Source organism: Chlorobium ferrooxidans DSM 13031, assembly GCF_000168715.1.
GTDB lineage: Bacteria > Bacteroidota > Chlorobiia > Chlorobiales > Chlorobiaceae > Chlorobium > Chlorobium ferrooxidans.
Window position 1 is genome coordinate 229560 of the sequence record NZ_AASE01000001.1, and the last position, 101550, is coordinate 331109.

Genomic DNA, 101550 nt, shown 5'->3' on the forward strand with positions numbered 1-101550 from the left:
TGTTTGGCTGATATGAATGCTGTTTTCGGCTTATCGCAGGTAAACACGACATCCGGGTTTGCTATGCGGAAGCTCTGCATCAGAATCTTTGGCACAATGGAAACCTTCGAGCTGTCGCGGGCGGTTATGAACACGATTTTATCTCCTCTTCTGGAATGCATGGCAATCAACTCATAGCCGGATCTCTTGGGAAGGCTGAAGTTGTCGAACTGGCCGTTCATGTCGCTCCAGAACAGCGGGGAGGTCAACGGACTCACTCCGTATTTGTTGGTACCATTTGGCCCGTCCTTGTTGGTCATGCCGTAGTAAAAGCCGGGGCTGGAAAAAAGAACGGTGTCGTCAATGTCGAATCCTGCAACGACCGGAGTTGCGGGAAGGGATTCCTGAATCTCGGTAACGGTCACATATTTGATTGATTCCTTGCTCGTGCAAGCCGTTACAGCCGTGAGGAACAGCAGGATAAACGCTGCTCTGAAGTGTCTGGTCATGATGTGCATCTCCATGTTTTAGCCGCCCCTTTGTTCCTGAAGGGAACAGATATGAGAGCCGTTCTTTTCTTTTGCTATTTACCGATTCTACGCCAGTTTTACAAAATCGGAGAAATAGTTTCCACCGGGGTTTATCGGAGGGTTCAGGGCCAGGAGGGGGCGGGTTTGCGGGCCCAGACCCAGGCGATGAAGTCGGTCATGGGCGGATCGATACCGAGTTCACGAAGGCGGGAGTTAACCTGACCGCGGTGGTATGAGCTGTGGGCGGTTACCTGCATAAGGGTTTGACCGAGCGTCGGGTTGGCAACCTCGAACCCAAGCGAGCGGCTTATCATTCCTGCCCAGGGCAGAAGAATGATCCTGTCAAGATCATCCTGCGTAAGTGTGTTTTGGAACTCCTGAATCTCCCTGTGCAGTGACTTGGCAAATGCCGCCAATTCGGAAGCGTTCATCGCATCCGTCGAATGCGGGTTGACGGGCTGATTCTTCCAGACATCAAAAAAGGCCTTCTGGACAAGATGAATATGCCGGAGTCTCTTCAACAACACTTCATCCCCTTCCGCCTGCGCTCTCCCCAGAATCGCTGAAAACACAACACCATCCGCCCACTCCATATGCTGCGTCAGCTCGGATATGATTGCTATTGCGTCCATGATGAATCAAGTGATGTTCGAGAAAGGAAATATTAAAGAAAATCACAAATATATCAATTGATTTACCTCAAGGCTAAGACCTATGAAGTAGCCCAACTGGGGAACCATTACAGTACAGGTCGTGAGCCCAAAACAGAGTGATGAAAAAAAAATATGATCTCTAAACAGATGATTTTCTATATATTAAAGTGTTTTTTACTCCTCATAAATCACTTAATTACTTACCAAATGCCCATTACATGTCAAGGCTGTAAATGGTTTTATACCCTAACACGAAACGTATCTAAATTTGAAGACCCAAACGGGCCTAAAACCATAACTCAAGGAAATGAATGCCGCGGAAACTACCCAACGATATACGGTATAAATGAAACAAATCAGAAAATATCAGGTTGGCCAGAAGTCTCTTCTGATGATTACTGTAAAAACTTTGAGCCTAAATAAATAATACCGATGAAACTGTTAGAGAATATGCTCGATGGCCACTGGATTACAATTCGATCCGCCCGCACAGTTCTTTAGGAAGACTAACACTGAAGGAATTTCTGGTTCAGCAAAAGGATCTTTGCCAAGGAGAAGTGGTCTTGCAGATGGGGGCACGTCCCGGAGGGCAAAAGCAATCTGTTCATCGGTAAATTTTGTCCTTTTCATGGCAATGATTCCTTGTTTGGTTTAAGATACTCATTGCCGAATAACTCAACTTTAGAATGGTCCGGTTTTATGGGAAGAGGACACGAGCTAATGCATCAATAACTTCTTTTTTTTCTATCTAGTACTGTTCGAATTTCGCGTTTAATCAAAGCTGGCATGTCATGCGTCATCCAGTCATTTTCGTGTAGCCAAGTCAAGCAGGTTTCCTCACTCATAGAATCATCTGTTATGAGTTCAGATAAAGCAATGGCACTAGAACGACTTAAACCGATTCCTACCAAAGACAATTGGGTTTTCTGCGAAACCCCAAACTCAAGAAGTACATTTAGTTCAAACAATCGATTAATCAAGTCCGGCTTATTAATGCGCTCTAGGTAGACTCTGAGAAGGTCAACGTAACACGCTAAATATTTTGGCGCTTGATAACGTGCAATTTCCTCAACATCTTTCATTGTATTCCTGATCAAACCAGCAAGATTATCGTTTCCATAATATTTTTCCCGACTAGAAATGATCCGAGCAAGTGGGTACCCTTTCATCCAATTCACAATAAGTAATGCGAGTTGAAAAACTCTTCCTTCTCGCCCAAATACGTCACCAAGATGTTTGTTGATTCGCATTAGTATCCGAGCATAGCCATTGACAGCATTTTCACTTTCAGGTGGTGGAGGAAGCAATTCTTCCACTGACATTTTCCTATACTCTGTCCGTTCATGGAAATAACCGAGTAATCCATCCATTGCAAGAGGGCTGATCCCTGGATTGCGCAGAATGACATCATGTGGAGTAGAGAGTGTGTTTGATATTTCAGCTAAGAGCAAATTGATTCGCTGTATAACGTCCTCAGGAAAACGGCGTGACCAAAGTGCGTTTGAGATGCTCCCATTTTGAATATTGCAAGACATGAGATATGAAAAGACATATTCTAAATTTGGATTCATTATTGCTTCGTCCCTTGGGGTTCCATTAGCAATGTATTCCAACAAAGCATCTATACTCGACAATACTTGGTCAGTTGTTCTTGTAATCCGAAATTTAGATCTACGCAACGGAGCACCGTTCTTCCATACACCATTGCGTTTGGTATCCACGCAAATGACATTTCCTTGAAATTCTTTTCCCCATCTTCCGGCTCTACCCGCAAGGTTCCAGAAATCACTTGGGGTCATCGGCACACCACGACCCTTCGTTGGGCCACGTGCAAAAATACTTTGGCAGGGCATGTTGACACCTTCAATTAGAGTAGATGTACATACGAGATATTTAATTTTGTTTGAACAAAATAGACGCTCTATTTCTGTCCTAACCAAAAGAGGAATATTTCCATAGTGAAAGGCAACACCACGCAAGAGAACACGAGATAGAGAATATTGACTATGTATAGTCTTCTTGATAAGATCTACAAGCTCGTCGATCTCTTCGTCAAATGATATATCCGCATCCTTACCAAGTAAATCATATAACTGCTTTGCTGCCTTTTCAGCATCTGCCGAGCCATTTACATAAAGAACATTACCACCATCCTTACTTCCCAGAGTAAAAGCCACAAATGGTAACCGTTTACTATCAGGTGCAGGGCTTGAAGGCAACGCAATCTGGCCGATGCACTCAGACTTTCCATCCAGAATAAGTTCAACTTCCCATTCCTTCGGTTTTCCAGTAATTTGGGATACCCAAAGCAGATTCTGATTAACCATCGTATCCTCACTGACAATATCACCTGAAATAACTCCGTCTGGTGCATCATCAAGCAATACATCAGGATTATCCGTCATCGGACTCGCAAATACTATACGGCAATTCTTATTCCTATGCACAGTGTTCTCAATGGCTTGTTGCAAAAGGACTCCCCTATAATTGTCGCCAATCTTCTGAGCTTCGTCTACGATCAGAAGATCTACACTTAAATTAGCTCCTCTCTCACCGATAAGGATGTGAAAGCGTTCCTGGGTAAAAACAAATACATTTGCAACTCCTGGTTTATAAGCAGAAAGTAGCGGAAGAGTAGAGATAGCAACTAATGGTATATTTTCGGACTTTACAACACGCTCAAGATCTTGTTGAACTTGTTGAATAAGAGCTCTTGTGGGAACAAGATATACAATCGTAGCACACGGCGATGATCGAATGTAATCCGCAAGCCACTGACCAAGAATAAAGGATTTCCCTGAAGAAGTAGGCGCGGATATACTAATCCAATTATTTTGTTTGGTCCGTCCCCAAAACTCCCGTTGAAAATGATTGACTGACAAAGTACGGCAATCAGATAAAGAAATAACATTTTCTAAAGAGCGCCTTATCCACTCACAAAGCATGTTATGAGGCAAACGATCTTCAAAACCACACTCGATTAGATTTCTAGCTTCCGCAAGATTGATTGCCGGTTGATTTGCAAGTATATCAAGTATGACAGCCGCAGCATCTTTATACTCTGATTGCAAATTGTTTGCTTGAAGACAAAACTGGGCAATTCGCAATGAAACATCTTGACAGTTACCGTCCGCAGATTGCGCAAGAAGACTTGCGCACAGCAGAAGATAGCTCCAATCATGCTTCTCACCAGAAGGCAAACGATTTAGAGCCGGAAATTGGTTTGTAACAGAATCGATTACGACATGTCGATATCGCTCTTGAAACCCTTTATTGCTAAAGAGCCAATTTTGCAATTCGCTCTTGCTCATTTTGCTAGCCCTAATTCTTTTCTAAAAGCCATTCGAAATTCTTCCACAGATGGAAACGGTAAGCAAAACACTTCTATGGTAAAACTCTCAATTTTTTTATCCGTTACGTGCTCATGTATTTTTTCTTTGCTTTGCATGAAAACTTCCTCTATAGCGTTCTTGACCTCTTGTATTTCCTTTGAGTTTGGAGAAGTCGGATATGAATCAGAATCAAAACCCACTAAACAAAGACCACGATATTCCATTTTTTTAAACATTGGATCATCTGGATCAAGATAATGTTTTAGCGCATTGAGCAGAGCCGGGTCGGGCAATGATAGTCCATCCCTCATCAACTGAAGATCTCGCTCTTGATTTGAATCACTTCCACCCGTATCAAGAAGAAATGGAGCCAAACTGTTAAAGCAGGATTTGATCGCACTATTCGCGTTTTTATACAATTTTGATTCACCCCAATAGAGAGCCAAATGCCCATCATTATTTACCCCTGCATGTATTCCATCACTGCCATGCACGTGCATTTCCGAATTTGTCTTCAACACCATCTTCGTGAAAATCTGAGGTATCTCTATAAATGCCTCTGCCAAAAGCGACAGAAGCACCTCACCACCCTCACCTGAATTAGGAAGTGTCGTGAATAACTTATTTGCCTTTTTATTGAGCCTAGCTATAGGAGCGACTGAGTTTTTGTCTTGAGCTTCTTTTAATGCGCGTTCGATTTCAGAACGAGGTATTGCAAAGTCTGCAATTTTGTCAGCTATAAACCGAGCAAAGTCTTTTACTCTTGGTCGACGATTACCGTCAAGAGTAATAAAGTAGCAATGTGCTTGGGTTTTTGTCCCCGGCACTGACACCTTGCAGGCAACCTTCTCAAGGTATCCGTTTAATTCTGTTGGGATTACACGAAGAAGGGGGTGTAAAGAATTATAAAGGCTTGGATTCTGTTGTGCGATTTCATTTTCTGAAAGAGAGCTCATATCAACGAGTAAAACTTACATTGAAGAAACTGAATGCATTACATCAAAAAAACCTGCCCGTTACACGCTACCGAATTCTTCCATTAAACATCATCTTTGTAAAAGTAAAGAAATTTTCAACTAATAAGAACGAAGTACATATCGAACAAGAAAGGCAAGTACTTTTCAACTATCATTTTGCAGAGTCTTCTGTCAGTTGTGGTAGATCTATAGAAAATTCAAATCATGAAACTTCAGGAGCTGGTTAGAACTTTTACAGAATAGAATGGACTGGAAACCGCAAAGCTTACTTCGGAAGGGGGAGAGAGTTTTGTAGATTTCGGGAGTTTGGGTTTTAACTTTTCATGCGGGCAAATCAGGGTTGGATTATGATGACAAAGGGCTTTTTTGGGGCAAGGCGATTCTCGCTTTTTCTGCTGGTATCGATTCTCTTTTCTGTCAATGCCGCTGCGAGGCCATCGCTCTCGCAGGCGGATTTGCAGAAGAGGTATCAGAGTGCCGTGGTTGATGCGGCAACAGCTGAGCCCTCCGAGATTTCGAAAAACCTTGTAGCAATTGTCCCCTCAAACCCGAAGCTGATCTGGAAAAACAAGGGCGATGCCGAAAATGCACGCATACTCGTTGTCACCTGGACAAGCTATAACGGTTATGATGACAAAATCGGCCAGCCGGTACCCCTTTCAAGAGAGGTGTGGGTAACAACCGCGCCGGAGATCAAAAACTTCTGCAAGACCCTGAAGAAGGAGAGAACACTGCGGCTGGAGCAGCTTCTGGGGCTGCCGCCGAAAGCCGGAAAGACGAAGTTTGTCGAGATGTGGGTCAGGCCTTCCGACCTCTTCAGGCCGAGCGCCGACCCGGAGATCAGCGACAACGAAGCCGAAACGCAATTCCGAACCACGAACCGCTTTGTAACGGTGAGCGCCGACTATATCAAGTGGTACAGCGACCTGCAGCAACAGTCATACGGAGCAAACGGATATCCCTGGACCCGCCTCGGCTACACCTACGATTGGGCCAACAAACGCCGCCACGTCGGCCTCAGCGAATTCGTCATCATCCCCGGCTCCACCGTCGAAATCAACGCCATCTCCCCCACCGCCAACTACTAACCCGACACACACACAGCGTCCCCACCCAACTCGGGGACGCTCTCGACAAACTCTACTTGCCCATTAAAACCACAAGAAAATCACCTCTCCACCCCTACCATATACTCCATCGCATCCGCCACAAACCACCTCAAACAGGTTTGGGGACGCTCGCGACAAACTCTACTTGCCCGCTATCCTATTCACAATCTTCTCCACAGCTCCCCCTGATATCCCAAGCAGACGCGCCGCTCCGGCATAGCTCATCCCAAGCTCCCGCACATACTCCACGGCAAGCTTTTTCCGCAACGCAGCACACTCCCGCATCCGACACCCTCCCTGCAATGCCTGCACCTTTATCCCTGACTCCTCACAAGCCCTCGTTAACCGTTCTGCGGCTTCCACTCCCATTGATACCGCCGGAAGTCGCTCTTTTACTGACTCCTCGGCATCATCAAGAATCTCACGAACAAAATCTCCACCACCTAAAATCCGCTCATCACTGAACTGCTTCTCCCCCCGTTTCCTCAACGACTTCACTTCCGACCATCCACCTATCGATCGGATCAGCCCGCCACCGGTCAACTCCGCTTGCCGCCCAAGCCCGCTCTCGGAAGTGACAAACTCCAGATACGCTTTCCGGGCTGATGATTCTCGCTTTCCGAAATACCCGAGTACATACTCTCTGTCCTGCCAATCATTCCGAATCCTGCTCATCACCGCTGCATGACCGCTCCACCGATAACGCTCAAGCTCTTCAAAAGAGCCAACAAGTCCTGCTCGCAAAGGGTTGAGGTGAATGTAGCTGACCAGCCTGAGAAAGTAGGGCTCTTCTTCACAGACAATCGATTTATACCTGTTCTGGAAAAGATGACCATGCCTCCTGTGGCTGCGGTTGTAGCCTGTAGCATAACCGGTTAACAGCTTGCGCATAAAGGTGGACAGACCTGCGGCACCGCTTCTCAGCAGGATATGTGCATGGTTGGTCATGAGCGCCCATGCGTAGATTTTTGTTTCGGTCGCAACAGCAACTTTACCCATTCTGGAAACAAAAAAGGCCCTGTCAGCATCGTCAGAAACAATGCTGTTTCCTTCAATCCCCCGCACCATCACGTGATGCAGCGTCCCCGGTGCATCCAGTCTCGCTCCTCTCGGCATTGCAGTATCTGATCTGAATTCATGAAAATTCAGTATCGAAATTTTACCTCAATAATACAATTATAAATTCAAAAGTAGAGTTAGTCGAGAACGTCCCCTTTTTTGTTTGGAAACAAAAAAAGGCACCGGGGGTGATTCCGATGCCTTTTTGATAGACCGAGGGTAATGTGCCCTGAGCCAGATTCTTTGTTGAGGATCAGCTGCCGATATACTCTTTCAGCACCTTGCTGTATGCCGACTGGCGGAGTCTGCGGATCGCTTTCTCCTTGATCTGGCGAACACGCTCGCGGGTGAGCTTGAACTTTTCGCCGATCTCTTCAAGGGTGAGCGGGTTATCCATGCCGATTCCGAAGTAGGAGCGGATGACGTCCGCCTCGCGGGGTGCAAGCACCGAGAGTGAGCGCTCGACCTCAAGGGTGAGCGAGTCGCGATTCAGGCCGTAGTCGGGCAGATGGCCGTCGTTTTGCAAAACGTCAAGCAGACGGTTGTCGTCACCCTGTGCAAACGGGGCGTCAACCGAAACATGCCGTCCGGCAATTTTCAGGGTATCGGCCACATCCTGTGAATCCATATCGAGAAGGGTGGCAAGCTCGCGGGTGTTGGGGTCGCGCTCAAACTCCTGTTCGAGCTGGCTGTATGCCTTGCTGATCTTGTTCAGGGTGCCGACCCTGTTGAGCGGAAGGCGGACAATTCTTGACTGTTCGGCCAGTGCCTGCAGAATGGACTGGCGAATCCACCATACTGCGTAGGAGATAAACTTGAAACCGCGGGTTTCATCAAAGCGCTTTGCCGCCTTGATAAGACCGAGATTGCCCTCGTTGATGAGGTCACCAAGAGTGAGCCCCTGGTTCTGGTACTGCTTGGCCACCGAAACAACAAATCGAAGGTTACCCTTGATGAGTTTGTCGAGTGCCCGTTTTGCTCTTTTATATTCCGTCGTATCAACCGGCATATCAAAGCCATCCTTGATTGCCTTTGTAAGCTTAACCTCGTCTTCAGCGGTCAATAAATCGTATTTTCCTATCTCCTGCAGGTAACGATCCAGAGAGAGACTCTCGCGATTCGTTATCTGTTTACTAATTTTAAGCTGCCTCATGTATCTCGTCTCCTTGCGAACTTCAGCGATTTAAACCCGAGTGGCCGGTTTGATTATTCTATAAAAACTTATAAAACCGCCAAAACCGTAAGATATCATTTACGTTTGATAATTCTAAACAAACCTCGTATTTCTCCTCTCACCAAACAATCAAACCGGAAGCTCTATTTATTGTCGTGAGCAACAAATAAATCTGTTAATCACTGAGAACTTCCAGATTACTCTTCAGCTTCTCCAGATTATCCACGGTATCCTTCAGTTTCTGCTGCTCCTGCTCGACAACCTCTTTAGGCGCATGATCGGCAAAACCGGAATTCGAGAGCTTTTTGGTCAGCGCACCAACATAGTTTGAAACATTGGCAATCTCCTTCTGCAGTCGCGCCCGCTCCTTTTCAAACGATATCAACCCCTCAAGCAGCACAAATAGTTCATTGCCCTCAACCACCGATCCTGCAGCATGCTTTGGCCGCTCTGCATTCCGAATGATCCCGGGCCTGCACTGGGCAAGCGAAGCAATGAGGGCCATCCCGGTCTCAAAGACCGCCCTGTCGGCATCACTGCCCGGCCTGAGCTGCACGACAGCCTCGACGTTGTGGGGCACACCGAAAAGTGAGCGCAGGCTCCTGATCTCGGAAACCACCTTCTGGATAAGCGTGAAGCTGCCGGTATCAATTCCGGCGAGCACCGTATCGGCAACCGGCATGGAAGAGGATGCAATACTCTCCTCCGACGGACGGGGAAGGATGTGGTGCCAGATTTCATCGGTAATGAAGGGCATCACCGGATGGAGCGCTTTGAGCGTTCCCTCAAGCACATGAACCGCAAGGCATACCGCTTCCTGTGCCTCCGATTCCGAAAGTGTGCCGGACAGCCTTACTTTCATGGCCTCAAGATACCAGCCGCAGTAGTCGTTCCAGAAGAAGTCATAGACATTGCGGACAATATCGTTAAGCCGGAACTGCGCAAAGGCGGTGTGATAGCGCTCAAGCATCGCATGATAACTTGCAAGCAGCCACTCTCCTGCCAGATCGTTCCGGAGCGAGCGGGGGTCGAACTCCCGGTATACGGCGGCAAACGCTTCGGAATCAGCAAAATACTTCTCCCGCTGCATGAAGACCAGACGCGTAGCGTTCCAGATTTTGGTAGCGAAATTGCGGCCAAGCTCACACTTCTCCTCGCCGAAGAGCACATCCTGACCGAGGGGGGCAATATAGATAATGGTAAAACGGAGTGCATCGGTGCCGTAGGTATCGATCACCTTGAGCGGGTCCGGCGAGTTGCCGAGTGACTTCGAGAGCTTGCGCCCCTTCATGTCGCGGATAATGCTCGTGAAATAGACATCCCGGAAGGGAACCTCCCCTTTAAAGTAGAGTCCGGCCATAATCATTCTGGCAACCCAGAAGAAGATGATGTCGGGGCCGGTTACCAGTGTGTTGGTCGGATAGAAAGCCCTGAGATCGGCATTGTCACTGTGCCTGTCGGTCCAGCCGAGAGTCGTCAGCGGCCAGAGCCATGAAGAGAACCAGGTATCGAGCACATCATCATCCTGCACAAGCTTGTCGGTACCGGCAAGATGGCAGGCCTCCTCAAAGGAGGCGGCAACCCATACCCGCCCTTCGGAGTCATACCATGCCGGGATGCGGTGCCCCCACCAGAGCTGACGGGAGATACACCAGTCGCGGATGTTCTCCATCCAGTGGCGGTAGGTGTTGATCCAGTGCGGAGGATGGAAGCGGATATCTCCGTCGTTGACCACCTGCAGAGCCTTCTCTGCCAGAGGGGCCATCCTGACAAACCACTGCTCGGAGAGGTAGGGTTCAACCACAACATCCGCCCGCTCGGAGTAACCGACATTGTGCTCATACTCTTCAACCCGGACAAGGTTGCCGCTCTCTTTAAGATCCTTGAGAATTTTTTCACGGGCATCAAACCGGTCCATTCCTCCGTAACCGAATGAATCGGTCATCCGGCCATCCTTGCCGACCACCGAGATTGCCGTCAGGTTGTGGCGCCTGGCCACCTCATAGTCATTGGCATCATGGGCCGGGGTGATTTTCAGGGCACCCGTACCGAACTCGATATCAACATAAGCATCAGCAATAATGGGGATATGCCTTCCCGCTACCGGCACCACCGCAAGCTCCCCGACGAGATCCTTGTAGCGCGGATCCTCAGGGTTGACGGCAATGGCGACGTCGGCCAGAATGGTCTCGGGCCTCACGGTAGCAATGGTAATGAAACGGCCGGGATGGCTGACAAGCTCGTACTGCAAGTAGACCAGCTTGTCACGACGGGGCTTCATGATCACCTCCTCGTCAGAGAGGGCTGTCTGCGAGACGGGGCACCAGTTGATGATCCGGGTTCCGCGATAGATCAGTCCGTCACGATAGAGCGCAATAAAAGCGTTGATAACCGCCGTCGAAGCGCTCTCGTCCATCGTGAAGAGGTTGCGCCGCCAGTCGCATGAAATGCCAAGCCGGCGAAGCTGGCGGAGAATAAGACCGCCATACTCATCCCTCCACTGCCAGACATGATCAAGAAACTCCTTTCGACCGAGATCGTGGCGGGTAACACCCTCTTTTTTCAGCTTTTTCTCCACCACGGTCTGCGTGGCAATACCGGCATGATCGGTACCGGGAAGCCAGAGCGCCTCCCTGCCGGTCATTCGGCTGTATCGGATAAAGATATCCTGCAGGGTATGATTCAGAACATGGCCGAGCGTCAGACTGCCGGTTACATTGGGCGGGGGCATCAGAACGCTGTAGGGCGTTTTTCCCTCATCCAGCACACGGGTGCTTTCGGCGTGAAAGGTGCCGAGTGCCTCCCAGTGTGAACTTCTCCACCGCTCTTCTACATCGTGATGGTTATAGGTTTTCTCAAGATTGAAAAGGGTGGAGTTATCGCTCATGATAAAAAAATCGGTTACAACTGAATGCGTATAGCTGTTTAAAAAAATTCATTGCATTAATTTGGACCTCTAATTTATTGTCGTGAGTGGTTTGAGTGCAAGGCGGACGGAGCAGAGAAACCGGAGTGTACACGAAGTACATGAGGATTTCGAGCACCGCCCAACAAAGCAATCAAATCGTGCAATAAAATAAAGAGAGGTCCATAGCTTAGTCTTTCTTTTCCGGCATCGGCCGTTTCTCAAAGACCGAGTCAATGATGCCGTATTCAAGCGCCTCCTCGGCATTCATCCAGCGATCACGCTCGGAGTCCTCCCGTATCTGCTTGACATCCTTGCCGGTATGGCGGGCAAGCAATTCATCGAGCAGCTTGCGGATCTTCTCGATTTCACGCGCCTGGATGATAATATCGGTCTCCTGGCCGTGTGCGCCGCCTGAAGGCTGATGGATCATGATTCTTGAATGTGGAAGCGAGGCTCTCTTGCCTTTGGCGCCGCTGGCAAGCAGAAAAGCGCCCATGCTTGCCGCCATGCCGACACAGACGGTCGAGACATCGGGGCGGATGTACTGCATGGTGTCGTAGATACCGAGACCGGCAGAGACGCTTCCTCCCGGAGAGTTGATATAGATGTAGATATCACGCTCGGGATCCTCGGACTCAAGAAAAATGAGCTGGGCCATGATCAGTCCGGCCACATGCTCATCAATACCGTTGCCGAGAAAAATAATCCGTTCACGCAGCAGCCTTGAAAAAATATCGAATGCCCGCTCCCCGCGGCCTGAAGTCTCTATAACCATGGGAACAAGGGTATTGGTGATCCCCTGTTCTATAGCTCCGGAATACAAGGTTCTGGCATGATGCTCAAAACCGAAATTGATATTTGCCATAGTTTCCCTGACGTTTGATTTAAGTTACTCTCGTTAAAACCACCGCAAGAGATTGCAGAGCACCGATCGATTCGACTCTTTTTTCAATCCCTGCTACAAAATTTTAAAATACATAGTGATAACAACAAATCAAGAACTCCGGTTCCAATTAGCAAAAAAGGATCCGTTTTCGCAAAAGGCCGGCACTTCTGTATATTCACGCTTGGAAAAATTTAACCCTTACCCGACATGCAGGTACGACTCATTGCGGTTACCACACCGCTTATCCAGGTTGATAACGTGCAGCTCACCCCTGAAGGATTGATAGCCTATTGCGCAAGAGTATCAAGCCCTCATCAGGAGACACCTGACTATCAGAAACTGCTTGCCTACTGTATCGCCCACAAGCACTGGAGCGTCTTTGAGATGGTTGACATGACGGTGGAAATTGTGACTTCGAGAGCCATCTCTCCGCAGATTCTGCGCCACCGGAGTTTTCAGTTCCAGGAGTTCTCGCAGCGCTATGCACGTGCCCAGGAGATAGAGCGCTACCAGCCCCGGCGACAGGACAGCAAGAACCGTCAGAACTCTCTGGAAGATCTGGAGAGCGAAACCGTTGCCTGGTTTGATGCGGCCCAGGAGAGGGTGGCCCGGCTGACGCTTGAAGAGTACGACAAGGCGCTTGAAAAAGGGATTGCCAAGGAGTGTGCAAGAGTACTTCTGCCAATGGCTACACAGACAAAACTCTACATGAAAGGGTCGGTAAGAAGCTGGATTCACTATCTGGAGGTGAGAACGGATAGCAGCACACAGAAGGAACACCGGGACATTGCCCTTGCAATCAAAAAGATTTTCATAGCACAGTTCCCGGTAACCGCAGCGGCGCTTGGCTGGAGCTAAATTTTCATCATGGCAAGCAGTGAAGCCAGCTGGTTTTTCAGCTCCTTGCGATGCACGATCAGATCGACAAAGCCGTGATCAAGCAGAAATTCAGCACGCTGAAACCCTTCAGGCAGATCCCGTTTGATGGTATCGCGGATAACCCTGGGACCGGCAAATCCGATGAGCGCTTTCGGCTCACTGACATTAATGTCGCCGAGCATGGCAAATGATGCACTGATACCGCCCATGGTAGGATCGGTCATCAGGGAGATAAAGGGAAGTTTACGCTCACTGAGGCGGGTAAGGCGGGCGGCGGTTTTGGCCATCTGCATGAGGCTGAAAGCGCCTTCCATCATGCGCGCACCGCCGGACTGGGCAATAACCACAAGCGGAGCATCAAGCTCAAGGGACTTGTCAACCGCACGGGCTATTTTTTCACCGACAACAGAGCCCATTGAGCCGCCGATAAACCCGAAATCCATAGCGGAGATAACAAGCGGACTGCCTCCGCACTCTCCGTGAGCATTGCGGCATGCTTCAGTTTTTCCGGTTTTTTCAATAATAGCCTGAACACGGTCCGGATATTTTTTAGTATCAGTAAAGGTGAGCGGATCGGCTGAACGGAGATGATCGTCAAATTCAGTGAATTTGCCGTTGTCAAGAAGAATTGAAAAATATTTATATGGAGAGATCCTGAAATGATGGCTGCACTCCGAACAGGTGAAAAGGTGATCTTCAAGCTGTTTTTTATGGAGCATCGCTCCGCATTCATCACACTTCCACCATAAGCCTTCCGGCATATCACGCTTGTGGGTCGTACGTATTGAAGGTTTTACCCGCTGGAACCAAGCCATTTTCTGAATTTGGACTAAAGGTTATACATTAAAGCTCAAGATATAAAGTCCGCATGAGATCTCAAAGGCAGCCTGAAAGAACCATCATTACCGACACATGAACAGGGAGCTTCACCATTGCTGAACGTCAGAAAACTTCTCTCTTCGGCTGCACTCGCTGCTGCTCTGCTCTCCATCGTGACAGGCACGGCCTTAGCCGCACCATCTCCGACCACTACACTCTATCCTGATACGCTTCGACTCCCGATGCACCGCCTCGCGCTTTTTCACGCCATGCGGCCTGCAAGAAAAACGGTCGGTCTGGCACTCTCCGGTGGCGGAGCAAACGGCATCTCGCAGATCGGCGTACTCAAGGCTTTTGAGGAGGAGGGCGTTCCGATTGACTTTATCGCCGGAACAAGCATGGGCGCAATTATCGGCGGACTCTACAGCTCGGGCTACACCCCTGCTGAACTGGAAAAACTTGCTCACACGCTGCAGTGGCAATCGATATTATCAATCAACGACGATTACTCCCGCTCAAACATATTCCTTGAACAGCAGCGTATCCGCGACCGGGCCACTATTGCGATTCGTTTTGACAAACTGAAACTGCTTATTCCAAAATCGCTGAGTTCATCGCAGGCAATGACCGAAACGCTCGACCAGCTCGCACTGAACAGCATCTATAAGGCGGATGGCAACTTCTCAACACTGCCGGTCAACTACCGGGCGATATCGACGGACCTGGTCTCGGGAGTGCGCATAACCCTTACATCAGGCTCCCTCTCTGAAGCGATGAGGGCGAGCAGCACCATTCCGATTCTTTTTGAACCGGTCAGGCGTGACGGCTATCAACTGGTTGACGGAGGACTCGTGGCAAATCTTCCGGTCGATGAACTTGATTCGGTGAACGCAGAGTATAAAATTGCTGTCGATACCCATGGTTCCATGTACTCCACAAGCAGTGAGCTCGACCTGCCATGGAAGGCTGCAGATCAGGCGATGAGCATCCTGACCAAACTGCAATACCCCGCACAGCTTCAAAAAGCCGATATCGTTATTACGCCTGATCTTGACAAGCACAAGGCTACCGATTTTTCTGATATCCAGGCACTTGTAGATGCCGGATATGCAAAAGGTAAATTTCTTGCCGCAACCATCAAGCGGAGTATAGAACAGAAAACAAGCCGGGGCCCGTCGATTGCCGGTTATAGCAAAACCGTGCTCTTCCCGAAAGAGAGCCCGGAATTCCGTGAACACTATCTCATTGTATCCGGCATCATCCGCAACGCAACCGATCCCTCACAAGCCCTTCATGAGCTGCTTGAAACCGACCTCTTCACAAGCGTTCACGCAGAACTTGACCATCACCGCAAAAAAGCAGTTTTTCATCTCGACCCGCTTCCGGGAATAAAAAAGGTTTTGGTAACGGGGGGGCCTGACAAGGCTGTTACACCCGAAGCGATCACAACCGCGTTCAAGCCGGTAACGGCATCACTCTATACCAACAGAGCAGGCTCCCGAGCACTTGAATCACTCATAAAACAATACCGGGACAGAGGATTCAGCCTGGTAGCGATAGAAAGCACCTCCCTCGATGATAACGGGACACTGCTGATAAACCTCTCCTCGGGCAAACCTGACGGCATTGCCATAGATCAGAGCCGGAACATTACCGGAATAACCGCCATAAAGAGAGAGATCAAAATTGATACCACCAAAGCACTCCGCATGGAGAAGGCAATTGAATCTGTCGATAACCTTTATGAAACGGGCTCGTTCAACAGGGTCTCCATCTCCCCGGAGTCTTCAGGCACTTCTGACAGTAAAAACAACTCCCGGCTTCGGTTTACCCTCGAAGAAAAACCCTCATCGGTCCTCCGGCTCGGGGTGCGTTATGATGAAACAAACAATGCCCAGATTCTGCTGGATGTGAGAAACGAAAACGTCGGCGGCACCACAAGCTCTGTCGGCGGCTGGCTGAAGGCAGGAAGACAGAACAGCCTCATGAATCTTGAGTTCAGCATCCCACGGATAGGTCCCTCACACCTGACCCTCTCCTCCCGTCTTTTTTATGACCAGCATCTCTTTGAAATCCATAATCTCGAATTCTCCAGAGAGTTTTTCGGTGCCCACTCCAACGATCTGAACTATTATGGCATCCAGAAATATGGCATAAACACCGCATTCGGGGCGCGAATCAGAAAAAACGGCCAACTCATGGTTGATCTTACCCTCCAGAACTCCCTCTCCTACGCTGCACAGCGGGGAGGCACCCTCCTGAAAACAGAAAGTACGGATATGCTCTCCTTCGGCACACAGTTTACGCTTGATTCAAGAAACAACACCCTGATTCCCTCATCGGGAAACTATACCAACCTCAGGTATTCCGTCACGCCATCACTGCAGGAGAGGGGTGATGTTGCCTGGCAGATATCGGGCGCCCACGAAGCAAACATTCCGCTCAGGGATAACACCACCCTGCAGCTCTCCGCGCTGATAGGTTTGAGCAGCAGCTATACACCGCTCTCGGAGAAATTTTTCCTCGGCGGACCCGGTACAACCTACAGCCGCCGATTCATCGGCTTGCGTGAAAACGACCTTCCGGGTAACAATATGGCCTCGGCAGGAATCCATATCCGCTACAAACCCTCATTTGTACTGCTCTTCCCGACTTCGTTCATCCTGCACTACAATGCGGGAAATGTATGGGAAAGCCGGAGTGATATCGATCTGAGCTCACTCATCCACGGAGCCGGAACCAGTATGATTTGGGAGACTCCTCTCGGACCGGCAAGATTTACCCTCTCAAAGGCATTTGCTTTTCTTGAAACAGTTCCCGGCTCCGTACCCTCATCGCTGAGATTCTCCGACACCCTTTTTTATTTCAGTCTTGGTCATGACTTTTGAGCCGAACTATTTTGTATTTTTACACGCCGGCAGGAGTTGCGGTACTAAGACAATTTTCATTTCATAACAAAGGAAGCCTGTAGCGTGGAGAGAGCGAAGAGACCCCATATTCTGGTCTGTAACGATGACGGCATTGAAGGCGAAGGGATACACGCGCTTGCTGCGGCCATGAAAAAAATCGGCCAGGTGACCGTTGTTGCTCCGGCAGAACCGCACAGCGGGATGAGCCATGCCATGACACTGGGTGTACCGCTGAGAATCAAAAAGTTTTTCAAAAACAGCCGTTTTTTCGGCTATACGGTATCAGGAACACCGGTGGACTGTATCAAGGTTGCACTCAGCCATATACTGCCTGAAAAACCTGACCTGATCGTCTCCGGCATCAACTACGGCAGCAACACGGCAACCAATACCCTCTACTCCGGAACGGTAGCCGCGGCACTCGAAGGGGCAATTCAGGGAATAACCTCTCTGGCTTTTTCACTGGCAACCTATGAGCATGCCGATTTCACCTATTCCGGAAAATTTGCTCGCAAACTGGTAAAAAAAGTGCTGCTTGAAGGTATTCCTCCGGACACCGTACTTTCCGTCAATATTCCCAATGTACCGGAATCCCTGATTTCCGGGGCTGTTATCACCCGGCAGGGTCGATCCCGATGGGAAGAGAGTGCCATTGAACGAAATGACATGTACGGCAATCCCTACTACTGGCTGAATGGCACCCTTCGGTTGCTTGATGAGGATATGCGCGACGATGAATTTGCCGTGCGGCAGAACTATGTGGCTATCACACCGATCTCCTGTGACATGACCAACCACAGCCTTATCGGCACCCTTGAACAATGGAACCTGCAAAAATAACAACGTGAACACCTTTCTTCTCGACTACCGCCATATCCTGACACCTAAAAAGGGATTTTCAAAGCTTTTCCGCGACTATACCTCAGAGGGCCCTGAACGTGCTGCCCTGATTGCCGACTGCTTTCACCTGGACTACCAGAAGGAGTCGGACTACTACCGTCAGCTCGGCATGCTCGGATCGAGAAGGTTTGACCGGGATACCCTTGCCGCCATGCTTACGCGACAGAATACCCGCTTCGGCTGCAATGAGCTTCATCTCAGGGAGATCGAAAAGCTCCGCTCGCCGCGATGTATGGCCATTGTAACCGGTCAGCAGCTCGGACTCTTTACCGGACCGCTCTATACCATCTACAAAGCCCTCACCGCCATTGTGTTTGCCGAACGCCAGAAGGTACTCTTTCCCGAATATGATTTTGTACCGATCTTCTGGCTCGAAGGTGAAGACCATGACTACGAAGAGTCTGCCCATACCGCGCTTTTCTCGGAAAACCGGGTGACTCATTTCCGCCAGGAGCCCTGGCGCCGGATGGCGGACCAGATGGTGGCCAACAGCTCTTTTGGAGAGGATATCAGCCGCACCGTCGAGGAGTTTCTCCGGCTCCTGCCGGACTCCACCCACAAGGAGCGTGTTACAAAAATTCTTACGGAGTGCTATTATCCCGGAAATACCTTTGAGATGAGCTTTGCATCCACCATGATGCGGCTCTTCAGCGATCACCCCCTGATACTGCTTTCCACCCAGGATCCCGATTTCAAAAGGCTCTCCGCCAATATCTTCCTGAAGGAGCTCTCAACGGCGCCGGCATCATCCTATAATGTAGTTGCCCAGAGCTCCCGGCTTGAAAATCTCGGCTATGCAGCCCAGACAAAACCAAGAAGCGTCAACCTCTATTTTCTTAACTCACACGGACAGCGTCAGAAAATCGAGCACGGCTCAGACGACTCGTTCTCGATTACCCCCGACAGACAGCGCTACTCAAAACACCAGATGCTTGAGCTCTGTCAGGACCATCCGGAACAGTTCAGCCCCAATGTTGTTCTCCGGCCGATTGTCCAGGACTATGTTCTGCCGACATTTGCAACCATTGCAGGCCCCGGGGAGATAAGCTATCTGGCACAGTACCGTAAAAATTACGAGCACTTCGGCATCAGCATGCCCTTTATCATTCCGAGAGGCAGCTTCACGCTCGTAGAGCCGAAAATCAGCCGCATTATGGACAAGCTGCTTCAGGTAACCGGCAAACCCGGATTCTCACGAAAACAGATATACAATGCCGTCTTCAGCGACCTGCAGCAGCTGAAAAAAAATGCGGTCGGTATAGCTGAAAATCCTCAGCTAGACGCCCTGTTTGAACAGAGCAAGGAGGAGATTCGCCGTACATTTGCCGCCCTCAGGCCAATACTCTCCAAGATTGACCCGACCCTTGAACCGCTTCTTGCGGCATCAACCGTTCAGTCAGAAAAAATTGTCGAAGTCATTGAACAGAAAGCCTGGAAGGCAAGCCGAAGAAAGCATGAGGAGCTGCTTGAGCAGATCCTTAAAGCCGAGACATCGCTCTTTCCGGAGGGAGTACCCCAGGAGCGATTGATCAATATTTTCTACTATCTGAATAAATACGGCACAGAATTGATTGATACCCTGAAAAATCTGCTGAGCGGGCACTCAACAGAGTCACATATTATTGTTGAGCTGTAGGCCGAGCTTCACGCAAGGGAATTATCCCGACACATCTGGACGCCGTGCGCCTCGCCTTCAAACCGAGCCTGACAGCTTGTAGCGCTGTGCATAAAACAAAAGCGGCTCACCCCTCCTTCTGATCCTCTTTCTGCAGGATGTGACAACATTTGCAAACCATGACCTGAAGCTCTTCATTGGCGGCCTCTTCACAGATTCTGTTCACTGCGGCCTTGATCTCCTGACGGTATGGCCTGCTTTTTTGTGATTGCTGCCCCCGTTTTTTATGGATATACTGTGAAACAGCAGCAGGAGTCACTCCAAGTTTTTTTGCCGCCTGGGACTGGGTCATGCCGCTTTTCACCAGCTCGATGGCAAGGTCGGCCCTGATCTGCGGAAGATGGTACCAGACAGCTTTTTCACAGGGAAATATCACGATAAAAAATCTTGAGAATTAAAAAGAGATCAGAGAAACAGCTTACCGGCTTTCAACCATGAATTACTCCATAAAAACCATCGCCAGCTGGACGGTTCTTCTGCTCATGATAATACAATTTATACCGTTACGACGCATCAACCCTCCGGTACAGAGCGATCTTCAGGCACCATACGCGGTAAAAAACTCTCTGAAAAAGGGCTGTTATGACTGCCACTCCAACGAAACCGCCTGGCCCGCTCTTGGCTATATCGCACCTGCCTCCTGGCTTATATCCGGCAGCGTCAACTCCGGACGCAATGTTCTGAATTTTTCACTCTGGAACAATAATAAAATTGAAGAAAACGGCCGGCTGAAAAGAAAAATCATCACCGTACTCTCTCATGGCCGGAATCATCAGAACCTCTACTACACCCTGAAACCGGAAAAGGCATTAAGCCCGAAAGAGAGCCTTGCCGTGGTGAGCTGGCTTGACTCATCGTACTGATGAGCCTGAAACCCGGAACTAAAAATTAAGCGCATAGCCATCAGGATAAAACCCTTTGATGATCTCCACCACCGCTTCCGGACTCTCTTCGAGATAGATAAATCCAAGATCCTCTTCGCTGATATAGCCCTTCTCCTGCAGCATGGTCTCCTTGATCCAGCGGTAAAAACCATCCCAGTAGCTCTTCCCCATCAGAATGACCGGAAACCGTTCGCTTTTGCCGGTCTGAATCAGTGTTATGGCTTCCGATACTTCATCGAGCGTTCCAAAACCACCCGGCAGGGCTATGAAGGCCTGCGCATATTTCAGAAACATCACTTTCCGGACAAAAAAATATTGAAAGCTGACCAGTTTATCCTGATCGATATAGCGGTTTGGATTCTGCTGGTTGGGGAGCTTGATATTGAAACCGATGGAAACACCTCCGGCACTCTGCGCGCCCCTGTTCGCGGCCTCCATAACCCCCGGCCCTCCGCCGGTAATCACCGCAAACCCTTCGGCGGCAAGCAGTGTTCCGAGCTTCTCGGCCAGGAGGTATTCAGGGCTGCCTTCAGCCACTCTCGTAGAGCCGAAAACGGTCACCGCCGGACCGGCATCGGACATCGTCTCAAAACCGCTGACAAATTCCGCCATAATTTTGAAGACCCGCCACCCGTCAACCATGAAATCACTTTCACGGGTAAACCCTGGTCGTTTCGATACAGAGAGCCCGCGTTTTTTTCCTTCATCCTCTGAAGAACCTGGTGCACCTGCCATAAGCTTCAACTCCTTTCAGCCGGATACTACAGTTCAAGAAAATTTCTGATGATCTTTTTCCCTTCGGCAGTCATGATCGATTCGGGATGAAACTGGACGCCATAGAGCAGAAACTGCTCCGAATCCATTCCCATAATGACCCCGTCTTCAGTCCAGGCCCGGATGGCAAGGGTATCAGGAAGTGTCTCCCGTTCAACAATAAGCGAGTGGTACCTGGTAGCAACGAAAGGATTGTCAACCCCGGCAAAAATCCCCCGGTTGTCATGATAGACCAGAGAGGTCTTGCCATGCATGATACTGGCCGCACGCACCACCTTTCCGCCAAGCGCTGCACCGATTGACTGGTGACCGAGGCATACTCCGAGGAGAGGTATGCGACCCTTCACTTCGTGAATCAGAGGCACTGAAACTCCCGCGTCATCAGGAGTACCCGGTCCGGGAGAGATCACAATCTTGGCCGGAGATCGTGCTATAATCTCCTCGACAGAGAGCTCATCATTGCGATAGACCTCAACCGTTTCACCGGACTCTCCGATATACTGAACAAGGTTATAGGTAAATGAATCATAGTTGTCAACAACAAGAATCATGGATATCCGCTTAAACGTTATACAAATAGCTGAAGTGTACGTTCCGTTCCGGCGACAAAACGGAACATGGCCTCATAAGCGCTGCTCATCACAACCTGGCGGCGCTCCATGACCTTTCTTGCCGTCTGAACAGCCCGCTCAATCTCATAGGGGACAAATCCCCTGTGACCACCCCAGGAAAAAGAGGGCACCTCTTTCGGGGGAAACCCTCCATCAAAAACATTTGCCCCGGTTCCGACAACGGTTCCGGTGTTGAACATGGAGTTGATGGAGCTTTTACAGTGATCCCCCATCAACAGTCCGAGAAACTGCAAACCGGTCATCTGTTCGCGGCCATTGAGCAGAAGGGTGATCCGGCTGTAATTATTTTTAAGATCGCTTGTATTGGTACCCGCCCCGAGGTTGCACCATGACGAGATATAGGAGTGACCGAGAAAACCATCGTGCTGTTTGTTGGCAAACGGCTCGATAATGGAGTCTTCAACCTCTCCTCCGATTCGGGAGGCGGTCCCGATAAAAACATTGCTGTATATTTTAGCGCCGATCTTTGCCCGTGACCAGGGGGACAGAAAAACATTCTGCATCAGCACGGCCTGCGGATCCACAACCGCACCGGCACCGATGGCAACAAAACCATCATCGGCATCAAGCACCGCACCGGCGCGGACAACCGCACCGGGACCAACATAGATATTCGAACGGTTAACAATAGCGGCCGCCGGGTGAACATCGCCTTCAATACGACCAAGTTCGAGGGTTGCGGCGTCCCGCTGCAGTTCATCGGTGTGATAGGCGATAACATCCCAGATGTTGCTGATCAGCCTGAACCCCGTAACCGCCTCCGTAACAAGCTCGGCAGCAATCCGGCGGGTATCGATGAGGTCCGGCATCATACCGGATTCATCGGTAATGAGACTCCTCTGCACCCGGGCAAAGAGCAGATCACTGCCCTGCATATAACCCCTGCCCGATTCAAGGGCACCATCAATAATTATCCCGGCAGCGGTCTCCTCACAGACCAGCCGGCCGTTGACCAGCAGCAGATCATCCTCGACTACTCTGTTGATAACACATTCGGGGTGCTGTTCAGCATAGAACGGGGCAAGATAGCGGCGAAGATGCCAGCCAAGCGTCACCTCACCCCGGGTGAAGTGCTCAAACTTTTCGCGAAGAGAGCGGAAACCGGTATGGAGGCCGTAAACCGGCTTGAGATTGACAAGCGGCTTCAGTTCATGAACCCTGGTGTCTTCAAAAATGATAACCTGCATTCTGCAAAGGGCGTATTTTACTATTTACCGTCAGGATATTTACAGCAGCTCGTGTTACTCGATGGTGTGCAGGTAACAAAACTGTGACAAGAACGCGGCAAAAATTCGAGAAAGAAAAAACGGCTGCTGATGGTAAAGGTAAATCCAACAAACCGTAAAGTAAACAGAAAGCCAAAAATGAGACTATTGACTTAAGGTACGACAAATAGAGAAAGTTTTGCAATTCGAGCGCATCGGAAGCTGTCGGAAGGAGCGCGAGACATTACGCATTTTTTGGCTCAGAGTCCTCTGAAAGGTCACAGAGCATCGTGATGCCATTTGGCACAACCGATATGGCAACCCTGCCCTGAATGTCATCATAGACCTCTCCATCCATATGCATGACATCGGGCTCCGTCAGGGTGACGTCAACAGCTTTCGCCTTGCAGTAAATCACTTTAGGATCGCTGATCTGGGTTCCGTTGAGGTATTTGAACACATAGGGGAAAAACTCGAGTTTCGTGATCCCCTTGAGAATACACACATCCAGCAAACCATCCGTAATTTCGGCCTGAGGTGCAATCCGGAACTTCCCGCCCTCAACTTTGCCGTTCGAAACCGAAAAAGCAAAAACCGGCTCATCAAGCTCCAGAACAGAGTTTTCAAGCGTGATGGTAATCTTCATTTTCGGTGCCGAATAGCCTGCAAGCACTGTCAAAAGCGCATAGAGGTAGGCAAGCTCTCCTTTCAGCCAGGGCGCACCCTTGACACTCTTGGCGACCCTGCCGGTAAAACCGATACCGAGGGAGTTGATGAAAAAGCGGTTATCAGAATTTGCGAATGCCACTCTGCCGAGATCAACCTCCCTGCTCCCGGAATTAAAAAAATGGCTGATACCCCGCCGCTGCCTCCTGGCAGGATTCAGGGTTTTGATAAAATCATTACCCGACCCGAAGGGCAATATCCCGACCGTACACCCTTCGCCGGCAACAGCATTGACTACTTCATGAAGCGTACCGTCACCACCGCACGAAATAATGCTGGTACGCTGACGGTGTTCGGCCCGGGCAATCACTCCTGCATGGCCTGCATGAGTGGTTCTGACCATCACGGACTCCTGACTTTCAGTCACAAGGGCTTCAAGCCATGCTGACTTACGGGAGGCCCGGCCCTTGTCTGCAGCGGGATTGAAAATAAAAAGGTAACGGGAACGGTTCGTCATTCTGGGTACATAAAAAAATCATCTGAAATTCAGCTCCTCCCGGAGTGCTGTGCAAGATACGGGTAATGCTCGAACATCCGCTCAAGAATCTGTTCACATGCCAGAGAGAGATCCTCTGCGACACCTTCAAACTCCCTGAACGTCCCGTAATAGGGGTCTGCAACCTCGTCACCGGAACGGCCCTCAACAAACTCCAGTACCCTGTGGATACGGGGTTGATCGTGAGACGGAAAAAAAGTCAGTATCTCCTCATAATTCTCGTGATCCATGGTAAATATCCAGTCATACTCATGCAGATCATGCTCCCGGGCACCACGGGCCCGCACTGAAGAGATATCAATCCCAAGCGGCTGGAGCACCGCTATGGCACGATCATCAGGCGGTGAACCCTCCTGGTAACTGACTGTACCGGCGGAACTGACTGAAAAAAAGTGCCGGAGATCATGTCGAACAAGCAGATCACAAAAAACACCTTCCGCCATTGGAGAACGGCAGATGTTTTCATAGCAGATAAAAACAACCCTGATTTTATTAATAATATTTTCGTTTTATTATTCAGACAATATTATTCTTGCAATAAGAAGAACAAGCACTCTCCTGCAGGTAAAATTATATGCAAGTATGAATACAATATCTTGCAAAAAAAGGAAATACCGGCACTGCTCATGAAGCGATCCTCTCTACGATATCAACATGAAACGCTTGCTGTCTATAACAAACAGTGCGCAGATCACCGGTACGAAAAAGCCTCAGGGGGAGTTTTGATAACAAGCGTTTTGGACTGAAACATGAAAAAATGCCCGGTATCAAAATTGCCCGTACAGGAAAAACCTGAATGGATCTCTCCGCATAGTGAAGATGGCTATAACACCATATTCAAGTGCATCGGCGAGGACATCGTGCTGATGTCACACCAGGCGAACAGGGATATTACTCTTGCCGGTATTAAAATCAACCGGTTTCAGGATGTGCTCACTGATCTTGAGCTGACCGATAAACCCCTCTATATCATTGCGGACTTTGAACATGTAAGAGCCATAGCATACAGGTACAAAAAAGATATGCTCAACTTCATCTACAATTGGGGCCGCAATATCCGGCTTGCCGTACTCTACAATATCCATCCCGATATCGCAATTGAGATGGAAACCTTCCAGTCTCTTTCTTCTGAAAAAACCAGGCTTCTCTGTGCTGAAAACTATAGAGAAGCCTTAGAGACCGTGCTCTCATTCAAATCAGGCAAGCCCTTCCCTGCCTCTCAGGAAAACAGTAAGGACAAAAGCTATGAACTGCTCAAAAACGAGTTTCTCGCCGTTACAGCCCGTATGAGTCTCCTGCAGATGACAAACCAGCAGATCAATATCCCTCCTGCTGAAAACAGCCTTCATCCTTTTTTCAGGGCAATTAAAAGTCTGCAAAGTGATCTGCATGCCCTCAACAAAGAGCATCAGCTGCAGCTGGAACAGTTGAAAACCGAATATGAAGAACAACTATCCAAAACAAATATCCGGTTGAACGCAGAGATCGAACTGAACAGACAAACGATCTGTAATCTCGAACAGGAAAAGAGCTCCCTGAAAGGGAAAATTGCCGTTCAGGAGATTGAACTCAACAGGGTATCCGCAGCGGTCAATAAAAACAGCACGGTGGCCGAGAAGCTGTGCAGCACCATTCATATACTTGACATTGACCCTGAAGTAAAACAAAAGATGTTAACGATTTGCAGGTCACTGATTGCAGCGGAAACATTTGAAACACGTTACGTCAATCCGGCGATTGACGTAAACGATTCAGAATTCCTTCTGCAGCTTCAGAAAAAATACCCCGGCCTTAATCATCGGGAACTGAGGCTCGCACTGCTGGTAAAAATGAATTACAACAACACGCAGATTGCCCGTACACTCGGCATATCAAAACGTGGTGCTGAAAGTATCCGTTACCGCATGCATAAAAAACTGGGCATTAAAAAACATCAGTCAATCAAGAACTGTCTTCTTGAGATTACAGCACCATAACATCCACTGATCATTGACGATCAGTGGCGTATTGCCTCCAGTGCGGCTCTTACTGAAATTCCGGATAAAGTGATACTTAATGGCGTGAATATCATATAAAGAAGAGTACTTTTTAAAAAAAAGAGTAAAATATGTTCGTTTTAATGAATTTATTACACATATTACACTTACCAACACGTCAAAGCGAACGGCATTAAGATAATGAAGACGCGCCGCCGGTAGGCTCCGGGATTTGAATCTTTTAGCGTTATCGTGACAGATCAAGTCGAACATCGAAAAAAACCAGAAAAGTATTACAATGACTACCAATGCAGAACTGAACAAAAAGTCCACTCTCGAATTCGAAAAAGAGATCGCAGAGCTTAAAACCCGGATTGCTACACAGGATATGGAGCTCACAAGAGTCTCGACCGCAATCGCAGAAAAAACCACAGCCCTCCGTAATCTGCTCGACCAGATATACGCGCTGGAAATAGATACCAATATCAAAAGGGAGATGACCGACTCTTGCCTGAGCCTGATCGAGACGGAAACTATTGAAAAACGGCTGAACATCGAACTGACCGAGTCAGACTCTTTCTTTTTATCCAGGCTTCAGAAAAAACATCCCAATCTCAACCAGCGTGAACTGAGAATAAGCCTGCTGGTTAAACTTAACTACGACACAAGGGAGATTGCCCGTTCTGTCGGTATAACGACCAGAGGCATGGAAAGCATCCGCTACAGAATGCACAAAAAGCTTTCTCTTGGAAAACACCAGTCAATAAAAACCTACCTCTCCGATTTCGCTGTATCACTCTAAGCGATCGATCGACATGTTTTACCATAAAAAGCTTCAGCTCACACTGAAGCTTTTTACGTTTACGAACTCACGAATCCCGTAAAGCGCGAGCTCACGTCCATATCCCGACTCCTTGATACCCCCGAACGGCATTGCCGGATCCGATTTCACCATACTGTTGATAAAGCAGTTCCCGGCATCAAGCTGATCAGCAACCGCAAGCGCCCTGTCGGTACTGGCTGAAAAAACCGCTGAGCCCAGTCCGTAGGGAGTGTCATTGGCTATACGAACCGCTTCATGGTCATCGTGAGCTTCAATAAGGGTTGCAACCGGACCGAATGTCTCTTCACTGTAGGTCACCATCCCCTTGCAAACTCCGGAGAGGAGTGTCGGAGGATAGAAAAATCCGCGCCCTGAAGGGAGTTCTCCGCCGCAGAGCAGCCGTGCACCCCCGGAGAGAGTCCGGAGAACCTGCTGGTGAAGCTGAAGGCGAAGATCCGCGCGTGCAAGCGGACCGACGTCAACTGCAGGGTCGAAAGGATCGCCCATCACGGAGGAGTGCATCCGCTGCAGCAGAAGATTTTCAAACTCACTGAACACTCTGGAGTGCACAATAAAACGTTTGGCGGAAATACAGCTTTGACCGCTGTTCAGAAGACGGGACGCCGCACAGAGTGCAACGGCCCGGTTCAACTCGGCATCATCAAGCACGATATAGGGATCACTGCCGCCAAGCTCAAGAACAGTTCTTTTCAGCGCCCTCCCGGCCTTTGCGGCAACAGCACGTCCGGCAGCGGTGCTTCCGGTGAGCGATACCCCCTGCACAGAAGGATGGTCAATCATGAAACCGCTCAGACGGTCAACATCCTCAAGATCCGTATGAACTGCCCGGTAGAGATGTTCCGGAAACCCTGCATCACGGAAAAGCTGTTCAATGGCAATCGCTGAACCGGTTACATTGGGGGCATGTTTAAGCAAAACACCGTTGCCGGCCATGATTGCCGGTACGGCAAACCGGAAGACCTGCCAGAAGGGGAAATTCCAGGGCATGATACCGAGCACAAGACCGATCGGCTCAAATTTAACTACACCCTTTGCTCCGCCGTCAAGCTCACTGCGTTCCGGCTTTAAAAACGACTCGGCATGCTCTGCATAGTAGTCACAGACCAGGGCTGATTTCTGCACTTCGGCAACCGCCTGTGAAAACGGCTTGCCCATTTCGAGGCTTATCTGTGCTGCATGCCTCTCTTTTTCAACACGAAGAAGTGTTGCCAGCCGCTTCATCAGTTCAACGCGCCTGAAGAGTGGCTCTTTTTTCCAGAAACGGTACTCCCGGTCGGCAGAAGTAATAACGGCTTCAATCTGGGCGGATGTCATCACGGAATATTCGGCAATCGGTTCTTCCGTAGAGGGATTGACGGTAATGATCATGGAGCGTAAGGGTTCAAAATGGGTAAGGTGCTGTTCGATAAACAAGATGATCCGGAGTGACGGGAACCGGATGAACCGGTTTCAGTCACTCCAGGCTGTAGTAGATTGCAAGATAACTCTCATAACGTGCCGGATCAATGCCTCCTGCATGAACCGCTCTCTGAACTCCGCATCCCGGCTCCTCAGTATGCGAACACGAAGAGAATGCGCAATCAGGCATAACGGCAAGAAACTCCCTGAAATAAAACCGCAGATTTTCCCTGGTGATGTCGGAAAGATTAAACTCCCGGATTCCAGGAGTATCAATCACATAACCGCCATCGGGAAGCGGAAGCATCACCGAATTGCTGGTGGTGTGGACCCCTTTTCCGGTCTTCAGGTTGGTTCTTCGCGTTTTGAGCTGTTTGTGTCCAAAAAGCAGATTAATCAGGGTTGACTTTCCGACTCCGGAATGACCGCTGAATGCGGAAAGTTTGCCGCCAAGGGCCTGCCGAAGCGGCTGGAGTGATGCCTGCTCACAGACACTGGTATAAAAAACAGAATACCCGAGTTGATGGTAAGGCTCCATCAAGGCAGCAATAAGTGCAGCGTCTGCAAGATCCATCTTGTTCACAACAATGAGCACATCAAGCTGCTCGGACTCTGCAAACGCCAGATAACGATCGACCAGACGGGTGCTGAGGGGCGGATCAAACGATGAAACCACAACAACCAGCTGATCAATATTGGCCGCGATAACCTGAATTTTCTCCTTGCTGCGATTTCGGCGAATATCCCTTTTTCTTGTCAGGGCGCTCCTGCGCTGCTTCACCAGTGTAATAACCGCTTCAAACTGCTCTCTGCCGGTCTCCGTCACCTTGAGTTCAACCCGGTCGCCGACAGCAACAAGAGAGGTCTCCTCATTCTCCGTCTTTGTTCCGGGATAGGTGCGGCTCCGGAACACGCTATCATCATCAGCAACTACCGTATAGGTTGATCCTGTCGCTTCGGTAACCAGACCGCTGCATGTTCCGGGCTGCTCATTTTTCTGTTCCATATCGTATTACAATAACATCGTAACGTATTGCCAGTTTCCCATGCATTATCCGATATCAGCCAGCGTAACCCGATCCTGGTAGTAACGGAGGTAGTGCGCCTTGATAACGCCATGCTCTGCCGCCCTCAACTGAGCATCCTCTGCGATAACCCTGAAGGCAGCAATGCGGGCCGACTGCATGATATCAAAATCTCTCGTCAGATCAGCAATCCTCAGCCCGTTTAACGGGCCCGACTGCTCTTTTCCCAGGACATTGCCAACCCCCCGGATTCTTGCATCAATTTCTGAAATAATAAAACCGTCATTGGTCGATACCATTGCCTCAAGGCGTTCACGGGCCTCCGCTGTCGGCATGGAACAGATCAGAAAACAGGTGGAGCCGTGCTCGCCACGACCGACACGGCCTCGGAGCTGATGGAGTTGTGCAAGCCCGAAACGCTCGGCATGCTCGATAACCATAACCGTGGCATTCGGAACATCAACACCCACCTCGATAACCGTTGTCCCCACAAGCAGATCAACTTCACCCCGGCGGAACTCATCCATCACCATCTCTTTACGGTCGGGGGTCAACTGACCATGAATCAATCCCAGACGGAGATCAGGAAATACCGAAGATGACAGCTCCTCAAAACTCTCCACCGCAGCTTTCAGGTCCATCTTTTCCGACTCCTCAACAAGAGGATAGACAATATAGCCCTGCCGTCCTTCCGCTACCTCACTGCGGAGAAAATCATAAACCTTTGCAAGCTCTTTTTCATAGCAGAGAGATGTCCTGACCGGGCGACGTCCGGCGGGCATCTGGCGGATAACCGATACATCAAGATCACCGAACACCCCCATGCTGAGGGTTCGGGGAATCGGTGTAGCCGTCATCAACAGCACATGGGGATTGACGGCCTTTTCACGCAGGGCTTTACGCTGAAGCACTCCGAAGCGGTGCTGTTCATCAATGACAACCAGCCCGAGCCCAGCATAGCTTACCTCCCCTTCAATCAGTGCATGAGTTCCGACGGCGATATGCAGCTCTCCGCTGCCGAGGGCTTCAAGGAGTGCCTGCCGCTCCTTTTTCCGCTGTTTGCCGGTCAGAAGCCCAACCCGCAGACCGAGTGGCTGAAATAACCGTTTCATGCTGAGATAGTGCTGGACGGCAAGAATCTCGGTAGGAGCCATAAATGCCGACTGCAGGCCATTATCGGCGGCCAGCGCCATGGCAAACATGGCAACAATGGTTTTGCCTGAACCGACATCACCCTGCAAGAGCCGGTTCATCGGGCTGCCGGTTTTAAGATCGCGATATATTTCACGAACAGCCTGCTTCTGGGCGTCCGTCAACTCGTAGGGAAGAGTCCGGTAGAGCTGTTCGGTCACAACCCCTGAGTGGGTAAAGATCACAGCTCGTTTACTGGTTCTCAACTCGCTCTGGCGGAGGGCAAACATCAACTGGACATAGAAGAGTTCACTCCACTTCATCCGGTAACGGGCAAGTTCGAGCGCTTCATGCGAAGAGGGAAAATGAATTTCATGATAGGCCTCCCGAAGCGGAAGAAGATGATAATCTGAAAGGATGGCCTGGCTGAGATTCTCTTCACTCCTCACCCGGTACTCATCAAACGCACGGGCAACAAGGGTACGCAACTGCTTTGAGGTAAGGCCTGCCTGCTTCATGGCATCAGTTGTCGGATAGATCGAAATGATCCTGCCGGTATGGTAGAGATCAAAATCACTGATCTCCCCCTCTCCCGGCTCATGCGGAGAGGCGGTCAGGCGGTCATAATCGGGATGCTGCATCTGTGCCTGACGTCCGAAATAACTCACCTTGCCGTGCACGGCAAGCGCATCTCCTGAAACAATGCTCCTGGAGAAAAAGCGCACTCCCCTGAACCAGGTAAGCTCAAGCTGACCCGTAGCATCACCAAGCCAGACCTTGAAGCGCGCCCGTCCCGGGTGAGTGCCTTCAAGCTGTGTTTTCAGTACGGTACCCACAACCGTCACCGTTTCACCATCGGCAAGATCCCTGATGCATTTCATGGCACTCCGGTCGAGATAACGGCGGGGAAAGTAGTTCAGGAGATCATCAACCGTCGAAATACCGATCTCTTTAAGAATTGAAGCCTTTTTTGAGCCGACACCCTTCAGATAGATTATTGATGCAGTAGCGCTCATATTAAAAGGTTGTATCTGGAGATGATTTCTTGTATATTTGCACCTTTACCATTTTACATGGCAGGCCATTTCATTTATTGTACGATAAAGTCAACGAAAGTCATGAAACAAGATATTCACCCAAAGTATACAAGCGTCACCGTCAACTGCGCAAACTGCGGCAACAGCTTTGAAACCCGTTCTACCAGACCGACCATCAAAGTTGATATCTGCAACAACTGCCATCCGTTCTATACCGGCAAGCAGACCCTTGTTGACACCGCCGGACGCGTTGAACGTTTCAACAAACGCTTCGCAAAATCCACAGCAGCACAGGCAAGCGCCAAGTAAAGGCAGAGTTGCACTTGTCGGCAAACCAGCACTAACCCGTAGGAACAGTTATGAGTGTCAGGGATGTTGCTCAGAAAACTGAGCAGAAAATGAAAAAGACCATTGAGGCGTTTCAGCATGAGATCGCATCGATAAGAACAGGCAAGGCGACGACAGCTCTGCTTGATCGTGTCAAGGTGGAAGCCTACGGTCAGCAGATGCCGCTCAAACAGGTCGGGAATGTAGGGGTACTTGATGTTCATACCCTCATGGTTCAGGTCTGGGACAAGTCAATGGTTTCAGCTACCGAAAAAGCCATCCGTGACGCAAACCTCGGCCTCAATCCTTCCGCCGATGGTCAGAATATTCGGGTAAGCATTCCTCCTCTTACTGAAGAGCGCCGCAAAGAGTTTGTTAAGCTCACCAGAAAATTCGGAGAGGATTCTAAGATATCGCTCCGAAATCTTCGCCGCGACATGATTCATGAGATTGAAAAACTTGAAAAAGATAAAGCGATCAGCGAAGATGACAAAAATCGGGGCAAAAAGGAAGCCGATGAGCTGCTGCACAAATCCGAAAAACAGCTTACCGAGATAATGTCAGCCAAAGAGAAAGAGATCATGGAGGTATAAGCTTCGCATAAGAACTATTCTAATCAGTAGAAAGCCGGGAACCCCCCGGCTTTCTCTGTTTTTATTGGCATAATTCTCCTCCTTTTTATAAAAATGAATGGGTCGACGATATTCTCCAATCGCCCAGAAGAGTGTCTGAAATATTGCTATCCTCTTCGGATATCTTTTAGTTAAAAAGCCCGCACAGGACGGACCCGCTTCTTCTGCTCCTTGCTGAACCCGCCCTGGGTCGCAGTAGGAAAAAACAGATACCACGCAGTAATCGTAGAAGTGTTCGAAGAACTCCAGTAACCGTCAGAGGCAAAGCCCCCCACAGTGCTTTTTTGGATGTAAAGCTGGTACAACTCGTCCTTGCTCGGCAAGAACCAGTCGGCATATCCCCCGTTCGAATAGTTATCGCACATCGCTGCAGCTGTATATGGGTACGCAGATACTGACCATTTTGCCAGTATGGCTGTGGTATTGCCTTGCCCACTTCCAATCCCTGTACCTGTCCCGATTGATTGCCATGCATAATCAGTCGTATTTGAAACTAATGACTGCCCGGTGCTCCAACGGTAAAGTGTGTTGCTTGAATAAGACCATGCATCGGTGTAGGACACATTGATGTCTGCAGGTGCCGCAATAAGGCCATGCTTGGTGGCCGGTGTAGATGCCGGAATATTGCCTTGTTGATTTCCTGTCTCATTTATATAAAATACAATACCACCCTGATAGCTGTCGCCGATTGCTATAGCCGGAATGACGGTGAAGCTTACCGAGCTGGTGGTTGCGGCAATGATTTCGTCAGCTCCTTTTACTTCAAAAACAACATTCGCTGCTGAATAAGCGCTTGTCGGGGTACCCGTCACCTCTCCCGTTGAACCGTTCAGAGTCAATCCGGCAGGAAGTGTACCGGTTTTGACTCTGTAAGTATATGGCAATAGGCCGCCACTCGCCGTCAGGGGAGTAAAGCCGCTCATCGTTGCCCCGATAGTCAGGTTCTGAGCGGCGGTGTTGGCTGTTGCCGTAAGGACCTCACTCACCGTCAAGCTCACTGTACTGGTGGCTGCCGCTATAGCATTGTTGGCATCTCTTACTTCAAAAACAACATTCGCTGCTGAATAAGCGCTTGTCGGTGTACCCGTTACATCTCCCGTAGAGCCGTTCAATGTCAACCCGGCAGGTAGTGTACCGGTTTTGACGCGGTAGGTGTAAGGCTGTGTGCCACTGCTCGCCGTCAGCGGTGAAAATCCGGTCATTGCGACTCCGACCGTCAGTATCCGGGGTGCGGTATTGGCTGTTGCTGTAAGTGCATCATTCACAGTAAAGCTCACGGTACTGGTGGCAGCCTCTATAACATTGTTGAAGTCTGTTACTTCAAAAACCACATTCGCTGCTGACTGAGCGCTTGACGGTGTTCCCGTTACCTCTCCCGTAGAGCCGTTCAGTGTCAGCCCGGCAGGAAGTGTACCGGTTTTGACTCGGTAGGTATACGGCTGTGTGCCGCCGATCGCCGTTAGCGGAGTAAATCCAGTCATTGCGGCTCCGACCGTTAGGTTCCGGGGGTCGGTGTTGGCCGTTGTCGTGATATCCGAATTCACCGTAAAGCTCACGGTACTGGTGGCAGCCGCCAGAACATTGTTTGCATCTTTTACTTCAAAAACAACATCCGCTGCTGATTGAGCGCTTGACGGTGTTCCCGCTACTTCTCCCTTAGAGCCGTTCAGTGTCAACCCGGAAGGAAGTTTTCCGGTTTTAACGCTGTAGGTATATGGCTGTGTGCCGCCGATCGCCGTCAGCGGTGAAAAACTGCTCATCACTGCACCGACTGTCAGGTTCCGGGGGTCGGTGTTGGCCGTTGCCGTGATATCCGAATTCACCGTAAAGCTCACGGTACTGGTGGCAGCCGCCAGAACATTGTTTGCATCTTTTACTTCAAAAACAACATCCGCTGCTGACTGAGCACTTGACGGTGTTCCCGTTACCTCTCCCGTTGAGCTATTCAGTGTCAACCCGGCAGGAAGTGTACCGGTTTTGATGCTGTAGGTATACGGCAGTGTGCCGCTGCTTGCTGTCAACGGAGAAAAGCCGCTCATCACTGCACCGACCGTCAGGTTCCGTGACTCAGTGTTGGCTGTCGCGGTAATAGCCAGAGTAATCGTAATGCCGTTAATGGTAACCGCATTTGCATTCTGAGGAAAGAGAGCAAGACTCTGAACATTGATCAGGAACACACTCCAGATGAGGGCAGTCAGGGTTTTTCCAGGTAACATCATGCAGGTGCGCTTCAGGTTATTCAGTTACTGGTTTTTACGGCAACTGTATAGTTTTCGGGCATACTGTCAGTAACACTGATTACCCAAATATCACCACTAATTGCTGCAGAAGGAAACTGCCTGGTATGAATAACCACTTGCGTTGACGGAGTAGTGACAAGTGCTGAATAACTGTAAGGCGATCCGTTGCGCATTACACCTGTGATGGATGGAGAACCTTTGCCTACCGTGATGAAAACATCACCGGCACTGTTTACAGTAACACCTCCCGGCAATCCGGCCTTGCTTATTGTTGCTGCAAGAGTGACCGCAGTTGGGTCAACTTTAGCAAGAAAGGAGTTCGGAAGCTGTACCGGACGCGTGAGGGCATCAGCCAGCATGTTTGCACTGTCGCTGCTGCGGCTTGGCTTCATGCGTTGGGCAAGCGAGGCTGTCTGTTTGCCAACAGGGAGAGATATACGGCAGGTCAGCATAATACCGTCATTACCGGCAACTCCATTCTGCCCATGATTGTGATAGGCGCTGAGCTGCCAATTGCCAGTTTCAGCCGTAACACTTATTCGATTCTCCCCTGCTCCGGATCGGTAACCTGCACCAAGGAAAAGTTCAGAAGAGGGCTCATAAAACAGCTCAAAAGCGTAATAAACACTTTTGTTAAGCTCTCTGGTGCCGTCTGAGAAGGGGAATTCCAGCCGCTCATATCCAAAAGATCCTTTGATAATCAGACTGGAGAGCAAAGCTACCTGTGCATCTGCAGCCGCGCCAAACATCCTGCCCTCCGAGAGCTTGAGCGGATCATTCATGATAAAGTAGCTCGTGGCTGTTTCACGCATGAATGAGCGTGGAGCATCGGCAGATGACTTTTGTTTTGCCTGTGCACCCCATACCGAGAGCCCGATGGATTGCAGCTTGCCTCTTTCTGCGCTATCGTTGAGAATGTATTGCGAGGCAATGGAATAGCTGAACTGTTGGAGATCGATATTTGCATCCCCCGAGGGAAAACTGAAAATCTGATTGCCCCACAAATAGCCTCCGGAGGTTTTAATTCGGAAACCGGAATCAGGGATCTGCCACACACTGTTCACAACCAGATCCCTGCGATCATTGAAAAGGGTGATCGTGGAACCAACAGCAAACGGCTCCCAAAGCATGGTTGCAAACTCAAACTCTCCCCCGGCCATCGCACTGCCGATATCGGGTTTATAATAGACCATGCCCAAACCGGCTGTGGCGATGCTCTTGTTTCCATGGTACTGCATCCTTGCCCTCGCCGGACCGAGCACACCGGTTACCGATCCATCTGCCAGTGAAAAGGGAACGATGGGAAGCATGCTTGCAAAATCAGGCGTTGCCTTCCGGGATTGAGCGTTTGGATCGCTATTATTGGTGAAAGCGCCCATGCTTCCTGCTGCACTGGATACCATTCCGGCAAGATTAACAGACGCTCTTGAAAGTGGTTGACGGGCCTCCTGTTCCTGCGCAAGAAGTCGATAAGCCTGGTCTTGCGGAAAGGCACAAAATATAACAACCGCGAGAAGGCTTTTGGTGACAAAAGATAAAATATAATGGCATTTGCGGTTAATCCTTGCTCTCAATGAAGGCTGTGAGCCATGGTAATTGCAACAGTATTGCAATTTGATGCCCCCCTTGCGTTGATGGAGCTCGGCCAATGGGAAAAAGTGCTGACAAAGCTTGATAACGTCGACGGCAATTGAGCATGGTGAATTCCTGAGCAGCAATTTTTCATCAGGAGTTACTGCACGGTACCTGTCAAGCAGTTTGTAAAACAGACCTTCATAGCTTTTGTTTATGCGGCCTTTCATGACGTCAGACAAGGGGGACTTCGCTTTATATCTGACAGGCCGAGGTGATACCAGTTCTTAAAGTGGACGCCAAGACTGGTTGGAATACCCTTCAGAGATTGATGAACACTAATCTGAGCAATTAAACCGGTTAACAGTTTTTGACTGCCAGTGTAATACTTTCTGCAGTGGTTGCTTGGGTGCGGTTTTTGGAGTTCCTCAAATTCAAGTCTCGGAATAATCGTCACAAACTCATCAAAGAGAATGCCGGTAATTTCATGTTCAGGCCTGATATGTTTTGTCATTGCTTAACTTCTGTTAAAACGTTTTTTTGTTGCATGATCCGATTCTACTACTGCTGAACTTTCCGCTTGAATCCGGAGAGTCACAAGAAAAATTACCAGTGGTTCAAGCATATTTCATCTCTTTTTGATTCAAAATGCTGAAGCGTCTGGCTGTCAACTCCTGAAATCAGAGAAAGAGATTGCTCATTCTTCCTTATCATTTTGCACAGGGATACCGCTTTATATTTTAAAGCATTAATAATCAAACGAAATCAAAGAGAAATTAATTCCACAGAAATCGGGTATTGCATAACCCGAATTCATTAACAAGCATAAAAAAAGCCCTCAACTCAGGGGCTAAAGAGTTATTTCAAAAAAGGTAACGCAGTATTTCCATCTAATATTACACAACCTGACAGGCAGAGGACTATAGGGCAATAAAGTTTAACAACCCGTTATCAGCAGTTATTAGCATTACCAAAAGCGTAGACAGCAGATGATGTTTTGTTCTCCTTCCCGGGAAAGCAGATAGAAATTCATTTTGAATACACCGCTAGGAAGGATGACGCTACGGAATGCGGAAAAGCAGAAAAGAGAATAAAAAAAGCCAGTAAATTTCTCTACCGGCTTTATGAACCTGATTATGCAAAGCTAAAAGAGCTTCACGCAAAATACTCCTTCATCTTCATGAACACCTCTTTTTTGCCGAGAAGGCCGCTGATCATGCCGAGTACCGTTGCTGCTCCAGCTGCAAAAAAGAGCGGGCGGGCGGAAATATTGTTGGTATAGTAGATTGCCGGAATTCCCCGCTCTTTGGCAAAGCTGTCGAGTGAGGTGGTACCGATCACCAGATCCGGATGGTACTCCTCTACAGCCTGCATATCCTCTTCAAGATATTTGCGGTATCGGATCTCGGTTCCGAGCATGGAGAGCACCTTGTGATCCTCCTCGCCGAGCGCCATCCTCGAAATAGAGGTTGATGCATAGGGAACTTCAAGCCCGGCTTCCAGCAGAAGACGCACAACCGGCAGTTCATTGCCTTCATAACCGGCCACTATAACCTTTCCTTTAAGGTGCTTGAACTGATTGAGTACCTCTCTTGATTTCCGGGCCTCCTCTTCCGCAACAGCCTGAACCGTAGAGGGGTCAAGAGCGAGCGCCTCACCGATGCGGCCTATCCACTGCGCTGTAGCGTTGGCTCCGATCGGGTTTCCCTTGACAATTTTTACCCCATGCTCTTCAAGCAGCGAAACGGTTTTTTCATAAAAGGGATGCAGCACGGCACAAGCCTCTGCCTCTGCGGCCTCGATATAGTCCTCAAGCGATGATCCGGGGAGCACAATCACCGATTCGACACCGATTTTCTGCAGCACCGATCCAATGGTCATGGCATCAACCGGAAAAATCTCTCCAAGTACCACCAGCGATTTTGCTTTTTTCGGTGCGGCGAAATTCCCGAACCGCTTTAAGAGTGTGGCTACAGCAACATCCTTTGCCTCGGGATGGGTCCTGATCTGAAATGCAGGAAGACGGACAAGCAGCACTTCAGCATTTCCGGCCTTCCGGGGCAGCAGCTCCTCGGCAATCCCGGCCGTTTCAGCAACACAGGTACTGACAACCGGAATAAACCGTACCACAGGGTCGCGGGCAATCTCTTCAATGGTACGACGAAGATCATCAATCATGGTTCCGCCGGAAATCTGCACATTCATCAACTCCGGAGAGATGATGGATTTGCGGGCCGCATAGAAATGGGAGACAAACGTCAGCCCGTAAAGACAACCCTGGTCGGCAGCCAGACAGACCTGAACACCGTCAATTCTTGTCAATACCCTCAGCCCGCCGAAAGCCGGACACATGGACTGCGGGTGCAACGTGCTACAACTCTTTTTCTGCATGAAGAACAACCCTCTTGATAACATGTTGGATATATGCGCTGCCAGCCGTTTTTTCAGGCAGCCTTTTAAGATGTGCTGAAGCCTCCTCTCTGCCTGAAAACCTGCCCGTCGCGACCCTGTGGTATTTCACTGCCCCGGAGAATGCAGGCCAGACAAATGCCGCAATGCCCTTTGAACGCAAAGGGCTGATCTCTTTACGGGCGGTACTCCCGGAACGAAAGGTTGCCAGTATGATCGTATAGTCCTCTTTTTCAAGAACAAGAGAGTCAGCACCCCCGCCCTGAGCGGGTGTAACCGTTTCAGAACCGACCGGAGGATTGCTGTTCGGACTGACTGATGTTGTGGATTGTGAAAGAGTCGCAACAGAGAATGGAACGCTTTCAGCAAGCTGTCGGCCATAAAGAAAAACAAGCAGCAATCCGGCAGCTATCACTGCCGAAAAGAGAATCAGGGATGGAGCTGCTTTACCTCTGCTGCCGGTCGGGACCCGATCCTGCGGCAAAACAACAACCTCCTCCAGATCCTGATACTCCCTGTTCAACAGTGCTTCCAGAGAGCTCTCCGCAACAAACCCGTAACCTCCCTCCTGAAGCGTGAAACGGCCGAACCCGTTGAAAACCAGCTCCCGTTTCTCCTTGAATGCGCGGCCAAGAACTTTGGCAAGATTCCGGCCAAACCGGTTGGCATCGTCCGGACTCATCGACACTCTCGAAACAGCTATCCGCACGGTATCATCACCTCCGGAAATACCTCTCTCGAATATCATCCTGTTACAGGGGGGGGTATAAACCGTACCGGAAGCCGTGAGCTTTTTAACCGGTGCAAGCTTCCTGACCGCAAATCTGCCGAGACCCTTCACGGTGAGCTTTCCGCAAGCAAGAAACTCGGCAACCATGGCACCTGAAAAACTGTTCAGAAGAGCATGAGCCTCTTGACTCTCCATAGCAAGCAGACCCGCCAGCTCCTCAATAAAATCATGGTTGGTCATAACACGTCGCCCTTAAGCAATTGAGCGGTAAACGCTTTGCTGTGAATAAAAAACGAATATAACACTTCCCGCTGTAAATACGCGACCGCCTCCATATCTGATGGCTTCATGCTGCGCGGCTTCCCCGCCGTCCCTAACAACGTGAGGGATCTCCTGTGTTTCACCGCTCACTCCATCAGATTTCTCTCCCGAGTTCCTCGGGATTTGAAATGACACATCGGAACTCTCCTCCATTAAGAGCAAAGAATCAGCGGGTATTAGAGAATGATTTGCTTTATTACAGCATACATTTTTACGGTCACCTATCCTGTTTGCCGGCATGAGCACAGAGATTCTTTCGGTCAGTGAGCTGACTCAGCAGATAAAGTCAGAACTTGAAATGACTTTTCCTGCTGTCAAGGTCAAGGGTGAAATATCAAACTACAAGCGACACAGTTCGGGTCACAGTTATCTGACACTGAAAGACGACGGAGCCCAGATCCCGGCCGTTATCTGGAAAAACACCGGAATCAGGCTTGCCGTTGAACTCAGGGATGGCATCAATGTTGTGGCTGAAGGGCGACTTGAGGTCTACCCCCCGTCCGGGCGCTATCAGCTCATCTGTACTGCTGTGACTGCGGCCGGAGAGGGGGCTCTACAGCAGGCTTTTGCCGAACTCCTGCAAAAACTCGCAAAAGCCGGCTATTTCGCCGCAGAGCGGAAAAAGCCGATTCCCGCCATACCCGAAACTATCGCGCTCATCACCTCTTCCACCGGAGCGGTCATCGAGGATATGAGCAAGGTGCTTGAACGAAGATTTCCGGCAGCAAGAGTACTTCTCTATCCGGTCAAGGTTCAGGGAACCGATGCCGCCGAATCAGTAGCCGCAGGTATCGCCTGGTTCAACGAAACAAAAAATCCTGCACACCGGCCGGATGTTATCATTATCGCACGGGGAGGCGGTTCACTTGAAGATCTGCAGGCTTTCAACGGAGAGGTTGTGGCCAATGCCCTTTACCACTCATCTATTCCGGTAATCAGTGCCATCGGCCACGAAACCGATCTGACCATTGCTGATATGACCGCAGATCTCAGGGCCGGAACTCCCTCGATTGCCGCAGAACTGGCGGTACCTGATACAGGGGAGCTTCTCCGCCGGATTGAGACTCTGCAGTCAAAACAGGATCGGGCAGTACAGAACAAAGTTGAGGGAGCAGAACGTCAGATCTACTCTATCTGCAGCAGCTATGCCTTCAACCGCCCTCCGCTTCAGATGGAGCAGTTTGAGGAGCGGATCACCACCCTTCTTGACCGAACGACAACAACCATCAGGAACCGGTACAGTGAAAAGGCGGAGCGCTACGCATCCCTGCTTCAGCAGCTTGCACTGCTCGATTACAGAAAAACGCTTCAACGAGGCTATGCGCTTGTCAGAAAAGAGGGGAAATTCATGACCGGCATAGCAGAACTGCACCCTGACGACAGGGTTGATCTGCTCTTTCACGAAGGAACGGTGCCCGCCGTGATAAGCAGTGATCAGCAATGATTCCGGATTTGGGATTCTGAATTACGAATTGGTGTGTAGGGGCGATCCTGCGTGTTCGCCCTCTTGAAAATGAGGGCAATTTTTCTTCGTCGTTATGGTCGGTGAACTCCTTGTTCTCCTTTTCCTGATAGCCTAAAAAGCACGCACGGCACGCACACGACTGTAGTAGGACTTTGTTCCCCCTCCCTGATAACCATCGCTGAAGTACTGGTACCAGGCCGTATCACTGGTCATCTCGGAGGAGCTCCAGTAGTAGTCTCCGGCAAAGGAACCGCATAGCGCTCGGTTGATGTAGAGCTGGTTCAGTTCATCCTTGCTCGGAAGAAACCAGTCACTGAAACCACCACCCCGATATGCCCGTACCATAGCGGCAGCGCTTCTCGGATAGGTTGCTGCAGGATATTTCGCCAGGATCTTTGCGGTATTAGCTCTGCCCTGACCAAGTTCGGGTCTTGTATCAGAGAGTATCTGCATGGCATAATCACTGTTATTCACGGTTTCTTCCTGACCGGTACTCCAGCGATATACCCCCGCCCATGGTGACTTATTCCAGAGATCAGTATATCGGATAACGATGTCTTCAGGAGCAGCAATCAGGCCGTGCTGGCCGGTCACATCGATATAAAAGATGATCCCTCCCCCGTACTTGTCACCAATCCTGTATGAAGCCGCCCGGGATACCTCCGAGACCATCACCATACCGAAACAATAAATCAGAAACACGATCCATAATCGTATGAAAAGTGTTTTTGGTGAGATGCTCATGCTGGTTTCATAGTGAAGAAAGGGAAAAGACCATATCTGTCCGTTTTTGAAAATAACAATATCGTTCTATAAAAAAACAGATCGCCTTCTCGATCCGTTCTTCAGCGTTTAGCCGGGCAGATACCCCCTGATGATGGCACGAACCTGTTCAAGCTCTTCCGGTGTATTGACGCCGGGGTTGTCAACGCTTGTTGTGATACACCGGATTCGAAAACCGTTCTCCAGCAGGCGTAGCTGCTCAAGCGACTCCTCCTCTTCAAGCATCGATGGCTGAAGTGCCGCAAATTGCTCAAGAACATCCGCACTGAAGGCATAGAGCCCTATATGACGATAAAAGGTTGTCGTCGGCATCTTTGTTCTCGTGTATGGTATCGGACTGCGTGAAAAAAAGAGCGCAAACCCCTTGCGATCCATAACGACCTTCACCACATGAGGGTCCTCAATCTGACGCCGCTCATCGGGCTGCATGGGAAAAACAAGGGTAGAGCAATCCGGGGGGTTTGCAGAAAAAAACGGCTGAAGCGCAAGATCGATATTTTCAGGACTGATAAGCGGTTCATCACCCTGCAGATTGACAAAAACATCTCCTCCGGTCACTCTTGCCGCTTCAGCAATCCGCTCTGTGCCGCAGCGTGCCGAGGGCGAAGTCATAACAACTTCAGCTCCCCGCTCTTCCAGAACAGAAGCGATCTCCTGACTGTCGGTAGCAACAACAACGCGCGCTGCAAGCCGGGATTTAAGCGCCTGCCGCCAGGTACGGACAATGAGCGGTTCCCCCTCAAGATCGGCAAGCATTTTTTTTTCAAGACGGCTGGAATCAAGCCTGGCAGGAATAAGAATTACAGCTTTCATGTGGAGAGTGGAGTATCAAGAATCAAGGTTACGGGGCCGTCATTGACCAGAGCGACCTGCATATCCGCCCCATACCATCCGCTCCTGACCGGCTTGGCAATCTGCAGGCCAACCATCCGGATAAAACTTTCGTAAAGCGGCTGAGCAACGTCAAATCGGGCTGAACCTGAAAAACCCGGCCGGTTGCCCCGGCTTGTATCGGCATAGAGTGTAAACTGTGAAACAACCAGAACCTCTCCTTCACTCTCTGTGAGCGAAAGATTCATTTTACCCTCACCGTCATTAAAAATCCGTAAACCGGCAATCTTGCGGCACATCCATTCGACCTCCGCCATACCGTCACCGGGAGCAATACCAAGCAGAACAAGCATACCCGGACCGATCCCGGAGTATCGAGCGTCACTTGCAGAGACACTTGCGGAGAGCACTCTCTGAACCACAGCTCTCATAGAGCACCTTTTTTAATCTGTTCCGTAGTTCGATGATTACGTGGCCCCGACAGGTCGGGATCAAAATCCTTTCCCGGCCCCGCCAGCATCGGGACTGCGCTACCGATATTTCGCCCCTCCGGGGCTGGAACATCGAATCGCTCACGACAAGTAAAACAGGTGCCAATATTTTTTAAGCTTTTACTCATAAGCATTGAACGCCAAAGCCGCAGCTTCAACTGTGACCCCATCCAGCATCACGGTTTTTGTCCGGGAACTCTTCCCGGCAATAATATGCACCCGGGAGGGGGGAATATGGAACACTTTTGAAAAGAGGTCACAACACTCCCTGTTGGCGGCATCATCCACAGGAGCAGCTTTCAGACTCACCTTCAATCCTCCGTTATAGAGACCGCATACCCTGCTTTTCGATGACCGGGGCTGTGCCTTGACGACAAAAACCGCACTTCCGTTTTTTTCGCGAAGCTCAACCATTGCAGGGTTACCCGATAACCTTGGGTACTTTGAAAAAACGATCCTGTCTCTGAGGAGCATTCTTCAGTATAGCCTCCGATGAGAGCGGCTGAAGTTCAACATCCTCACGGAGTACATTTATCTGGTCATGGATGCTGCTGAGCGGCTCAACACCTTCAGTATCAACTTCATTGAGCTTCTCGATATAGTGAAGAATGTTGTTGAGCTCGCTGGTCATGACAATCGTCTCCTCTTCATTGAATCTGAGGCGTGCCAGATCGGCGATATAGGCAACATCTTTGGACGTAACCGACATAATATATTTGGTCGAAAATGTGATAAAAAACCTTTACAGTCTGCAGATCCCTATTTTCTGCTCATCCAGTCTGTTTTTCGGGCGCATCTCCATCGGTACAAAATCCCGCGCGTCCTCTCCGAGGTAGATCTGACGGGGTCTCGCAATTTTCTGTTCAGGATCCTTAACCTGCTCGATCCACTGTGAAAGCCATCCGGGTATCCTTCCGATAGCAAAGAGAACCGGAAACATATCCATCGGAAATCCCATCGCCTGGTAGATCAGACCGGAATAAAAATCCACATTCGGATAGAGCTTCCGGTTTATAAAATATTCATCCTCAAGCGCAATTCTCTCCAGCTCAAGAGCAATATCGAGCAGAGGGCTGCGACCGGTCTCTTCAAAAACCTGGAAAGCGATATCCTTGATAATTTTTGCCCTTGGATCATAATTTTTATACACCCTGTGGCCAAATCCCATAAGACGGCCCTCCCCGCTCTTGACCGATGCAATAAAGTCCGGAACCTTGTCAACCGATCCGATTTTCAGCAGCATGTGGATTACCGCCTCGTTTGCTCCGCCATGCAATGGCCCGTAAAGTGCCGCACAACCGGCAGCAATTGCCGTATAGGGATCGACTCCGGAACTGGCTACAGCGCGGACGGCATTGGTGGAACAGTTCTGTTCATGATCAGCATGAAGGATAAAGAGCACATCAAGAGCACGTTCAAGCACCGGATTGGGCTTGTAGTGTATTTCCGTCATCTTGAACATCATGGAGAGAAAATTGCCGGTATAGCTCAACTCATTATCAGGCAGAACATAGGGAAACCCGAGACTGTGACGGAAGCTCATTGCCGCCAGCGTGGGTATCTTGCCTATAAGACGCCGCACCTGGAGTTTACGGGACTCTTCATTGCCGATATCCTTCGCATCACGATAAAAAGTAGAGAGCGCGCCGACTGTGCCGACAAGAATCCCCATCGGATGAGCATCGTAGCGGAAGCCGTCCATGAACTTGACCAGATTGGCATGGGTCATGGTATGATGGCGGATATTGTAGGTCCATACCGCGAGCCTCTCCTTGTCTGGAAGCTCACCCTTGATAAGAAGGTATGAGGTTTCCAGAAAATGGCTGTGCTCTGCAAGCTGTTCGATTGGATAGCCTCGATAACGCAAAATACCTTTATCACCATCAATGTAGGTAATACGGCTTTTGCAGGATGCTGTATTTAAAAAACCGGGGTCATAGCCCAAAAGCCCGAAATCCTCAGCAGAAACCTGTATCTGACGAAGATCCATAGTATTGATGGTACCGTTCTCAACCGGAAGTTCATAGGTTTTTCCGGTCCTGTTATCAGTAACGGTCAGGGAATTTCTTGGGTCTGTAACGGCCATATTGATACCAATCTTGTTGATTGAAGATTACACGTAACAAAAATCAGAAACCATGCTGAAAGTGTTAAAAAACAAAGAAGTGCAGAAACATTTCTCCTTTTTCCGAACTCAATATAAACAGAAAAAAAACGAAAATACTTTTTGGATTTTAGGGGCGTGCTCTATACATTTACAACTCTTTGAATGGAGCTGTAGCTCAGTTTGGTTAGAGCGCCTGCCTGTCACGCAGGAGGTCGCGGGTTCGAGCCCCGTCAGCTCCGCAGATACACACAAAAAAAGGCTTCACTCCGGTGAGGCCTTTTTTTGTGCTCGATATACTCATCCTTTTTTGCGCTTGTCACGCACATAGATAGCCCTCGACTGTCCGTTTCCGAGAACCCTCTCATCAAAATCAAACAGCTTTGTTGCTTCCAGCAACTCTCCAAGCCTGATATAACCGTAGTTTCGAGGATCAAACTCCGGAGACTGCTTTGCGATGTTGCCGCCTGTCGTTGCAAGATGCGCCCAGCCGCTCTCATCAGAGGAGGCTTCAACTGCATTTCTCAGTAACCGGACCAGACGGGTATCCTGTTTAAGCTCAGCCATCGACTTGCGCGCAATCGGTTCGTTTTCATTGAGTTTCAGGCGAAGAACCTCCGTATAGATGAACTTATCACAAGCGGAAACAAAAGGGCCCGGAGTTTTTTTCTCTCCGAATCCGTAGACCGTCAGTCCGGACTCCCTGATCCGCGAGGCCAGTTTGGTAAAATCACTGTCACTTGACACAATGCAGAACCCCTGAAATTTGCCGGTATACAAAAGATCCATGGCATCAATAATCATGGCACTGTCTGTGGCATTTTTCCCTTTGGTATAGCCGAACTGCTGGATCGGCTGGATGGAAAACTCAAGAAGTACCTCCTTCCATCCCCGCAGTGCTGTAGTCGTCCAGTCGCCGTATATTCTTTTGACATTTGCCGTTCCGTACTTGGCAACCTCAGCAAGCAAACCTTCAATAATTGCCGGCTGGGTATTATCCGCATCAATTAGAACCGCAAGTCGTTCCGTTTTTTCGACTGCCATCTCACACTCCTTTCTTTTTTTCCGATAGATGCACAATGTTTCCGACAGCTCGTTACGCCTTAACCGTAAAGCCCTCTGCCCGGATAGTTTCCGTTATTGCAGCAAGAGTGACCTTTAACGGATCGCACTCAACCGTAACCCTGCCTGTAGTGTGAGATGCCTCGGCTTCCAGAACACCGTCAAGCTCTTCAAGGGCCTCCTTGATGAGCATCTCACAACCGCTGCAGCTCATGCCGCTTACCTCTAAATCATGTTTCATGGCTCTTTTATTTCATATGATTACCGGAATGCTCAACCGATCAGATCCAAACCGTCCAAAGAATCCTGACCGCTCAAGTTACGGACACTGCCTGCAATTCTGAAATATTTCAGCCAAATCAGAAACGCATCCAAATCATGATTGGCAGATCATTCATCAAGTGATTATATTGAATTACTATGACTCCTTCACTACCCTATTCAAGGTCCGGACTGTCTCGCTTCATTGCTTGCGCTCTGCTGGCCAGCCTTACCATTTTGACATCCTGCAACCGTAAATCGGATGAAATTGCAAATCTGCAGCAGCAGGTATGGAAAAATCCTCAGGATGCCGGAGGTTTTATGCTTCTCGGCAACGCTCTGGCCCGCAAACAGCGTTATAATGAAGCAACCGAAGCATTCAAAAATGCTCTGGCCATAAACCCCGGACTTGATCATGCAGAACAGGCTCTGGGAACGATCGCTTTCAATCAGAAAAACTATGCCGGCGCTCTGGGATATTTTCAGAAACACCTTGAACGCGCGCCAAAAGACTCGATGCGTCTTTATGATGTCGGCAATGTCTATATGCAGATGCAGCAGTATGATAAAGCTTCCTCGGCATACAGTGATGCCATAGATAACAGCGAAGCATTTGCAGAGGCCCACTACAATCTTGCAATCTGCTATATTCATACCGGCAGAAGGGCTGAAGCCGAGGCGATTTATGAATGGCTTCTTGTGAAAAACAATTATCTTGCCGTCTCGCTGCAGCGCCATTTCAATAAGGAAAAATCGGGTAGTAGTGAAAAACGGTAACCGGATTTATTTTCAAACTGGCACCGATTTTCCTTCGTTTTTTTTATTTCAGGAAACTGATATTGATAACTTGTTGTACTGTTTGCTTCTGGAAGCATGAAACAAACATATTAGAGCGTTATAATGCCGACAAACGCATATGATGAGTGAGCATTACCATACCATTACACCTTCAGCGGAACTCCTGTCTATCGAAAAGGCTGTTGCAAGCCTGAAAACTGCTTTAAGCCTTTACGATGACAAGCTTGATGCGGGCAGAGATCACAAGAACCATCTTGTAACCTTCTCGCAGCCAGTTCTTCCTGCAGACCTGCCCGTATGGCTCTCTGTGCAGACGATATATCCCAGAGTGTTCTGGATGAACCGTGAAAAGGATTATGCTGTAGCCGGAATCGGCATTGCTGACACCATTACGTATGACGGAGAAGGCAATAACGACGAGATGTTCAGGCAGTTCGAACGCTCCATAGCCCGCACAACTCCTCAAGCACGCTATTTCGGAGGGTTCCACTTCAACAACAGCGAGAGACAGGATCCGATCTGGAAGGAGTTTTCCTCCTTCTCTTTTGTACTGCCACTTGTCCAGCTGACATTCGAGAACGAACACTACTCCCTTTCATGCCATCTCTGGCTTGAGCAGGGTGATGATGTCATAACAAAAATCCGTGAGCTGACCGAAGTGCTTGACCGGGTAGTAACCAACACCGACTGCTCTGCGTCAAAACTCCCGGAACTGCTCAACATCTCCTATAATCCGGATGAAACCCGATGGATTGAGCTTTGCAGAAAAGCGCTCCGGACGTTTACCAGCGGAGAGATGGAGAAGATAATGCTTGCACGGCAGACAATACTTGAGTTCAGTACGACACTCTCTCCGCTCCTCTTCCTGCTTCGCTATCCCTATCCGGAAAATGCGATCTACAGGTTCTACTTTGAGCCGGCTGAAAACCGGGCATTTTTCAGCTTTTCACCCGAACGGCTCTATCGCAGAAAAGGCAACCAGCTCCTGACTGAAGCGCTTGCCGGAACCTGTTCTAAAGAGATGATCAAAGGCGGTGACCATCACGCTTCGGAGGCACTCCTGAATTCAGAAAAAGATATCCGCGAGCATAACTTTGTCAGGGCGATGATCTATGAAGACCTCTTTCCGATATGCAGAGAGATTGACATGGAGGAGGATGTCTGTGTCATGCAGTTGAACCGCCTTGCGCACCTCTATACCCGCTGCTCGGCAACACTCAAGCCTGAATTCGAAAATGACAGCGATGTACTGAAACGCCTCCATCCAACTCCGGCTGTCGGCGGCGTCCCGAAGGAGCCCGCACTTCAGCATATCATGGAACTCGAACCCTTCAGCCGGGGCTGGTATGCCGCACCTGTCGGCTGGATCAGCCGTGATGCCGCTGAATTTTCCGTAGCCATCCGCTCGGCGCTTGTCAACGGACGCTTCACCTATCTCTACTCCGGTGCCGGACTGGTAACCGGATCGGATCCCCTCTCTGAATGGAACGAGGTTGATCAGAAAATCGGCGACATCCTGACTATAACCCGTCAGGAAGCATGAACAACCGCCAGATCACCACACTGTGGAGCAGCATCATCATTGAAGAGCTGATCCGGCAGGGTGCTGATTTTTTCTGCATCTCACCCGGTTCACGATCAACGCCGCTCACGGCTGCCGTTGCCGGAAACCTGAAAGCCCGGTGGAAAATCTTTCCGGATGAACGCTCTGCGGCATTCTTTGCGCTCGGCCATGCCAGAGCTACCGGAAAACCGGCTGTTCTCATCTGCACATCGGGCACCGCCGTAGCCAACTATTTCCCTGCTGTTGTTGAGGCATCCATGGACTCTCAGCCGATGATAGTGCTCTCTGCCGACCGCCCCTTCGAACTGCTTGAATGCGGAGCAAACCAGACCATCCGCCAGGAGAACATTTTCGGCAGTTATACCCGGTGGCACATGCAGCTCCCGGTTCCGTCAACGGAACTGCCACCGAAAGCCCTGCTCTCCACAGTTGCCTATGCCATTGCGAAAGCTGTCGGTTCACCTCCGGGGCCGGTTCACCTGAACCAGCCGTTCCGGGAGCCGCTGGAACCGGAAGCTCCCGATCCGAAAGATCCCTGGCTCAACCCTCTGCATGAGTGGCAGGAAAGCTCAGAACCGTCAAGCCGCTCACTCTTTGCGGAAAAGCGACCGGATATTGAAGCGCTCTCGATACTGCGTGGAGTGCTTGCAAAAGCTGACCGACCTCTCATTATTGCCGGAAGCATGCAGCGCGCCGAAGAGTCGGAAGCGGTTACCGAACTTGCTCTTGATCTTCAGATACCGCTCTACGGCGATCTCTCTTCAGGAGTTCGCCTGATGAACACAACACTTCCCTGGCAGCAGGCCTTTGCAACTCCGGAATTCACAGAGCGATTCAAACCCGATCTGGTTCTCCATTTCGGCGGTCGCCTGATCGCAAAGCACCCGGCAGCCGCAATCCGGAATTGGAGTCCCAAAAACTATATCGTTATCAGACCCGATGCCGAGCGCTACTCCCCTGACCACAACGTAACCCTGAGCATTGAGCGTTCGATTCTCCTGACCGCCAAGGCTCTCAAGGGGTGCCGCTCTGCCGCTTCCGGAATCAATATGGGGCAGGCCGAAACATTCTTCCGCTACGCAGGAGAAGCCATTGATGGTGAAACCACCGGCACCCTTCCGGTAACAGAAATTTCCGCTGCGAGACTGGTTTCAACGCTGATAAGCAGCAGCCAGCGACTCTTCCTTTCAAACAGCATGCCGGTCCGCGATATGGACAGCTTCGCATGCAACATTCAGACCGAATGCGTCATAACCGGCATCAACCGCGGAGCAAGCGGGATTGACGGCATTATCTCAACCGCAGCTGGATTTGCCTCAGGCGGACAAAAGCCGGTAACGCTCCTGATCGGCGATATCGCCTTTCTGCACGATCTGAATGCACTTGCACTGCTCGGTTCCATGGACGTTCCCCTGCAGATCATTGTGCTGAACAACAACGGCGGAGGCATCTTCTCGTTCCTGCCGGTATCAGCGTGCAAGGAGATCTTTGAAACCCACTTCGCCACCCCGCAGAATTACAGCATCAAATCCGCCGCCGAAACCTTCGGTGTGGAGTACGCAAATCCGCACACCAACGACGAGTTCATCGCCGCCTACAAAAAAGCTTCCACCAGCACCCGGAGTACCGTGATAGAGGTCAACGGCACAAGAGAGGATAATCTGCTCCGCCACCGCTCACTCCAGGCAAAAATCAACACCCTCGCCGCCGAACATCTTACCGGGCTGTAAGTGGGTGGCTCAAAGCTGCCCTAAACCATTGACGTTCAGGATATACCATCCCTTTAGCAATGAAAATCTTTACCCGTACAGCCATTGCCCTGACAGGTCACACTATATGTAATCCCGCACGCACAAGTACCACTTAAAGTTATTGGAGATTGAATACCACCAGCTTTGTGACCACAACTTGCGATCCAACGTCCGCATCCTGAATTAACGCCTTTTCCCTGTTCGATTCTTGGTTTCTCTTCGTTCTGCTCTTTCGGCTTTTCAACCATAACTTATCTCCTTTTATTGTTTGTTATAGAGGTTGATTATGCATACAAATCTTGTTCATCCTTAAAATATTACGTATTATTTACGCAAATAAACACTAAAAATTGACGTAAGTCAAATGATCAAATAAATATCCTGATCATTGAACCATTTTTCAGGATAAAGTTCATCAGTTAACCACAAGCCGGATAATGATAAAGGCCACTATCATTACTGAACCGCTGAGATAGATACGGCGGATATCATTGATCCGGTCAGGTATCCGGGGATTCAGAAGACGTCTTGCGGAATAGATAATGACCGCATCAAAGATGACAATTGGTGGCAGATAAAACCATTCAAGCCAGCCGAAAATAAACGGAAGGGCACTTCCAGCGATGACGATTCCAAAAATGGCTGCTGCAATTTTCATTGTTCTCTCCGGGCCGAAACGAACAGCCAGTGAACGCGACCCGGTTTTACGGTCACCCTCAACATCCAGAGCATCCGCGGCGATCTCTTCTCCAAGGTCAACAATCATGGTAGTGAGTGCAAGAAACCAGACTATTTTTTCATAGGGCTGTCCAACAGTAATCCCTCCGAACACAAAGGACATTCCCACAGAAAAACCCACGATGAGATTGCCGATCAATCCGGACTTCTTGAGCCTCCAGTTGTAGAGAAAACCTGCCACCCAGACAATACAAACAACAAAAAAGGCCTCCACACCAATCATCAAGCCGGAAAGGAAACCGAGGAGCGCAACAACAGTGGCAAGAAGAATCGCTTCAGTTTTCGTAACAACACCGGAAGGGAGTGGACGGGAGGGAGCATTGATCCGATCAGTCTCGATATCAAAACAGTCGTTAAGAATGAGGGCGGTCGCCGAAATAAAGAAAATAGTCAGAAAGCCATATGCCGCCTGACGAAAAGACGGGAGGGATCCAAGTGCAAGAAGTTCGGCAAGAAGTGCACAGGCACCTGCGGAGCAGGAGAGTTCAAAACGAAAGAGCCGAAACAGCCCGATTAGTTTTGACTTGGTCATTGCATGGAAGCATAAATGACAAATCACCCGGTAAAACCCTATTCACAATACCTTCAGCGTACGACGGATACGTGAAACTACCAAACAACCTTTCTGCTACGCTCTTTAGTGACAAACTAAATCTGAACCGATATTGTTATATTACGGCAATAAACATAGTCAATGCAAAGGGTGAATTCCCCTGTTTTCAACATTTCAAACCATTATCAATGCCAAAGATTGAGAACATTGACGCGGAATACGTAACCGACAAAAACGGGGTCAAAAAATCGGTTATTCTACCCCTGGACGATTTTTATGAGTTACTTGAAGAGCTTGAAGACATGGCTGCTGTTGCTGAGCGCAAGGATGAACCAACAATCTCTCATGAGCAACTTGTTGAAGATCTGAAGAAAAATGCGTTGCTATAGCATTCATTGGAAAAAATCTGCTGTTAAAGAGTTGAAAAAGCTTGACAAAGGGATTATTCCTGAAATTGTGAACTCCGTAAATGATCTTGCAGTTGACCCATTACCTCCTGGCTGTAAAAAGATGCGAGGGTCATTGCAAACCTACAGAATTCGTAAAGGCGAGTACAGGATTATCTATTCAATCGAGCATGAACAACTCATTATTCATGTCATAAGGGTTGAACATCGCAAAGACATTTATGAAAAGTTCAATCCTTGAGAGAAAACAGAACATATAGTTTATCCCCTTTCTCCATGTGGAACATGAACGACATCATACAGGTCACCTATAAAGATGGGTATGTTTACCATATCCTCTTTGATAACGGCGTAGGTGGCGATATTGATTTTACCGAATATCTCTCGAAAGGTCCGGTTTTTGAGCCGTTAAAGGAGATGGCCTTTTTCCGGAAAGCATCAATTGAAGGAGGAACAATCTCCTGGCCGAATGGCGCAGATATTGCGCCTGAAACACTCTACAACAAAATTCTGCGTACACAAAGCGATATCAATCCTCAGCACCTGCTTTCTCACTCTGCGTAACTCTTCTTATGGCTTACCGCCATTGAGCAGAGGGCTGCTCAACAAAAAAATCAACCCTAAGATTTATCCTCAACCTGAATAATACGTAATTTACCGGAATCCTCTCGCTGAATAACAAATTTTGGATTTTTCCCCTTGAACTCAACGATATGTTTTTCAGGTTTTAATCTTATTACTGGAAACACTGTGATTTGAAAAAAACCGCATTCCGGTAGTTGAACGCCTTGAGGAAGCGACGAAAATGAAAATTCACCAGATTCGTTCGTCTCTGAACAAACAATTGGTTGATCATCAGGCTCAAGCTCAACATAAATCTCTGCTCCAGGTACAGGCTCTCCCATAATTGTTTCACTTTTTAAGAGTTTATCACACAAGTAACTTTGAAACTAGTTCACCAAACTCTACCCATAGAAATAATATAAAGTAAATATGCTCATTATCCGACAATTTATCGTCAATAATACATCAGCACAATATTTACTTTTAGCATAAATTTGCAGCTTTATAGAGTCCTCTCCTACCAACGCCGGCATCTTTGCAATCTCTATCATAACAAGAATTTGCGCTACGTCTGGGCGGCAAACAGTTTCACTGTTTTCGCACAAAACATCCGGATCGCGATAGCACCGCAATCTGCGAGACTAAAAGAAAAAGATGGGTAAGGTGGCTATTTTTTTACTAACAACATGTCGCTCCTCTGGAGCTTGAAAACAACATCAAGAAAAAATGGTAAGTTTATCAACAAGTTCAATAAAAAATCTCTCGTCAAAGAGCACTATCCATATCAAAACAGAAGTACAAGGGAATCTAAAGTACAGTTAGTTATGAACGTCCCCTCATTGGTTATCGGAGACCCGGATTTGCCGGGGATTGTGTTTTTGCACGGGTTTCTCGGGTCGGGGAGCGACTGGCTGGCTGTCGCACGGGAGCTTGAACGGGAGTACTGCCCGGTGCTGGTGGACCTTCCGGGACATGGAGAAACGCCTATACCCAAAGAGGGCAACCCTGAGCTGTTTTTTATGGAGACCGTCGATGCTCTGGCTGCGGAGCTGAGGCGTTCGGTGGCGGCTCCCTCTTTTCTCGTGGGTTACTCCATGGGGGGGCGTGTGGCGCTTGCCCTCATGCTCCGCCACCCTGATCTTTTTGCAAAAGCGGTTATTGTTTCAGCCTCCCCCGGCCTCAGAACCGAAGAGGAGCGGGCTGCCCGCCGCAAAAGCGATGAAGGGGTTGCCCGGAAAATCGAGAAGAATTTTGAGGGATTCATTCAGGCCTGGTATGAGCAGCCACTCTTTGCAACTCTGAAAAATCATCCGCTCTTTCACGAAATTGAGCGCGAACGGAAAATCAACAATCCCGGAAACCTCGCTTCAGCGCTCAGGCTCCTCGGAACCGGAGAACAGACCTCACTCTGGGATGCACTGGCGCAAAACAGGGTGCCGACCCAATTTTTTGCCGGTGAAAAAGACCTTAAATTCGTTGAGATTGGGCGCCAAATGGTTAATTTATGCCCTGACTCCACGCTTGAGATCTTTTCCGGCTGCGGCCATACGCTGCACATTGAAAACCGGGAGCTGTTTCTCGACCGCCTGAAAACATTTTTCAACAAGCAACAACCATCCTGATATGAGCGCTGTAAACTGGATACCGGCCGGTGAATTTACCGACATTCTCTACCATAAAGCCGAAGGGATCGCCAAAATCACCATTAACCGCCCTGAAAGACGCAATGCATTCCGCCCGCAGACGGTTGACGAGATGATTGAGGCCCTTCAGAACGCCCGCAATGACCAGGAGATCGGCGTCATCATCCTGACCGGTCAGGGCGACCTGGCCTTCTGCTCGGGAGGCGACCAGAAAATAAGGGGAAACGCCGGTTATGATGACGGCAAAGGGGTGAACAAGCTCAACGTGCTCGACTTCCAGCGTGACATCCGCACCTGCCCGAAACCGGTCATCGCCATGGTTGCAGGCTACTCAATCGGTGGCGGTCATGTGCTGCATATGCTCTGCGACCTTACCATTGCGGCTGAAAATGCCATCTTCGGCCAGACCGGCCCGAAAGTCGGCTCATTTGACGGAGGATGGGGTGCAAGCTACATGGCCCGCCTTGTTGGCCAGAAAAAAGCCCGTGAGATCTGGTATCTCTGCCGCCAGTACAATGCTGCAGAAGCCCTTGCCATGGGCCTCGTCAACACCGTTGTACCGCTCGATCAACTTGAAGAGGAGACGGTTAAATGGTGCCGTGAAATCCTTGCCAACTCACCGATGGCCATCCGCTGCCTGAAGGCTGCGCTGAATGCCGACTGCGATGGCCAGGCCGGACTGCAGGAGCTGGCCGGAAATGCCACCATGCTTTACTATATGAGTGAAGAGGGACAGGAGGGCAGAAACGCGTTTGTTGAAAAACGCAAGCCTGACTTCAGCAGATTCCCCAAAAGACCATGAGAGCCTCACATGTAACCCTCTACCGGTATAGCATACCCTTTACGGAACCGGTAACCGTCAAAGGAGTCCGGCTGTTGCAGCGGGAAGGTATTATCATCGGCCTCACAAGCCGGGAAAGCAGCAGGGTTGCCTACGGCGAGATTGCTCCGCTTCCAGGTCTGCACCGAGAGCTTTTTCAGTCCGCAGAAGCCCAGTTGATTGAGGTGCTTGCCAAACATAACTTTGCCGCATCCGGGATTATGCAGGAGCAGCTCTACCCTTCGGTGCGAACCGGTCTTGAGATGGCTATGATCAACCTTGAAACCGCCGACAAGGGTGGCCGTTCCGCATTTTCCCCTTTGTCCGGGAGCGCAAAACAGGTTCCGCTCAACGCCCTGCTCTTCGGCGATACAGCAAAAATCATTGAGCGGGCAGAGCTGCTGTTCAATGTTGGATACCGGACATTCAAGCTCAAGATCACTGCCGGAAAAACCGACGATGCCCTGCGGAGCCTTGAAGCGCTGCACCGTACCTTTGGCCGGCAGATCGAACTGCGTCTTGATGCCAATCAGTCGCTTATGATGGATGAAGCTCTCGATTTTGCCCGAAGCGCTCCTGCCGGCAGCATTGAATATATCGAAGAGCCGCTTCAGGATGCTGAACTGATCGGGGAGTTTCATGCAAAAACAGGACTCTACTCCGCACTTGATGAAACGCTCTGGCAGAAACCCGAGATGCTCAGCCATATTCCGGTGGCCGCTCTGAAAGCGCTCATCCTCAAGCCGAACCGTCTCGGGGGAATCTCTGTGGCTCTGCATTTTGCCCGGTATGCCCAGGAAAACAGGCTGAAAGCCGTATTCAGCTCGGCTTTCGAGAGCGGTGTCAGTCTAAGCTTCTACACCATGCTTGCCGCCTCTCTGTCAACCGAACCTGCTGCATGCGGCCTTGACACATTCCGCTACCTTGAGTATGACCTGCTTGAGAGCCCGTTCGGCACTGAAAACGGAGTGCTTGACGCAGAAGCGCTCTATCTCGGCGGACAGAAAGTCAATGAGCATTTGCTCAAACGAACCTCTCTATGGACCTTGTAGGCCGGGCCGCGAAACTTTTCGGCAGCGCTCCTGCAATCATGATGAAGGGAAAAAGCCTCTCATTCCTGGAGTGTGATGAGAGGGCCCGGCAGATTGCCGGGCTGCTCTGCAAGGATGGATTTCGGGCAGGCGACATTATCGCGCTGCTCTCGGTAAATACCCCCGAACTGGTCATCACCCTGCTTGGTCTGCTGAAAGCCGGAATGATTGCCGCTCCGCTTAACTGCCGGTTTCCCGAAGAGCTGATCCGGAATACCTTACAGAACCTTCGCCCGAAACTGCTGCTGACCGGCAGCTCTGCTCAACTCCTTTACTCCGGATGCAGAACATCGCCGCTCACCTCACTGCTTGAAGATGCCTCGCCCCTGACCGCTGCGGAGAGCATGGTGCCACCCGAAGAGATGTCGCGCCCGGTTACCATTATTCATACCTCGGCCAGCTCGGGAAAAGCAAAAGCCGCCCTGCACACCTTTGCCAATCACTGGTACAGTGCTCTCGGCTCCGAAGAGAACCTCCCTTTCGGACCCGGAGATTGCTGGCTGCTCTCACTCCCGCTCTATCACATCGGGGGTTACGCCCTGCTTTTCAGAGCATTTGTTTCAGGTGGATGCCTTGCGATTGCAGAACCCGATGAGCCGCTTGCAAGCTCACTCGGGAACTTCCCGCTTACCCATATCTCGCTGGTGCCGACTCAACTCTACCGCCTGCTGGCCCAAAGCGAAAGCGCCCTGCGCCTGAGCCGACTGAAAGCTCTGCTGCTTGGCGGCAGCTCTGCTCCGAAGTCACTGCTTGAGGAGAGTCTACGGCAGCATATCCCCCTCTATCTGAGCTACGGCTCAACCGAGATGAGCTCACAGATTGCCACTACTCCAGGACCGATACTTAGCCCGGAGCAGAACAGTGGAAAAGTACTTCCCTACAGAGAGATACGCAAAGCGGAAGATGGGGAACTGCTGGTCAGGGGAGCAACCCTTTTTTCCGGTTACCTTACGGAGAGGGGCATCCAGCCGCAAACCGACAGCGAAGGATGGTTTCACACCAGCGATATCGGCACGCTCTCTGAAGAGGGAGTGGTGGCGGTAATCGGACGCAAGGACAACATGTTTATCTCCGGAGGTGAGAACATTCACCCCGAAGAGATAGAACAAGCGCTGATACTGATTGATGGAATCCGCGAAGCGGTTGTTGTACCGGTGCCCGATTGTGAATATGGCAAGCGGCCGGTGGCATTCATTGAGAGTGAAGGGGAAAACGCTCCCGATGATGGAGCTATCAGCCTTGCGATAAACTCGGCCGTCGGTAAACTTAAAAGCCCTGTACGGTACTTTCGGGTAGAAGCGTGGAGAACCCTCCCGGGTTCACAGAAGATAGACAGGGGGTGGTACAAAAAGCAAGCTCTACCAATATCCCGCTCCTCCGGAGCTTAAAACAACCTTTCCGTCACCCTTTTTTTGCTTTGCGCTTGAGCCTGAGCACGGCATAAGCAGCACCAAGACCGGTCATGGGGGCATAAAACGCTCCCGAAAAAGCCATATTCATCAGCAGCTCCCTGAAACTCAGCTTGACCGGCGCCAAAGCAAGCTTCTCTGCCGTTACAAGTGCCTGTACCTGATCCTGTAGTTCAGGCTTCCCCTTTGCCATTTCAAGTGCCCAGTCGATGATCAGCGAGAGGCTTTCTGCTCCGGGGCGGTAGTTGAACTGCTGCATGAGCAGAAAGGTTACGCTCTCGGAAAGCACCCCGCCCGCCATACCGGCAACACATCCCAGAAAAAAGGCTTCGCTGTAGGGTAGACGGACCTGAAAACGGAGAATGGTGTGGTTAAGCGCAATCGTACCGGCAAGAAAAACCCCGGCAAAGAGAAAAACATTCAGCAGGGTAAGATAGGGTACCGTTGTTGTCAGGAGAATGATCGCAGCACCAAGAAGAACCGTATAGAGCTTTCCTGAAAATGAGAGGGCACTTTGCGTTGAACTGTCGGCAGCCATAGAGTTCAGGAGAGCTTTTCGTTTAAAAAATCATCCATGGTATAAAAACCCGGAGTTGTTCTGTGACGCCCTGCAAGCCACTCGGCAGCTTCAACCGATCCGGAGGCAAACCCTGCACGGCTTTTGGCCGTATGGGAGATCACGATCTCATCCAGCTCGGAATCAATAAAGGCGGAGTGCTTGCCGAAAACTGTACCAAGCCGTATTGCCGCAACGTGCAGCTCTTCGGGAGCAAGTTTCCGCTCATCCGACAGCTCCCGCACAACCGTTGTTTTCCGCCGGTTCGCCTCAAGAATCATATCTGCTGCCCTGAGCGCTGTTCCACTTGGAAAATCAGCCTTTCCGGTATGGTGCTGTTCAGCAAAAGCGATATCGAACTGAGGAAACGGAGAGATCAGCCGGGCAGCTTCGCGAACGGTTCGGAGAAAGATGTTGACCCCGAGTGAAAAATTGGACGACCAGAGCAGCGAAGCCCCGGCATCGGAGACCTGGCTTCTGACCGTTTCGCGAACATCGTCCCAGCCGGTGGTACCGACAACAACCGGCACACCCGAAGAGAGGATGGCAGGCAGATTAAGCAGAAAAGCATCCCTTACGGTAAAATCTATGATGGCATCGCTTCCGCGAAACAGCTCGGGAGTAATCGGAGTATCGATATCAATGACTGCGGCTATTTCGTGCCGGCCCGACTGACCGATCACCTGCGCAACCTGTGTTCCCATTCTGCCGTTGCCTACAAGGGTAAACCTCATGATCAGTGTTCTGTTGAATAGTTGTCTATCAAACCAGTGTAGCAGTACATAGTGACGACTACTCGTGATTCAGAATTTCAAGCACCCTGTCGAGATCATCATTGGAGAAATACTGGATATGAATCTCTCCCTTGCCCCCCTTCTTTTCGACTATGCGAACCTTGGTTGCAAGCTTGTCTCTCAGATGTGACTCCAGTTGGGTAATATGCAAAGAGCGGTCAGGAGAGGTGGCCTGTGCCGGTTTGGACTGCTCCTTGAACATGCGGTTCACCAGCGTCTCTGTCTGGCGAACAGAAAGCTCATGACTGAGTACCTGCTTCCAGACCTTCAGCTGCTGCTGCTCGCCGGGGAGATTGATAAGCGCCCTGGCATGGCCCGACGAGATCTCCCGGTTGCGTATGCTGTCCTGAATCTGGAGGGGCAGTTTGAGAAGACGAAGAAAATTACTGACCGTGGAGCGGTTTTTTCCCACTTTCTGGGCAATCTCGTCCTGTGTCAGACGGCACTTTGTGGTGAGGCTTTTCAGGGCAAGAGCAACCTCGATGGCATTGAGATCCTCACGCTGGATATTCTCGATCAAAGCCAGCTCCAGCTTGCTTGAATCATCATGTGCCTCGATAACATAAGCGGGAATAAACTTGAACCCGGCCAGTGTAACTGCCCTGAGGCGCCGCTCTCCGCTGATAAGCTGATACCCCTCCCCGTCACGGCAGACCGTAACCGGCTGTATGACACCGTTTTCAATAATGGAGTTCTTCAGCTCTTCAAGGGCTGTTTCATCAAACTCCTTTCGGGGCTGAAACGGATTTGCCCGGATTTTCTCAATCGGCAGGCTGCCAATGGATCCGTCCCGGGCAAGCTCCTCCGGCTCCTCCCTGGAACCCGAATCAAATCCCTCATCCGGAATAAGTGCTTTCAGACCTCTTCCCAATGCATTTTTAGACATATCACCCCGCCAGCTTGCCCTGGTCAGCTACCGCTGCCGGACTTTAAATTTTTTAATATTTCCATCCCGTTCAAATATCTCCTGAGCCAGATCGAGATAATCTTTCGACCCGATACTCTGTGCGTCATAGAGCAGAGCCGGCTTGCCATGGCTCGGAGCTTCGGAAAGCCTTACATTCCTTCGGATATAGGTTCGGTAGACCTTCTCCTTGAAAAACTTTTTGACCTCTTCAGCCACCTGTGTAGCCAGACGAAGCCGCGAATCATACATGGTCACCAGAACCCCTTCAATTTCAAGCTTCGGGTTCAGGTGCTTGCGTACAATGCTGATGGTGTTGAGCAGCTTCCCCAGCCCCTCAAGGGCATAATATTCTGCCTGGACCGGTATCAGCACCGAATCGGCAGCCGTAAGCGAATTAAGGGTAATCAGACCAAGCGAGGGTGGACAGTCGATAATAATGTAGTCATAAAGAGAGCGGACACCCTTGAGTGCTTTCTGCATCACATACTCGCGCTCCCGCATGTTCACCAGTTCAACCTCCATACCGACAAGGTTGACGTTGGACGGCAGTACATCAAGATACTCCAGACTGGACTGCTTGATGGCATCCTGTATGTTGCCCCCCTTTACCATAACCTGATAGAAGGTGTTATCAATCTCGTCACCGGTCTCAATGCCAAAACCTGATGTAGCATTAGCCTGGGGATCGATGTCGATCAGCAACGTCTTAAACTCAGAAATAGCAATTGAGGCAGCTATATTAACGGCAGTGGTTGTCTTTCCAACCCCACCCTTCTGGTTTGCAATCGCAATAACTCTGCCCATGTACTAACCAGGGAAATTTACAGCAGTTGAAGTTCAGTCATGAATTGATACATTATAATACATACATGAACTATTACAAATTATAATCGTTCGGTGGATGGAGCGGCTTGAAAAGCAATTCTATGAAATACCTACACTTGAACTTGCAGAAAAACTTCTCGGGAAAATTTTCGTCCGTACGCTGCCGGGAAACAGACAACTGAAAGCAAGAATTGTTGAAACAGAAGCCTATCTCGGTGTAGATGACGAAGCCTGCCATGCCTGGCGGGGCAGAACAGAACGAAACAGTACCATGTTTCATCGTCCGGGCACCATCTATGTCTACTTTACCTACGGCTGCCACCACCTCATCAATATCGTCAGTGAACCGGAACACCGGGCCGGAGCAGTTCTCCTTCGGGCAATGGAACCGGTTGAAGGTATCTCCTTCATGCAGATGCAGAGAGGAACAGCCGTGGAGAGAGAGCTCATGAGCGGTCCGGGAAAGCTTGCCCGGGCACTTCAGATTGAGCGCCGTGACAACGGACGGGATCTTTTCGGTGAAGAGTTTTATCTGGAAAACGCACCCCCTGTTCCTGAAAAGATGATCGGAACCACAACAAGAGTGGGTATTTCAAGAAGCAGGGATCTTCCCTGGCGCAAATTCATCATAAACAATCCTCACGTTTCAAAAGCAAGGATATTGTGAACAGTTAAAAAATGCAGCCTGCTGTATTGGAAAGTTCATAAAAAAACTCCTTTTTTAGGCTGAGTTACCTATAAACCGAAAGGGCTTTCGAGCACCGCCTAACGAAGGAATCGAAGCGCGAAACAAATTAATAGCGTTACCCTTATTTAAACCTCAAGCATCATGATCGGAACCCCTTTACTTCCTGAAATCAGGGAACTGATCGAGCAGCGCAACTTCAGTGCTCTGCAGAGAATTTTCAACGACTGGATGCCGGTTGACCTGGCGGAGCTGATCTCCGACCTGCCGGAAAACGAACAGGCAATCCTCTTCAGGCTGCTTCAGAAGGATGTGGCAACCGAGACCTTCGAATACCTTGAGCTCGACTCCCAGCAGAACCTGCTGACCGCACTGACCCAGAAAGATGTCACCCATATTCTCAACAGCATGTCGGCAGATGACCGTACAGCGCTGCTTGAAGAGCTGCCGGGAACTGTGGTTCAGGAGCTGCTGAAGCTCCTCTCATTCAAGGAGTTCAAGATTGCCAAAACCCTTCTGGCATATGCTGAAGACAGTGTCGGCAGGCTCATGTCGCCTGACTATCTGAGTGTCAAAAAAGACTGGAACATCAATCAGGTGCTCGACTACGTTCGCACCTTCGGTCATGAGAGCGAAACCCTGAACGTCATCTATGTTGTTGACGACTTCGGAAAGCTCAAGGGAGAGCTGCTTGCCCGGGAGCTCCTGCTCTCGCTGCCGGAAAAAAAGGTCAGTGAAATCATCTCCGAAGATAAAATCATCACCCTGACCGCTTCACAGGATCAGAAGGATGCTCTTGATGCCTTCAAGCGCTATGACACGGTGGCATTGCCGGTTGTCGATTCAAACGGCTACCTGATAGGAGTCGTAACGGTTGACGATATGCTTGACGTGGCTGAAGAGGAGGAGACCGAGGATATCCAGAAGTTCGGCGGTATTGAAGCCCTTGAAGAGCCATACATGGATCTCTCGATTCCACAGCTCGTCAAAAAAAGGGCCGGCTGGCTGGTGATTCTCTTCATCGGAGAGATGCTTACCGCCTCTGCACTGGCCTACTTTCAGGATGAACTGGCAAAAGCGATCGTACTGGCAACCTTCATCCCGCTGATTATCTCAAGCGGAGGAAACTCCGGTTCCCAGGCCGCCACCCTGATCATCCGCTCACTCTCGCTCGGAGAGATCACCATCCAGGACTGGTGGGGCGTCATGCGCCGCGAAATTCTTTCAGGACTCGCGCTTGGAGGTCTGCTCGGCCTGATAGGAGTCTTCAGGGTTATCATCTGGGCCATGATACTCGGTCACCTGACCACAACATGGATCTATGTCGGCGTAACTGTTGGCGTATCACTGGTAGGTATTGTCCTCTTCGGCACCCTTACCGGCTCCATGCTCCCCCTGCTTCTGAAACGGATGGGCCTTGACCCTGCAACCTCATCAGCACCTTTTGTTGCGACACTTGTCGATGTCACCGGAATTGTGATATACTTCAGTGTTGCCTCCCTGATTCTTGGTGGCATACTGCTCTGAACAAAAGAGTAACCGGAGAATTTCGAGCATCGCCCAACGAAGCAATCGAATCGCGAAACAAATTAACAGAGGTGCCCATGCGCCTGTCAACAGAACAGATCAACACCATCGTTACCACCAGTAGAGCTGTGGCTGGTCTTGATGCTATCATTTGGCTCTACGGCTCAAGACTGGATGATACCCGTCATGGTGGAGATATTGACCTGTTGATTGAACCGGTAGAGACCATCAGCTTGCTGCTCCGTGCCCGCATCAAAATGCTTCTGGAGCAAAAACTCTCCCTCCCTGTGGATGTGCTGGTTAAAAACCCTGATACCGCAGAAAGTCCGTTTGTATCCATCGCCCGCGCTCAGGCAAAATTACTGGAAATCACGCCATGAATTCAACGACATCTGAATTACTGTTTTGAGATATGGCAGAAGAACGTGAAGCTCTGGAGTTTGATATTCTCTTTGTCGGTGCCGGACCGGCAAACCTTGCTTCGGTCATTCACCTGCAGCGGCTCCTGAAACGTCAGAGCCTTGAATGCTCTATAGCAGTTATCGACAAAGGCCGATACGCCGGAGCACATCTGCTCTCGGGCGCCGTACTCGACACAAGAGCCCTTGAGGAGTTCTTTCCCGACTACCGGGAGAAGGGGTGCCCGATTGAAACAGAGGTTACGAGTGAGAGCATCTGGTTTCTCACCGGCAAAAAAAAGTTCTCCTTCCCCTTTGTGCCAGCTGCATTCAGCAATGAGGGCAATCAGCTCGTGTCGCTCAGCCGCCTTGGTACATGGATGGCGGAACAGGCGGAAAACGAGGGAGTCCAGCTCTTCGACAACACTGCGGCTTCCGCTCCGTTCATGGAAAACGGACGGCTTGCAGGCATCATAACCGATGACAAGGGAATCGATAGAGAGGGCAACCCGAAAGCAAACTTCGAACCGGGGCTTCTGCTCAAGGCAAAAGTGATCGTCATCGGAGAGGGTTCAGACGGCTCGCTCCTGCGTCAGCTCGCCCACCACTTTCCCACAGAACAAAGCGCCGCGCCCCAGCGCTACAGCTCGGGAGTCAAGGAGACCTGGAGAATACCTGAAGGCCGCCTGAAGGCCGGAGAGGTGCACCATATCTTCGGCTACCCCCTTTCGACCGACACCTACGGGGGAGGGTGGATCTACGCCTTCTCACCGACGCTCATCTCTATCGGGTTTGTCACTTCAATCAGCCCATCCTCCCCTGTTTGCGATCCCCACCTGAACATGCAGCGCTTCAAGCAGCACCCCCTGCTTGCCGAAATTCTCGAAGGGGGAAGCATGATCGAGTCTGGAGCACGAACCATAACATCCGGAGGAGCGGACGCTATGCCGCAGCTCTGCGGCCCCGGATTTCTTGTTACCGGAGAGTCCGCCGGGCTGGTGAACATGCAGCGCCAGAAAGGAGTTCACCTCGCCATGAAATCGGGCACCGTTGCGGCAGAGACCCTATTCGATGCCTTGCTGCACGATGATTTTTCCGATGCCCGACTGAAAAGCTATGAAGAGCGCTTCAGGAACTCATGGGCTTATGAAGAGCTCCATGCGGCCCGAAACTACCGCAAAGCTTTTGATCAGGGACTCTACGCCGGTCTCCTCAACGCCGGACTCCAGTTAAAATTCCCCGGTCTCTCTCTGGCTGCCGGTGTTGCCAAAAAGCGTGATGACAAAACAAAGGGCGGGTCAAAAAAGGTTCAGCGCTTCATGCTTGAAAAAGAGGGGTTCAAACCTGACGGTATACTCACCTTCAGCAAGGATCAGACGCTCTACCGCTCCGGAACCATGCACGAAGAGGATCAGCCCTGCCATCTCGTTATCAAGCCTGAAGATATTGCTGAGATCTGCCTGAAAACATGCACAGTGGAATTCGGAAATCCCTGCCAGCACTTCTGCCCGGCTTCGGTCTACGAGTTCACCACCGAACCGCAACCGGCGCTCAAGCTCAACCCCTCAAACTGCCTGCACTGCAAAACCTGTGAAATCGCCGACCCTTACGGCATCATCACCTGGACCACCCCCGAAGCCGGTGGCGGCCCCGGCTACAAACTGAGCTGATTCACCCTGAATTTCCCCGTCAGAAAACTTTGTTATTATCGTTTGCATTACTTTGTCATTCCCTGAATTCTCAGGAGTATAAGCTTGCAAGAAAAGAAGATAAGGAAGGGGTGACCGCTTATTTTTTCTACCAATATCGCGTCCCTACGGGACTTGAATTCATGATTCTTTTAATGCCGTAGGCATTGCATATAGGTAGAAATCAGCGGTTTTCATATCCATTCTTTGCAAGCCTGTGTTGTCAACTTTATTTTTTATGTTGTCAACATATCGGTATATTGTTGTCAACATGAAGAGCAAGAGTTGTCAATTTCAGACAGAAGCCGGGCAATACAATGAGAGAACGAACATCTGAAATAAGAGCTTACATGCTGAAGGCATGCAGGGACAGATCGCTCAATGTCGCCTCGGATGCTGCCAGAGAGTTCGGTATCTCAAGACAGGCTGCGCTGCGTCATCTGCATGCATTGGAAGAGGCCAGGCTTGTCAGGTCGGAGGGAACGAAGAATCTCAAGAGATCTTCACTTGCTGCCATTACAACGAACTCATGGCGATTCAAGCTGGAGGGACTAAGAGAGGATATTGTCTGGCAGGAGTATATAGCCCCCCTGATTGTCAATCTGCCTCAAAATGTCCGTGAGATGTGGCAATACGGTGCAACAGAGATGATCAATAACGCTATAGAACACTCCGGCGGCATTTGGCTTACCATCAACTTTTCAAGAAACGCTCTGGATACAGAACTGGCGATTATTGACGATGGCGAAGGCATCTTTCACCGCATACAGCGATTAACCGGCCTCTATGATCCCCGTGAATCCATCCTCGAACTTGCAAAGGGAAAGATGACCACAGATCCACAGCACCATTCCGGTGAAGGCATTTTTTTTACATCCAGAGCATTCGACAGATTCGTTATCATTTCAGGAAACCTTTTCTTCTCACACCAGACAGAGAAAGACGATTGGCTGATTGAGAGTGACGCGGATATGCCAGGCTCAACCATTCATCTCAGGCTGAGCAATTCCTGCCCTCGAACCATCAAGGAGATCTATGACGAATTTGCGGAGCCGGAGGAGTATGCATTCAATAAAACCCGGGTTCCGGTCAGGCTGGCCAGACATGAAGAGGAAAAGCTCGTCTCCAGATCGCAGGCAAAAAGGCTTGTTTCGCGGTTCGAGAAGTTCAAAACCGTAATCCTCGACTTTGAAAAGGTGGATGAGATCGGGCAGGCATTTGCCGATGAGATTTTCAGGGTCTTTGCCTTAGCACATCCGGCAGTAACACTTATCCCCGTTAATGCAACAGAAGAGGTGAACCAAATGATCAAAAGAGCGCTTGCCGTTAGATAACTCCATGAAGCAAGTCAAAAGCAGTCAGTACAGTATAAGTATTTCGACTCTGCCGGGGATAAAACAGTGAGTCACCGAAATGGCGGATCATGTTTGCATCTGTAAGCGGTGGGCCTGGGTACACACGAACTGATTCAGCTTGAATTTACCCGGAAATCATCGTTTTTCATATCCATTCTTTGTCACCCATTATTCCACCAACTTGGTGCTTAGGCTTTAAGCAAATGAAACCAGCCTATCAATCAATGATCAATGAATAAGATTCGAAAAAATTTACTCTACACTATCTGGGACCAGTGAATGTTCGTCCTATCTTTTAAAACTTTCGACATATCTTGTTAATACCCAGCCGGAACACGTATCTCCATTATCATATTGAACCATTACATGTGTCCAATTTTTTTCCTTCCCCAGAAACACAACAATCTGCCCCAACCGCAACAAGTCTAATGTCTCGGACTTGACGAGAGGGTCGTTTCTCAGGCGGACATTATTCCCTGAGATAAACCGGAGGTTTTCTGAAGGTAACCCATGTAGATATGGAGCAACTTCTTTCAAAGTCTGCACTTTGCTAGTCGTCGAACCTGATACCCCTTGGATAAGTTCATTGACAAAAGGAGTTAACAGATTAGCTGAAATGCTGTTTAGTTGAGGAAGTACTATTTGTAAAAACGCGAATAATAGTAACATTTTTAAGGCAGAAGGAATGCGTGAAAATAATTCTGAAAACGCAGAGCTATTATCCACTGAAACCAAAGAGGCCAGGCCTGACTCAATCTCTTGAGTATCAAGCTCATGAAGGTTCGCATATCCGTCCAAAACCAATTCTTGATTAATTAAGCTAACTGCAACTGAGAAGTTTTGTGAGTTTGACAAAGTCATAAATGAAGAGCTTAGAATCTCTTGCATATGCGTGGATGACTTCATAGCTTCGGAAATCACACTACCCGCTCCAACCATATCCCGTATCGACTGAGAGGACTTCATAACTTCAGAAATCGCTCTACAGGCTCCGACCATATCCTGTAGAGACTGAGCGTGCTTCATAGCTGCGGAAATCGCACTACCCGATCCAGCCATATCCCGTATCGACTGAGAGGCCTTCATAGCTTCAGAAATCACACTATTCGATCCAAACATATCCTGTACCGATTGAGAGGCTTTCATAGCTATGGAAAATGCACTATTCGATCCGTAGGTATCCTGTAGAGACTGAGCGTGCTTCATAGCTGCGGAAATCGCACTACTCGATCCGAACGAATCCTGTACCGACTGAGAGGCCTTCTTAGCTATGGAAAATGCACTATTCGATCCGTAGGTATCCTGTAGAGACTGAGCGTGCTTCATAGCTGCGGAAATCGCACTACTCGATCCGAACGAATCCTGTACCGACTGAGAGGCCTTCTTAGCTATGGAAAATGCACTATTCGATCCGTAGGTATCCTGTAGAGACTGAGCGTGCTTCATAGCTGCGGAAATCGCACTACTCGATCCGAACGAATCCTGTACCGACTGAGCTCGCTTCATTAATTCGCTATTTAAGCTGGAGGCATCCAATCCTTCATTGGCTGATTCTTGATCATCATTTTTCTTCGACATACCTGCTGTATGAATATTTTGGATTTAAAAAAATCTAACACGATAAGACTTATATGCTTTTGCAAAAAAAGCTGACAACTTGAAAATCACATCAACAGGGCTTTTTACTCTATGGCCCCCGTCTTCGAATATTATTCTCTGTCTCAGTGCCTGTGCGTTTAGCACTATCCCGGAAATACTTCTGTTAATGTAACTAACAGCCTGAGGTTATCAAAAATATACACCATCACTGCTGGGTAAAATGGAGGAAGTGGGGTGCCGGATAAATCGGGAAAAAGATGTAAGTTTCAGCCAATTCGGTTTCGCACTCAAAACTACGACCACGATTTTGATGAATGAATTGGAGCAAGCAGGAGTTGTCTTCATGCGAGAGCAGACAGGCACCTCTATTAATTGTCGTGAGCGTTTTTGTTTTAAAGCCCCGGAGGGGCGAAATATTGGTAGCGCAGTCCCGATGCAGTCGGGACTGCGAGAGGATTTCGAGCACCGCCCAACGAAGCAATCGAATCGCGCAATAAATTAATAGTGGTGACTTATGGGCGAACAGAAGAAAGTTGTTGTCGGCATATCCGGTGGAGTGGACTCTGCCACAACCGCATGCCTGCTGAAAAAAGCGGGCTATGCGGTTACGGGGCTGAATATTCGGGTGCTTGACTCCCTTGAGGATAGCCCATCGCTGCAGCCTTCGCCGCTCGTCATCAGCGACCATCCTGATTTTCAGATTCCGGTGCTGACGCTCAACCTCAGCCGGAAGTTCAGGGATGACGTGATCACCTACTTTCATAACGACTACCTCGGGGGCCACACACCGAACCCCTGCATGGTCTGCAACAAGAAGATCAAGTGGTTCGGACTGTTTGAAGGGCTGAAACTGCTTGAAGCCGACTTTATCGCTACCGGCCACTTTGCCTCCACCTCATTCAGCGACGGGCGCTACCGGCTCTACAAGGGCGTTGACCCGGAAAAGGATCAGAGTTATTTTCTCTGGATGCTCTCGCAGAGCGACCTCGCTAAAACCCTCCTGCCGCTCGGCGAGATGGTTAAACCCGAGGTTCGCAGGCTAGCCCGTGAATTCGGTGTCAGGGCTGCGGAGAAAAAGGAGAGTCAGGAGATCTGCTTTGTCCCGCAGGACGACTACTGCAGCTATCTGGAGGGCGCTATCCCGGGCCTTGCCGAAAAGGTTTCAGGCGGTGAGATTGTTGACGAAGCGGGCACCGTCATCGGCAAACACCGGGGCTACCCCTTCTACACCATCGGCCAACGGCGCGGTCTCGGCGTTGCTGCCAAGGTTCCGCTCTATGTCACCGAAATTGACCCGGAGCACAACCGTATCCATGTCGGCCAGAAGTCAGCGCTTGAAACACGAAAGCTTGTCGCTTCAGGGCTCAACTGGATCGGCATCGATGGAGTGAACGCGCCAGTCACTGCTCTGGGTAAAATCCGCTATCGGGATAAAGAGACCCCGTGCACCATTGAGCCGCTCGCAGACAATGAAGTGGCTGTTGCATTCGACGCACCAAAAAGCGGCGTTTCAACCGGTCAGGCCGCGGTCTTCTACCGGGAGAGCGAGGTACTCGGCGGAGGATTCATCACCAAAGTCATACACGATATAAATCAGTAAAACGGCAATCTTATATTATGCTTCAACGAAAAGAGCTCTCCCTCTCCTACATGGAACAGGCTCCGGAGACACCGGAAAATGCACCACTCGTTCTTATGCTGCATGGCTACGGCAGCAATGAAAAAGATCTGATCCAGATCGCTCCCGCGCTTCCGCCAGAGTTCCGCTACATCAGTGCACGGGCGCCCCAGGTTATGGATTACGGCATGTACGGATGGTTTCCGCTTGAGTTCACCCCAAACGGCATCATTGTCGACCATGCTGCTGCAGAGCGGGCCCTGCATCAACTGATCGGCTTCGTCAGAGAGCTGATCGAGGAGTACCGTCCGGCAGGAGAGCAGGTGTTTCTTATGGGATTCAGTCAGGGCACGGTAATGAGCTACCTGACCGCATTCAATGCACCTGAACTGCTGCACGGTGTGATTGCGCTCAGCGGTCAGCTCCCCGAAAAAAACATGCCGACCGAAAAAGCCTCTCCATTGCTCCGCAAGCTCCCCTTTCTCGTGATGCACGGACTCTTTGACGAAGTGCTGCCGATAGCCAAGGGGCGAGCCGCAAATGCATGGCTCGAAGAGCATGTGGATGAGTTGATCTATCGCGAGTATCCGATAGCACACCAGATTTCGGACAGTGGGATAGAACTGATCCGCTCATGGCTTTCAGCGCACCGTGATTAATTTGTTCCGCAGTACGATGACTGCGCGGTCCCGACGGGTCGGGACTGTGCTACCAACATGTCGCCCCTCCGGGGCTTGATCAGAGAGTGCACCGGAACGTGAGTAAAATCTGTGCATTCGTCACTGCCGGAGCGAACAGATTTATAGAGTTAATCGTATATTGGCAACCTGTATCCTCTTTTTCAAAAAAACGCAGTCATGCATAAAGAATGAAAGAAACTCTCTTTACCCTGCTCGAAAAGCGTATCCTTGTTCTCGATGGTGCAATGGGCACCATGATCCAGCGCCATAAATTACAGGAAGAGGACTACCGGGGCTCGCGGTTTGCAACCCACTCGCATCCGCTCATGGGAAACAACGATATACTGGTTCTCACACGGCCCGACATCATCTATGCACTGCACTGCGACTTTCTTGAAGCAGGTTCAGACATTATAGAGACCAACACCTTCAATGCCAATCCGATCTCCCAGTCAGACTACAGTGCCGAACATCTGGTAAGGGAGCTGAATGTCGAAGCGGCTAAACTGGCAAGAAAAGCGGCGGATGAGTATACCGCCAGAACACCCGATAAACCAAGATTTGTAGCCGGATCCATAGGGCCTACCAACAAAACCCTCTCGATGTCGCCGGATGTCAACAATCCGGGATACCGGGCTGTCAGCTTCGAGGAGGTGGTCGATAACTACACCCTCCAGCTCGAAGGGCTCATGGAGGTCGGCGTCGATATGCTGCTCGTTGAAACCGTCTTTGATACCCTGAACTGCAAGGCGGCACTCTTTTCGATCGAAGAGTTCTTCAATCGCACCGGAGTGCGTATCCCGGTCATGGTCTCCGGAACCGTCGTGGATGCAAGCGGTCGTACCCTCTCCGGCCAGACCACCGAAGCCTTCTGGATCTCTATCGCCCACATGCCCGACCTGCTCTCCATCGGCCTGAACTGTGCCCTTGGTTCAAAGCAGATGCGCCCCTTTATCGAGTCAATCTCAGGCATTGCCGAAAGTCTGGTGAGCGTTTATCCGAATGCGGGTCTGCCCAACGAGTTCGGAGAGTATGACGACTCACCGGAGTATATGGCCGCCCAGATCGCCGACTTTGCCACCTCAGGATTTGTCAATATTGTCGGAGGATGCTGCGGCACCACCCCCCAGCATATCAAGGCGATTGCCGAAGCGGTCAAAGGGCTGACTCCGCGCCAGCGACCCGTAAAAAAGCATGAGCTGCAGCTCTCCGGTCTTGAACCGCTCTTTGTCAACAGCACCACCGGCTTCATCAACGTCGGCGAACGCACCAATGTAACCGGCTCCAAAAAATTCGCACGCCTCATCAAGGAGGGCAACTACGACGAAGCGCTCTCGATTGCCCGCCAGCAGGTGGAGAGCGGCGCACAGGTGATTGACGTCAACGTTGATGAGGGAATGCTTGAGAGCGAAAAGGTGATGAAAGAGTTCCTCAACCTGATCGCCTCCGAACCCGAAATCTCCCGTGTTCCGGTGATGATTGACAGTTCGAAATGGTCGGTTATAGAAAACGGCCTCCAGTGCGTTCAGGGCAAAAGCATCGTCAACTCCATCAGTCTCAAGGAGGGCGAGGAGCTTTTCAAAGAGAGAGCCCGCAAGGTACTGCAGTATGGCGCCGCAACTGTTGTGATGGCTTTTGATGAAAAGGGACAGGCGGACAGCCTGGAGCGTCGCAAGGAGATCTGCAAGCGGGCCTACGATATTCTGGTCAATGAAGTGGGCTTTCCGCCTGAAGATATTATTTTCGACCCCAATGTGCTGACCGTTGCCACCGGTATCGAGGAGCACAACAACTACGCCGTTGACTTTATCGAGTCGGTCCGCTGGATCAAAGAGAACCTTCCCTTTGCAAAAGTTTCCGGAGGCATCAGCAACGTCTCCTTCTCTTTCCGGGGCAACGAACCGGTCAGGGAGGCGATGCATGCGGCATTCCTCTACCACGCCATCAAAGCCGGGCTCAATATGGGCATCGTCAATGCCGGCCAGCTTGCCATCTATGAGGATATTGAACCGGAGCTGCTGCTGCGTGTTGAAGATGTGCTGCTCAACCGCCGTGAGGATGCTACCGAACGGCTGGTGAGTTTTGCCGAAACCATCCAGGGTGGCGGCGAGAAAATTGAAGCAAAAGCAGCCGAGTGGCGGAATGCTCCCGTTGAAGAGCGGCTCCGCCATGCTCTGATCAAGGGCATTGTCGAGTTTATTGAAGAGGATACCGAAGAGGCCCGCCAGCTCTACCCGAGCCCGCTCCAGGTTATTGAAGGGCCACTGATGAACGGCATGAACGCCATCGGTGATCTCTTTGCCGAGGGCAAGATGTTCCTGCCGCAGGTGGTCAAAAGTGCCCGAGTCATGAAACGCTCGGTAGCCTGCCTCATCCCCTACATTGAAGAGGAGAAAGCCAAAAATAAGGACACCCGTGCCGCAGCAAAAATATTGCTTGCGACGGTCAAGGGTGACGTGCATGATATCGGCAAGAACATTGTAGCCGTTGTGCTCGCCTGCAACAACTACGAGGTCGTTGATATCGGTGTCATGATGCCGTGCGAAAAGATCCTTGAAGCCGTGGAGCGTGAAAAAGCCGACCTGCTCGGGCTGAGCGGACTCATCACCCCGTCGCTTGACGAGATGGTGCATGTGGCTCGTGAAATGGAGCGGCTCGGCATGAAGATTCCTCTGCTCATCGGAGGTGCCACCACCTCAAGAATGCACACTGCGGTGAAAATTGCGCCGGTCTACTCCGGAGCAGTCGTTCAGGTGCTTGATGCATCCCGGAGTGTTCCGGTAGTCAACAGCCTGCTCAATCCTGCACTCAGCCCGGATTACATCGCAAAACTGAAGGAGGAGCAGGCCGGACTGCGGGAGAGCCATGCTTCACGTTCATCGGCAAAAAGCTATATCCCGCTCTCCGCAGCCCGAAGCAACACCCCTTCGCTCAAGTGGGACAGTGCTTCCGTCTACAAACCGCTCAAACCGGGCATCACCCTGCTTGAAGATGTGACAGTTGAAGCGTTGCGCCCCTATATTGACTGGACTCCGTTTTTCATGGCGTGGGAGCTGCATGGCCGCTACCCGCAGATTCTTGGCGACGCGAAGTACGGGGTTGAGGCAACAAAACTCTTCAACGATGCTGAAACCCTGCTCGACAGAATAGCAGGCGAACAGATGCTCGGACTGAAAGGTGTTGCCGGTATCTTCCCAGCCAACAGCACAGGGGATGACATTGCGGTCTACAGTGACGAAAGCCGCACAACCACTCTCGCAACCCTCCACACGCTCCGCCAGCAGGAGAAAAAAGCGGGCGGCGAACCAAACCTTGCGCTTGCCGATTTCGTCGCGCCCGTCAATTCAGGAGTGAAAGATTACATTGGCGGTTTTGCCGTTACCGCAGGTCTCGGAATTGAAAAAGCGCTCAAACAGTTCAGCCTGGAGCAGGACGACTATCACAAAATCATGACACAGGCACTTGCCGACCGGCTGGCCGAGGCATTTGCCGAAATGCTGCACGAAAAGGTGCGCCGTGAACTCTGGGGTTATGCTCCCGATGAAGCGTTCAAGCCCGAAGAGCTCTCGGGAGAAAAATACCAGGGCATCCGCCCTGCTCCAGGATATCCCGCCTGCCCGGATCATACCGAAAAAGCAGAGCTCTTTACCCTTTTGAATGCTGAAGTGAGCACAGGAATCACCCTGACCGAAACCTTTGCCATGAATCCGGCAGCATCAGTCAGCGGACTCTACTTCGCTCACCCGGCGGCAAAGTACTTCATGCTCGGAAAAATCGGCAGGGATCAGGTTGAGGATTATGCCGGTCGAAAAGGGATGAGCATCGGTGAAGCTGAGAAATGGCTGGCGCCTGTGCTTGACTACGAACGCGACTAAATTTTCAAGCCCCGTAGGGGCGAAATATTGGTAGCGCAGTCCCGATGCAGTCGGGACTGGGAGAGGATTTCGAGCACCGCCCAACGACGTAATCGAATCGCGGAACAAATTTATAGCGGTGCGACTAAAGCTTCATCATCGGCAACGGACTCAACGGATGGCTTTTGAATCGTTCCACAGCAAGCTGCACAAGCTTTCTGTGGAATCCGGCATTGGGAAAGGCCTCAAGCACATCGGTTACAAAATCATCCTTCAGTTTGAAGCGGAGCAAACCACCAGTCATATCAATCCAGTCAGCTTTCCTGAAGAGTTCAACCAGCCACTCCGGATGCTCTTTGTATCGGGTCAGCTTGTGATGCTCCCCGATCATGGTCTCAATCTCACTCTGCCACTCCCCTTTTCCCTTTTTTTCAAGATAGTTACGGGCAAGAAGCTTTGAAGCGGGCAGATAGTCAAAACTCTTCTCTGTCCAGATCCCGAGATCATGGAAAAAGACCGCAATGGCAATTTTATCCAGGTCAACCTCCCGCTTCCTTGCAAGGGAGCAGCAGAAGTTGAAAACCCGCAGACAGTGGTTCCGGTAAGCATCGTAATCCTCCCCCAGCACCTCCTGATAACCGGCAAACAGCTCGTCAAGCAAAAGAGAATTTATAACGCTTGTTGTATCATTCATATATATGGCGCACTGCCGTGTTTTTTTATTACCTATAATATATGTAAATATATAGTCTATAGTAGGCTTATTAGTGATATGAGACGGTGTTACACTCTTGGATCCGGCAGTGATTATACCCCCCTGTTGTTTCTGGTAATAAATAACAGTGACTGTCATAACAACAGCTCTGGCAATCGACGCGGGATGATCTTGCAAGTAACGCACAGGGTGCATCTATAGCCGGAATAAAGGCTTTGGTAAGGCATAAAGAATACTGTTTCTGATGCATATACTTAAAAACAAAGCCAGAGAAATTATAGAGCATGCCGAACCGAATCTCGGCGTTGTAGGGCTTTTCGGCTTTCTTGGCTATCCGGTTTATTATCTCATCTGGACCTATATCTTCCCGCAACCTTACGAGAATCTGCCGCTGCGCATATTCTGCGCCTTCATCAGCATCCCCTGGGTACTCTACCGGTTTATTCCCAAAAAGCTGAAAGAGATTTTCCCGGTCTATTTTTTCATTTCGCTCTTTATTGTTATTCCTTTCTTTTTCAGCTTCATGACGCTGAAAAACGAATTCTCAGTGGTATGGGCAATGTCCACTATGGCCGGTTTATTCCTGTTGACACTGCTTATGTCAGACCGGGTCCTGGTCAGCATCATGACCGGAGCAGGATTCATGGCTGCCTATGTCACGGTGCTTACGATTGACGGCAGGGTCAGCTTCACCTACTTCATACCTGAGTACATTCCTATTTTCATCTTCTCCATTGCAGGAAGCATTATTGCCAGCCATAAGCAACAGCAGGCCTACAAGTCGAAAATTGCTCTCATGAAAAGCCTGAGCGGCAGTATCGCCCATGAGATGAGAAACCCGCTCAATGCCATTACCAATGCGATTGCTTCTGTACAAAACACGCTGCCCGTAAAACCGGGAATAGATGCGGCGGCTAAAAGCTACTACCGTTTGAGCCATTCCGGCCTCATCAATATTCATAATATCATTGAGGATAGTTCGCACACGCTGAGCAGTGCAAACAAGATCATTGACTCCATCCTCACCAGCCTGCAGGGCGGAGAGGTGATCGTCGATGAATTTATCCGGATCAAATCCGAAAACGCAATTGAAACTGCACTGAGCAGATTTCCTTACAATGATGTCAAAGAACAAAAGGTTATCAGCTTTGAAAAATGCATGAACTTTGATTTTCTGGGAGATCGAGATCTCTTCTTCTTTGTCATCTTCAATCTGCTTAAAAATGCTCTTTACTATAAGGATAGAAATAACTTCCATATATCGATCGCTACTGATGTAACCGCTTTGTCGAATATCATCAGGGTCAAAGACAATGGACCGGGGATAAAAGCAAAAAATATTGAGCAGATTTTTGAGAGTTTTTATACCTCGAACAAAAAAGGAGGAAACGGGCTGGGTTTATCCTTCTGCAGACGGGTGATTGAATCGTTCGGAGGCACTATCGTCTGTAGCTCAAAGGAGGGGGAGTGGACTGAATTCACCATAACACTGCCAAAGTATTATTCCAAAACCGTTCGGGAGATTAAAAGAAACATCCTTCGTAAAAAAAGGATTCTTGTAACCGATGATGACAGCAGCAACCGCCTGATTATCTCAAAATACCTTTCGGAACTGCATTGTCAGATCGATCAGGCAGAAAACGGCCTCCAGGCAGTCGCGATGGTTTCAGAAAAACGGTATGACCTCATTTTTATAGATTTCGAAATGCCGTTTCTGAACGGAGATCGTGCTGTCAAACTTATTCGTTCGGCACAGAACATCGATCCGTCTCTTGCCCTGCATTATCGTGACGTACCGATTATCGGCATTACTTCACTGCCGAAGCCCGAGGCAACAGAGAGAGCCGAAAAAAACGGAATGAATGAAGTACTTGCAAAACCGGTGAGCGTTACAACCACAAGAAAAATTATTGAAAAATACTTTTTTTCAGAAGCCTCTCCGGACCGGGATGAAACCGAAATAACCGTCAGCAACGAAAGAATTCTTCTGGTTGATGATAACGAGACAAGCCGGAGAATCATGAGCGCCCTGCTTGAGAACTATGGCTACCACATCGAGCAGGCAGTCAATGGCAGGGAAGCCCTTTCGTTGCTTGAAAAAGAGGATTTCGATCTGATTCTCATGGATGTGGACATGCCGGTAATGGACGGTATTGAAGCCACAAAAGCCATCAGGAGTGGTAAAAATTTCTTCCGTTTTCGCGCCGGTAAAACCATACCCATTATTGCCATCACAGGAAATAACGATGAACAAAGCTCCCGGATTCTGAAGGAGGCCGGCGTTAATTTTCATCTCTGCAAACCGGTCTTCAAGGACAAGCTTATAACAACCATTAACGTTTTACTGAAAAACAATATTCAGGAGGAGACACCAATGATCAACAATACAAGCTATGAATCAGAACAGGAGGGTTCCGACTTCTGGACAACAATAAACAGTGAAAAAATTCTTGACCGTTCAATTATCGATGAATTGAGAGAGATAGGCGGTGATGAATTAATCGTAACGCTTTTCGCAACCTTTATCGATGATGCTGACAAATGCACTGCCGATCTTGATGAAGCGGTAGGTAATCAGGACATGAAACAGTTTGATCATCTCATTCATTCTCTCAAAGGCACCTCAGGAAGTATCGGTGCCAATAAAATGTATCTGCTTTCCGGATACATCAATGAGTTTTCCCGCAATGCAGCTTGGCCTGATAACAGCTCATGGATGGAAGTACTGAAAAAAGTCTATGCGGAAACCATAAAAGAGCTGAAAAATTACATACATATTTTAGCCCAACACTCCTCCCGGCAAACCTGAGTTGATGCGTAGTCACTTTGGAGAAAAGCCGCCAGAAACGCGGTTGAACCGCTAAAAGGTTACATCCGCAAGCACTCTCCTCCTCGTTTTAACCCTCATATTTCACTGCTCCGGAAGGAAGAGCTATAACGCTAATTATCAAAACATTCTGTATCTTCATTTCATCATATTTTATCATATTTCGCTCCGGTCAGCCGGTTGGATTATTATTCCTGTTCCGATTTGATCGCTGAAATATGCCGATAGTGAATGATGATGAAGAGTTCACATGGTTTTCATGTATGAGAAGGTTAAGGCGATGTACAAGGAAGCAGTACGATAACCTCTATCATCCTGAACCATTATGATGGCTGAATGGATTACAAACCAAGTATGATCTGATGGTCAGGATCCCCGGTAAACTATCTGCGGGGAAGATAATTCTATAATTTAAATCGCTTCCAACAGAGTACTTTTCTTACAACGAACTGCTGCCAATTAAGCACGGGCCAATCCAGATGAGGTAAGCAATGAGCATGACCGGTTTGCCCATTCCCGATTTTCTTGATGCGCGACTACTCGCCTATGAGGAAGCATCGATCAAAACACGCAGGAATGGAAAGCCCCTCGTACTCGGCAAAAAACCACAGCCGGAATCAATTATTCTCCAGAGCAATGATTATCTGAGCATTTCAAACCACCCTCAAGTTTTACAGGCGCAGATAGCAAGACTCGAACAGGGAGGCCATGAAATGGTCATGTCGGCGGTTTTTCTCCATGAGGACAGCGACAAATCGCTCTTTGAAAAGGCAATGGCCAGGCTTGTCGGGTTTGAACATGCAATTTTATGCCAATCCGGATGGGCGGCAAATGTTGGTATCATGCAGACCATTGCCGACCAGAATACTCCTGTCTATATAGATTTTTTCACCCACATGTCACTCTGGGAAGGGGTCAAAACATCCGGAGCCCCCTTTTACACCTTTATGCATAACGATGCCGCTCATCTGGAAAATCTGGTAAAACAGCATGGTCAGGGCATTATTGTTGTGGATTCTCTCTACAGTACAACCGGAGATATTGCCCCTCTCACCGAGATCATCGATATCGCCAATCGTCACAACTGTCTCTCCCTCGTCGATGAATCACACTCTCTGGGTACGCATGGGCCCCGGGGAGCCGGGCTGGTTGCCTCACTCGGCCTGACCGACAGGGTACATTTCATAACCGGCAGCCTTGCAAAAGCCTTCGCCGGCAGAGCGGGCATAATTCTCTGTTCGCAACGATTTGCCGAGTACTACCCCTACGCAGCCTATCCTGCCATTTTCAGCTCAGCTCTTCTTCCTCATGACATAGCCGGTTTGTCTGCAACCCTCGATGTGATTATCAACAGTGACGACCGGAGAAAAAAACTGCATGACAATGCTCTTTTTTTTCGAAACGGACTGGAGAGTCTTGGCTATTTTCTGGCCAGCCAGTCACAGATCATCTCACTTGAACCCGGAAGTGAACCCCAAATGGAAATATTGCGGGATGCGCTGGAAGATCGAAATGTATTCGGCTCTGTATTCTGTGCGCCTGCAACACCGAAAAACCGCACGCTCATGCGTTTTTCACTCAATAGCGACATGGAAATCGACGAACTGCAGCAGGTACTCGACGTCTGCGCATCAATAAGAGATGAGGTGGGTATGCGGGAATGGAAGTCAACCAAAAGGAAAAAAACCTGACAGGTCTTCTGTTACAACTTATCCCTCAGAGCGATGACAAGGAGCCGGTCATGATGCTGTGAAGCTCTTCTGAAGGTTAGCCAGATAGTGATCAATCAGGGAGGTAAACTCCATTACCACCAGCGGGGAGATGATGATCTGCAGAAACGAGGGGAAATCGACCATCACTTCACCTTTTGTTTTCAGCACTATCGCGGTTCCAGCCTCTTTCTGCCGTAGTACCCACTCCCCTTCGACCTTCGCATTGCCGACTCCGGCAACAGAACTCCATGCAATTTTCCGTGAAGCCGCCTCGACAGAGTAGCAACAGGCATAGATTGTCTGCTGCAGCGTGTAGCTGCCGATACCGATCTTTTCCATCTCCCAGCAAAAGGTATTGGAGCCAAGATCAATCAACCGGTCAACTTTCGGAAAATGAGAGGCAGAACGGGGGACATCGGCAAGAAGATCGAACACCTTATCGGTTGCAGCAGGAGTTTCAAACGCCCGCTCTATATTGATCTCGACAGAAAATGACATAGGGGCAACTCGGTTAATTTGTTCCGCGATTTCCCGATTCACCGGGATCGCACTCAACCCGCTCAAAACAAGGCTTGGCGGTGCCCTCAGAAGAGCCGATAATTACAATTGGAGAAGAGGTTTATCCAGAGCTTTCAGCACAGCACTATCTCTGTTGTAGACATCATCGAGAAAAACAATCTCATCACCTTCGGCAAAAGCTGTCAGATAGAGGATAAACACCGGAATCCGTTTCGGCAGGTAGACCGTGGCTGTTTTTCCGGTATTTATTGCCGCCTGAATCCTCTCCCTGCTCCATTTCAGACTGTCCTGGAGAACCAGCCTGGCGAGTTCCTGGGGATTTTCAACCCTGATGCAACCGGAACTGAAGGTTCTGCTGCTCTTTTCAAAAAGATCCTTGGTCGGCGTATCATGCAGATAGACTGTATGGCGATTCGGCAGCATAAATTTGATCCTGCCCAATGCCCCATGATCTCCGGCGGTCTGCTGCAAACGGTAAGGGAAATTTGCTCCCGTATATTGTGACCAGTTGACCGATGCAGGATTGACAACAGTACCATTCCGGTCAAGGATGTTCAGCTTTTTCCTGCTGAGATAGGAGCTGTTTTTGCGGATAGCCGGCAAAACATCTTTCGCCAGAATTGTCGGAGGCACAACCCAGCGGGGATTGAAGATAATATACTGCATATCCGCCTTGAAAACCGGCGTTTCACGATAGGGCTGCCCGACAATGACCCGTGTTCCCCAGCGGTTACGACCATGTTCGACATAACGCAGGGAAAATTCCGCAATGTTAACCAGTACGTAGGTCGGCTCAAGATCGTTCATGAACCATCTGCACCGCTCCAGATTGATGCGGATCTGTTCAATACGACGCTCGACAGGCAGATTCATAGCCCTGAAGGTAGCAGGCCCGGGCACACCATCCGCAACCATTCCGTTCCGCTTCTGAAAACGCTTTACTGCCTCAACCATCCGCCGGTCATAGATCCTTGAGGTATCATTGGCCACTGCCGTCATGTCACCGGATACAACCAGGCGTTTGCGTAATGGCAAGACACGATTGTCCGTGGCACCCTCTTTCAGTCCTGTCAAATCGGGAACGACCGGCCAGCCTCCTTCTTTGGCAAGAGCGCGATCCCGGATAAGACCTTTTCTCAATTGGAGGTATTCGGGTCGCTGCGGACGAAGTTCCGCCAAAACACCTGCAATCCGTTCAGCAGTTACAGCATTCTGAAGCCGGAACTCCATGGCTGTGCTTCGATGAAAATCATTGATATTCCAGTTCGGATCAAGGCTGACGGGATCAACCTTGCCATAACGCAGATGTGTGGCAAGCGTGAGAAATGCGTCACTCAAAAGAAGATCATAGTTCGCCTCCTGCTGGGGCGTCTGGGGGGGCTGATTGTAAAAAACCCTGAGCGCCCTTAGGTGATAATCCGCAGGATCAAGTCCATCATCGGCAGCACTTTCTATGGCTGTAATCAGCTCGGTAATCATCGTCCGCTTTATCCAGACAGGCCTGTATCCCCGTGCAGCATAGAATCGGGCCAGGCGGTTTCGGAACGAGATCCCTTCCACCAGAGCGAGCTCTGTGCCCTGCACTGTTTTACGGGTAAAGTAACTGCGGATATGCTCTGTTACAGGGTCAGGAACGACACTCTTCTGGCTAATAACAGGATTTTGCACTTGTGGTTGAAGAGTAACCTTCTGAGGTGCGGGTGCCCTTGCCGGAACCGGTTGAACAGGACTGAATGCAAGCCAGACAAGAAGAATACCAATCATTCGTAACTCAATACATTATGAAAATGGATCGAAAACACTCTGGTGAAGGGCAAGATCGGGTTTGAGCACGGTTGACTTGAGCGCATAGTCCCTTCCTCCCTGATAGATAAATATGCAGCTCCCGCCCTTTATCAGGTTGATTACCTGCTGAAAAGCATCAAAAGAGAGCGCAGGGCAACCCTGACTTCTGCCAAGACGGCCATGCTTCCTTATATAGTCATAGGAAACATAATCCGCGCCATGCATCACAATACTTCTCATTTGAGCATTATCATTAATCCCCGGCTCCATTCCAAGAAGTCTGAGAGAATAACCATTTTTGCCGTCATAGGTATTTCCTGTTGTATAAAAACCGAGACTGCTTTGATTGGAACCCGGTTGATTGGAAAAGCTCTGCGCATAGTTTTCGCCACTTCCGCTGCCATGCGCAACAAGTCCGGAATAAAGCAGCCGTCCCTCGTTGACATCAATAACAAAAAGCCGTTCCTCAACCGATGGAAGGTTAAAATCTATAACCGTAAGAATACCGTCACGGGAAACCTTGCCCTGCTCCCGGAGGGAATAATAGCCGGAAAGAGCCATACTGAGCAGCTTTGGATTTATCCGGTTTCGGAGGTCAGGGGATCGGGAGAGCGATGAAAAGTTTTTCAGGAACGGATTTGTCAGAGAGTCTCCCTTCACAGGAGAGAGCAGCATAAGCATCATTAAAAACGCAGATATCAATCGAATCATAAGCAACCTCAATCGGAGTTAAACCGGAGCCATCAACGCTCGTCGGCATATGCATAAAAAAACCAACCCGGGTATGCAAAACACGGAACTTCAGATAAACATGAAAAACAAATACGTAACCAAAATCCCATGATAAATGGGACAGTTCTTGCTCTTTTAACCGTAGAACAGAAGAATGGAAAACAAAAAAATAATCAGTAAAGATAAGATTTATTTCGGCAGGTTCAAATCATCCTCAATCCCCGACGAAGCCAACGCTCTCCCGGATTCTCTTTCAGCACGAATTTATGCTCATCTGACAGGAGCGGTGATAAAGCGCCAGCGTGAGTTGATGGTTACCGAAATCTCCTGATCAGCAGGGGCCAATTCAGTACTGGCTGGTGCCGGAGCTGCCCTCATGGCTACCGCCTCCATATATGGTCGCTCCTTGTATGCAGGCTGGCCTGTGCTGACTTCGATCAACTGCCCAAGACTCCTCCTGCCGCACGGGCCATAATTTCACCCTCCCTGCGGGCATTGCCTACAGCGGATGCGAGTGCTTCCTGGCGAAGGGCATCATAACGACTTGATAAAAACATAATATTCTGAACTTCATTGGCCCCGGCCTGCACAACAGCATCAATAACCCTGCCGATGCTGCCCAGAGCACGCACCCTGACCTTTATGGCGTGCCTTGCCGTGAACCCTTTCAGAACGTTTTTAGAGGTTGACGGCTCCCACTCCCACTTTGGTGAAACCGTAAAACCTGCCGTCACAGCATCCTCGGAGGCAACACCGGTCTTTCGCAAAGCATTCTGAACCGCCTGATACTTTTCAGCAGTATCGGCCGCAGCCCTGTCTGCACTGTTTGCATCCGACTTGATCTCCGCAATAAACTCCGCCATATCCGGCTTTACCGATACCACTCCTGACGCCGATACCACAACCTGACTCTCTTCAGCATGAACAGAAAAAGGAAAAACAGAGTGCAGAACAAGCAGGCTTGCCGCAACGATACTCAGCCTCTTTTTCATAGTTATCCTTAAATTCATTGATTTAATAATTTTAGCAACAAAGCGCACCCTAAATTGTCATGAGCAGTTTGAGAGCAGGACGGACTGAGCACAGAAACCGGAATGTACATGCAGTACATGAGAATTTCGAGCACCGACCAACGATGCAATCGAATTGCGGAATAAATTTAGCGCACAGACTACCACTCTGACGAATAGAGCCCGACTATCTCCTTGTATGCTATGGCAACGGCACAGGAGGATACGGGAATCGTTACCAGAAGGCCGACACCGAGAGCAAGCGCACCACCAAAATTCAGCAGGGCCAGCAGACAGGCAAACCAAAAAATTGCCCCCCATTGTCTGGTAACAATTTTGCGGCTTGTCTCCATCGCCTGCCAGAACTCCATCCTGTAATCAACAATCAGAAACATGGTAAACGTATAGCCTACAGCAAGATAGATTCCGGGCAGAATAAGCAGCACCAACCCAACAGCCACGAGAAGCCCCATTGCCATACCCGCCAGAAAAAGAGGCAGAAAGTATTTGAAACCAAGAAAAAAGTCTGAAAACTGAATCTCCTGTCCACTCATCCGCTTGAAGGCCGCAATCCCGAAACCGGCACATAACGGCGCCGTAAGGGATGAGAAAATAATCGAACCGCCTCCATTCGACATCGAGCTTAATGCCGAAATCACAAACACAACAAGGGTGAACCCTACAAATTCACCAATGTTCAGCCGGAACATCTCCCAGCCCTTGCGAATATATTCAGAAGCAGTAACCTCGTATCCCTCATTGATCTGGCGATCAAACAGCACGGGATCGACTTTAACGCCGAAATCAAAAGCAGCCATGATACTCTCCTCTTGTCAGGATTATTGAACTACCATAAGGGCAATTTCGACATCAAGTGATGTAACAGAACAGATTGGTTTACTTACAGACAACCGGACACCACCAAAATGTACTGATAATATACAATGAATTCCAGTAAGCTGCACATATTCATCCAGATCATCATCTCTGGTCATACAGCCAGCTGAATCAACACAAACAATTCTTCTGAAAAGGAGCGATCCGAGCTAAAAAGGAAGGGGAGGCATAATATTTGCCTATAAAACATTTACAGGATAATGCTCTGGAGTAAAGATGATTTTGTAGAAATAAAAAGGGCAGCGGATACTGCCCTTTTTGAAAAAACCGATAGTTAATTGTTGTTGGATATACTGAAATGATTACCATGTACATCATTGGCGGCAACACCGACAAGGGTAACCTGCATTTCTACTGTTGTCGCATCACCATCATTATCAACCCAGACTACGGTATTTCCTTCCCCGTCATCAAAATAGCTGATCCCGTTTGCAACAAGATGGTTTGGAGATGCAAAATAAGTGGCAGAGGAGAATGACTGACTACCACTTTTAACACTATTGGCATCTATTGCTTTGAAATCCAACTTGTCATTAGCTACATCGAAGTCATAAATGACATCGCCGGTATCATGCAAATCAATGTATTTAAAAGTGTTAGAGCCACCACTACCACCATGGAGCGAGTCAGCACCATATCCGCCATAGATAGTGTTCGTACCTCCATCACCGTAGATAGTATCGCTGCCGCTACCCCATAGATGGTGTCATTGCTGTCATTGCCATGAATCAGGTCGTTTCCGGAACCCCCGTAAATGGCATCCTTTTCTGAACCACCGTTGATCGTATCATCACCGGCCTGACCATAGAGATTATCATCACCGCTTCCACCATTGATCGTGTCATTGCCCTCCTTTCCATACACAGTATCTTTACCGGCCAATGCATCAATGGTATTGGCCCTGGAGTCACCAGTCAATGTCTGATCCTCCTTTGTCCCGGTTATAGAGAATGGCTTGTCTGCTGAAGTATCAAAATCCTTTGAATCTCCGGTACCGGTATAAGGTGATGGTGCGTCAAGAATGTTCTGCACACTCACCGTGAGGGTCTGCGTATCGATACCGCCATGGCCATCGGCAACCTGCACATCCACCACATAGGCGTTATCACCGTCAGTGCCACCGATATCCTGCGGATTTTCATGGTCGGGAGCAGAAACAAAGCTCAATACCCCATGATTATCAATTGCAAACCGGGCAAAGTCGGTACCGGTAGTTTGAAGAATGCTGTAACTGAGCATGTCATTATGATCAGGATCGCTGGCATTCACCGTAGTCACTGCCGTCTGATTCTCATTAACATTAACAGAATTAGCAAGTCCGGTAATCGTGGGATCATCATTTGTGCCTGTAACCGTGATGGTCAGTGTGCTGCTGCTTGTCGCTCCCTGGTCATCCGTTACTGTGTAGTGCGCTTCCACATCCAGCTTTTCACCTGCGGCAAGCGACTGATATGCCTCGTTCGAGGGATCAAAACTGTAGCTGCCATCGGCATCCATCGTGAGACCGGCTACCGGAACATCGAGTGCGTAGCTGGCTGTTGCTCCTGCATCGGCATCGGTTGCGCTTACCGCTCCGCTCACAACACTGTCATCCTCGGTTGCTGATGCTACTGCAACTTCAGCTACCGGTGCATCGTTTGTGCCTGTAACCGTGATGGTCAGTGTGCTGCTGCTTGTCGCTCCCTGGTCATCCGTTACTGTGTAGGTTGCTACAACATCCAGCTTTTCACCTGCGGCAAGCGACTGATATGCCTCGTTCGAGGGATCAAAACTGTAGCTGCCATCGGCATCCATCGTGAGACCGGCTACCGGAACATCGAGTGCGTAGCTGGCTGTTGCTCCTGCATCGGCATCGGTTGCGCTTACCGCTCCGCTCACAACACTGTCATCCTCGGTTGCTGATGCTACTGCAACTTCAGCTACCGGTGCATCGTTTGTGCCTGTAACCGTGATGGTCAGTGTGCTGCTGCTTGTCGCTCCCTGGTCATCCGTTACTGTGTAGGTTGCTACAACATCCAGCTTTTCACCTGCGGCAAGCGACTGATATGCCTCGTTCGAGGGATCAAAACTGTAGCTGCCATCGGCATCCATCGTGAGACCGGCTACCGGAACATCGAGTGCGTAGCTGGCTGTTGCTCCTGCATCGGCATCGGTTGCGCTTACCGCTCCGCTCACAACACTGTCATCCTCGGTTGCTGATGCTACTGCAACTTCAGCTACCGGTGCATCGTTTGTGCCTGTAACGGTGATGGTCAGTGTACTGCTGCTTGTCGCTCCCTGGTCATCCATTACCGTGTAGGTTGCTACAACATCCTTTGTCTCACCTGCGGCAAGCGACTGATATGCCTCGTTCAAGGGATCAAAACTGTAGCTGCCATCGGCATCCATCGTGAGACCGGCTAACGGTGCATCGAGTGCGTAGCTGACTGTTGCTCCTGCATCGGCATCGGTTGCGCTTACCGCTCCGCTCACAACACTGTCATCCTCGGTTGCTGATGCTACAGCAGCTGCGGCTACCGGTGCATCGTTTGTGCCTGTAACCGTGATGATCAGTGTGCTGCTGCTTGTCGCTCCCTGGTCATCCGTTACTGTGTAGGTTGCTACAACATCCTTTGTCTCACCTGCGGCAAGCGACTGATAGACTGCGTTGGATGGATCGAAGCTGTAGCTGCCATCGGCATTAATCGTAAGACCGGCTACTGCTGCATCCAGTGAGTAGGCTGCTGTATGCAGGGCATCGGCATCCGTTGAAGTAACATAACCAGCTACCACTGCACTGCCTTCCATTGCGGAGTTTGTCAATAGTGCGGCGACCGGCCCATCATTCGTTCCGGTTACGGTGATCGTCTCAGTCTGCGTAACCGAGGCTCCTTTTGTATCTATGACACTGTAGCTTACAAGAATGGTCATTGATTGACCAACCGCAAGGTTGTTGAAGGCTTCGTTGGCAGGATCAACAGTCAGTGTGCTACCGCTCAAACTCACTCCGGCCGGAGGAGTGCTGCTGGCCAATGCCCCCTCAACGCTGTAGGTAACGATGCTTCCGACGCTCAGTGTATCAGCCGTGTCGACATCACTCGCTCCGCCAAGCAGGTTCAGGGTGTATGATGCCGCGCCTTCGGCTGTCGTTGAGAACAGCGCACCTGCCACCGTTGGTGCATGGTTGACAGCTCCACCCTGGTTATGCTCCGACTCCTCATGCTCATCGCTTTCATGATGATCATCATCACCGTGATGCGAATCGTCTTTATCATGGTGACCACTCTCGCCGTGATGCGAATCATCGTTATCCCGATCTCTGCTGTTTTCATTCCTGGAGCCCTTCAGCGCTTCATCAACACCTTTTAACGTCACCACAATCTCTTTGGTTGTCCCGTCAGCAGTTTTAACGGTAAAAGTTTCAGTTGCTTTCGCCTTCTCTCCTCCAAGTTCCTGAAGTTTGGCATTGTCCGCAGTGTAGCTCCACGAACCATCTTTACTGATACTGAACTGTCCGTACTCCCCCTTCACAGAGTTCTGTGCAACAAAGGTGGCTGCACTGTCAATATCACTCGCACTCAACTTCCCGTTAATACCATAAGTACCGCTGTCTTCAGTGATGAGACCTGTACTTGTGCCCGAAATAACAGCAGCATCGTTCACCGCGGTCACATTGATCTTCAGGCTGCTGGCTGAACCCGTTTCACCCCTGGCATTCAGAACTTTAAAGCCGATTGAAGTGTAATCCTTCCCGTTTTCATCCTTGTCCGGAACGAACATCAATTTACCTGCGGTAATATCAGCAGCCGAAATCACCTGTTTGGCCGCAACATCCACCCAGCTTGTCCCGTTGAAATATTTCAATGATCCATTACTCTCAGGTGTCGTTATCTGAACTCTGAGCGGATCACTCGCAACAGGATTATAGTTTTTAATGAAGTCGGAAATTTTAAGGATAAGGGAAGTGTCTTCAAGAGTTGTGACACTCGAACTGTTGGCATTGTTGGCGGTACTCATAATATGCTCCTTTCTGTTTTACAAGAGTTTATGTGATTGGTATTTAAAAAAACTGATTTAATTGGCCTCAAAGGGCAAAATCATAGTCAAACTCATCATGCGAATATATAAACAACATATACATGACTATATTTTATATATATTGCTGCACATCAATACGAAACAAATACATACGAAATAACTATACATTAAAGCTCATTAACACAATCTGAATCCGAACTTTCCAAAACGATAATTGTGTCTTTTTATTGCTCTACCTATTTGAAATTTCATTTGTAAGCCGCATCAAAAAAGCCACTTATTCCTTTATTTTTAAACTACTTATAATTATACAATGAAACCGGGCACTTATTTCAAACAGATCGAATCACTTTATGCTCAATTAAAAATTCTATTAATCGGATTTTCGTAACAAACATTTTGAATCAAAAAAAACATACAAATGCCAACCACTCGAAAAACATATAAAAGATCAGCACAACAATATCAAGCAACTACTATGCCAAACCGATTCAGTCCTATTTCTTTCGATAAAAAGGAGTAACATCGTATCAGATTGATGCACAGGTGTTTCAAAAAAAAGTGTATCACTGCAACACTCAGCAGCAGATAAAGCCGGGAGGAATTAAAAAAGGGGGTACAGAGACATCGTAACGAACAGCAAGTTCATTACAACATGCAGACAAGGATGCAGAAAGAGTGACTATATAGATATGCGTATATATTCGCAGCTAAAGAGCATGAGACTGAATAGCAAGTGATTCAGGAGCTGTTGAGGGGAAAGGGAAAAAGCTTTGGGTGTTGAATTTGCATAAAAAGGTGGCAAGGGTATGATCGCGGCGAAGCACAACAACTGCTCCGTCCTGCCATGCTCCGTTTTCCGCATACCATTGACTTTGAGGCGAATCACCCTGATTCTGATGAATGTTGTGAACTCCGTTTCCGGTCCGGAAGGGTTCACCGAATATGAAGAGCTTCCTGGCGTGTATAAGCAGGGGTTCAAGATCCCTGAATGCCGCAAAACCAGTCCCGTATTTCCAGGCGTCACAGAGAGAACATTCCGGTTCCGGACTCTTTTTTTCCGTAGCTCCAGACGCATGAGTAGCTGAAATACAGGCACAAGTGGGCTGAAGTTCCGGAGTACGATAGTAATCCAGGGCACCGGAACCCGGCTCTGAATCAAGAGGATGCCATCCATCCGGCAGGCGAAGAAGAGAGTCAAAAGCCTGGGGCAAAAGCTCTATAACCCGCCATTGAATCCCGTGAGCATCCCTTTTGCTGTCAAGATCTACCGGACAACGAAAAACTCTTTTTCCGGCCTGCACCTTCAGATTGCAGTGGTAGTATTTTCGCCTGCTGAAAGGATGATCGCAATAATATTTGTAGAGGGTGCCGACCAGAACACCATAGCCATCGAAAAGAGCCATAGCGATTCGTTTGCATGAATCCGGGTTATCGGAAAATGATAAGAGAAGTTACGCAACTGCCACAGAGAATCAAGCCGGAATTCTGACAACGGAACCTTTGGATGGCTGCATGCTGTTTATCTCATCGAGGTTGTTACTTTTAGATACAAGAAAACCTGAACCGTTCATGCATAACCGCCCAGTTGAGATGAGAGCCATCAATACGGTAAGAGTGCTCGCCGTTGACATGGTGGAAAGAGCAAAATCGGGTCACCCCGGAATGCCACTCGGAGCAGCTCCGATGGCCTGTGTGCTCTTCACAAGGATCCTCAACCACAATCCTGCCAATCCCCACTGGCTGAACCGGGACCGCTTTGTCCTTTCAGCCGGTCACGGTTCAGCCCTCCTCTATGCACTGCTCCATTTGAGCGGATATGAGCTTAGCCTTGATGATCTCAAAGCCTTCCGCCAGTGGGGGAGCAAAACCCCCGGCCATCCCGAGTATGGCCATACTCCTGGCGTTGAAACCACAACAGGCCCCCTCGGGCAGGGAATTGCCACTGCGGTCGGTATGGCCATCGCTGAACGACACACTGCCGCGCTTCTGAACCGCGAAAAGCTCAAACTGATTGACTACTGCACCTATGTCATCTGCAGCGATGGTGACCTGATGGAGGGAATAAGCAGCGAAGCCTCCTCTCTGGCAGGTCATCTGAAACTCGGCAAGCTGATCTGCCTCTACGACAGCAACAGGATTTCCATTGAAGGCTCAACCCGACTCGCCTTTACAGAAAATGTCGGAGAACGTTACCATGCTTACGGCTGGCATGTTGAACATATTGACGGCAACGATCCTGAGGCTATAGAAGAGGCCCTGATCCGCTCAAAAAATATCACCGACCGCCCATCGCTCCTCATTGCAAAAACCAATATCGGCTATGGAAGCCCTAACCGGCAGGACAGTGCTGCCGCTCATGGTGAGCCTCTCGGTGAGGAAGAGGTGAAACTGCTGAAAAAAGCGTTCGGCTTCCCCGAAGAAAAATCCTTTTATGTTCCCCCCGAGGTTCAGAAAGAGTTTGACCGGGTAAAAACGAAGGGAAGTATTCTGGAAAAAGAGTGGATGGAGTTACAGCACGACTATCAGCAGGAGTTTCCGGATTTATGGGGTGCGCTTGAAGAACGGCTGGCCCGGCGAATACCGGAGGGGTGGAGAGAGCTGATGCCGGAATTCGACTCATCTGCCGGATTGGCAACCCGCCAGGCATCAAAGAAGATTCTCGAAAAACTCGCCGGAAAAATCCCTTTCCTTGCCGGAGGTTCTGCCGATCTGGCCCCCTCCTGTGGAACCCTGCTCAAGGATAATATTGACTTCAGCCCTGAAAATCCGAACGGTGCCAACCTCCATTTCGGCGTCAGGGAGCATGCCATGGGGGCAATTATTAACGGCATGGCTCTGTCGGGCATCATCATCCCGTACGGTGCAACCTTTCTCGTCTTTGCGGACTATATGAAACCCGCCCTTCGAATTGCGGCACTGATGAAAGTTCACTCCATCTTTCTCTTCACGCACGACAGCATTGCTCTCGGTGAGGACGGACCAACACACCAGCCGATTGAACAGCTCGCCATGCTGAGGGCACTGCCCGGCTTTACGGTGCTGCGCCCGGCCGATGCCAATGAAACAAAAGCCGCATGGAAAGAGGCGCTCACAGCAAGAGCTCCTGTTGCTCTCATTCTCTCACGGCAACCGCTGCCGGTACTTGACGAAACCCGTTTTCCTGTCACTGCAGGAGTTCCGAAAGGGGGATACATCCTCTCTGAGTGGCATCCGGAACCACCTTCACCTGAAAAAGCAGCCATACTCATCGCAACCGGAGCGGAAGTGCATATCGCCCTTGATGCGCAACGACTTCTTGCATCGGAAGGGATACCTGTCCGGGTAGTCTCGATGCCATCAACAGGGCTTTTTGACCTTCAGCCGGAGGCATACAGAAACACAGTATTGCCAACGGAAATAACGAACAGAGTAGTCATTGAAGCCGCGTCACCGTTCGGATGGCACAAGTATGCCACAGAGAGAGGAAAAATCATCGGTATTGATCATTTCGGAGCATCAGCCCCCGGAACCATTACGCTCAAGGAGTTCGGGTTTACCGCTGATCGTGCCGCAGAAACAGTAAGGAAACTGATCAAGGAAAATGGCAACAGATGAACAACCAAAAGCGAGAGAAGAGTTTTTACAGCGGAAGTGTAGCGGATATGACGGAACATGCCGCAGCGCTCATCATCACCGAAGCTTACCGCTCAATTGCTGATCACGGGCGATTCTCTCTTGTGCTTGCAGGCGGCAACTCTCCCCGTTCGCTCTACCGCCAACTGGCCGATGGTATAGAGACCGGATGCCTTGAACATTATGGCCTCCGGCTGCCTGACGGGGAACAAACCGAAAAAAACGGGCAATGCACCCTTATGCCCTGGCAGCAGACATGGATCTTCTGGGGGGATGAACGATGCGTACCTCCCGGTCATCCGGAGAGCAACTACAGAATGGCGGAGGAGACACTGCTTCTTCATTCCCCTCTTCCTGTTGACCATCTCTTCAGAATACCTGCAGAACAGGCTGATGCCGGACGGGCTGCCGAAGCGTATGAAACCGCAATCCGCTCTTTCTTTTCTATCCCCGGTCATCCTCATACACCGGAGAATGTTCCGGCTTTTGACCTTCTCCTGCTCGGCCTCGGCGAGGATGGCCATACCGCATCCCTCTTTGCCGGCAACGTTCAGGCACTTCAGGAATCAATGCGTTTGGCTATCGCCGTGGATGCACCGAATGGAAACCCTCCGGGAAAGCGAATAACCATTACCCTCCCGCTGATCAATCATGCCCGGAATGTTCTCTTTTTCACTTTCGGCAAAGCAAAAGCCCGACTGGCGGAAAAAATATATCGCAAAGAGGAGTGCAACCTGCCGGCATCCCTTGTCTCCCCCGTTAACGGGCGACTCTTCTGGTTTACCGCTCAGCCATAGATTCGCTGCGCCGCATCAGGTCCTCCCGAGTGAACGGCGTATAAAGAAGGTTCCTCTCCGCCGATTGCCTCCCGTATGGAGTCTATAATAGCCCACGAGTATTCGACACTGTCCTGACGGATAAAGTTCATCTGCTCGCCTGCCATGGCGTCAAGCAGCAGTCGGTGATAGGGCGTCAAACCTGAATCGGAAAAAGAGGTTCTGTAATCGAATTTCATATAAACGGGATCAGTGATCACCTCTTCTCCGGGGCGTTTTGCTCCAAACCGCAGTGCGATGGTCTCTTCGGGCTGAATCCGCAGAATCACCTGATTGGCCGTATAGCTGCAGCTATCGGCCATACCGAAAAAGTTCTGGGGAGGGCACTTGAACGTAATAACAATCTCGGTCACTGTTTCAGCAAGGTTCTTGCCTGCCTTTACAAAAAACGGAACATCTTTCCAGCGCCAGTTGTCAATTAAAAACTTTACCGCCGCAAAGGTCTCAACCTTCGAATCGGCAGCAACATTTTTTTCGCTGCGATAGCCTTCATACTGACCGAGAACAACTGATGTTTCAGCACTGTCAGACGAAAAATGACGGATCGAACGAAGTACCTTGGCTTTTTCATCACGCACCGCATCAGCAGAAAAATCAACAGGCGGCTCCATGGCCACAGCGGCAAGCAGCTGAAGGGCATGATTCTGCATGATATCGCGCAAAAGCCCGGTCTCTTCATAAAAAGAGCCCCGGTCACGGATACCGAACTCCTCCGCAATGGTAATGGATACATTGGCTATGTAGTGGCGGTTCCATAACGGCTCAAAAATCCCGTTGGAAAAACGAAAGACCATGATATTCTGTACCGTCTCCTTGCCGAGGTAGTGATCAATACGGAACACCCGCTCTTCGCTGAACACCTCACCAATCACACGGTTCAGTTCCCGCGCCGTCTGCAGGTTCCTGCCGTAGGGTTTTTCAACGATTATTTTGCGCCATCCGCCGCAGAAAACGGTTTTCTCTCCAAGTCCGGCACTTTCAAGGTTCCGAACAATAACCGGGGCAAGAGCGGGTGGTGTCGCGAGATAAAAAAGAAGATTCGAGCAGATACCCCTCTCTCCGGAGACATCCATCAGCTCGTTGTGCAGAGCATGATAACCGGCAACATCCTCAAGATCGACTCTGACATAAAAGAGCTTTCGGCTGATCTTCAGAAAGGCCGCCTCATCCTGAACGGTTTCGGGCGAGAATCGTGCAAGCTTTTCATGCACAAGGGAACGAAACTCCTCATGAGAGAGCTCTGACCTCCCGACCCCGATAACGCGAAACGCCTCCGGCATCTCTCCCCAAAGAGCCAGTTCACAGATTGAGGGAAAGAGTTTGCGTGCAGCCAGATCACTGTTTGCTCCGAAAATAACAAGGGTAAAATTATCGGGTTTTGCCTGCATGAGGGCTCCTTTATGACTTGCCGGAAGAGCTGTGGCCGCCAAACTCATGGCGCAGTGCTGCCACAACCCTGTCGGAAAGATTATCGTCAGAGCGGGAGCGGAAACGGCTGAAAAGTGAGGCTGCAATCACCGGAATAGAGACTTCATGCTCCAGAGCGGCTTCAACAGTCCAGCGCCCCTCACCGGAATCGGCGATCCTGCCGCTGAGGGTGTCAAGAGCGGGATCCTTCTGAAAAGCACGGACTACCAGCTCCATCAGCCAGCCCCGGATAACCGAACCATTCGCCCACACTTTTGAAACCTCATGAAGGTCATAGTCATAACCGCTTGATGCAAGCAGATCGAACCCTTCACCCATAGCCTGCATCATACCATACTCAATGCCGTTATGCACCATCTTGGCAAAGTGGCCGGAGCCGGATCTGCCCATATAGCCGTAACCGTTTTCAACACAGAGATCTTTAAGCAGCGGTGCGATAAGCTCATAAGCTCCCCTGTCACCGCCGACCATAACACATGCACCGTTCAGCGCTCCTTCAAGCCCCCCACTGGTACCTGCATCAAGAAAATGAACGCCATGCCCACCCAGATATGCCGCCCGCTTTACGGAATCGACATAATGAGAATTGCCTCCGTCCACAACAATATCACCCTGCTCAAGCAGGGGCAAAAGCCGCTCTATGGTCGTATCAACAGGCTCACCGGCCGGCACCATAAGCCAGATGAGTCGTGGAGAAGCAAGCATACCGGCGAGCTCCTCTACAGAACCTGCGGCAACAGCACCTTTTTCAGCAAGAGCGAGAACCGCTTCATCAGCAAGATCATAGACAATAAGCTCATGACCGCACTCAAGAAGATGCTGCGTCATATTGAACCCCATTTTCCCGAGACCGATAACCCCTGCCTTCATAATTCCACATCATCATTATTTGAAACAGATCCTTAACCGCCACCCTCCTCGCACCACCCGGAAGCCTCTACTCTCTCTTTAAAACGCAGGTAACTTGCATTTAAATCCCGAAGGTGTTCATCAATACCGGTTAAATCGCCCGACTTTGCCCCCTGCTCTATTATAGCGGCACACCTGCTCAGCTCCTGACCTCCAACTGTCGCTGCGGCGCCTTTAATCGTATGCGAAAGGATACGGACTCTCTCGGTGTCATGTTCTGCCGCAGCTGCCTGAAGCTCTGTAATCTGAAGAGCCGCTTCAAGAAGAAACTGGCCAATGATAATAAGGATAATCTCCCGGTCATTCTGAAGGCGGAAAAGAACATCATCGATCAGAAAGACATCATCGGTTGTAAGCGCACCCGCACCGGCCTCCTTTGAACTCTCCCGAACAAACAAACCGGGAAAATAGCGTTCAAATATCGCCTGGAAATCGGATTTCTTCAGCGGCTTTGCCATAAAGTCATCCATACCCGCATCAATGCACTTCTCCCGGTCTCCTTTCATGGCATTTGCTGTCATGGCAACAACAGGAATATCCGGAGAACAGAGCAGGGAGTGATCCTTCCGAATTCGGCGGGTAACCTCATAACCATCTATTTCAGGCATCTGGCAATCCATAAACACCAGATCATATCTCTTTTGACGCATGGCATCAATTGCCTCCCTGCCGTTGGCAGCAACATCGGGAAAACAGCCGAGTTTACCGAGCATGGAAAGAGCTACTTTCTGATTGACAACACTGTCTTCAGCCAGAAGAACATGCAGGGGAAGCTTCTCTGGAGTTACAGCCCCACCTGAAGAAACATTGCTTTCATATTCCGGTTCCACAGTTGCCTCCCTTTCGATATCAAATGCTTCAGCCACCATTCTGCAAAGCTCCCTGCGTCTGACCGGTTTCTGAAGAAACCTGAAAATCCGGTCACCGAACTGTTTTTTCATCTCCTCCTGATAGCCGATCGGCACCAGAAGAATGACGCGAATACCATCTGCCGCATACGGCATGGCATCAAGCAAGGCATTGAGAGCTGCAGTTTCCTTTTTAATAAACTCAACATCAAGCAGAATGACCCCGCAAGGTGAGGGGGATTTTGCCGCCTGTTCCAATACATATCGGACCGCCTCCCGATCATCGGCTTGAGAAGAGAGAGCGCCCCATGAATCCAGAAGCGATACAAGCATGGTTCTCAAAGAGGGGGAACGGCTGATTACAAGCACGCCCTTACCCAGCAGACGCTCTTTTCCAGGGAGGCTGTACTCCTTCTGAAGGGGTTGTTTTTCCAGATTTACATCAAACCAGAATGAGGCTCCACTTCCGGGCTCACTTTCCACATGAATTCCCCCGCCTCCCATTTTAAGGACAAGATCATTTGAAATTGAAAGACCCAAACCGGTTCCTCCGAATTTTCTTATGTTTGAACCATCCGCCTGGGTAAAAGGCTCAAAAATTTTCTGGAGTTTGTCTGCCGAAATCCCTATCCCGGTGTCACGGACATTAAATCGGATAACCGCATTTCGATCGGTTTGCTGCTGCACCATCACCTTCAGCACAACCTCCCCGCCCTCCGGAGTAAATCTGAGCGCATTACCGATAAGGTTGACAAGAATCTGGCGAATTCTTGCCGGATCCCCTTTCAGTGAAAACGGCAGATCAAATCCGGTGATCAGCAAAAGCTCAAGACCTTTATCTCTGGCTTCAAGTCCAAGAACACCACAGATCTCTTCCAGAAGATCGAACAGGTCAAAATCGATAGCATCGAGTTCGAGCATGCGCGCCTCTATTTTTGAAAAATCAAGAATATCATTGATGATTTTAAGAAGATTGCGACCGCTTCCGTTAATGATCTCAACATAGTTCCTCTGGTCGGTCGAGAGTCGGGTTTCAAGCAGGAGATCAGCCATACCGATAACACCATTCATCGGTGTACGGATTTCATGGCTCATATTGGCAAGAAACTGGCTTTTGGCCGCATTGGCCGCTTCTGCATTTCTTGCCATCTCCTCTGTCAACCGCATTGACTCCTCAAGCTTCCGATTGGTTTCGATAAGTTCGTTTCGAGCCTGGTTGGCATCCTCAATAAGATTCAACAGTGCGGTTCTCTGATGTTTTCGGTAGATAAGGTCGCTCTCCCGGGAAATCTCGTCAGTGCCACTGTCAAGAAAATCGAAAAGCCCGGCTTTCTCAATAGCCAGCAGATGATCTTCAAGAGTAAAATCCTCCACCTTATCCTCTGAAACCATCCCGTCTGTATGCATGCGGATCTCCTCCTCCCGGCTTCTGCCCGCACGAAGTTTTTCGAGTTCTGCTTTCATCTCAATATTACGCAGCTCACGACCGACCATAAGACGGTTGAACCGTTCAAGATCATGAAGCGAGTGTTTAAGGTCGAGCTCCATCTGCTTGCGTTCCGAAATATCAGAAGCAAGAATCACCACAAAACCGACCTTTTCACCCTGGAAGCAGGGTGCAAATCTGGACTCAACCTCGATAGTAGCGGCATTGCCGGAGTGGATGAATCCGGACTCGATCACCCTGAGACGGCCAGTTTCAAATACTGTGCCGAGAGTCTGGAAATACTCCTCCCGACAGGGTCCGATAATATGATCAAAAAGATTTGCACCAACCGAGAGTGTACCATGAAAACATGGCATGGAACGGTTCACATAGATGATCCGGTAATCATGATCAACAGCAATAATGGTATCAGGGCTGTTAACAAGTACGGATGCAAGGGTATGTTCACTCTCCCTGAGCGAGCCGAACGCCTCCTCTATCCTCTCACAGGAACGCTCTCGTTCGATACTCTTCTCCTCAAGGCGGTGTTGAACATCAAAAAACTCTACGGACTGGCGAATGAGCGTACTGTTCTGATGGCGGAGAGCTGCCTGATTTTCAATCAGCTCCTGCTCTGTCTCGCATCGTTTCAGTAACTCGCGTTCGAGCTCTTCAATGCGCTTCTGAAGCTCATGATAGAGGGGCTTCTTCATGACCATTTGGAAGTGTCAATAACAGTTGGAGCGGCATGGTACCGCATGCACTTCACTACCAAAATATTGAGGGGAGTTCAGGTTGTCAACACATTCCGGAAACACATCGCCGAAATGCAGTAACGTAACCAAATCCCGGCTGAACCGCAGCTGCTACAACCCGGCAGGAGCGGTTGACTGCATGACCAGTTTACTGTAGTGGTCAATAACAACACCGTTAACGGTAGACCATGATTGTGCTTCGGCATAGGCAAGCCCGAGGGATCTCAGCTCGCTGTACCGCCCGGAATGCTCGTGCAACTCACGGCATTTTGTAAAGAAATCCTCAACATCACCGGCACGGGCAACAACTCCGCCTCCTGATCTGTCAATAATATTCCTGCAGCCGCCGCCATCAGAGACAACTGCCGGAAGTCCGGAGGCGAGCGCTTCGAGGGCAACATTGCAAAATGCCTCCGTAGTTGAAGGGAAAAAAAAGATATCACCGCTTGCATAAGCCTCCGGGAGTGCAACTCCGGTAAGATAACCGGTAAAAATTGCGTCCGGCATTCTTTCTCTCATCTCCTCTTCAGCGGGGCCGGACCCGATAAGCACAAACTTGACACTCCTGGCAAAGCCCGACTCCATAAACCGGTCATAAACCCGCATAACAACCTCTATATCCTTGTAAAGCACAAATCTTCCTGCATAGACAATAACGCTCTTGCCTGTGGCATCCCACGCTTCACGAAGTTTTTCGGAACGGCGCATTGGGTCAAAAAGCTCCCGGTCTATACCCCTCGACCAGATTTCGACATTGTTGATATTCTTGTCAAGAAGTTTTCGCCGGACACTCTCGTTGGGAGCAAGAACCACATCACAGTTGTTGTAAAACCATGTCAGATATTTCCATGCGTATTTTTCGGCAAATCCAAGATGGTAATAACTGAGATAAGAGGGGAAATCGGTATGAAAGGCTGATGCAACCGGCAATGATCTCTTTCGGGCATAGAGAAGAAAGGCTCTGCCGATAATATCCGGTGTCGAGATGTGAACAATATCAGGCGCAAACTCGTCAAGCTGCCGCATTGTTTCCGCATTGAAAAACCCGATTTTGTAGTCAGGATAGAGCGGAAGGGGTACCGCCGGCATTTTGTGAACCGTCAATCCATTATGATTATCCCGGTTCGATACATCAGGAGACCAGACGGTAAGCTCATGGCCGTTTTTCCTGAATGAAGCCACAAGCTGATAGATCGATTTTACAGCACCATCCTTGTCCTTGACATAGGTTCCCGAGTATAAGGCAATCTTCATAAAGGGCGAAAAAAACAACTATAGGAGCAATGCAATTGTCATAACAACGATATCATGACAACCTTTTCCCGAGCCTCAGGCGGACATCAAGGAAGGTAACATTTCCTGCTGAAAAATCCAGTTTGACCGCTCCATTCACTTCACATCGAGAGCAAGCCGTGCAACTTCAGGGTGAACAAGCCGTCTGTAATCTTCATAGGAGAGCCGCAAAAGCTCATTATGCGAGCCGGCATTGAAAGCGATTTCTTCATCCTCCTCAAGTTCTTCTGCAACATAGACATCCATGCCATAGAGATTGCCAAAGGGCGGCATGGCTCCAATTTCGCATTCGGGAAACAGGCCGGCAAACTCCCGCTCTCCTGCGAGTTCAACATCCCGCGTTCCAGTCACTTCCCGTAAACGCTCGAAATCAAGTTGACGTGAAGCAGGAAGAACCACCATAGCCATAGTGCCGTTTATGCTGACGATAACCGTTTTGGCAAGCTCTTTTCCCGGAACATGAGCCGCCGCTGCGATTTCCTGTGCTGTATAAGCCGGAGAGTGACTGAGCACAAAATAGCGGACAGCATGACTGTCAAGGAACTCCCTCAATTTGCGGATAGGCATCGCAACCTCACTTTTTTTAGCGGTTCACTACAAAACACCGGCCTTTCAACTCAAACAGGAAAAAGCCGGATTTGTGTACTTCTCCATACTGTCGGTCCTTCGACTCTCTAAAAAAAATCTGATCCTCAAACTATCCCGGGCATACTGAAGTTCCTGCCACGATAGAGACTTTGTACTCCTGAAAAAATCAATACCTGTATACTGAACCGCTCAGTCAGGTAAATAAACACCCGAAACCGGCTCTTTTCAGAATCCGATTCTCAAACCAAGCGACACATTATGACTGCCGATGCTGTAACGGCTGTTTCCGGTAAGCTGTGGATCGGAAGCTGAAAAATACCGGTACCTGGCATCAACGTTAACCAGAGGCGAAACACTGAATCCTGCTCCGGCACCTGCCTGCCAGGCAAAAACCCTGTCGCTGACCGTCTTGCCTGCTCCGTTATCATCATTGAACGTTGCCACACCAAGACCGGCAGTTACAAACGGTTTTACCTGTGCGAGCGGCAGCTCAAGATCATAATAGCCATTGGCCATATAGGTCGTCATGGAGATATCCGCAACAGAATTTTTGATTGCATTTTTCTGATATCCGAGCTCAGCTTCAAACCGGTATCTGCCACGGTCAAGTCCGGCAGCGCCGGTAAGCGCATAACCGGAATCATAGGACCTGTCAATGGAGCTCAGCAT

At 49.7% G+C, this 101550-nt stretch carries 87 protein-coding genes, 1 tRNA gene and 1 pseudogene (1 of these 89 cut by a window edge); 34 read left to right on the forward strand and 55 right to left on the reverse strand.

What is annotated here, in order from left to right; genetic code table 11:
- From CFERDRAFT_RS01085 to CFERDRAFT_RS01105, 4 genes are all read right to left on the reverse strand, one after another.
- Window positions 1–488: the 5' portion of an HAD family acid phosphatase gene (locus CFERDRAFT_RS01085; protein WP_006365330.1), read on the reverse strand. 163 nt of this gene lie to the left of the window's left edge; 488 of the gene's 651 nt are visible here — the first part of the coding sequence; the start codon lies at window positions 486–488; the stop codon falls past the left edge of the window.
- 143 nt (window positions 489–631) lie between these two features.
- Entirely contained in the window at window positions 632–1141 is a 510-nt protein-coding gene (locus CFERDRAFT_RS01090; protein ID WP_006365331.1) for a DinB family protein, read from the reverse strand.
- A gap of 746 nt (window positions 1142–1887) precedes the next feature.
- Entirely contained in the window at window positions 1888–4473 is a 2586-nt protein-coding gene (locus tag CFERDRAFT_RS01100) for a DEAD/DEAH box helicase (protein WP_006365332.1), read from the reverse strand.
- Entirely contained in the window at window positions 4470–5450 is a 981-nt protein-coding gene (locus CFERDRAFT_RS01105) for a HamA C-terminal domain-containing protein (RefSeq protein WP_006365333.1), read from the reverse strand. The genes CFERDRAFT_RS01100 and CFERDRAFT_RS01105 overlap by 4 nt, the downstream gene beginning before the upstream one ends.
- A gap of 368 nt (window positions 5451–5818) precedes the next feature.
- On the opposite strand from CFERDRAFT_RS01105, the gene CFERDRAFT_RS01110 reads away from it, so the two are divergent.
- Window positions 5819–6559 carry a hypothetical protein gene (locus tag CFERDRAFT_RS01110; RefSeq protein ID WP_040432827.1) on the forward strand — a complete coding sequence of 247 codons (741 nt, stop codon included), beginning with the start codon at window positions 5819–5821 and terminating at the stop codon, window positions 6557–6559.
- A 162-nt stretch (window positions 6560–6721) separates the two neighbouring features.
- Here CFERDRAFT_RS01110 and CFERDRAFT_RS01115 read toward each other — a convergent pair whose 3' ends face one another.
- The 4 genes from CFERDRAFT_RS01115 to clpP form a co-directional block, all read right to left on the reverse strand.
- On the reverse strand, window positions 6722–7696 hold the full coding sequence (locus tag CFERDRAFT_RS01115; protein WP_006365335.1) for a transposase: 975 nt from the start codon (window positions 7694–7696) through the stop codon (window positions 6722–6724).
- A gap of 196 nt (window positions 7697–7892) precedes the next feature.
- Complete coding sequence (locus CFERDRAFT_RS01120; RefSeq protein ID WP_006365336.1) at window positions 7893–8792, reverse strand: sigma-70 family RNA polymerase sigma factor; 900 nt, start codon at window positions 8790–8792, stop codon at window positions 7893–7895.
- Window positions 8793–8988: 196 nt separating this feature from the next.
- Window positions 8989–11700 carry a valine--tRNA ligase gene (locus CFERDRAFT_RS01125; RefSeq protein ID WP_006365337.1) on the reverse strand — a complete coding sequence of 904 codons (2712 nt, stop codon included), beginning with the start codon at window positions 11698–11700 and terminating at the stop codon, window positions 8989–8991.
- Window positions 11701–11908: 208 nt separating this feature from the next.
- The gene (gene clpP, locus CFERDRAFT_RS01130; protein ID WP_006365338.1) at window positions 11909–12586 is read right to left on the reverse strand and encodes an ATP-dependent Clp endopeptidase proteolytic subunit ClpP; all 678 of its coding nucleotides are present in this window, start codon (window positions 12584–12586) and stop codon (window positions 11909–11911) included.
- A 228-nt stretch (window positions 12587–12814) separates the two neighbouring features.
- Between clpP and thyX the strand changes: the two genes are divergently transcribed.
- On the forward strand, window positions 12815–13465 hold the full coding sequence (thyX, locus tag CFERDRAFT_RS01135) for an FAD-dependent thymidylate synthase (protein ID WP_006365340.1): 651 nt from the start codon (window positions 12815–12817) through the stop codon (window positions 13463–13465).
- Here the strand turns inward: thyX and accD are convergent.
- Window positions 13462–14301: an acetyl-CoA carboxylase, carboxyltransferase subunit beta gene (gene accD, locus CFERDRAFT_RS01140; protein WP_006365339.1), complete on the reverse strand. Its 840-nt coding sequence runs from the start codon at window positions 14299–14301 to the stop codon at window positions 13462–13464. The genes thyX and accD overlap by 4 nt on opposite strands.
- Window positions 14302–14418: 117 nt before the next feature.
- Here accD and CFERDRAFT_RS01145 point away from each other — a divergent pair, with 117 nt between their 5' ends.
- The 3 genes from CFERDRAFT_RS01145 (at window position 14419) to bshC (ending at window position 19750) form a co-directional block, all read left to right on the forward strand.
- Window positions 14419–17193, forward strand: coding sequence for a patatin-like phospholipase family protein (locus tag CFERDRAFT_RS01145; RefSeq protein ID WP_006365341.1), 2775 nt, complete (start codon window positions 14419–14421; stop codon window positions 17191–17193).
- An 84-nt stretch (window positions 17194–17277) separates the two neighbouring features.
- Window positions 17278–18054: a 5'/3'-nucleotidase SurE gene (gene surE, locus CFERDRAFT_RS01150; protein ID WP_006365342.1), complete on the forward strand. Its 777-nt coding sequence runs from the start codon at window positions 17278–17280 to the stop codon at window positions 18052–18054.
- Window positions 18055–18058: 4 nt separating this feature from the next.
- The gene (bshC, locus tag CFERDRAFT_RS01155) at window positions 18059–19750 is read left to right on the forward strand and encodes a bacillithiol biosynthesis cysteine-adding enzyme BshC (protein WP_006365343.1); all 1692 of its coding nucleotides are present in this window, start codon (window positions 18059–18061) and stop codon (window positions 19748–19750) included.
- 106 nt (window positions 19751–19856) lie between these two features.
- Here bshC and CFERDRAFT_RS01160 read toward each other — a convergent pair whose 3' ends face one another.
- Complete coding sequence (locus CFERDRAFT_RS01160; protein ID WP_006365344.1) at window positions 19857–20165, reverse strand: transcriptional regulator; 309 nt, start codon at window positions 20163–20165, stop codon at window positions 19857–19859.
- 58 nt (window positions 20166–20223) lie between these two features.
- On the opposite strand from CFERDRAFT_RS01160, the gene CFERDRAFT_RS01165 reads away from it, so the two are divergent.
- On the forward strand, window positions 20224–20652 hold the full coding sequence (locus CFERDRAFT_RS01165; RefSeq protein WP_006365345.1) for a heme-binding domain-containing protein: 429 nt from the start codon (window positions 20224–20226) through the stop codon (window positions 20650–20652).
- Window positions 20653–20670: 18 nt separating this feature from the next.
- On the opposite strand, the gene CFERDRAFT_RS01170 is transcribed toward CFERDRAFT_RS01165, so the two are convergent.
- The 5 genes from CFERDRAFT_RS01170 to CFERDRAFT_RS01190 all read right to left on the reverse strand — a co-directional run bounded on the left by CFERDRAFT_RS01170 (window position 20671) and on the right by CFERDRAFT_RS01190 (window position 25006).
- Complete coding sequence (locus tag CFERDRAFT_RS01170; protein WP_006365346.1) at window positions 20671–21408, reverse strand: LOG family protein; 738 nt, start codon at window positions 21406–21408, stop codon at window positions 20671–20673.
- Window positions 21409–21434: 26 nt separating this feature from the next.
- Window positions 21435–21998, reverse strand: a complete 564-nt coding sequence (locus CFERDRAFT_RS01175; protein ID WP_006365347.1) for an aminodeoxychorismate/anthranilate synthase component II — start codon at window positions 21996–21998, stop codon at window positions 21435–21437.
- A 17-nt stretch (window positions 21999–22015) separates the two neighbouring features.
- Window positions 22016–23266 (reverse strand): GlmU family protein, encoded by a 1251-nt coding sequence (locus tag CFERDRAFT_RS01180; RefSeq protein ID WP_006365348.1) that lies wholly within the window; start codon window positions 23264–23266, stop codon window positions 22016–22018.
- A 262-nt stretch (window positions 23267–23528) separates the two neighbouring features.
- Complete coding sequence (locus CFERDRAFT_RS01185; protein WP_006365349.1) at window positions 23529–24467, reverse strand: diacylglycerol/lipid kinase family protein; 939 nt, start codon at window positions 24465–24467, stop codon at window positions 23529–23531.
- A 29-nt stretch (window positions 24468–24496) separates the two neighbouring features.
- Entirely contained in the window at window positions 24497–25006 is a 510-nt protein-coding gene (locus tag CFERDRAFT_RS01190) for a low molecular weight protein-tyrosine-phosphatase (protein WP_050770594.1), read from the reverse strand.
- 249 nt (window positions 25007–25255) lie between these two features.
- On the opposite strand from CFERDRAFT_RS01190, the gene CFERDRAFT_RS01195 reads away from it, so the two are divergent.
- Together CFERDRAFT_RS01195 and CFERDRAFT_RS01200 are read left to right on the forward strand one after the other, a co-directional pair.
- On the forward strand, window positions 25256–26482 hold the full coding sequence (locus CFERDRAFT_RS01195; protein WP_006365351.1) for a helix-turn-helix transcriptional regulator: 1227 nt from the start codon (window positions 25256–25258) through the stop codon (window positions 26480–26482).
- A gap of 298 nt (window positions 26483–26780) precedes the next feature.
- On the forward strand, window positions 26781–27284 hold the full coding sequence (locus CFERDRAFT_RS01200) for a helix-turn-helix transcriptional regulator (protein ID WP_006365352.1): 504 nt from the start codon (window positions 26781–26783) through the stop codon (window positions 27282–27284).
- A 33-nt stretch (window positions 27285–27317) separates the two neighbouring features.
- On the opposite strand, the gene CFERDRAFT_RS01205 is transcribed toward CFERDRAFT_RS01200, so the two are convergent.
- From CFERDRAFT_RS01205 to recG, 3 genes are all read right to left on the reverse strand, one after another.
- A complete protein-coding gene (locus CFERDRAFT_RS01205; RefSeq protein ID WP_006365353.1) occupies window positions 27318–28694 on the reverse strand; it encodes an NAD-dependent succinate-semialdehyde dehydrogenase in 1377 nt (458 codons plus the stop codon).
- Between the two features lie 85 nt (window positions 28695–28779).
- Window positions 28780–29730, reverse strand: coding sequence for a ribosome small subunit-dependent GTPase A (rsgA, locus tag CFERDRAFT_RS01210; RefSeq protein WP_006365354.1), 951 nt, complete (start codon window positions 29728–29730; stop codon window positions 28780–28782).
- Between the two features lie 45 nt (window positions 29731–29775).
- On the reverse strand, window positions 29776–31896 hold the full coding sequence (gene recG / locus CFERDRAFT_RS01215) for an ATP-dependent DNA helicase RecG (RefSeq protein WP_006365355.1): 2121 nt from the start codon (window positions 31894–31896) through the stop codon (window positions 29776–29778).
- A gap of 102 nt (window positions 31897–31998) precedes the next feature.
- Here recG and rpmE point away from each other — a divergent pair, with 102 nt between their 5' ends.
- Window positions 31999–32226: a 50S ribosomal protein L31 gene (gene rpmE / locus CFERDRAFT_RS01220; RefSeq protein ID WP_040432833.1), complete on the forward strand. Its 228-nt coding sequence runs from the start codon at window positions 31999–32001 to the stop codon at window positions 32224–32226.
- Between the two features lie 50 nt (window positions 32227–32276).
- A complete protein-coding gene (gene frr / locus CFERDRAFT_RS01225) occupies window positions 32277–32837 on the forward strand; it encodes a ribosome recycling factor (RefSeq protein ID WP_006365357.1) in 561 nt (186 codons plus the stop codon).
- Between the two features lie 170 nt (window positions 32838–33007).
- Here the strand turns inward: frr and CFERDRAFT_RS01230 are convergent, their stop codons facing one another.
- The 5 genes from CFERDRAFT_RS01230 to CFERDRAFT_RS01250 all read right to left on the reverse strand — a co-directional run bounded on the left by CFERDRAFT_RS01230 (window position 33008) and on the right by CFERDRAFT_RS01250 (window position 40067).
- Complete coding sequence (locus CFERDRAFT_RS01230) at window positions 33008–35095, reverse strand: putative Ig domain-containing protein (protein ID WP_006365358.1); 2088 nt, start codon at window positions 35093–35095, stop codon at window positions 33008–33010.
- Between the two features lie 20 nt (window positions 35096–35115).
- Complete coding sequence (locus tag CFERDRAFT_RS01235; protein WP_156777952.1) at window positions 35116–36519, reverse strand: hypothetical protein; 1404 nt, start codon at window positions 36517–36519, stop codon at window positions 35116–35118.
- Between the two features lie 395 nt (window positions 36520–36914).
- A complete protein-coding gene (locus tag CFERDRAFT_RS12665; protein ID WP_040432835.1) occupies window positions 36915–37202 on the reverse strand; it encodes a DUF4372 domain-containing protein in 288 nt (95 codons plus the stop codon).
- Between the two features lie 641 nt (window positions 37203–37843).
- Window positions 37844–39079 (reverse strand): chlorophyllide a reductase subunit Y, encoded by a 1236-nt coding sequence (gene bchY, locus CFERDRAFT_RS01245; RefSeq protein ID WP_006365360.1) that lies wholly within the window; start codon window positions 39077–39079, stop codon window positions 37844–37846.
- Window positions 39060–40067, reverse strand: coding sequence for an SPOR domain-containing protein (locus tag CFERDRAFT_RS01250; RefSeq protein WP_006365361.1), 1008 nt, complete (start codon window positions 40065–40067; stop codon window positions 39060–39062). Before CFERDRAFT_RS01250 ends, bchY begins: the two co-directional genes overlap by 20 nt.
- A gap of 319 nt (window positions 40068–40386) precedes the next feature.
- On the opposite strand from CFERDRAFT_RS01250, the gene xseA reads away from it, so the two are divergent.
- Complete coding sequence (xseA, locus tag CFERDRAFT_RS01260) at window positions 40387–41592, forward strand: exodeoxyribonuclease VII large subunit (RefSeq protein WP_006365362.1); 1206 nt, start codon at window positions 40387–40389, stop codon at window positions 41590–41592.
- A gap of 132 nt (window positions 41593–41724) precedes the next feature.
- Here the strand turns inward: xseA and CFERDRAFT_RS01265 are convergent, their stop codons facing one another.
- The 6 genes from CFERDRAFT_RS01265 to CFERDRAFT_RS01290 form a co-directional block, all read right to left on the reverse strand.
- The gene (locus CFERDRAFT_RS01265) at window positions 41725–42357 is read right to left on the reverse strand and encodes an Lcl C-terminal domain-containing protein (RefSeq protein WP_006365363.1); all 633 of its coding nucleotides are present in this window, start codon (window positions 42355–42357) and stop codon (window positions 41725–41727) included.
- A gap of 108 nt (window positions 42358–42465) precedes the next feature.
- Window positions 42466–43209, reverse strand: coding sequence for a 3-deoxy-manno-octulosonate cytidylyltransferase (gene kdsB, locus CFERDRAFT_RS01270; protein ID WP_006365364.1), 744 nt, complete (start codon window positions 43207–43209; stop codon window positions 42466–42468).
- Complete coding sequence (gene dtd / locus CFERDRAFT_RS01275) at window positions 43206–43658, reverse strand: D-aminoacyl-tRNA deacylase (RefSeq protein ID WP_006365365.1); 453 nt, start codon at window positions 43656–43658, stop codon at window positions 43206–43208. Before dtd ends, kdsB begins: the two co-directional genes overlap by 4 nt.
- 180 nt (window positions 43659–43838) lie before the next feature.
- Window positions 43839–44132: a DUF167 domain-containing protein gene (locus CFERDRAFT_RS01280; RefSeq protein ID WP_006365422.1), complete on the reverse strand. Its 294-nt coding sequence runs from the start codon at window positions 44130–44132 to the stop codon at window positions 43839–43841.
- A 7-nt stretch (window positions 44133–44139) separates the two neighbouring features.
- Entirely contained in the window at window positions 44140–44427 is a 288-nt protein-coding gene (gene gatC, locus CFERDRAFT_RS01285; protein WP_006365366.1) for an Asp-tRNA(Asn)/Glu-tRNA(Gln) amidotransferase subunit GatC, read from the reverse strand.
- Window positions 44428–44460: 33 nt separating this feature from the next.
- The gene (locus CFERDRAFT_RS01290) at window positions 44461–45804 is read right to left on the reverse strand and encodes a citrate synthase (protein WP_006365367.1); all 1344 of its coding nucleotides are present in this window, start codon (window positions 45802–45804) and stop codon (window positions 44461–44463) included.
- A gap of 185 nt (window positions 45805–45989) precedes the next feature.
- Here CFERDRAFT_RS01290 and CFERDRAFT_RS01295 point away from each other — a divergent pair.
- A tRNA-Asp gene (locus CFERDRAFT_RS01295) sits at window positions 45990–46064 on the forward strand.
- Between the two features lie 58 nt (window positions 46065–46122).
- On the opposite strand, the gene CFERDRAFT_RS01300 is transcribed toward CFERDRAFT_RS01295, so the two are convergent.
- Together CFERDRAFT_RS01300 and CFERDRAFT_RS01305 are read right to left on the reverse strand one after the other, a co-directional pair.
- Complete coding sequence (locus CFERDRAFT_RS01300) at window positions 46123–46866, reverse strand: NYN domain-containing protein (protein ID WP_006365368.1); 744 nt, start codon at window positions 46864–46866, stop codon at window positions 46123–46125.
- A gap of 52 nt (window positions 46867–46918) precedes the next feature.
- Complete coding sequence (locus tag CFERDRAFT_RS01305) at window positions 46919–47125, reverse strand: heavy-metal-associated domain-containing protein (protein WP_006365423.1); 207 nt, start codon at window positions 47123–47125, stop codon at window positions 46919–46921.
- Window positions 47126–47304: 179 nt separating this feature from the next.
- On the opposite strand from CFERDRAFT_RS01305, the gene CFERDRAFT_RS01310 reads away from it, so the two are divergent.
- From CFERDRAFT_RS01310 to menD, 3 genes are all read left to right on the forward strand, one after another.
- The gene (locus CFERDRAFT_RS01310) at window positions 47305–47922 is read left to right on the forward strand and encodes a tetratricopeptide repeat protein (protein ID WP_006365369.1); all 618 of its coding nucleotides are present in this window, start codon (window positions 47305–47307) and stop codon (window positions 47920–47922) included.
- Between the two features lie 139 nt (window positions 47923–48061).
- Window positions 48062–49486, forward strand: a complete 1425-nt coding sequence (locus CFERDRAFT_RS01315) for an isochorismate synthase (RefSeq protein WP_006365370.1) — start codon at window positions 48062–48064, stop codon at window positions 49484–49486.
- On the forward strand, window positions 49483–51237 hold the full coding sequence (menD, locus tag CFERDRAFT_RS01320) for a 2-succinyl-5-enolpyruvyl-6-hydroxy-3-cyclohexene-1-carboxylic-acid synthase (RefSeq protein WP_006365371.1): 1755 nt from the start codon (window positions 49483–49485) through the stop codon (window positions 51235–51237). Before CFERDRAFT_RS01315 ends, menD begins: the two co-directional genes overlap by 4 nt.
- Window positions 51238–51290: 53 nt before the next feature.
- Here the strand turns inward: menD and CFERDRAFT_RS12260 are convergent, their stop codons facing one another.
- Together CFERDRAFT_RS12260 and CFERDRAFT_RS01325 are read right to left on the reverse strand one after the other, a co-directional pair.
- Complete coding sequence (locus CFERDRAFT_RS12260) at window positions 51291–51506, reverse strand: hypothetical protein (protein WP_156777953.1); 216 nt, start codon at window positions 51504–51506, stop codon at window positions 51291–51293.
- A 167-nt stretch (window positions 51507–51673) separates the two neighbouring features.
- Window positions 51674–52528, reverse strand: coding sequence for a UbiA family prenyltransferase (locus CFERDRAFT_RS01325; RefSeq protein WP_006365372.1), 855 nt, complete (start codon window positions 52526–52528; stop codon window positions 51674–51676).
- 209 nt (window positions 52529–52737) lie between these two features.
- Between CFERDRAFT_RS01325 and CFERDRAFT_RS01330 the strand changes: the two genes are divergently transcribed.
- The 3 genes from CFERDRAFT_RS01330 to CFERDRAFT_RS01340 are packed head-to-tail and all read left to right on the forward strand — an operon-like array spanning window position 52738 to window position 53520.
- A complete protein-coding gene (locus tag CFERDRAFT_RS01330; protein WP_040432876.1) occupies window positions 52738–52938 on the forward strand; it encodes a hypothetical protein in 201 nt (66 codons plus the stop codon).
- Complete coding sequence (locus CFERDRAFT_RS12670; protein WP_006365424.1) at window positions 52925–53197, forward strand: type II toxin-antitoxin system RelE family toxin; 273 nt, start codon at window positions 52925–52927, stop codon at window positions 53195–53197. The genes CFERDRAFT_RS01330 and CFERDRAFT_RS12670 overlap by 14 nt, the downstream gene beginning before the upstream one ends.
- Window positions 53198–53241: 44 nt before the next feature.
- The gene (locus CFERDRAFT_RS01340) at window positions 53242–53520 is read left to right on the forward strand and encodes a DUF2442 domain-containing protein (protein ID WP_232209723.1); all 279 of its coding nucleotides are present in this window, start codon (window positions 53242–53244) and stop codon (window positions 53518–53520) included.
- Between the two features lie 56 nt (window positions 53521–53576).
- Here the strand turns inward: CFERDRAFT_RS01340 and CFERDRAFT_RS01345 are convergent, their stop codons facing one another.
- The gene (locus CFERDRAFT_RS01345; RefSeq protein WP_040432840.1) at window positions 53577–53861 is read right to left on the reverse strand and encodes a carboxypeptidase-like regulatory domain-containing protein; all 285 of its coding nucleotides are present in this window, start codon (window positions 53859–53861) and stop codon (window positions 53577–53579) included.
- Window positions 53862–54344: 483 nt separating this feature from the next.
- On the opposite strand from CFERDRAFT_RS01345, the gene menH reads away from it, so the two are divergent.
- From menH to menE, 4 genes are read left to right on the forward strand one after another with little or no spacing between them, the layout of a single operon-like run.
- The gene (menH, locus tag CFERDRAFT_RS01350; protein ID WP_040432877.1) at window positions 54345–55142 is read left to right on the forward strand and encodes a 2-succinyl-6-hydroxy-2,4-cyclohexadiene-1-carboxylate synthase; all 798 of its coding nucleotides are present in this window, start codon (window positions 54345–54347) and stop codon (window positions 55140–55142) included.
- Between the two features lies 1 nt (window position 55143).
- Window positions 55144–55965: a 1,4-dihydroxy-2-naphthoyl-CoA synthase gene (menB, locus tag CFERDRAFT_RS01355; RefSeq protein ID WP_006365375.1), complete on the forward strand. Its 822-nt coding sequence runs from the start codon at window positions 55144–55146 to the stop codon at window positions 55963–55965.
- Entirely contained in the window at window positions 55962–57035 is a 1074-nt protein-coding gene (gene menC / locus CFERDRAFT_RS01360) for an o-succinylbenzoate synthase (protein WP_006365376.1), read from the forward strand. Before menB ends, menC begins: the two co-directional genes overlap by 4 nt.
- On the forward strand, window positions 57023–58462 hold the full coding sequence (gene menE / locus CFERDRAFT_RS01365; protein ID WP_006365377.1) for an o-succinylbenzoate--CoA ligase: 1440 nt from the start codon (window positions 57023–57025) through the stop codon (window positions 58460–58462). Before menC ends, menE begins: the two co-directional genes overlap by 13 nt.
- Before the next feature lie 13 nt (window positions 58463–58475).
- Here menE and CFERDRAFT_RS01370 read toward each other — a convergent pair whose 3' ends face one another.
- The 4 genes from CFERDRAFT_RS01370 to CFERDRAFT_RS01385 are packed head-to-tail and all read right to left on the reverse strand — an operon-like array spanning window position 58476 to window position 61544.
- A complete protein-coding gene (locus CFERDRAFT_RS01370; protein WP_006365378.1) occupies window positions 58476–59021 on the reverse strand; it encodes a hypothetical protein in 546 nt (181 codons plus the stop codon).
- Window positions 59022–59026: 5 nt separating this feature from the next.
- The gene (dapB, locus tag CFERDRAFT_RS01375) at window positions 59027–59773 is read right to left on the reverse strand and encodes a 4-hydroxy-tetrahydrodipicolinate reductase (RefSeq protein ID WP_006365379.1); all 747 of its coding nucleotides are present in this window, start codon (window positions 59771–59773) and stop codon (window positions 59027–59029) included.
- A 58-nt stretch (window positions 59774–59831) separates the two neighbouring features.
- Window positions 59832–60719, reverse strand: coding sequence for a ParB/RepB/Spo0J family partition protein (locus CFERDRAFT_RS01380; protein ID WP_006365380.1), 888 nt, complete (start codon window positions 60717–60719; stop codon window positions 59832–59834).
- Between the two features lie 27 nt (window positions 60720–60746).
- Entirely contained in the window at window positions 60747–61544 is a 798-nt protein-coding gene (locus tag CFERDRAFT_RS01385; protein WP_006365381.1) for a ParA family protein, read from the reverse strand.
- A 97-nt stretch (window positions 61545–61641) separates the two neighbouring features.
- Between CFERDRAFT_RS01385 and CFERDRAFT_RS01390 the strand changes: the two genes are divergently transcribed.
- The 5 genes from CFERDRAFT_RS01390 (at window position 61642) to CFERDRAFT_RS01410 (ending at window position 67197) form a co-directional block, all read left to right on the forward strand.
- Window positions 61642–62232 (forward strand): DNA-3-methyladenine glycosylase, encoded by a 591-nt coding sequence (locus CFERDRAFT_RS01390; protein ID WP_006365382.1) that lies wholly within the window; start codon window positions 61642–61644, stop codon window positions 62230–62232.
- 162 nt (window positions 62233–62394) lie between these two features.
- The gene (gene mgtE / locus CFERDRAFT_RS01395; RefSeq protein ID WP_006365383.1) at window positions 62395–63777 is read left to right on the forward strand and encodes a magnesium transporter; all 1383 of its coding nucleotides are present in this window, start codon (window positions 62395–62397) and stop codon (window positions 63775–63777) included.
- Between the two features lie 77 nt (window positions 63778–63854).
- A complete protein-coding gene (locus CFERDRAFT_RS01400) occupies window positions 63855–64157 on the forward strand; it encodes a nucleotidyltransferase domain-containing protein (protein WP_040432843.1) in 303 nt (100 codons plus the stop codon).
- Between the two features lie 32 nt (window positions 64158–64189).
- On the forward strand, window positions 64190–65845 hold the full coding sequence (locus CFERDRAFT_RS01405) for an electron transfer flavoprotein-ubiquinone oxidoreductase (RefSeq protein ID WP_006365384.1): 1656 nt from the start codon (window positions 64190–64192) through the stop codon (window positions 65843–65845).
- A 368-nt stretch (window positions 65846–66213) separates the two neighbouring features.
- A complete protein-coding gene (locus CFERDRAFT_RS01410) occupies window positions 66214–67197 on the forward strand; it encodes an STAS-like domain-containing protein (RefSeq protein ID WP_232209724.1) in 984 nt (327 codons plus the stop codon).
- 309 nt (window positions 67198–67506) lie between these two features.
- Here the strand turns inward: CFERDRAFT_RS01410 and CFERDRAFT_RS01415 are convergent, their stop codons facing one another.
- Window positions 67507–68796 (reverse strand): SH3 domain-containing protein, encoded by a 1290-nt coding sequence (locus tag CFERDRAFT_RS01415; protein WP_006365426.1) that lies wholly within the window; start codon window positions 68794–68796, stop codon window positions 67507–67509.
- Between the two features lie 535 nt (window positions 68797–69331).
- Between CFERDRAFT_RS01415 and mnmA the strand changes: the two genes are divergently transcribed.
- The 3 genes from mnmA to metH all read left to right on the forward strand — a co-directional run bounded on the left by mnmA (window position 69332) and on the right by metH (window position 74990).
- Complete coding sequence (mnmA, locus tag CFERDRAFT_RS01425; protein WP_006365386.1) at window positions 69332–70417, forward strand: tRNA 2-thiouridine(34) synthase MnmA; 1086 nt, start codon at window positions 69332–69334, stop codon at window positions 70415–70417.
- A gap of 17 nt (window positions 70418–70434) precedes the next feature.
- The gene (locus CFERDRAFT_RS01430; RefSeq protein WP_006365387.1) at window positions 70435–71094 is read left to right on the forward strand and encodes an alpha/beta hydrolase; all 660 of its coding nucleotides are present in this window, start codon (window positions 70435–70437) and stop codon (window positions 71092–71094) included.
- Between the two features lie 209 nt (window positions 71095–71303).
- Window positions 71304–74990, forward strand: coding sequence for a methionine synthase (metH, locus tag CFERDRAFT_RS01435; protein WP_006365388.1), 3687 nt, complete (start codon window positions 71304–71306; stop codon window positions 74988–74990).
- Window positions 74991–75114: 124 nt separating this feature from the next.
- On the opposite strand, the gene CFERDRAFT_RS01440 is transcribed toward metH, so the two are convergent.
- The gene (locus CFERDRAFT_RS01440; protein WP_040432847.1) at window positions 75115–75663 is read right to left on the reverse strand and encodes an HD domain-containing protein; all 549 of its coding nucleotides are present in this window, start codon (window positions 75661–75663) and stop codon (window positions 75115–75117) included.
- 265 nt (window positions 75664–75928) lie between these two features.
- On the opposite strand from CFERDRAFT_RS01440, the gene CFERDRAFT_RS01445 reads away from it, so the two are divergent.
- Together CFERDRAFT_RS01445 and cqsA are read left to right on the forward strand one after the other, a co-directional pair.
- On the forward strand, window positions 75929–78493 hold the full coding sequence (locus CFERDRAFT_RS01445) for a response regulator (RefSeq protein ID WP_006365390.1): 2565 nt from the start codon (window positions 75929–75931) through the stop codon (window positions 78491–78493).
- A 509-nt stretch (window positions 78494–79002) separates the two neighbouring features.
- On the forward strand, window positions 79003–80202 hold the full coding sequence (gene cqsA, locus CFERDRAFT_RS01450; protein WP_006365391.1) for an alpha-hydroxyketone-type quorum-sensing autoinducer synthase: 1200 nt from the start codon (window positions 79003–79005) through the stop codon (window positions 80200–80202).
- Between the two features lie 48 nt (window positions 80203–80250).
- Here cqsA and CFERDRAFT_RS01455 read toward each other — a convergent pair whose 3' ends face one another.
- The 9 genes and pseudogenes from CFERDRAFT_RS01455 to CFERDRAFT_RS01490 form a co-directional block, all read right to left on the reverse strand.
- On the reverse strand, window positions 80251–80721 hold the full coding sequence (locus tag CFERDRAFT_RS01455) for an SRPBCC family protein (protein ID WP_006365392.1): 471 nt from the start codon (window positions 80719–80721) through the stop codon (window positions 80251–80253).
- A 102-nt stretch (window positions 80722–80823) separates the two neighbouring features.
- A complete protein-coding gene (locus CFERDRAFT_RS01460) occupies window positions 80824–82506 on the reverse strand; it encodes a L,D-transpeptidase family protein (RefSeq protein WP_006365393.1) in 1683 nt (560 codons plus the stop codon).
- Window positions 82507–82521: 15 nt separating this feature from the next.
- A complete protein-coding gene (locus CFERDRAFT_RS01465) occupies window positions 82522–83238 on the reverse strand; it encodes a murein L,D-transpeptidase catalytic domain family protein (protein ID WP_006365394.1) in 717 nt (238 codons plus the stop codon).
- 291 nt (window positions 83239–83529) lie between these two features.
- Entirely contained in the window at window positions 83530–83700 is a 171-nt protein-coding gene (locus CFERDRAFT_RS12530; RefSeq protein ID WP_232209726.1) for a hypothetical protein, read from the reverse strand.
- Entirely contained in the window at window positions 83697–84251 is a 555-nt protein-coding gene (locus tag CFERDRAFT_RS01470) for an SIMPL domain-containing protein (RefSeq protein WP_006365395.1), read from the reverse strand. The genes CFERDRAFT_RS12530 and CFERDRAFT_RS01470 overlap by 4 nt, the downstream gene beginning before the upstream one ends.
- Window positions 84252–84430: 179 nt before the next feature.
- Window positions 84431–85087: a DUF2189 domain-containing protein gene (locus CFERDRAFT_RS01475; RefSeq protein WP_006365396.1), complete on the reverse strand. Its 657-nt coding sequence runs from the start codon at window positions 85085–85087 to the stop codon at window positions 84431–84433.
- A gap of 353 nt (window positions 85088–85440) precedes the next feature.
- Window positions 85441–85743: a hypothetical protein gene (locus CFERDRAFT_RS01480; RefSeq protein ID WP_006365397.1), complete on the reverse strand. Its 303-nt coding sequence runs from the start codon at window positions 85741–85743 to the stop codon at window positions 85441–85443.
- Window positions 85744–85871: 128 nt separating this feature from the next.
- Window positions 85872–89162 (reverse strand): annotated as a pseudogene (locus tag CFERDRAFT_RS01485) (VCBS domain-containing protein); the annotation flags it as partial.
- Window positions 89163–89893: 731 nt separating this feature from the next.
- Window positions 89894–90589: a YukJ family protein gene (locus CFERDRAFT_RS01490; protein WP_006365427.1), complete on the reverse strand. Its 696-nt coding sequence runs from the start codon at window positions 90587–90589 to the stop codon at window positions 89894–89896.
- Between the two features lie 166 nt (window positions 90590–90755).
- Here CFERDRAFT_RS01490 and tkt point away from each other — a divergent pair, with 166 nt between their 5' ends.
- Entirely contained in the window at window positions 90756–92780 is a 2025-nt protein-coding gene (gene tkt / locus CFERDRAFT_RS01495) for a transketolase (protein WP_040432850.1), read from the forward strand.
- Window positions 92777–93595 (forward strand): 6-phosphogluconolactonase, encoded by an 819-nt coding sequence (gene pgl, locus CFERDRAFT_RS01500; RefSeq protein WP_006365401.1) that lies wholly within the window; start codon window positions 92777–92779, stop codon window positions 93593–93595. Before tkt ends, pgl begins: the two co-directional genes overlap by 4 nt.
- On the opposite strand, the gene zwf is transcribed toward pgl, so the two are convergent.
- The 6 genes from zwf to CFERDRAFT_RS01530 form a co-directional block, all read right to left on the reverse strand.
- Window positions 93586–95022 carry a glucose-6-phosphate dehydrogenase gene (gene zwf, locus CFERDRAFT_RS01505; RefSeq protein ID WP_006365400.1) on the reverse strand — a complete coding sequence of 479 codons (1437 nt, stop codon included), beginning with the start codon at window positions 95020–95022 and terminating at the stop codon, window positions 93586–93588. The genes pgl and zwf overlap by 10 nt on opposite strands.
- A gap of 10 nt (window positions 95023–95032) precedes the next feature.
- On the reverse strand, window positions 95033–95932 hold the full coding sequence (gnd, locus tag CFERDRAFT_RS01510) for a phosphogluconate dehydrogenase (NAD(+)-dependent, decarboxylating) (protein ID WP_006365402.1): 900 nt from the start codon (window positions 95930–95932) through the stop codon (window positions 95033–95035).
- A gap of 32 nt (window positions 95933–95964) precedes the next feature.
- Window positions 95965–98958: a response regulator gene (locus tag CFERDRAFT_RS11605; RefSeq protein ID WP_198002374.1), complete on the reverse strand. Its 2994-nt coding sequence runs from the start codon at window positions 98956–98958 to the stop codon at window positions 95965–95967.
- A gap of 153 nt (window positions 98959–99111) precedes the next feature.
- Window positions 99112–100254, reverse strand: coding sequence for a glycosyltransferase family 4 protein (locus tag CFERDRAFT_RS01520; protein ID WP_006365404.1), 1143 nt, complete (start codon window positions 100252–100254; stop codon window positions 99112–99114).
- Between the two features lie 135 nt (window positions 100255–100389).
- The gene (locus CFERDRAFT_RS01525) at window positions 100390–100860 is read right to left on the reverse strand and encodes an aminoacyl-tRNA deacylase (RefSeq protein ID WP_006365405.1); all 471 of its coding nucleotides are present in this window, start codon (window positions 100858–100860) and stop codon (window positions 100390–100392) included.
- 246 nt (window positions 100861–101106) lie between these two features.
- The coding region (locus tag CFERDRAFT_RS01530) for an outer membrane protein (protein ID WP_006365406.1) at window positions 101107–101550 on the reverse strand (444 nt) is incomplete at its 5' end.

Bases quoted from the DNA above. Each gene is read 5' to 3' on its own strand.
- CFERDRAFT_RS01090 (WP_006365331.1), bottom strand. From the start codon at position 1,141: ATGGACGCAATAGCAATCATATCCGAGCTGACGCAGCATATGGAGTGG.
- CFERDRAFT_RS01100 (WP_006365332.1), bottom strand. From the start codon at position 4,473: ATGAGCAAGAGCGAATTGCAAAATTGGCTCTTTAGCAATAAAGGGTTT.
- CFERDRAFT_RS01105 (WP_006365333.1), bottom strand. From the start codon at position 5,450: ATGAGCTCTCTTTCAGAAAATGAAATCGCACAACAGAATCCAAGCCTT.
- CFERDRAFT_RS01110 (WP_040432827.1), top strand. From the start codon at position 5,819: ATGATGACAAAGGGCTTTTTTGGGGCAAGGCGATTCTCGCTTTTTCTG.
- CFERDRAFT_RS01115 (WP_006365335.1), bottom strand. From the start codon at position 7,696: ATGCCGAGAGGAGCGAGACTGGATGCACCGGGGACGCTGCATCACGTG.
- CFERDRAFT_RS01120 (WP_006365336.1), bottom strand. From the start codon at position 8,792: ATGAGGCAGCTTAAAATTAGTAAACAGATAACGAATCGCGAGAGTCTC.
- CFERDRAFT_RS01125 (WP_006365337.1), bottom strand. From the start codon at position 11,700: ATGAGCGATAACTCCACCCTTTTCAATCTTGAGAAAACCTATAACCAT.
- clpP (WP_006365338.1), bottom strand. From the start codon at position 12,586: ATGGCAAATATCAATTTCGGTTTTGAGCATCATGCCAGAACCTTGTAT.
- thyX (WP_006365340.1), top strand. From the start codon at position 12,815: ATGCAGGTACGACTCATTGCGGTTACCACACCGCTTATCCAGGTTGAT.
- accD (WP_006365339.1), bottom strand. From the start codon at position 14,301: ATGGCTTGGTTCCAGCGGGTAAAACCTTCAATACGTACGACCCACAAG.
- CFERDRAFT_RS01165 (WP_006365345.1), top strand. From the start codon at position 20,224: ATGAATTACTCCATAAAAACCATCGCCAGCTGGACGGTTCTTCTGCTC.
- CFERDRAFT_RS01170 (WP_006365346.1), bottom strand. From the start codon at position 21,408: ATGGCAGGTGCACCAGGTTCTTCAGAGGATGAAGGAAAAAAACGCGGG.
- CFERDRAFT_RS01175 (WP_006365347.1), bottom strand. From the start codon at position 21,998: ATGATTCTTGTTGTTGACAACTATGATTCATTTACCTATAACCTTGTT.
- CFERDRAFT_RS01180 (WP_006365348.1), bottom strand. From the start codon at position 23,266: ATGCAGGTTATCATTTTTGAAGACACCAGGGTTCATGAACTGAAGCCG.
- CFERDRAFT_RS01185 (WP_006365349.1), bottom strand. From the start codon at position 24,467: ATGACGAACCGTTCCCGTTACCTTTTTATTTTCAATCCCGCTGCAGAC.
- CFERDRAFT_RS01195 (WP_006365351.1), top strand. From the start codon at position 25,256: ATGAAAAAATGCCCGGTATCAAAATTGCCCGTACAGGAAAAACCTGAA.
- CFERDRAFT_RS01200 (WP_006365352.1), top strand. From the start codon at position 26,781: ATGACTACCAATGCAGAACTGAACAAAAAGTCCACTCTCGAATTCGAA.
- CFERDRAFT_RS01205 (WP_006365353.1), bottom strand. From the start codon at position 28,694: ATGATCATTACCGTCAATCCCTCTACGGAAGAACCGATTGCCGAATAT.
- rsgA (WP_006365354.1), bottom strand. From the start codon at position 29,730: ATGGAACAGAAAAATGAGCAGCCCGGAACATGCAGCGGTCTGGTTACC.
- recG (WP_006365355.1), bottom strand. From the start codon at position 31,896: ATGAGCGCTACTGCATCAATAATCTATCTGAAGGGTGTCGGCTCAAAA.
- rpmE (WP_040432833.1), top strand. From the start codon at position 31,999: ATGAAACAAGATATTCACCCAAAGTATACAAGCGTCACCGTCAACTGC.
- frr (WP_006365357.1), top strand. From the start codon at position 32,277: ATGAGTGTCAGGGATGTTGCTCAGAAAACTGAGCAGAAAATGAAAAAG.
- CFERDRAFT_RS01230 (WP_006365358.1), bottom strand. From the start codon at position 35,095: ATGATGTTACCTGGAAAAACCCTGACTGCCCTCATCTGGAGTGTGTTC.
- CFERDRAFT_RS01235 (WP_156777952.1), bottom strand. From the start codon at position 36,519: ATGGTATCCAGTGCAGCAGGAAGCATGGGCGCTTTCACCAATAATAGC.
- CFERDRAFT_RS12665 (WP_040432835.1), bottom strand. From the start codon at position 37,202: ATGACAAAACATATCAGGCCTGAACATGAAATTACCGGCATTCTCTTT.
- bchY (WP_006365360.1), bottom strand. From the start codon at position 39,079: ATGCAGAAAAAGAGTTGTAGCACGTTGCACCCGCAGTCCATGTGTCCG.
- CFERDRAFT_RS01250 (WP_006365361.1), bottom strand. From the start codon at position 40,067: ATGACCAACCATGATTTTATTGAGGAGCTGGCGGGTCTGCTTGCTATG.
- xseA (WP_006365362.1), top strand. From the start codon at position 40,387: ATGAGCACAGAGATTCTTTCGGTCAGTGAGCTGACTCAGCAGATAAAG.
- CFERDRAFT_RS01265 (WP_006365363.1), bottom strand. From the start codon at position 42,357: ATGAGCATCTCACCAAAAACACTTTTCATACGATTATGGATCGTGTTT.
- kdsB (WP_006365364.1), bottom strand. From the start codon at position 43,209: ATGAAAGCTGTAATTCTTATTCCTGCCAGGCTTGATTCCAGCCGTCTT.
- dtd (WP_006365365.1), bottom strand. From the start codon at position 43,658: ATGAGAGCTGTGGTTCAGAGAGTGCTCTCCGCAAGTGTCTCTGCAAGT.
- CFERDRAFT_RS01280 (WP_006365422.1), bottom strand. From the start codon at position 44,132: ATGGTTGAGCTTCGCGAAAAAAACGGAAGTGCGGTTTTTGTCGTCAAG.
- gatC (WP_006365366.1), bottom strand. From the start codon at position 44,427: ATGTCGGTTACGTCCAAAGATGTTGCCTATATCGCCGATCTGGCACGC.
- CFERDRAFT_RS01290 (WP_006365367.1), bottom strand. From the start codon at position 45,804: ATGGCCGTTACAGACCCAAGAAATTCCCTGACCGTTACTGATAACAGG.
- CFERDRAFT_RS01300 (WP_006365368.1), bottom strand. From the start codon at position 46,866: ATGGCAGTCGAAAAAACGGAACGACTTGCGGTTCTAATTGATGCGGAT.
- CFERDRAFT_RS01305 (WP_006365423.1), bottom strand. From the start codon at position 47,125: ATGAAACATGATTTAGAGGTAAGCGGCATGAGCTGCAGCGGTTGTGAG.
- CFERDRAFT_RS01310 (WP_006365369.1), top strand. From the start codon at position 47,305: ATGACTCCTTCACTACCCTATTCAAGGTCCGGACTGTCTCGCTTCATT.
- CFERDRAFT_RS01315 (WP_006365370.1), top strand. From the start codon at position 48,062: ATGATGAGTGAGCATTACCATACCATTACACCTTCAGCGGAACTCCTG.
- menD (WP_006365371.1), top strand. From the start codon at position 49,483: ATGAACAACCGCCAGATCACCACACTGTGGAGCAGCATCATCATTGAA.
- CFERDRAFT_RS12260 (WP_156777953.1), bottom strand. From the start codon at position 51,506: ATGGTTGAAAAGCCGAAAGAGCAGAACGAAGAGAAACCAAGAATCGAA.
- CFERDRAFT_RS01325 (WP_006365372.1), bottom strand. From the start codon at position 52,528: ATGACCAAGTCAAAACTAATCGGGCTGTTTCGGCTCTTTCGTTTTGAA.
- CFERDRAFT_RS01330 (WP_040432876.1), top strand. From the start codon at position 52,738: ATGCCAAAGATTGAGAACATTGACGCGGAATACGTAACCGACAAAAAC.
- CFERDRAFT_RS12670 (WP_006365424.1), top strand. From the start codon at position 52,925: ATGCGTTGCTATAGCATTCATTGGAAAAAATCTGCTGTTAAAGAGTTG.
- CFERDRAFT_RS01340 (WP_232209723.1), top strand. From the start codon at position 53,242: ATGAACGACATCATACAGGTCACCTATAAAGATGGGTATGTTTACCAT.
- CFERDRAFT_RS01345 (WP_040432840.1), bottom strand. From the start codon at position 53,861: ATGGGAGAGCCTGTACCTGGAGCAGAGATTTATGTTGAGCTTGAGCCT.
- menH (WP_040432877.1), top strand. From the start codon at position 54,345: ATGAACGTCCCCTCATTGGTTATCGGAGACCCGGATTTGCCGGGGATT.
- menB (WP_006365375.1), top strand. From the start codon at position 55,144: ATGAGCGCTGTAAACTGGATACCGGCCGGTGAATTTACCGACATTCTC.
- menC (WP_006365376.1), top strand. From the start codon at position 55,962: ATGAGAGCCTCACATGTAACCCTCTACCGGTATAGCATACCCTTTACG.
- menE (WP_006365377.1), top strand. From the start codon at position 57,023: ATGGACCTTGTAGGCCGGGCCGCGAAACTTTTCGGCAGCGCTCCTGCA.
- CFERDRAFT_RS01370 (WP_006365378.1), bottom strand. From the start codon at position 59,021: ATGGCTGCCGACAGTTCAACGCAAAGTGCCCTCTCATTTTCAGGAAAG.
- dapB (WP_006365379.1), bottom strand. From the start codon at position 59,773: ATGAGGTTTACCCTTGTAGGCAACGGCAGAATGGGAACACAGGTTGCG.
- CFERDRAFT_RS01380 (WP_006365380.1), bottom strand. From the start codon at position 60,719: ATGTCTAAAAATGCATTGGGAAGAGGTCTGAAAGCACTTATTCCGGAT.
- CFERDRAFT_RS01385 (WP_006365381.1), bottom strand. From the start codon at position 61,544: ATGGGCAGAGTTATTGCGATTGCAAACCAGAAGGGTGGGGTTGGAAAG.
- CFERDRAFT_RS01390 (WP_006365382.1), top strand. From the start codon at position 61,642: ATGGAGCGGCTTGAAAAGCAATTCTATGAAATACCTACACTTGAACTT.
- mgtE (WP_006365383.1), top strand. From the start codon at position 62,395: ATGATCGGAACCCCTTTACTTCCTGAAATCAGGGAACTGATCGAGCAG.
- CFERDRAFT_RS01400 (WP_040432843.1), top strand. From the start codon at position 63,855: ATGCGCCTGTCAACAGAACAGATCAACACCATCGTTACCACCAGTAGA.
- CFERDRAFT_RS01405 (WP_006365384.1), top strand. From the start codon at position 64,190: ATGGCAGAAGAACGTGAAGCTCTGGAGTTTGATATTCTCTTTGTCGGT.
- CFERDRAFT_RS01410 (WP_232209724.1), top strand. From the start codon at position 66,214: ATGCTGAAGGCATGCAGGGACAGATCGCTCAATGTCGCCTCGGATGCT.
- CFERDRAFT_RS01415 (WP_006365426.1), bottom strand. From the start codon at position 68,796: ATGTCGAAGAAAAATGATGATCAAGAATCAGCCAATGAAGGATTGGAT.
- mnmA (WP_006365386.1), top strand. From the start codon at position 69,332: ATGGGCGAACAGAAGAAAGTTGTTGTCGGCATATCCGGTGGAGTGGAC.
- CFERDRAFT_RS01430 (WP_006365387.1), top strand. From the start codon at position 70,435: ATGCTTCAACGAAAAGAGCTCTCCCTCTCCTACATGGAACAGGCTCCG.
- metH (WP_006365388.1), top strand. From the start codon at position 71,304: ATGAAAGAAACTCTCTTTACCCTGCTCGAAAAGCGTATCCTTGTTCTC.
- CFERDRAFT_RS01440 (WP_040432847.1), bottom strand. From the start codon at position 75,663: ATGAATGATACAACAAGCGTTATAAATTCTCTTTTGCTTGACGAGCTG.
- CFERDRAFT_RS01445 (WP_006365390.1), top strand. From the start codon at position 75,929: ATGCATATACTTAAAAACAAAGCCAGAGAAATTATAGAGCATGCCGAA.
- cqsA (WP_006365391.1), top strand. From the start codon at position 79,003: ATGAGCATGACCGGTTTGCCCATTCCCGATTTTCTTGATGCGCGACTA.
- CFERDRAFT_RS01455 (WP_006365392.1), bottom strand. From the start codon at position 80,721: ATGTCATTTTCTGTCGAGATCAATATAGAGCGGGCGTTTGAAACTCCT.
- CFERDRAFT_RS01460 (WP_006365393.1), bottom strand. From the start codon at position 82,506: ATGATTGGTATTCTTCTTGTCTGGCTTGCATTCAGTCCTGTTCAACCG.
- CFERDRAFT_RS01465 (WP_006365394.1), bottom strand. From the start codon at position 83,238: ATGATTCGATTGATATCTGCGTTTTTAATGATGCTTATGCTGCTCTCT.
- CFERDRAFT_RS01470 (WP_006365395.1), bottom strand. From the start codon at position 84,251: ATGAAAAAGAGGCTGAGTATCGTTGCGGCAAGCCTGCTTGTTCTGCAC.
- CFERDRAFT_RS01475 (WP_006365396.1), bottom strand. From the start codon at position 85,087: ATGGCTGCTTTTGATTTCGGCGTTAAAGTCGATCCCGTGCTGTTTGAT.
- CFERDRAFT_RS01490 (WP_006365427.1), bottom strand. From the start codon at position 90,589: ATGGCTCTTTTCGATGGCTATGGTGTTCTGGTCGGCACCCTCTACAAA.
- tkt (WP_040432850.1), top strand. From the start codon at position 90,756: ATGCATAACCGCCCAGTTGAGATGAGAGCCATCAATACGGTAAGAGTG.
- pgl (WP_006365401.1), top strand. From the start codon at position 92,777: ATGAACAACCAAAAGCGAGAGAAGAGTTTTTACAGCGGAAGTGTAGCG.
- zwf (WP_006365400.1), bottom strand. From the start codon at position 95,022: ATGCAGGCAAAACCCGATAATTTTACCCTTGTTATTTTCGGAGCAAAC.
- gnd (WP_006365402.1), bottom strand. From the start codon at position 95,932: ATGAAGGCAGGGGTTATCGGTCTCGGGAAAATGGGGTTCAATATGACG.
- CFERDRAFT_RS11605 (WP_198002374.1), bottom strand. From the start codon at position 98,958: ATGAAGAAGCCCCTCTATCATGAGCTTCAGAAGCGCATTGAAGAGCTC.
- CFERDRAFT_RS01520 (WP_006365404.1), bottom strand. From the start codon at position 100,254: ATGAAGATTGCCTTATACTCGGGAACCTATGTCAAGGACAAGGATGGT.
- CFERDRAFT_RS01525 (WP_006365405.1), bottom strand. From the start codon at position 100,860: ATGCCTATCCGCAAATTGAGGGAGTTCCTTGACAGTCATGCTGTCCGC.